We start from the raw sequence: 104309 nt of genomic DNA, 5'->3' as shown, positions 1-104309 counted from the left end.
GCGGTCGCGCAGGCGGTGGCGCAGCTCATCACCGGCAGCGTCCAGCGCCTGATCCTCTCGCGCCCCGCGGTCGAGGCGGGGGAGAAGCTCGGCTTCCTCCCCGGCGACATGAAGGAGAAGGTCGATCCCTACCTCCGCCCGCTCTACGACGCGCTGCACGACTGCTTGCCCGCCGAGCAGGTCGAGCGCCGCATCGCGAGCGGCGAGATCGAGATCGCGCCGCTTGCCTTCATGCGCGGGCGGACGCTCGCCGACGCCTTCATCATCCTCGACGAAGCGCAGAACACCACGATCCCGCAGATGAAGATGTTCCTGACCCGCTTCGGCATGAACAGCCGCATGGTGATCTGCGGCGACCCCAAGCAGGTCGACCTGCCGATGCCCGCGACCTCGGGCCTCGCCGATGCGGTTGCGCGGCTCGAGGGGCTGGAAGGCATCAACGTCAGCCGCTTCACCGCCGCCGACGTCGTTCGGCACCCGATCGTCGGGCGGATCGTCGAGGCCTATGAGGGGCCGGGGAGTTAGGGCGTCGAGCTCTAAATCGGCACCGCGCCAGTTCCGTTCGTGTCGAGCGAAGTCGAGACACCCATCGGAACAGCGCTAGGCAGATGGGTGTCTCGACTTCGCTCGACACGAACGGGGCAGATGGGCGTGAGCTAAAAGTTAACCGCTCTAGCTCCCCACCTTCCTGAACGTCACCGTCGATGATCCGCCGGGAGCGATTTCGCGCGTGCCCTTGCGCACCGTGCCGTCGGGCCATTTGACCTGATAGACGAAGCGGCCCGACATGGGCTTTGCGGCGCCGGTCTCGATCTCGTTCCAGCGGCAGGCGAAACGGTCCCACGGGTCGGGCTTTTTGAGCACGCACACTTTGAAGGCGAAGGCACTGATCATCAGCACCTCGCCCGTGGGCGGCTGGGTGACGAAGGTCACGCCCGGCGCGCGGCGCGGGACGGCGGTGGTCGGCCTCGGCGGCGGCGCTGCGGACGGTGGGGGAGGTGTCGCTGCGGGTGGCGGAGGAGGCGGGGGCGGTGGAGGCGGTGGCGGCGGCGCGCAAGTTTCGACCGCGACGACCGGCGGCAGATCAGGCGCCGAAGCTGCCCGCGCCGTGTCGAGCGCCGCCGCGAGGTCGGCATAGAGAGCGTCGCTCGGTCGAAGGTCGGCGAGCCGCTCGCGCTCGAACGCCGCGAGCGGCGCGGCGAACAGCCGTTCGGGGTAATGCCGGGCGACGAGTGCGGCGCGCAGCCGCGCGGTGTCGAGCGCGACGGCGCCATAATCGCGCAAGGCGGGGTCGGATGCATCCAGGCCGGGAGTATCGGTGTCGCAGATGATGAGATTATAGGGCTCGCCCGGCTCCGGCTCGGTGCCGCCGGGACTTTCCGCGACCTCGGCCTCGGCGGCGATGCGCACCTCGTAATAGCCGTCCGGATACCAGCTCTGCTTCGGCAGTTTCGCCTCGATCGCCTTCATGTCCGCGGCGTCAGCGGCAGCCGGATCCTGTGCCGCGGCGGCGGCAGGGCCGGCGAGCGCTAGCAGCGCGAGCGGCATCCGGCCGATCATGCTCAACTCCCCGTCTTCTTGAAGGTCACGACCGCCGCGACGCTCTCATCCTCGTAATTGGGGACGATCTCGCGCGTGCCCTTGCGCACCGTGCCGTCGGGCCATTTGACCTGATAGACATAGCGACCCGAAAGCCGCTTCTCGACCCCGGTCTCCACCTCGTTCCATTTGCACGCGAAGCGGTCCCACGGGTCGGGTTTCTTGCGCGTGCAAACCTTGAAGGCGAAGCCGTTGATCAGCAGCACCTCGCCTTGCGGCGGCGACGTCTTGACGATCACCGCGCTGCTTTCGCCCGCGCCGCAACCGCCGTCGGCAACGACCTTGGGGAGCTGGGGGGTCAGGCGTTGGCGGTTCGCCTCGACCGCCTTGGCGAGCTGCTGATAGGGATCATTTTCGAAATAGCCACCATCGGCGGGCTCCGCCGCCGCATCCGACGCGTCGGCTTCCATCGCTGCGTCGGCGGCCGCACTTGCCGCGGCGTCGGCTGCGCTTGCTGCCGCCTCGGCGGCGGCTTCGTCGGCGGCCTCGGCGGCGGCATTTTCCGCCTCGATCTCTTCGTCGGTCATCGGTTCGGGCGCCGCCTTCGCCTCCGCGATCTTCGCCTTCTCGAACGCGAGCAAGGGCTCGGCATAGACGGCGAGCGGATATTTCATCCGCTCGAACTCGGCGCGCAGCCGCGCCACCTCCAGCGCGACGCCGCCGTAGCGCGCAGTCAGCGGGTCGGTATCGTCGAGGCTGACATATTCGGCGTTGCAGTCGATCACGTCATAAGAGGGCGGCTCGCCGTCGCCCCAGTCCATCGTCAGATCGTCGCGCGGGAAATCGGCCATCTGGCCCTCGGCGGCGATGCGGATGTCGTAATAGCCGTCGGGATACCAGCTTTGCCGCGGCACCTTCGCCTCGATCGCCTTCAACCCGGCCGCGTCGATCGGCTCCTTTGCCGCTACCGTCACCGGCGACGCCAGCGCCGCCAGCAGCATCGTCATCCGCGCCTTTCGCATCTCAATCCTCCTGCTTCAGCCGCCGCGGCCCGCCGAGCCATCCCGAAACGAGCAAGGCCGCCGCCGCCGCGATTGCCGCCCACGCGCCGCCGAGCGTCAACTTCACCCGCCCGATCGAGGGCGCGGTCCAAAGCGCGGCGGGATCATAGGCGGCATCGGCGAGCGCATCGGAGGGGAGGTCGGGGCATTCACTCTCGAACACCAGCTTCGCGTCGGGGGTGCATGTGGTTCCGCGCACCAGAGGCGCTCCATTCTCGCCCGCAACGACATAGGAAGAGGAAGCCCAGCCATAGAGGCCGCCCGCAGCGAGCAGCAGCGCGAGCAGCGCGGCCTGCACGCCGCGTGCCGCCCATAGCCGGACCTGCCCGCTCCCGATGACGCCCGCCGGGATGGCGAGCGCGAGCAGCGGCGCGATCCAGCCGATCGCCGACCCCGGCGGCGCCAGCCCGCCGAGCCAGGCCGCGAGCAGCAGCAGCGCCAGCCCAGCGCCGCCGGCAAGCGCGCGCACCAGCCCGTTGTTCCAGCTCAGGCGCTTCACCCCGCGCGGCTTGCCGGGAAGATAGTCGGTTTTCGGCCCGTCGACGAGCATCGCGACGACGTCGCCCAGCCGCGCGATATGATCCTCGACCGGCGGCGACAGCGCGTCGAGCCAATGCGGAACGCTCATGAAATATTCGAGGCTGCGCTCGGGGACGACATCCTCGATGCGAAAGGGGATGATCGGCAGGCCGAGGTGCACCGCGCGTTCGACCTCGCGCAATATTTGCGGCGACGTATTGGCGTGGCTCGAAAAGACGAGGACGAAGACCGTCGACGATTTGAGCCCGTCGATGATCGCTTCGCCCCACGAGGTGCCGGGCACGATGTCGCGCGGTGCGATCCAGCAGCGATGGCCGCGCGCCTCCAGCAGCGCGCACACCATATTCGCGATGGTGCGGTCCTTCGACGAATAGCTGATGAAGACCTGTGACGGCATCATCCTTTTCCCCCTGCCGCCATCATGCCGTGCGGAAGCGGGCAGGGCAATATGTCCGTCACGAAGCTCGTCGAATCCCCGTTCGTCATTCCCGCGAAGGTTTTCCTCGCGACCGAACATCCATCCGTCACCCCGGACTTGATCCGGGGTCCCGCTATGCGACACCCGAAAGCGGGACCCCGGATCAAGTCCGGGGTGACGGAAAACCAATCGTGCCTCTTTTCAAACCGGGTCGACATCGCTTGGGCGTTCTGCCTCGACGTCTCATCAATTTTATGAAAACGATTCTCAATAGCATAATGCTTGACCCCCGCGCACGCCACACGTAATGCGCAGCTATTGCGAATCACTCGCAAATAAACAGGGGAAGAATTTTGTCTAGCCATCGCTCGCCGTCCGCCATCCGCCTTGCCGCCGGCAGCGCGCTGGGCCTTGCGCTCGCCGCGGTCGCGCAGCCGGCCTTCGCGCAGGACAATGACGGCGAATATTGGCTCGCGCGCAAGAATCAGATCGTCGTCACGGCGACGCGCATCGCGACTAACGCCGAGGACGTGCCGTCGACGGTCACCGTCAAAACCGACGAGCAGATCGCCGACGAACTGGTAACCGATATCCGCGACCTCGTTCGCTTCGAGCCCGGCGTCAGCGTTCAGCGCCAGCCCGCGCGCTTCAACGCGGCGCTCAGCGCGACCGGCCGCGCGGGCAACGACGGTTTCAACATCCGTGGCATCGGGGGCAATCGCGTGCTGATCCAGGTCGACGGCGTGCGCGTCCCCGACGGCTTCAGCTTCGGCGCGCAGAATGTCGGGCGCGGCGACTATGTCGACCTCGGCCTCATCAAATCGGTCGAGATCTTGCGCGGCCCCTCGTCGGCGCTCTACGGCAGCGACGGGCTTGCGGGCGCGGTCAGCTTCATCACCGCCGACCCGTCCGACTTCCTCGAAACCGGCAAGGCCATCGGCGGCCTCGTCCGCGCCGCCTACAGCAGCGCTGACAACGAGTTCAGCGAAACTGCGATCCTGGCGGGGCGCAGCGGCGACTGGTCGGTCATGGCCGCCTACACCCGCCGCGATTATAACGAACTCGACAACAAGGGGACGGTCGGCGGCACCGGCGCTGCGCGCACCAGGCCCAATCCGCAGGACGGCCGCTCGAACGCCGCGCTCGCGCGCATCGTCTACGATCCCGCGAACGGCCACAAGCTGCGCCTGACCGGCGAATATCTCGGCACCCACCTTTTCACCGACGGCCTCTCCAGCCTCAGCCCCACGGTCGAACTGCTGCAGGGCATCGACACCGGCGAGCGCAAGCGCGTGTCGCTCGACTGGAGCTGGCAGGGCGAGGGCGCGATCGATTTCGCGCGTGTCGCGCTCTATTGGCAGGACGGCGAGGACGTGCAGTTCACCGACGAGGACCGCACCCCCGCCGCCGACCGCGAACGCCTCAACACTTTCGAAAACCGCGTCTTCGGCGCCGCCGCCGATGCGCGCGCCGATTTCGCGACCGGTGCGATCGGCCATCGCCTCGTCTTCGGCGGCGACATCAGCAAGACGCGCCAGCGCGGCCTGCGCGACGGCGTGCTGCCGACGCCGCCCGACGTCTTCCCGAGCCGCGCCTTCCCGACGACCGACTTCACGCGTGCCGGCCTGTTCGTCGGCGACGAGATTTCGATCGCCGACGGGCGCCTGCTGCTCTATCCGGCGCTGCGCTTCGACTGGTACGATCTGTCGCCGCGCAATGACGCGCTGTTGCCGGGCTTCACCGGCGCCGGGCAGAAGGATTCGCGCCTGTCGCCGAAATTCGGCGCGGTGTGGAAGGTCACCGACCAAGTGCGCCTGTTCGCCAATTATGCCACGGGCTTCAAGGCGCCCGAGCCGGGGCAGGTCAACCAGTTCTTCGAGAATCTGACCTATGGCTACACGTCGAAGCCGAACCCCGACCTTGGTCCCGAACGTAGCCGCAGCTTCGAGGGCGGACTGCGCGTGGGCAGCGATCCTGTCAGCCTCGACCTCACCGCCTTTTCGGCGCGCTACAAGGATTTCATCAGCCAGGAGGTGGTGAGCGGCAGCTTCACGCCCACCGATCCGGCAGTCTATCAATTCATCAATCTCGATCGTGTCCGCGTCAAAGGCGCGGAAGCACGGTTCGAGGGGCGGGCGTCCTCCGGCCTCTTTGCGACGCTCGCCCTATCCTATGCCAAGGGCAACCAGATCGATCCCGACGGTGTGCGCACGCCATTGTCGACGATCGATCCGGTGAAGCTCGTCGCCGGGGTCGGCTATCGCGAGCCCGCGGGGCGCTTCGGCGGCCAGATCATCATGACCCACAGCGGCCGCAAGGAGGCGTCGCGCGCCGCCGGGGTCTGTTCGTCCGAATGCTTCCGCCCCGATGCCTTCACCATCCTCGACGCGACCGCCTTCGTGCGGATCGTCGGCGGGCTGACCTTGCGCGGCGGCATCTTCAACATTCTCGACAAGAAATATAGCTGGTGGAGCGACGTGCGCGGGCTCGCGCTCGTGCCGCTCAGCCCGCCCGATCCCGCGCTGCCGGGGCTGCTCGTCCCGCCCGCGAGCGCTGACGCCTATACCCAGCCCGGCCGCAACGCGAGCGTGTCGCTCAGCTACCGCTTCTGACCCCCGAAGGACTGCATGATGAAAAAGACCTATCGCTCGATCGCCGCCGCGCTGCTTCTGCTCGGTGCTGCGGTTCCCGCCGCCGCCCATCCGCCGATCGCGGCCGAAGAGGCCGCCGCCAACTTCGAGCAGGACCGCGCCGACATCCTCGCCATGGCGGGCAATTACCACGTTGGCTTCAACATGCAGGAATCGACGCGCTGGGACAAGGATTACACCCCGCTCGAACCCAAACGCTCGGGCGGCAACGAAGTCGTGCGCGTGATCGAGGACAGTGGCCGCAAGATCATCCTTCAGCACATGCTCGTCATCACCGACGACGAGGGCAAGAGCCACATCATCAAGCATTGGCGCCAGGACTGGGAATATGAGCCTGCAAAGGTGCTCGTCTATTCCGACCGCAACCAGTGGACGTGGGAAGCCGTCCCCGAAAAGATGCGCACCGGCCGCTGGTCGCAGACCGTGTATCAGGTCGACGACAGCCCGCGCTATGGCGGATGGGGCCAGTTCGAGACGCAGGCGGGCATCCGCCGCTGGCGCTCCAACTGGACGTGGCGCCCGCTCGCGCGCCGCGATGCGGTGCGGAAACCCGTCTACGACCGCTATTATTCGATCAACCGCCACCAGCCGACCCCCGACGGCTGGATTCACTGGCAGGACAATACGAAGATGGGGATCAAGGACGGCAAGCTGGTGCCGATCGTCCAGGAATATGTCCTCAACACCTATATCAAATACGACCAATATGACGTGAAGGCGGCCGACGATTATTGGGCTGCCACGAAGGATTATTGGGCCGCCGTCCGCGCCGAATGGGACCGCGTCGCCGCCGCCAAGGGCGGCATCGCGATCGACGAGGAGGCCGAGACCGGCACCGTGATCAGCGGCCGCCTGCTGAGCATGGCCGACGAGGTGCAGGAAAAGAAGCTCACCACCGAAAAGGCGATCGCCGAAGCGAAGAAGCTGATCGAGGCGAATACGCGTAAGCTCTGATCCTCCCCGGCACGGGGAGGGGGACCACCCGAAGGGTGGTGGAGGGGCAGGTGCGTCCCTGCGCTTCTTTGACGAGGAAAGGCAAACCGCCCGTGCCCCTCCACCATGCTTCGCATGGTCCCCCTCCCCCGATGGGGGAGGGTCGCCTTACTTCCCCCGCGCCCCATCGACGCTCCAGATCCCCGCGCCGCGCGTCGCGATGAACAGGAAGATGAAGCAATAGAGCGCGATCGCTTCGCCGCCGTTGACGATCGGGAAGAAGCTCTTGCTGCCGTGGACCATCCAGTAACCGACCGCCGACATGCCGCTGGCGATGAAGGCCGCGGGGCGGGTGAACAGGCCGATCACGATCAGGCCGCCCGCGACCAGCTCGATCACTCCCGCCGCCTGCAGCATCGGGTTCAGCGGCATTGGAAAATCGACCGGGAAATTGAAGAATTTCTGCACGCCGTGCGCGAGGAACAGCAGCCCCGCCACGATCCGCAGCAGCGCATAGGCCTGTTCGCCAAATCCATCGAGAAACTTCATCACCATTCCCCTCCTGTCGAAGACGGGGCGATGCTAGTGCAGCTTTGCGGGCCGTCAAAGCGCATTCTATGAAACGGAGCGTTTCCGGCGCTCGGCGTCGCGCGACCAAAAAATAGGGTGACGATTCCGATTTTTTCGTCTCGCATGTCACATAGGCCGTGGCTGGTTCGTCATGTCTGCATAACCCAAGCCAAGGAGATATGACATGACCAAGGTAACCGACCCTTTCGCCGCCTCGCCGCACCTCATGAAGCAGTGGATGGCGGTCAGCCTCGCGGCCGAAAAGAGCCTTGAGAAGAGCCTGATCGAACTGGTGAAAATCCGCTCGTCGATCCTCAACGGCTGCGCCAACTGCATCAACATGCACACCGCCGATGCGCGCGCCGCGGGTGAGACCGAACAGCGGATCTACCTGCTCGCCGCCTGGCACGAAGCGCCGGTTTATTCGCCTCGCGAACGGGCCGCGCTCGCCTGGACCGACGCCTTGACCCGCCTCTCGCAAGGGCACACACAGGCCGAAGCGCGCGCGGCGCTCGACGAACATTTCACTGCGGAGGAACAGATGAACCTGACCGTGATGATCAACGTCATCAACGGCTGGAACCGCATCGCGGTCGGTTTCGACCTCTGGTACGAAGGCGGCGCGCCGGCAAAGGTCGCCTGATGATCGGGGAAGGCATCAGCAGCGAAAATTTCGAGGGTCAGGACGCAGCGGCGAGTTTCGACCCGCTGCGCCCGCTCCTCGTCCGTGTCGCCTATCGTATGCTCGGCTCGGTCGCCGATGCCGAGGATGTGGTGCAGGATGCCTTCCTCCGCTGGCTCGGCACCGATCGCGAGGCGGTGCGCGAGCCTGCGGCCTTCCTGCGCCGCACCGTGACGCGGCTCTGCCTCGACCAACTGAAGTCGGCGCGCGCCACCCGCGAAACCTATATTGGCCCCTGGCTCCCCGATCCGCTGGTCGAGGAGGAGGAAGCGGACGACGTCACCCTGCCGCTGATGCTCGCGCTCGAACGACTCTCCCCGCTGGAGCGCGCGGCTTTCCTGCTCCACGACGTGTTCGGGGTCGAATATGACGAGGTCGCGAAGACGATCGACCGCGATCCCGCGGCGACGCGCCAACTCGCCGCGCGGGCGCGCACCCACGTCCGCGACGCGCGTCCGCGCTACAAGCTGGAAAAGGAAAGGGGGCTAGAAATCGCCAACGCCTTCTTCGCCGCGTCGCGGAGCGGCGACATGAGCGCGCTCGGCGCGATGCTCGCCGCAGACGTTGGCATGTGGTCTGACGGCGGCGGCAAGCGCCCCGCGGCAATGGTGCCGGTGCTCGGTTTCAACACGGTGATGACGCTGCACCGCAGCCTTGCAGTGCTGTTCGCCAAACATGGCTCGACCCTGGTCCACATCGGTACGATCAACGGCCTGCCGGGCTTCGTCACCCGCGAGGCCGACGGCGAGCTTCAGACGACGGCGCTGGAGATCGAGGATGGCAAGATCACGGGCATCTATGTGATGCGCAACCCCGACAAGCTGAAGCATATGCATTGAGGGGGAGGGGATGGGAGCGGGCTAACAACCGACGCCTAATAGCTTCGTCATTCCCGCTTTCGCGGGAATGACGAAGAGGGGGAATGTCGACTTTCACCCCAAGCAAACCCTCATCAACCCATTTGCCATGGCCGTATTGCCAGTGTAATACGGGCGTTCGCGCATGTTCGATTTCCTGAAATCCAAGGCACCGCCTCCGGCACCTTCTCCCGAAATAGCGGGCGGTCCGTATCCCGACGCCTTTGCGCCGGTCGCCCCGCCGCCGCCGCCCGAAAGCCGTTTCCGTAAATGGATGCGCCGCGTCTCGCGCGGCTTTGCGATCTTCGCGGTCGCTTTCATCCTGCTCGTCGGCTGGCTCGCGCTCACCGCGCCTTTGTCCAAATCGCTGCAACCGATCGCGCCGCCGGAGATCACGCTGCTCGCTTCCGACGGCACCCCGATCGCGCGCATGGGGGCGATCGTCGATGCGCCGGTCGATGTCGCGAAGCTGCCGAAGCATGTCCCCGGCGCCTTCATCGCGATCGAGGACCGCCGTTTCTACAGCCATTGGGGCGTCGATCCGCGCAGCGTCGCGCGCGCGGTCTGGGCGAATCTGACCGGCGGCCGCAAGCAGGGCGGCAGCACGATTACCCAGCAGCTCGCCAAATTCACCTTCCTGACCCCCAAGAAGACCCTCGGCCGCAAGGCGCGCGAGGCGCTGATCGCCTTCTGGCTCGAGGCCTGGCTGACCAAGGACGAGATTCTCGAACGCTATCTTTCGAACGCCTATTTCGGCGACAACACCTATGGGTTGCGCGCCGCCTCGCTCCATTATTTCTCGCGCCAGCCCGAGAAGCTGACCCCGGCGCAGGCGGCGATGCTCGCGGGGCTCGTGCAGGCGCCGTCGCGCCTCGCGCCGACCAAAAATCCCGATCTCGCGGAAAAACGGATGAAGCTCGTCGTCGCCGCGATGGTCGATACCGGTCAAATGACCGCCGCTGAGGCCAGGACGATCCGCCCCCCGCGCATCGACGTGCGCAGCCGCAACACGCTGCCCACCGGCACCTATTTCGCCGACTGGGCGCTGCCCGAGGCGCGCCAGCTCAGCGACGTCGGCTATTCGCGCCAGACGATCCGCACCACGCTCGACGCGCGGCTACAGGGGATCGCGCGTCGCGTCACTGCGCGCGCCGGGCTGGGGAAGGCGCAGGTCGCGATGGTCGCGATGCGCCCGAATGGAGAGGTCGTCGCGATGGTCGGCGGCCGCGACTATGCTGCCTCGCCCTTCAACCGCGTGACGCAGGCGCGGCGCCAGCCGGGATCGACCTTCAAATTGTTCGTCTATCTCGCCGCGCTGGAGGATGGGAAGACGCCGGAGGATCTGATCGACAATCGCCCGATCGACACCGGTGCCTATCAGCCCAAGAATGCCGGCGGTGCCTATTCGGACACGATCACCCTCGAAGATGCCTTCGCCGCCTCGAGCAATGTCGCCGCGGTGCGGTTGTTCCGCGAGGTCGGCGACGACAAGGTCATCCGCATGGCGCGCGACCTTGGCGTCACCGCGCCGCTCGCGAAGGGCGACCCCAGCCTTGCGCTCGGCACGTCGAGCATGACCCTGCTCGAACTCACCGCCGCCTATGCCGCAGTCGCCGCGAACAGCTATCCGGTCGTTCCGCACGCCTTTACGGAAGAGGAGCCGGGCTGGTTCGCACGCTGGGTATGGGGCCCCGATCATTTCTCGTCGCGCGTCCACGACGATATCGAGCAGATGCTGCGCGCCGCGGTCAATCGCGGCACCGGCCGTGCCGCGCGGCTGCCGCAAGCGAATTTCGGCAAGACCGGCACCACCCAGGACAGCCGCGACGCGCTGTTCGTCGGCTATGCCAATGGGCTCGTCGTCGGCGTCTGGATCGGCAACGACGACAATAGCCCGCTTCATGGCGCTGCGGGCGGCGGCATCCCGGCCCGCATCTGGCGCGATTTCATGCTGCAGGCGAGCGGCCGTGCCGCCGCCCCGGCGCGGAAGGAGCGGCCGGTGACCGATCCGGGCGGGCCGGTGCAGCCGCTCGACATTCCCGACATTCCGGACGTGCCGATCGCCGACAAGACCAGCGTCGGGGTCAGGGACGGCAATGCGGTGATCAGCACCGAGATCGGCGGCACGAAAATCGACCTCAAGCTGCCGATCGGCGACCGGGCGCCGGTTACGTCGCCGCAGCCGCAACCCCAACCGGCGCCCCAATGAAGTCGGCCTTCCTTCACGTCATCCCGGCGAAGGCCGGGATCTCGCCGGTGCGTATGTTTCCGAGAATGAGATCCCGGTCTTCGCCGGGATGACGATAAAATCCGCTGTCCTACATTGTTCGGCCGCGATACCGTCCGATTATGATCCGCCTTGCCGTCTCGTCATCGATGCAAATGCGATTTGCGAGTAAAGTTAGGCAGTTTTCCGCGCTTTTTCGGAGTGTCCCTTTTTCATGCTGAGCGTCGAAACCCACGAAGTGAGCCCTTGGCCCGATGCGCTCGACTGGGAAGCGCGCGCCGCCGAAGCGGCCGCCGCGGCGCTTGCGCTGACGCCGTGGGCGGGTCTCGCCGACGCCGCGCCGCTCGTCGAGATTGCGGTGCGCCTGACCGACGATGCCGAGGTTCATGCGCTCAACCGCGATTTCCGGGGCAAGGACAAGCCGACCAACGTGCTGTCCTTTCCGCAGGTGCAGGCCGACCTGCTCGACACGCTCAGCAACAGCGATGACGGCGAGATATTGCTCGGCGACATCGTCCTCGCCCGCGAAACCTGCGCGCGCGAGGCGGACGAGAAGGGGATTTCGACCCCCGACCACGCGACGCACCTGATCGTCCACGGCACGCTCCATCTCGTCGGCTACGACCATATGGACGATGCGAGCGCACAGGCGATGGAGGCGCTGGAGGTGAAAGCGCTTGCATCGCTGGGCATCGCCAATCCATATGACGGTCAGGATTAACAGGGGAACAGACGCCATCATGCCCGACGACCGGGACTCTTCGAGCCGATCGGAAGACGACAGTAGGTCCGGCCTGCTGGCCGGATTGAAGACATTGCTTTTTGGCGGCGACAAGGAGCCGTCGCTTCGCGAACAGATCGAGGAGGTCATCGACGAGGCCGAGGAGGAGGGCGAGGAGCGCCGCGGCGGCGCCAGCGCCGTCGGCGACCTGTCGCCGATCGAGCGCAAGATGGTCCGCAACCTCCTGCATTTCGGCGAGCAGACGGTCGATGACGTCGCGGTGCCGCGCGGCGAGATCGTCGCCATCCCCGAAAGCGCGAGCTTCGAGGAGGTGATCGCACTGTTTGCCGACGCCGGGCACAGCCGCCTGCCGGTCTATCGCGAGACGCTCGACGAGGTCGTCGGGATGATCCACGTCAAGGACGTATTCGCGGTGCTCGCGGCGGGGCAGGCGCCGCCGCCTTTGCTCGACCTGATCCGCCAGCCGCTCTACGTCCCGCAGTCGATGGACGTGCTCGACCTGCTCGCCGAGATGCGCGCGAAGCGCACCCATCTTGCGATCGTGATCGACGAATATTCGGGCACCGAGGGCCTCGTCACATTCGAGGATCTGGTCGAGGAAATCGTCGGCGAGGTCGAGGACGAGCATGACGACGAGCCGACCGCGCTGTTCGTGCCGGGCGAGAACGGCTGCTGGGAAGCCGACGCGCGCGCCGAACTCGACGACATCGGCGAAGCAATCGACCCGCGGCTCGCCGAGGTCGAGGAGGATGTCGACACGCTCGGCGGCCTGTCCGCGGTGCTCGCGGGTCACGTCCCCGAGGTCGGCGAAATCCTCCATCACCCCAGCGGCTGGCGCATCGAGGTGACCGAGGCCGACGAAAAGCGCGTCCATCACTTGCGGCTGCATCCGCCGGTCGAGATCGACCCGGAGGCGCCGCTGGACCGCCCCGACGACTTTTGACCAACCGCGTCATTGCGAGGAGCCGAAGGCGACGCGGCAATCTCCAGCTATCGGCCTTGCACAAGGCCGATAGCTGGAGATTGCTTCGCTCCGCTCGCAATGACGATTGAGGATGAACTCCGCCCCCCCCCAATTGCCTTTGCCCCGCCAAGCGACTAGCGGAGGGCGGATGGAAGTTTCAGACCTTCGCATCGCCCTGTTCAGCGGCAATTACAACATGACGACGGACGGCGCGAACAAGGCGCTCAACCGGCTCGTCGGCTATCTGCTGGCTCAGGGTGCGGCGGTGCGCGTCTATTCGCCGACCGTCGACGATCCCGATTTCGCGCCGACCGGCGACCTGGTCAGCGTGCCGTCGATGGCGATCCCCAATCGCCCCGAATATCGCATTCCGCTCCATTTCTCGTCGCGAGTGCGTCAGGACATCGCGCAGTTCGCGCCTAACATCCTCCACATCTCCAGCCCCGACCGCGTGTCGCGGCAGGCCGCGGCGTGGGCGCGGCGGCGCAACATCCCGGTTGCCTGTTCGGTCCACACCCGCTTCGAGACCTATTTCCGCTATTACAATCTCTCCTTCCTCGAACCGCTCGTCGTCGCGTGGCTGCGCCGGCTCTATCGCCGCTGCGACGCGCTGATCGCGCCGTCGGAGAGTTTTGCGCAGGTGCTGCGGCAGCAGCGGATGAACTACGACATCGGCATCTGGACCCGCGGCGTCGAGCGCGACGTCTTCAGCCCCGGCCGCCGCGACATGAGCTGGCGGCGAAGCTGGGGGATCGCCGACGATGCGCCGGTCATCGCCTTCCTCGGCCGCCTCGTGATGGAAAAGGGGCTCGACGTCTTCGCCGACACGATCGACCAGCTCCAGCGCCGCAAGGTGCCGCATCAGGTGGTGGTGATCGGCGAAGGGCCGGCGGGCGACTGGTTCGAATCGCGCCTGCCGCAGGCGAAGTTCGTCGGTTTTCAGGGCGGCGAGAATCTCGCCCGCGCGCTCGCGTCGTGCGACATCTTCTTCAACCCCTCGGTCACCGAGACCTTCGGCAATGTCACGCTGGAGGCGATGGCGTGCGGGCTGCCCGTGGTCGCCGCGCGCGCCACCGGCAGCGCGAGCATCGTCAAGCACGGTCAGACCGGCTATCTCGTCTCGCCGGGCGCGATCAGCCTCTTCGCCGACGATCTCGAGCGCTATTGCCGCGATTCCGACCTGCGTGCGGCGCACGGGGCGGCCGCCCGCGCCGAAAGCGGCGCCTATCAATGGGATGCGATCAACCAGTCGGTTGCCGACACCTATTTGCGGCTGATCCGGCAGAAGCAGCGGCGCGGCTAGATGGCGGATGATCTGTTCGCCGATCAGGAGCCGCCGGCTCCCGTCCCATCCGGCGATGGACCGCTCGCCGAACGGCTGCGGCCGAAGACGCTCTCCGACGTCGTCGGGCAGGAGCATCTGACTGGCCCCGAGGGCGCGATCGGCCGCATGGTCGCGGCGGGACAGCTTTCGTCGATCATCCTCTGGGGTCCGCCGGGCACCGGCAAGACGACGATCGCGCGCTTGCTCGCCGAAGCGGTCGGCCTGCGCTTCGCGCCGCTATCGGCAGTCTTTTCGGGGGTCGCCGATCTCAAGAAAGCGTTCGCTGATGCCGAGAAGATGGCCGCGGCGGGCCAGCGCACTTTGCTGTTCGTCGACGAGATTCACCGCTTCAACCGCGCCCAGCAGGACGGCTTCCTGCCGTTCGTCGAGCGCGGCACCGTCGTCCTCGTCGGCGCGACGACGGAAAACCCCAGCTTCGCGCTCAACGCCGCGTTGCTCAGCCGGGCGCAGGTGCTCGTGCTTCATCGCCTCGGCGAAGCGGCGCTCGGCACGTTGATCGAGCGCGCCGAGGCTGATATCGGCCAGCGCCTGCCGGTCACCGCCGAAGCGCGCGCCGCGCTGATCGCGAGCGCCGACGGCGACGGGCGCTTCCTGCTCAATCAGGTCGAGACGCTGTTTTCGGTGACGATCGAAAAGCCGCTCGACCCCGGCGAACTCGCGGGGTTCCTGCATCGCCGTATGCCGGTCTATGACAAGGACCGCGACGGCCATTACAATCTCATCTCGGCGCTCCACAAGGCAATGCGCGGATCGGACCCGCAGGCGTCGCTTTACTGGCTGGCGCGGATGCTCGTCGCAGGCGAGGAGCCGCTTTATGTCCTCCGCCGCATCACCCGTTTCGCCAGCGAGGACGTCGGTCTCGCCGACCCGCAGGCGCTGGTGCAATGCCTCGCGGCGAAGGACGCCTATCAATTCCTCGGCTCGCCCGAGGGCGAACTGGCGATCGTGCAGGCGTGCCTCTATTGCGCGACCGCGCCCAAATCGAATGCCGCCTATATGGCGCAGAAGGCCGCATGGCGCGCGGCGCGCGACACCGGCAGCCTCGCGCCGCCCGCGAACATCCTCAACGCCCCGACCAAGCTGATGAAAGATCTAGGCTATGGCGCGGGCTATGCCTACGACCATGACGCGCCCGAGGGTTTTTCGGGCGATAATTACTGGCCCGACGAGATGAAGCCCCTCGACCTTTACCGCCCCGTCGATCGCGGGTTCGAGAAACGGATCGCCGAGCGCATGGCGTGGTGGGACGAGCGGCGGCGCGAAGGCAGGGGCGGATAGATGGCGGCGCGCTTCGCCCATTGGGACGATGTCGTCGCCTTTGCCTGCGCGCTCCCCGATGTCGAGATGGCGCCCTTTTACGGCACGCCGTGCCCAAAGGTGAACGGCAAGGCCTTCGTGTCGCCGGGACGCGAGCCGGGCAGTTTCCATGTCATGTGTCCGCACGAGGAAAAGGAGGTGCTGCTTGAAACCGATCCCGACAGCTTCTGGCAGACGCCGCATTATGAAGGCTGGCCCGGCCTGCTCGTCCGCTATGGTTCGCGCGATCCCGAGCGGGTTGCCGACGTCATCCGCCGCGCCTGGTGGGACCGCGCGAAGAAAGTGCAGCGCGCGGCGTTCGGCGCGCGGCCCTGAGATGCTGGCGCGCGCCGCCTTCGGCCTGGCGCTCGCGGCCGCGTTGCCTGCGCAGGCGGCCACCGAGATCGACCGCGCCTGGGCAGCCGGCTATCGCGCCGCCTTCACCTGCTCGTCGCTCTGGAACGGGGCGGGCAAGCCGCTGGAGGCGATCGAGCGCGACGAACTGACCGGCATCTATCCCGAGATCGAGGCCGACGTTCGCGCGCTAAAGGCCGATGTCGACGACAAGGCGAAGGTCGTCCGCGTCGCGTACCGCGACGACATACCGCCGCGCCTTGCGCAGTGGATAGCCGGCGAAGGGTGCGTCACGCTGCCGATCGGCGCCGCGCCGGTGCCGATCACCGGCTTCACGGGCGCCGCCCGCCCGGTGCTCGACGATCAGCCGTGGCCGATGGGCGACAGGGATGCGCGCGCGCCGGTTCCGCGTGGCTTTGCGCCGTTCGCTAGCGCGACGGAGACTGTCGCGGCCTATGGCGGGCGGACGAGTTCGCTACTCGTCGTCAAGAACGGCCGAATTGTCGTCGAGCGCTATTGGGGCGGACACGGCCTCCACACCGCGCAGCGCACCTTCTCGGTCGCCAAATCGATGGCGGCGACGCTGATCGGTCACGCGGTGCTGCAAGGTTCGGTCGATGTGAAGGCGCCCGCGCTGATTGCCGAATGGCAGTCGCCGGGTGATCCGCGCGCGGCGATCACGACCGAAGAGCTCATGCGCATGGCGAGCGGGTTGACCAGTGATACGGCAGGCAACCGCAGCGACGCCATCTACATGGGCGGTGCATCGGTGCGTCAGTGGACGACGCAATGGCCGCTGCTCAATCGGCCGGGCACGCAATATCGCTATGCCAATAACGACACGCTGCTCGCGACGCTGTCGCTGAAGGCGGCCGAAGCGAAGGCGGGCCGCACGCTCGACCCCAACGCCTTCTTTGACCGCATCGGCATGACGCGCACCTTTGCCGAACATGACAAGGACGGCGACTATATCCTGTCGAGCCAGGTGTGGACGACCGCGCGCGATCTGGCGCGGCTCGGTCTTCTCTACCAGAATGACGGACAGTGGCGGGGCGAGCGCCTGTTGCCCGCCGACTGGCGCCGTTTCGTCACCGCGCCGACCGGACCGCAGCCCGAGGGAGCGTTCGGCTATGGCGCCTATTTCTGGCTATTGAACAAGTCCGAAGGCGTTCCTGCCGATGCGTTCGGCGCCTTCGGCAACCGCGGCCAATATCTGGTCGTCATCCCCTCGCGCCAACTCGTCATCGTCCGCCAGGGCTATGACGACGGTAAGCAGCGGCTCGACATCGCGAAGCTGGTCGCCGCCATCGTCGCGGCGGACGGGAAGGGGCTTTAGATAGTGATCATCTTTGCTTGAAAAGGCCGTGTGCTCCCGCGAAGGCGGGAGCCTATCTCCGGCCGGTGCGATTTTGAACCGACCGGAGATGGGTCCCCGCCTTCGCGGGGACACATTTGTGTTTCACTCACGCACGGCGCTTCAATCCATCCCCGGATAGCGATTGAACGTCGGCATTTCGTCCAGCTTCTCCATCCAGCCGATGCGCTCGGCAATCTGGATCTGCGCGCCGGCGGGGATCAGGTCGGGGTCATCGAGCGTTGCCGACTGAACGTCGATCTGGCCCGGAAAAACCGCCTCGTTGGTATAGAAGAGGCCGGTGCCGCAATCGGCGCAGAAATGGCGCCGGCCATGTTCGGACGAGGCATAGATTTTGGGCGTGCCCGTCACCTCCAGATCGGCCTGGCTGACCAGCGCCCATCCAACCATCGGCGCGCCGGAATGGCGGCGGCAATCCCGGCAATGACACAGTGCATGATGCTCGACCGCAGTCGGCATCGAATAGCGGATCGCACCGCAATGGCAGCCGCCGGCGGCGCGATCGGGGGTGTCGGTCATAGCGCTCTCCTCTTCGATGAGAACATATCATAAACATTAGCCGAGTCCAGCGCTTTGCACCGGACGGCATTAGCGGGCTGTTAACCACGTATCGCTAAGGTCGATCGTACCGAAAAACCGGGGAGCTTTCATGAAGAATCCAAGCCGCACCACGCCGCAACCGGTTCTGCGGCTTTTGCTCGTGCTGCAGTGGGCCGGCGAATGACCAAGCTCGTCATCCAGATTCCTTGCCTCAACGAAGCCGAGGATCTGCCGGCGACACTCGCAGCGTTGCCGCGGCGGATCGCGGGTATCGACACGATCGAAATCCTGGTCATCGACGACGGCAGCACCGACAACACGGCGCAGGTTGCGGCGATGTGGGGAGTGCAGCACATCGTGCGCCACCGCACCAATCGGGGCCTCGCGGCCGCTTTTCAATCAGGGCTCGATGCGGCGCTGCGTGCCGGGGCCGACATTCTCGTCAACACCGACGCCGATGGTCAATATGCCGGCGAGGATATCGAGACAATTATTCGCCCGATCCTGGATGGTCGCGCGGATATTGTCGTGGGCGACCGGGGGGTAGCTGACAACGCCCATTTCGGGCCGCTCAAGCGGCGCCTTCAGCGGCTGGGCAGCGCAGTCGTCCAACAGCTTGCCAACGTCCAGGTTTCCGACGCGGTGAGCGGCTTTCGCGCGATCAGCCGCGAAGCGGCCTATCGGCTCAATATCACGACCGAGTTCAGCTATACCACCGATATGCTGATCCAGGCTGGGCGCAAGCGCCTTGCAATCCTCAGCGTACCGATACGCACCAACGCGACGCCGCGGCCGTCGCGGTTGTTCAAATCAGTTCCGCGCTTCATCATGAACACCGGAATCACGATGGCGCGCGTCTATACGACCTATAACCCTCTGCGTGCTTTCGTCGGGCTCGGGCTGGCGCTGGTCGGATGCGGCTTGATCCCGATCCTGCGCTTCCTGTTCCTCTTCGCTATAGGCGAGGGCAGCGGTCACATCCAGTCGCTCGTCATCGGCGGCGCGCTGCTCGTTCTCGGCACCATCATCGCTGTGATGGGCGTGCTCGCGGACCTGATCGCCTCGAACCGTAAGCTCATAGAGGCGGGTCTCGTCCGGCTTCGCGCAATCGAGGATCGGCTCGGCGACCGTCACCAGGTATCGACGAACGACGCCGATGCCCGTGAGCATAGGCGGGTCGGGTGACTTCGGTCGCGCCGGCGCGGCGGGACGATCGACCGCATCAGGGCCGCTGGCTGATGGCAGTTTTCGCAGCAGTACTGCTGCTGCAACTCGAGCTCGTGTTCCATCGCCCGGTGAACTGGGATGAATTCTTTCATCTAAGCGAAGCACATGCCTTTCATCAGGGGCGTCTGACCGAAGCGTTGCAGGTCTTTTATGCGCGCGCCTTCTTCTGGCTCCCCGCGCTGCCGGTCGATTCGATCGACCAGATTCGCATCGCACGTCTCGTTATGTTTGGTTTCGAGCTTTTCACGCTCGCCGCAATCTACGCGATGGCGCGCCGCTTTACCGGAGCCCTGTCGGCCGCGCTTGCAGCGCTCGCCTATCTCACCGGCGGTTACGTCTTTCAGCATGGCTTCTCTTATCGCGCCGATCCGATGGCGGCCGCATTCCTGATGGGGACGTTGTGGATATTGCTTGCAAGCCGCCTCGACGCGAAGGCGATCGTCGGTGCGGGACTGCTCACGGGGCTCGCCGTACTCACGACGATCAAGGTCGTCCTCTATGTCCCGGCTTTTGGGGGTATCGCCTGGCTGCGCTGGTGCGAGGCGGACAATAAGCGAGCGATGGCGATGCGGCTTGCCACCTTCGCACTCGCCGCCGTCGCGTTTTCGGGACTGCTCATTGGCGCCACGGTATTCAGCTTGCCAGAGGCGGGACCAGACAGTGCTGAAAGGACTGTTTCCACCGCCGGATCGATGATGTTCGACGAAGGTTTTTTCCCGAACAGGGTCTATGCGCTAAAAGCTGCAGCGATGGCGCCACTCCTCGCCGGCCTGCTCCTTGCGGCGCCGTTCGAGATCACGGGCGCGCCGCTATCGCGTCCACGACGAGTCGCGCTCGCGGCGTTAATGCTGCCGGTGGCGAGCATTCTTTTCTTTCGTAACGCCTTCCCCTATTTTTACGTCTATATCCTGCCACCGGCTATGGTTGCAGCCGCGGTGGCGATTGAACCACTCACGCGGCGCATCCCGATCAAGGGACTTGCGTTCGTCTTTCTTGCCAACGCTGCGGTGGTCAGTTTGGCAACCCCGCGCGCGGTGTTACTCGCCCAGCGTCAGGTCATTGCAGCGGTCCATGACATCTTTCCGCGACCGGTCGCCTATTTCGATTTTCCCGGGATGATCGTCGACTATCCCAAGGCGAACTTCTTTATGACGACCTGGGGCATGCGCAAATATTTTGCCGGCATCGAGGAGCCGTTCGTTGAGACGATGGCGCGTGAAACCGTGCCGCTGTTGATCGTCAATCAAGAGCCGATCGAGCGTAATCAGACCGCCAGCAAGCCGGCGTGGGAGTTCTCGCCAGCCGACGCCAAGGCGCTACGCGAAGGATTCATTCCTCACTGGGGGCCGCTATGGGTCGCCGGCCGGCGCTTTGCGGCAGGAAGCCAACCAGCCATGTTCGAAATTTACGCGCCTGGGACCTATACGGTGGAAGGCGTCGCCGCGCGCATCGACGGGCGCTCCTATCAGGTCGGCGAGACCATCCTGCTGGCGCGCGGATCGCATCGCTTCGCCCCCGTGACTGGAGGGGAGACACGGCTACGCTGGGGCAATCACCTGAAATATCCGGCTCGACCTTTCGTTGGCGGAGCGCTGTTCAAGGACTTCTAGGGGGGGGCGGTTGCTGAGTTGGCCGCAGTAACAAAATTCCCAACCCATAGCCAAGGTCGCCGACGATCGAAGCAGCGCGGAGCGCGAGCGTGGCCGCCATGAGCGCGGCGTCCGGCAGAGTCCCCCCCGCCAGAGCGAGTAGCGCGGCTTCGCGGACACCGATACCACCCGGCGCGACGGGTGCGACAAAGCCCGCGAGCCATGCGAGCAGGAAGATCGCGGCGAAGTGCGTTAGTGACGCTCCCGCCGGCAAGGTGGCGGCGCCGATCAGAATCGCAGCGGCCGCGAAAAGACCGAAGGCAAGAATCTGAAAGGCGACCGCCACTGTGAGCGGGCGCCGGATCGTCATTGCGGCGATGACGACGATTGTTGCTGCTGCAAGCGCGATGACGCCTGCGCGTTCGAAAGCGAGGCAGACGGCTGCGATGAAAAGGCTACTGACGACGTGCAACGCAATTTCGGTCGCGCTCGCCTTGGCGAGACGTCGGTGGGCAAGTCCAGCGCGTGCGCCGTTGATCTGGCGGCTCGCATATTGGAAGACCGAACCTGGAAGATATTTCATCAGCACGCCGCGGGCATAGATGCGCGACAATTCGTTATGCGGGCAGGTGCGATCGGGATCGGCGGTCGCAGCCCAGCCTCTCCGCAGCAGCGCGTCGGCCGCCGCGAACAGGAGCGGAGCGCCCGCCAACGCGCCCGCGAAGGCCCATGAGGGTTGAATCTGGAGACTGGTCCAGTCGAGGCTCCATAAGCGCTCGCCGATAAAGGCAAGGCTTGCGGCAAGCGCTGCACCGCCGGCCCAACGTCCGATCCTTCTGATTACGGCCCGGTCCGGTGCGAAGCTGGTTTCAATCACGGAGTAGGCTGGTGAAATCAGGGTAGGGCACGCAATAGGAACGACCGAAATGGCGATGTTCGGACAAGCCGCATTGCTCGATCGCGCGCCGATAGCGTCGGCGCCCGCTGTCGTCGAACAGGATCATTCCATCGGGCTTTAGACGTGTGATGGCGCGCGTGAGGCATTCGGTTCGACGGCGACCGTCGATGACGATCAGGTCGAACAGACCGCCGGCCTCCATGATCGCGTCGATATAGGCGGTTCCTTCGAGCGCGCGGTGCCACAAGCTGGCATGAGCGAAAGGCTGGATGGCCGGCCTGAGCCGCCTATGCCATTCCTCGTGATGCTCGACCGAGATGACTTCGCCAGCGTGCTGCGAGAGCCACACTGTGCTCGCGCCCGCGCCATATTCAAAGACGCGCGCGCCGGTGCGGGCGTGAAGAAAGGTTTCGGCCTCACGCGTCGCGGCGACATTCCACCAAGGCAATCCGAGTGCGATCATGCGATCGATGTCGTGAATAGCCAGCAAAGAGGCCGACCAACGGCGCCAGCCATAGGGATCGTGATGCTTCGCATCGTGTGTCAGTTTCTCGAATGGGCCGAGATTGGCGAGCGCGTGCATGAATCCGGCGTAGGAGCGTTTGACCAACTGCATATCATTCTCCCGCCTCCCAACCAGGGCGACAAGAATGCATTAACCAAAAACTCCCTGCGGAAGCGTTAACACGGCGCCGGTGTTGGTCAGCTATTCCCCCAGATCGACTTTGTGCGCCTTCGCCCAATCCTGATACTGCCCCCGCGGGTTTGCCGCCGGATGTGCCAATATCGTCGGCATATCCGAGCGCAGCGCGGCAAGGTCGAGCGAGCGGATCATCGCCTTGACCGGGCCAACGCCTGCCGGGGTGATCGACAGCCGGTCGATGCCGAGGCCGAGGAGCGCCATCGCCTCCAGCGGACGCCCCGCCATTTCGCCGCACACGCCGAGCGTGACCTTGCTGCCCGAGACCAGCTTCACGACGCGCGCGAGATAGCGCATCACCGTCGGTGACAGCCAGTCGTAGCGTTCGGCAAGCCGCGGGTGCGCGCGGTCGGCGGCGAAGAGGAACTGGGTGAGGTCGTTGGTGCCGATCGACAGGAAGTCGAGGTGCGGCAGCATCAGGTCGAGCGTCTCGACCAGTCCCGGCACCTCCAGCATCGCGCCATAGCGAATCGCGACCGGCAGCTTCTTGTTGTGGCTCGCGAGCCAGGCGCGCTGCTTGACGAACAGCTCGCGCGCCGCCTCATATTCCCAGGGTTCCGACACCATCGGGAACATGACGTTGAGCGTCCGGCCGGCCGCCGCCTCCATCAGCGCGCGCGCCTGTACCTTCAGCAGTCCTTCGCGTTCGAGCGCCAAGCGCAGCGCGCGCCAGCCCATCGCGGGATTTTCCTCCTGCTCGGAATCCTCCATGTTCATATAGGGCAGCACCTTGTCGCCGCCGATATCGACCGTCCGGAAGATGACCGGCCGGTCGCCCGCCGCGTCGAGGACGTCGCGGTAGAGCCGCTGCTGCCGCTCGCGCTGCGGCAATGTCGCCGAGACGAGGAACTGGAATTCGGTGCGGAACAGCCCGATGCCGCGCGCGCCAGTGAGGTCGAGCGCGGCGACGTCCTCGCGCAGCCCGGCGTTGATCATCAGCTCGATCGGCACGCCGTCCCGGGTGACCGCGGGCAGATCGCGCAGCGCGGCGAGGTCGGCGCGGCGCTTTTGCGTGATTTCGAGCTTGGCGTCGAAGGCATCCTGCACCGCCTGGGTCGGACGGACGTGGACGGTGCCCGCGCCGGCATCGAGCAGCAGTAGGTCGCCGTCGCGGATCGAGGTGCGCACGTCGCGGACGCGGCCGATGACGGGAACCCCCATGGCGCGCGCGACGATGATGACGTGCGCGGTCAGCGACCCTTCCTCGAGCACCACGCCTTTCAGGCGGCGGCGATCATATTCGAGCAGTTCGGCGGGGCCGAGGTTGCGTGCGATCAGGATCGAATCCTGCCTGAGGCCCATCTGCGCCGCGGTGCCCATCTGCCCCGACACGATGCGGATCAGCCGGTTCGACAAATCCTCCAGATCGTGCATCCGGTCGCGCAGCAGCGGATCGTCGATCTGGCGCATCCGCATCCGGGTGCGCTGCTGGACGCGCTCGATCGCCGCCTCGGCGGTCAGGCCGCTGTCGATCGCCTCGTTGATCCGGCGCGACCAGCCCTCGTCATAGGCGAACATCTTGTAGGTTTCGAGAACCTCTTCCTGCTCGCCGCCGATGCCGAATTCGGCCTGGCTCGTCATGCGGTCGATCTGCTCGCGCATCTTGTCGAAGGCGCCATAGACGCGGTGGCGTTCGGCCTCGATGTCGTCGGCGACGGTATGTTCGATGGTGATGCGCGGCTGGTGAAAGACCGCGATGCCCGCGCCCATGCCGTCGACGAGCTTCTGCCCCGACAGACGCTGCGCCGACTGATCGGCGGCCGCGGCGTCGATGCGCGCGGTCGTGTCGACCAGATCGGCGTTCGCGATCAGTTCGGACAGCACCATCGCGACGGTCTGCAGCGTCTCTATCTCTATCTCTTCATAGCGGCGCGGGTCGCTATGCTGGACGCAGAGGACGCCGACCGCCTGCTCGCGGCGGATGATCGGGACGCCGGCGAAGCTGTGGAAGAGTTCTTCGCCGGTTTCGGGGCGATAGGAATAGTCGGGGTGCGCCGCCGCCTCGTCGAGGTTCAGCGTCTCGATCTGCGCGGCGATCGTGCCGACAAGACCTTCGCCGAGCGCGAGGCGGGTGACGTGCACCGCCTCCTGCTTGAGGCCGCGCGTCGCATAGAGTTCGAGGGTGCCGTCGCGCAGCAGATAGATCGAGCAGACCTCGCTGTGCAGGCATTCGCCGATGATTCCGACGACCTGGTTGAGCTTGCTCTGCGCGTTGCTGCGCGCCGCCATCACCTCGTGGAGTCGGGTCAGGATGGTGCGCGCCGACTGGGCGGCCGACGTCGGCGGAGGCGGGGCGTTGGTCATGTCCCGTCCGTGCTAACAGATGCCATGCCCCGCCGCCAAGGGCGCGCGCGAAATTTCCTGTCGCGATCAGGCGCCGGGAGTCGGGGCGGGCGGTGTCGCCGCCGTCGTTTCCGGAGCCGCCGGCCCATAGGCGGTGCCGGGCGTCGCGGTGACCGGAGCGGTCATGATCGCGGGCGGCGGCGCATATTTCGCGTCCCATGCCGCCGCATCGAGCTGATACTGGGCATAGGCTTCATAGAAATCGAGGAAGGGCTGGTCGAGCCGCGCGAGCTGCGCGGGCGATTGCTCGATCATTTGCGCGCTTGGCGTCGTGGAGACGATCTGGGCGATCTCGTTGGCGCGGGCGCAAAAGGCGCGCTGCGCGGGGGGCTGCGCGAAATAGTTGAAGAGCTGGGTCGACAGGCGGTCGCGCGGGGCGATGCCGTTGTTGCCATTCTCCTTGCCGAGCTGGCTGATCACCGTCTTCTCGCTCGATTTGATGATCTTCGCGTGCGCCTTGATGATATTGTTATAGGCCGAAACCAGCGTCGCTTCCTCGGTCCCGCGGCAGCCGATCGCCGCGACGTTGAGACCGATCTTGAGCTGCCAGAAAGCACGATCGCCCGAGATATTGCTGTTCGCGGTGACGAAATGGCCGTCGATCCCGCGGCCCGGCAGGATCTGCGTCAATGACGCATTGCCCGGCGGCAGGGGGCGCGGCGGGATGACGATCGCGACCGGCGGCGGCGGGGGCGGCGGGGGCGGGGGCGGTTTGGGGGCGCAGGCGGCGACGCTCGCGAGCAGTCCGACTACGATGATCTTGCGCGACATATTCATCAAACTCTCCCCAACCGCGAACATGCGGCCTCAACCCCGTGCGTGCAATGCGGCTTCGGCCTGTTGCACCAAAGCTGCGATGATATCGGCAACGCTCTCTTCCGATGTTACCATACCTACCGATTGCCCTGCCATTAACGAGCCGCCCTCGACGTCGCCGTCGATGACCGCGCGGCGCAGGGCGCCCGCCCAATAATGCTCGATCTGAAGCTGCGCTTCCAGCATGTCGACCGCGCCCGTGTCGAGCAGGTTCGCGACTTCGCGCTGCTTCGCGGTAAAGGCCTCGGTGCCGTTGTTCTTGAGCGCGCGCACCGGGATCACCGGCAGGCGCGGGTCGATTTGCACGCTCGCGACCGCGTCGCGCGCCGAGGCGCGGATGAACGCCTTCTTGAAAGCGGGATGGGCGATGCTTTCGGTCGCGCAGACGAAGCGCGTGCCGAGCTGGACACCCGAGGCGCCCATCTCCAGATAGCCGGCGATGGCTTCGCCGCGGCCGATGCCCCCGGCGACGAAGATCGGAACCTCGCCTGCAAGTGTCGGCAGGATTTCCTGTGCCAGCACGCTCGTCGATACGGGGCCGATGTGGCCGCCGGCCTCCATGCCCTCGATCACCAGCGCATCGACCCCCGAGCGGACGAGCTTCTTTGCCAGCGCCAGCGTCGGCGCGAAACAGATGACCTTCGCGCCCGACGCCTTGATCGCCTCGAGGCTCCCCTTGGGCGGCAGGCCGCCCGCGAGCACGACATGGCCGACGCCATGCTTCGCGCAGACATCGATCAGCTCGAATAATTGCGGGTGCATGGTGATTAGGTTGACGCCGAAATTGCGCGTCGCGAGCGTCTTGGTCGCCGCGATCTCGGCATCGAGAAGCTCGGGCGTCATCGCGCCGCAGGCGATGACGCCGAAGCCGCCCGCGTTGCTGATCGCGCTCACCAGATGGCGCTCCGAGACCCAGCTCATTGCTCCGCACAAAATGGCGTAATCGCTGCCGAGAAGCTCGGTTCCGCGCGCCATAAGATCGTTAATCTTGCTCATCGAAAGCGCCTTTGCCAGCAGTCGCGCGCGGGCGCAATGGATTGCGATAATCGTGCTTTCGGCCCGCCGTGCGCGGGAGTCGGTTCGGCGCGGCAACCGGGCCTTTCGGCGCAGAAAGCAAATCAATCATTGTCAACTAAATCGATTGGCATATGCTTGAGGGGCGAATCCACAGGGAAAGGAAATTGCATGAGCTCCTTCAAGGAGACCGCCAAAGGCGGGCCCGAGCAAGTGCCCCGCGCCGTCCAAACGGTGCTCGACGCGCTTGAAAAGCTGAAGTTCGGCGCCATCCAACTCACCGTCCACGAGGGGCGGCTGGTGCAGGTCGATATTACCGAACGCCACCGCTACCCGAACTGACTTCATTCCCCCGAAAGGGGCCGTTTTTCATATTCCATGCCGCAGACCGGACCGCCGGATGTGGCAATTTTCTTGCAACAGGAAATTGTCATGACCGCAAAATATCCGTCTGCCCGCCGGCGCCTGCCGGCCGCCTCCATCTCGCTCACCCTGCTTCTCGTGCTCGCCGCGACCCCGGCACTTGCCGCCGAAACCGCCGCCGATGCTGAGGACGTCGATAGTGCCGCCGCAGCCGCGCAGGTCGAGGGCGGCAGCTATGGCGGCGAGATTCTCGTCACCGCGCGCCGCCGCCAGGAAACCGCGCAGGACGTGCCGATCGCCATCTCGGTCGTCGCGGGCGAACAGATCGACAATACCGGCAGTTTCAACGTCGGCCGCCTGACCCAGCTCACCCCGACGCTGCAATTTTACTCGTCGAACCCGCGCAACACCGCGGTCAACATCCGCGGCATCGGCGCCCCCTTCGGACTTACCAACGACGGGATCGAGCAGGGGGTCGGCATCTATGTCGACGACGTCTATTATTCGCGCGTCGCCTCCTCGACCTTCGACTTCCTCGACGTCGCGCAGATCGAGGTGCTGCGCGGGCCGCAGGGAACGCTCTATGGCAAGAACACCACCGCGGGCGCGATCAACATCACGACCAACCAGCCGACCTTCGATTTCGAGGGCAAGGCCGAGGTCAGCATCGGCAATCTGAACTTCAAGCAGGCGAAGGCCGCGATCTCCGGCCCGCTCACCGACCATCTCGCGGCGCGTATCGCGCTTTCGTCGACCAGCCGCCGCGGCACCATCTATAACGTCACGACCGACCGCTGGGTCCAGAGCCAGGACAATATCGGCATTCGCGGCCAATTGCTGTGGCAGCCGAACGACGATCTTTCGATCACGCTTTCGGGCGACTGGAACAAGCAGGATGCGGTCTGCTGCGCCTCGGTGTTCGTGCGCACCGGCGAGACGCAGCGTCCGACGAACCGCCAATATGCCGCGCTCGCTGCGGCGCAGGGCTATGTCGTGCCGAGCACCAATCCCTATGACCGGCTGACCGACCTCGACGCCAATCTCAACGCGGGCAACGAAATCGGCGGCGTCGCGCTGCGCGTCAAATGGGATGTCGGCCCCGGCACGCTGACCTCGGTCACCGCGTGGCGCTATTGGGACTGGCAGCCCGAGAACGACCGCGACTTCACCGGCCTGCCGATCGTCACCAAGTCGCAGAACCCGTCGCAGCAGAACCAGTATACGCAGGAATTGCGCTATAATTACACCGGCGACCGCTTCGACTTCGTGCTCGGCGGCTTCTATTATTACCAGCGCATCGACACGCAGGGGACCGAGCAGCACGGCCCGGCGTCGAGCCGCTGGACGCTCAATCCGACGAGCCCGCTGGCGAACGATCCGTCGGTGCTCGACGGGCTGACCGCGATCAATACCCAGTTCCTCAAGAACACCAGCGCCGCGCTGTTCGGGCAGGCGAGCTGGAAGATCAGCGACCAGTTCACGATCCAGCCCGGCGTCCGGCTGAACTATGACAAGAAGAAAGGCTTTTATCAGCGGCGCGTCTTTGCGGGCGACGGAACGCCGGTCGTCTTCGGGCCGACCGACGCGGTCACGCTCGCGCGGCTCGGCGTCTTCGCGCCGCAGGAATATGCGCCCGAGTTCAGCGACTGGAACTTCAGCTACGACCTGACCGCGACCTGGAAGGCGACGCGCGACCTGCTCTTCTATGCGACCTATGCCAAGACCTTCAAATCGGGCGGGATCAACCAGAATGGCGTGCCGAACGACGCGGACAATAATCCGCTGCTCGGCGCCGCGACGGTGAAGCCGGAGTCGGTCAATCATTACGAAGCCGGCATCAAGACCGAGTTCTGGGATCGCCGCGCGACCTTCAACCTCACCGCCTTCCGTACCGACATCAAGAATTTCCAGGCCAATGTGAACAACGGCCAGTTCGGGGTGCTGCGCGGCTATCTCGCCAATGCGGGGAAGGTGCGGACGCAGGGCTTCGAGGGCGATTTCTCGATCCGCCCGAGCGAACGCTTCCGCGCCTATGTCAACGGCGCCTATACCGATGCCAAATATGTGAAATTCGTCGACGCGCCGTGCGCGCCCGAGCAGTCGGGCGGAGCGAACAGCCCACCGAACTGCGACATTTCGGGCCAGCGGCTGTCGGGGGTTTCCAAATGGGCCTTTTCCTTCGGGGCCGAGGTCAATGCGGAATCGAAGCTTTTCGACCAGGATGGGCAATTCTATTTCGGTTACGACGGCAGCTACCGGTCGGACTGGTCGTCGAACCCGACGCCGTCGGCCTATACCTGGGTCAAGGGCTATTCGCTGTCGAACTTCCGCGCCGGGTTCCGGACCGAGAACGGTCTCGATCTCTTCGCCTGGGTTCGCAACGCCTTCGACCGCAATTATATCGACCAGCTCAGCGTCGGGCCGGGCAATACCGGGCTGATCGTCGGCCTGCCGGGCGATCCCCGCACTTGGGGCGGGACGGTCAAGGTCAGTTTCTAAGCGGGCTCCCGCCGCAAAGGAAAAGGGCCGCTCCCGCGAGGGGGCGGCCCTTTTTCATGCAGGCTGGATCAGCGCTGCTGCGGATTCCTGTTCCGATCCTGATCGGAACGCTGGCCGCCCTGCTGGCGATCCTGACCACCCTGCTGTTGCTGCTGGCGACGCTGTTCCTCGTCGCGGTCCGCCTGCGGGTTCTTCTGGTTCTGCTGGTTGGGGTTGTTAGCCACTTTCCATACTCCTGCTGCCACGCCATGCCATCATGTCGCGACCCTTCAGCAACCCGCGGCGGCGGCCGATGTTGCGGGACTTCGCCGGGCCGTGGCCGGAGCGGGACGGACCCCTCCCATAGAGGCAACTGGCCCGCCTCTGATCGGTTCGTTCGATGACTATGTCCGGCTTATTCGGTTAGGTCGATGGAGGGGTGCGGCGTAACCTGACCCGGCAAGAACGAAAGGACGATGCCATCGACTCGACGCCCGCACGCGCCGACCGTCCTCCAGCGACCCCCGGTCGCCGCTGCGTCACGCGCCCGTCATCGCACCGGACCATCATCATAGAATAACCAGAAGAGGAGAGACTGCATGAACGCCCCCCAAACAGGCTGCCCCTTTGGCGGCAAGGATCGTTTCCGTTCGCTGCTCGGCCGCACGAACAAGGATTGGTGGCCCGACGCGCTGCCGCTCGACATCCTGACCCAGAATGGCGCCTCGCCCGATCCGATGGGCGAGGATTTCGACTATGCCAAGGCCTTCCGGTCGCTCGACTATCAGGCGCTGAAGGCCGACATCACCGCGCTGATGACCGACAGCAAGCCGTGGTGGCCCGCCGACTATGGGCATTACGGCCCCTTCTTCATCCGCATGGCGTGGCACGCCGCGGGCACCTATCGCACCGCCGACGGCCGCGGCGGCGCCAACAGCGGGCAGCAGCGCTTCGCCCCGCTCAATAGCTGGCCCGACAACGGCAATCTTGACAAGGCGCGGCGCCTGCTGTGGCCGATCAAGCAGAAATATGGCGCGAAGATTTCGTGGGCCGATCTGTTCATCCTGACCGGCAATGTCGCGATCGAATCGATGGGCGGTCCGGTGTTCGGTTTCGGTGGCGGCCGCAAGGACGTCTATGAGGCCGAGCGCGATATCTATTGGGGCGCCGAGGAACAATGGGTCAACGAAGGCGTCCAGACGCGCATCGACCCCGACAAGGAACTCGACCTCGAAAACCCGCTCGCCGCGATCCAGATGGGCCTGATCTACGTCAATCCCGAGGGGCCAGGCGGCAATCCCGACCCGCTGCAATCGGCGCGCGACATCAAGATCACCTTCGAGCGCATGGCGATGAGCCATGAGGAGACGGTGGCGCTCACCGCCGGCGGCCACACCTTCGGCAAGGCGCATGGCGCGGGCGATGCGAGCTTGGTCGGCGCGGCGCCCGAGGCCGCCGACATCTCGCTGATGGGGCTCGGCTGGACGAGCAGCTTCGAGACCGGGGTGGGTGCGCACGCGATCACCAGCGGCATCGAGGGCGCGTGGGTGAACACGCCTACCGAATGGTCGGAGAATTATTTCCGCCTGCTGCTCGACTATGATTACGAACTGGTAAAGAGCCCCGCCGGTGCGCAGCAGTGGCAGCCGATCAACCAGAAAGAGGAAGACATGGCTCCCGACGCCCATAATCCGGGCAAAAAGGTGCCGACGATGATGACCACCGCCGACATGGCGCTGAAGATGGACCCCGAACTGCGCCGGATTTCGGAGAAGTTCCGCAGCGACCATGAAGCGTTCAAGGACGCCTTCGCGCGCGCCTGGTTCAAGCTCTGCCACCGCGACATGGGGCCGAAGGTCCGCTACCTCGGCCCCGAAGTGCCGGCCGAGGATCTGATCTGGCAGGACCCGGTGCCGGCGGGGAGCAAGCCGTCGGACGGCGACGTCGCGGCGTTCAAGAGTGCGATCCTCGCCTCGGGGCTGACCGTCGGCGAACTCGTCAAGGCGGCCTGGGCGTCGGCCTCGACCTTCCGCAAGACCGACTTTCGCGGCGGCGCCAACGGCGCGCGCGTCGCGCTGGCGCCGCAGAAGGACTGGGCGGTCAACGACCCGGCCGAGCTTGCGAAAGTGCTCGGCAAGATCGATGAACTGCGCGGCAATCTGTCGCTCGCCGACGCGATCGTCCTCGCGGGCAGCGCGGCGGTCGAGAAGGCGGCGAAGGATGCGGGCTTCGACGTCACGGTGCCCTTCACCGGCGGCCGCGGCGACGCGACGCAGGAGTGGACCGACGTCGAGAGCTTCGAGGTGATGGAGCCCCGGGCCGATGCCTTCCGCAACTATCTCGCCGCCAAGCACAGCGTGAAGACCGAGGAACTGATGCTCGACCGTGCGTCGCTGCTCGGCCTGTCGGTGCCCGAACTGACGGTGCTGGTCGGGGGGCTCCGCGTTCTCGGCGCGAACCAGGGCGGCAGCAAGCACGGCGTGTTCACGAACCGCGTCGGGCAGCTCACCACCGACTTCTTCGTCAATCTGCTCGACATGGACACGATCTGGGAAGTCGTCGATGCGAGCGGCGACGAGGAGTTCATCGGCTACGATCGCGGCGGGCGCACCGAGCGCTGGCGCGCGACGCGCACCGACCTGATCTTCGGCTCCAACTCGCAGCTTCGCGCCACCGCCGAAGTCTATGCCGAGAAGGGGCATGAGGAGAAGTTCGTGCGCGACTTCGTCAAGGCCTGGGTGAAGGTGATGAACGCCGACCGGTTCGACCTCGGCTGATCTGCGGACGCCCCGGTCCCGCATCATGCCGCGGGACCGGGGCGGTCGCCAGGACGACGGGTCTGCGCGGGATCGCGTGGGGCTCGCTCGGGAATTCCAAAGTTCAGGAAAGTTCAGCCTTATGCGCGCCCTGATTTGGGCCTCTCGGTGCGCTGAGCGCACCCGGCACACCTCACCGTAGCGCGCCCCGCAAGCTGATCGCGACCGCTCTATCCACCAAGTGAAAGAGCGGGATAAACGCTGGCACAGCCGGATAATGTAGGAAAGGCTTATTTGAAGCCGATGCCTGCTTTGGGGTGGGAAGCTGACATTTCCAGCCACTTTCGTCATCCCGGCGAAAGCCGGGATCTCGCCGGTGCGTCATTACGATAGGGTGAGATCCCGGCCTTCGCCGGGATGACGGAGTTCGGTCGGATTGCTGATGATCCTCCCCGTCGCGCAGCGATGGGGAGGTGGCAGCGCGAAGCGCTGACGGAGGGGCTCTTGGCGCAACCGTCGCGGCCCCTCCACCACCGCTTCGCGGCGGTCCCCCTCCCCACGGCTGCGCCGCAGGGAGGATCAAGGGCCGCTACCGGTCGTTAGCGGGCATCCGCGCTTCGCGGAATGATCAAGAGGGAAACGCAGCCACCCGCTACCTCTCTCGGTCAGCCGCGATGTTGACACCGTAAATTTAGGCTTGACCCATGCCGTCCGCGCGGGCAATGTTTACGACGGTAACATTGAGTCGCGGAAGGTGAGATACCATGCGCAACCTGCTCTACGCCGTCGGGCCGATGATCTTCGATTCGCTGGGCGTCATCGTCTTTGCCGTCCTGCTCGGCGTCGGGGCGGGGATCGTTCCCGCGACGATCGCGGGGATGGTGGTCGCGGTGGCGGTGGTCGGCCACGAGCTCGTGCGCGGGCGACCGGTGGCGGCGCTTCAGTGGATCAGCCTGGCGATGGTGATCTTTTCGGCCGCCGCGACGATGCTGACCGGCGACCCGCGCTTCGTGATGGCGAAGCCCTCGGTCGTCTATCTGATCGTCGGCGCCGCGATGCTGCGTCGCGGCTGGCTCAACCGTTATATTCCGCCCGAGCAGGTCGAACTGGTCGGCGATGTCATGGACCGCTTCGGCTATGTGTGGGCGGCGATGATGTTTTTCACCGCCGCCGCCAATCTGGTGATCGCGATCGGCTTCACTGCCTGGTGGCCGCTGTTCGTCGGCGTGTTTCCGCTCGCGTCGAAAGCCGCGCTGTTCGCGGTGCATTTCAGCGTCGTGCAATGGATCGGGCAGGCCCGGCTGCGCCGCCGCGCGGGCGGGTTGCAGCCGGCCGCCGCCGAATAGGGTCAGTCGGCGGCGTCGAGCCCATAGGCGGTGTGCAGCACGCGCACCGCGAGTTCGGTTTCATCCTCGTCGATCAGCACGCTGACCTTGATCTCGCTGGTCGAGATCGCCTGGATATTGATGCCGCGGTCGGCCAGCGCGCGGAACATCGTGCTGGCGACGCCCGCGTGGCTCTTCATGCCGACGCCGACGACGCTGACCTTGGCGACCTTGTCGTCGGACAGGATGCGGTTGAAGCCGATCTTGTCCTTCGCGCTTTCAAGCAGGTCGATCGAGCGGATGAGGTCGGTCGCGGGAACGGTGAAGGTCACGTCGGTCTCGCCCTTGTCGCGGCCGACGTTCTGGATGATCATGTCGACGTTGATCCCGGCCGCGGCGAGCGGGCCGAAGATGTTGGCGACGCCGCCCGGCTTGTCGGGGACGCGGGTGACGATGATCTTCGCTTCATTCTTGTCGTGGGCGATGCCGGTGATCAGCTGCCGTTCCATTTGAAGTTCCTCTATTTCCTCGTCGCTGACGATCATCGTGCCCTGCTTCGGCGCCTCGTCGCCCTCGACGAAGCTGGAGAGCACCTGGACGCGCACGCCCTCCTTCATCGCGAGGCCGACCGAGCGGGTCTGGAGCACCTTGGCGCCGACGCTCGCCAGTTCGAGCATTTCCTCATAGGTGACATAGTCGAGCTTCTGCGCGCGGGCGACGATGCGCGGGTCGGTCGTGTAGACGCCGTCGACGTCGGTGTAGATGTCGCAGCGGTCGGCCTTTACCGCCGCGGCGACCGCGACGGCGCTGGTGTCCGATCCGCCGCGGCCGAGCGTCGCGACGCGACCGTCGTCCATCATGCCCTGGAAGCCGGGGATCACCGCGACCTCGCCCTTGCCCATCGCGGCGAGCAGCGCGCCGGTGTCGATCCCCGCGATGCGCGCGCGTGCGTGCGCTTCCTCGGTGCGGATCGGGAGCTGCCAGCCGAGCCAGCTTCGCGCCGGAACGCCCATCGCCTGGAGCGTCAGCGCGAGCAGGCCCGAGGTGATCTGCTCGCCCGCCGCGACGACGACGTCATATTCGGCGGGGTCGTAGCGCGGGTTCGCCTCGCGGCAGAAACCCACGAGCCGATCGGTCTCGCCCGCCATCGCCGAGACGACGACCGCGACTTCGTTGCCCTGTGCCACTTCGCGCGCGACGAGTTTCGCCACGGTGCGAATCCGCTCGGTGCCCGCCATCGACGTGCCCCCGAATTTCATCACGATCCGCGCCATCTCGCCCCGCCTTCTCGAAAACTGGTTTCCGCCGCAACCACTTGGATTTCTGCGGCGTCCGGCTGTTAGGGAAGGGGGAGGGCGATGGCAAGGCTGACCCATTATCCTGTCGGGATATTTTTTCTTGTCCGGCGACAATAGAACGGCAGTTTTTCGTCAACTTATATGCCTGAGGGGCAAATTTCTTGCGCCGGATAGGGTGAGGTGCCAATCCCACCGCATGAGTGCCGCGACGATCAATCCGAATGAAGCCGCCCATTTCGGCGCGCTCGCCGCCGACTGGTGGGACCCGCACGGCTCGTCGGCGATGCTGCACCGGTTGAACCCGGTGCGCCTCGCCTATATCCGCGAGCAGGTCGACCTCCATTGGCAGGTCGATGCGCGCGAACGCCATCCGCTCGCCGGGCGGAGCGCGCTCGACGTGGGCTGCGGCGCCGGGCTGCTCGCCGAGCCGCTGGCGCGGATGGGCGCGGTAGTGACCGGCGTCGATGCGGCGCCCGAGAATATCGCCGCGGCGGAGGGTCATGCGGCGGGGCAGGGGCTTGCGATCACCTATCATGCGGGCGAATTGGCGGCGCTGCCCGCGTCGACCTTCGACCTCGTCACCTCGATGGAGGTCGTCGAGCATGTGACCGATCCCGCCGCCTTCGTCGCCGAACTCGCGGCGCGGCTCGCGCCGGGCGGGCTGATGATCCTGTCGACCCCGAACCGCACCCTATGGTCGAAGCTGCTGCTCGTCGAGGCGGCCGAGCGCGTCGGTGCGGTGCCGCGCGGGACGCACGACTGGGATCAGTTCCTGAAGCCCGAGGAATTGGCGGGATTGCTGGAAGGCGCCGGGCTGGAGGTGATCGACCGCACCGGCCTGTCGCCGTCGCCCGCGCGCGGTTTCAAGCTGGGGGGCAGCGAGGCGCTCAACTATCTGATCGCGGCCCGTCACAAGGGCTGAGCCCATCAACCTCGTCATTGCGAGCACAGCGAAGCAATCTCCAGCTATCGGACTGGAGATTGCTTCGCTGCGCTCGCAATGACGATGGCTTAGAAGTCCACATCCTCATAATATTTCGGCGGGGTGATGATCTCCATCCGCTCGGCGAGAAGGGGGCGGAAGCTGGGGCGCGACTTGAGGCCCGAATACCAGCCCTTGGTCTGCTCGTGCCCGGTCCAGTCGATGCCGCCGAGATAGTCGGCGACCGAGATATGCGCGGCAGCCGCCAGATCGGCGAGGCTCATCGTCGCGCCGGCGAGCCAGGTGCGGTGGTCGATCAGATAGTCGATATAGTCGAGATGCTGGTTCGCGGCCTTCATCGCCTCGCGCAGCGCGCCGCCGTCGGGCGGCTGGCGGTGGACGATGCGTTTCTGCATCCGCTCGAACAGCAAAGGCCCGGTGACTTCATAATAGAAATCCTGATCGAACCAGGCGACGAGGCGGCGGATCTCGGCGCGGCTGGCGGCGGTGCCGTTGATCATCGCCTTGCCCTCGACCGTCTCCTCGAAATATTCCGCGATCGCATTGCTGTCGATCAGCACCTGCCCGCGGTCCTGGTCGACCATCACCGGGGTGCGCCCCGCCGGGTTCAGGTCGACGAATTCGTCGCGGCGCTCCCACGGCGATTCGCGCACCAATTCATAGCCGACGCCCTTCTCGCCCAGCAAAAGCCGGATCTTGCGCGAAAAGGGACAGAGCGGGAATTGATAGAGTTGCCACATGGGTCCGGCATAGCGGCAGGGGGGCGCCGGGCGCAACGGCTATACGAATGACGGAAGGGAGAAACTCAGCGCCGCGAAGCGGCGCGTTCGCGCTCCCATTGTGCCGCAAGATCGCGGGCCATGTCCTTGAGGACAGGCGCATAAGCCGCGAGCGCCGAAGCGGCATGGCCGGCCATGCGGGTGCCGGCGCGGACGTCGTCGCCCATGCGCTCGGCATAATGGGGATCGCGTCCGGCGATGTCGCCGACCGTGGCGTCGGGCGGGATATAGGCGGCGTCGGATTCGGGATCGACCCGCGCGACGGCTTCGGCGAGCGGGCCGACCTTCATCTGCATCAGAGCGCCGACCAGCGCGGTGACGGTATCGGCCATGTGGTCCTGCATCGCGGGATCGTTGAGGGTCGCGACGGCGCGTCCGGCCGCGGGGTCGGCAGCGGCGGCGGGCAGCGGCGCGAGAAGCGCCAGCAGGGGAAGGGCAGCGATGGTCAGGCGCACGGCTTCATCCTTTCGGGATGGGGAAAGCGAAGGGTGCCTATTAGAGGGAAGACGCTTTCGCTGCGCTGAACGCTTGGGGGCGCTGCGACGACAGGAGGCGGAGGTGCGACAAATGTCTGACTTGCCACGGAATCACCGCCCTTGACCGCCGCCCGCGTTACCGATTTATGAGCTATTCGCTGCTATGACGGGGCAGCTTTCGCATCTGCGACCGGAATGAGATGATATGAGCGTTGCCGCGCTGGTCACGATAGACACCGAATTGTCCGCCGGGCGGCAGGCGAACGGCCTGCCGGTCGAGGAGAATCTGCGGCAATCGGTGCTGGGCGAGACGGCGGCGGGCGCGTTCGGCGTCGGCTGGCAGATGGACATATTCGACCGCCACGGGGTGCGCGGGGTCTTCTTCGTCGATCCGATGCCCGGCCTCGTCCACGGCCCGGAGATCGTCGCGCGGATGATCGAGCCGATCCTGGCGCGCGGGCACGAGGTGCAGCTTCACATCCATACCGAATGGCTGGAATGGGCGAAGGATTCGCCGGTCGAGGGACGGCGCGGACGCAATATCGGCGATTTCCCGCTGCCCGATCAGATCGCGCTGCTCGGCTGGGCGCGCGACGCGCTGGTGCGGGCGGGGGCACCGGCGCCGATCGCCTTTCGCGCCGGGAATTTCGGCGCCGACGACCGCACGCTCGCTGCGCTCGAGGCGCTGGGGCTGCGTTGGGACAGCAGCTTCAACCCCGATTATGCCGGGCGCGGATGCGCGATCAGCCTGCCGGTGGCGGCGTCCGATCCGGTGGCGGTCGGATCGCTGATCGAAATACCCGTTTCGGGAATCGAGGATCGCCCGGGCCATTTCCGCCCCGCGCAGGTCTGCGCGTTGTCGTCGCGCGAGATGAGCGCCGCGCTCGACCATGCCTGCGAGTCCGGTGCGCCGCTGTTCATGATCGTCACGCACAGTTTCGAGATGCTTTCGCGCGACCGGCAGCGGCCCAACCGCATGGTGATGCGCCGTCTCGAATCGCTCTGCCGCCATATCGCGCTCGAACCGCGGATCGAATCGCGCGGCTTCGCGACGCTTGCGGCGCCGCAGGCCGGCCGCGCGTCTGCGCCGCGACTGGGGCCGAGCATGATGCGGACCGGACTCCGCATGGCCGAGCAGATGGTCGGCACATGGCGCTACGAGCGCCGGCTCCGCCCCGCATGACCCGCGATCGGGGACTGCCCCCGGCCATCGTCCTCGGCGTCGACGGCAGCATCGGGCTGACGGTGGTGCGCGAACTGGGCGCGCACGGCGTGCCGGTGATCGCGGCCGGGCGCTCGCGCTGGTCGATCGGGGGGCATTCGCGTTACGCGCGCCAGCATGTGCTGCGGCCCCAGGGCGCTGCGCTGGCCGACTGGCTGCCCGGGGTCGTTGCGGCGAGCGGGGCGGGGGCGGTGATCCCGATCAGCGAAGCCGACCTGCTCGAACTCGCCGATATGCCGCCCGCGATCGGCGATTGCCGGATCGCGAGCCCTCGGCACGAGCAACTCGACCTCGTGCTCGACAAGCTCAATACGCTGGCGCGGGCGCGCGAGACGGGAATCGAGGTTCCCGACACCTGGCAACCGCTGGCCGGTCAGGATTTCGCGGCGAAGGCGGCGGATATCGCCTATCCGGTGGTCCTGAAATGGAGCGATCCGCCCGCGATGTGGGCGCGGCTGGAGGCAGCCGGCGTCGCCTTCGAGAAGGCCGAGCGCGCCGATGGCGCCGAAGCGCTGGTCGCGATCCTGCGGCGCTACGATCCGCTCGGCGTCTACCCGCTCGTCCAGAGCTGGTGTCAGGGCTATGGCTTCGGCCAGATGCTGATGATGGAGGGCGGCCGGGCGACGCTGCGCTTTCAGCATGAGCGGCTGCGTGAATATCCCGCAAGCGGGGGCATATCGACGCTGTGCCGGTCGGTGCCGCTGTCCGATCATCGCGCGCAGATGGAAAAATCGGAGGCCTTGCTGCGCGCGATCGGGTGGGAAGGGCCCGCGATGGTCGAATATCGCCACGATGCGGCGAGCGGCCGCTATTGGCTGATGGAGGTCAACGGGCGATTGTGGGGCAGCCTGCCGCTTGCGAGCCAGAGCGGGGCGCATTTCGCCTTTGCGCTCTATCGCCGCCTCGTGGACGGTGTCGCGGGCCAATTGGCGCTGGGGTATCGCGACCATCGCGCCCGCTATGTGCTGCCCGACACCAAGCGACTGTTCGGTCAACTGCGGGCCAAGGAGCTGTCGGCGGGCGAAAAACTGCGCGAAATGACCACCTATGCGGCCGATTTCTTCCGGTTCGACACCGGCTATTATGTGGCGAAATTCTCCGATCCGATGCCGACGCTCGCCGATCTGGCCGGGATCATCGCGCGGCTTTTGGGAAGCGGGAGCTGAGTTCGGGGATCGCGCTGGCGATCCGCTGAAGGCAGGCGCGTGTATAAGGATCGTTCAGCCGATAGGGGTCATGCAGGTGCGGCAGGACCGGGCGCGTGTAGAGGCCGAGCAGCGTGCGCGGCAGGTGCGCGAGCCGCGCGTCGGCGGCGATCCGGCGAAGCTGGCGCGCCTCCATCGCGAGCAGCAGGTCGCCCGGCTGCGGCTGATAGGCCTCGCGCTCCGTGGCGCGGTGCCGGCCAAGGTCGATGCCCATCTCTCCTGCGATAGCGACGACCGGCGGGTGCGCCGGGGCGCCGTGTGCGGCGGAAAGACCGAAGGATGCGGTGGCGAGGCCGACTTCGGCCGCCGCGACGTCCGCGAAGGCGCTGCGGCAGATATTGCCGTGGCAGACGAAAACGAGCCGCCGCACCTCCGCCGCATCGGGCGCGCGGACCGAAGCCAGCCGCAGCGCCGTCTCGCCATAGGAGAGCATCAGCCGCACGAGGCCGCGCGCGGTGCCGAAGCGGGCGTCGATCCAGCCCGGGGTGTCGGGCGGGGACGGGGGGGGCGTTATCGCCATAGCCGTTCCAGCCCGGCGCGTAGCCGGTGGCGTTGTCCTTCGGTTACTTCGGCCACGGCCAGAATCACGATCGTCGCTCCCATCACGATAAAGGGCGTGCGCCATATCGGGGGCAGCAAGGCGCCGGACAAGGCGATCATCAGCAACATCGTCGGTTGATGCAACAGATAGAGGGTGAAGGACCGTCCCGCCAGCCAGCGGATCGGTTTCGCCGCCCCGTTCAGCACGGCCGCGAGTTCGGGGCCCAGATGCTTGGCCGCGATCAGGTTCACCGCGATGCTGAGGCCGAGCAGGCTGTCGCTGATGACGTAGCGCGACCAGGCAAGGCCATTGCGCCAGAGGTCGTGGCCAAGCCAGCCTTCCAGCCAGCCGCCCGTCAATCCCATGAGCCCGAACTGCGAATAGAGCAGCAGGCACAGGACCGGCTGGCAGAACGCCGCCCAGACCAGCCAGCGCGGCCAGCGCGCCGACCAGCGCTCGCTATAGGCCGCCCATCCCATCAACCAGATCGGGAACAGCAACATTATCTTCGGCCCAGCGATCAGCGCCGGCACGAGGATCAGCCAGCGCCAGCCCCCCTTCAGATAGAAGAGCGTGGCGAACAGCGCGTAATAGAAGACCTCATAGGCGATCGACCAATAGGGCGTGTTCGACAGCATCTGGACCGACACCCAGGATTCGTTGAGCATCGCCGCGCCGATCGCCACACGCAGCGCCGCGGGGCCGTCGGTGACGAGCCCCTCATAGGGGGCAAGATCGATCCGGTGACCGATCGAATCGAACAGCCAGGTCAGCAGCAGCGCCGGGATCGCCACCGACCAGACGCGCGAGATGCGGCTGATCGCGAACAGCCGCAGCGTCGGGTCGTTCTTGCCCGCGGCGTGGCGGATCACGAAACCCGACAGGACGAAGAAGATGACCACCGCCTCGTGCCCGAACGCGTTCCACCAGCCTTCGGGCACGCCGCTGCCCGGCAGGCGGCCCAGATGGAAGGCGGCGACCTCCAGCGCGGCGATCAGACGCAGAGCGTCCAGATAAAGCGATTGTCCCCGTTCCACCCCAACCCCTTCTTTCCGGTCCTTTTTTCGCGCATAGGAGCGATGCGTCGCCAACATGTTAATGACGGCGCCCGCTTCGCTGGCAAGGGGATTGATGCGTAGGGGTGCGGCCTATTCCGCGGCGACGACCTCCATCGCCTCATCGGTCAGCGGATGCGCGATCCGGCTCAGCATTTCCTTCGGGCAGACCTGCCAGAATTGATCGCGCCAGCGGTCCCAATCGGCGAGGATTTCGGCCGACCATTTGCTGCCGGTGGCGTGCGCATGATCGGCGACCATATCCTTGAGCAACGTTTCCCAGTGGCTGCTGGCGAGGCGCTGCCAGACGATCGATTCGCCGTTGGCGCGGCGTTCGAAGCTGGCGTCGGTGTCGAGGATGAAGGCCATGCCGCCTGTCATGCCGGCGCCGAAATTCGACCCCACGGGGCCGAGGATCACCGCGGTGCCGCCGGTCATATATTCGCAGCCGTTGGCGCCGCAGCCCTCGACCACGACCTTCGCGCCCGAGTTGCGGACCGCGAAGCGTTCGCCGGCCTGGCCCGCCGCGAGCAGGGTGCCCGCGGTCGCGCCATAGAGGACGGTGTTGCCGACGATGCTGTTGTGCTGGCTGACCAGCGGACTCGATACGGTCGGGCGCACGATGATGCGGCCGCCCGACAGGCCCTTGCCGACATAGTCGTTGGCGTCGCCGAACACTTCCAAGGTGATGCCGCTGCACAGGAAGGCGCCGAGCGACTGGCCCGCGGTGCCGCGCAGGCGGACCTGGACATGGTCGTCGGCGAGCCCGTTCATCCCGAAGCGCGCGGTGACCTCGGCCGACAGGCGGGTGCCGACGGCGCGGTGGGTGTTGCGGACGTTGTAGGTAAGCTGCATCCGCTCGCCGCGCTCGAACAGCGGCTTCGCATCGTTCAATATCTGCGCGTCGAGGCTGTCGGGCACCGAGTTGCGGAAATTCGGACCCTGCGAGCGACGCTCCTCGTCGGGGGCGTCGACCTTGGCGAGGATCGGGTTGAGGTCGAGATCGTCGAGATGCTCGGCGCCGCGGCTGACCTGGCGCAGCAGTTCGGTGCGGCCGATCACCTCGTCGAGGCTGCGGCAGCCGAGCTTGGCGAGGATTTCGCGCACCTCCTCAGCGATGAAGGTCATCAGGTTGATGACCTTCTCGGGGCTGCCGGCGAACTTTGCACGCAGCTTTTCGTCCTGGGTGCAGATGCCGACCGGGCAGGTGTTGCTGTGGCACTGGCGCACCATGATACAGCCCATGGCGACGAGGCTGAGCGTGCCGATGCCATATTCCTCGGCGCCCAAAATGGCGGCGATGACGATATCGCGCCCGGTCTTGAGCCCGCCGTCGGTGCGGAGGCGGATGCGGTGGCGGAGGCCATTGAGGGTGAGCACCTGATTGACCTCGGACAGGCCCATTTCCCACGGGGTGCCGGCATATTTGATGCTGGTCTGGGGCGAGGCGCCGGTGCCGCCGGTGTTGCCGGAGACGAGGATCACGTCGGCGTGCGCCTTGGCGACACCCGCAGCGACGGTGCCGATGCCCGCCGAGCTGACGAGCTTGACGCAAACGCGCGCCTTCGGGTTGATCTGCTTGAGGTCGTAGATAAGCTGCGCCAGATCCTCGATCGAATAGATGTCGTGATGCGGCGGGGGCGAGATCAGCATCACGCCCGGGGTCGAGTGACGCAGGCGCGCGATGAACTCGGTGACTTTAAAGCCGGGCAATTGGCCGCCCTCGCCGGGCTTGGCGCCCTGCGCGACCTTGATCTCGATCTCGTCGCAGGCGCCGAGATATTCGGCGGTGACGCCGAAGCGGCCGCTCGCGATCTGCTTGATATTGCTGTTGGCATTGTCGCCATTGGCATAGGGCTGGTAGCGCTCGCTCGCTTCGCCGCCTTCGCCCGACACCGCCTTGGCGCCGATGCGGTTCATCGCGATCGCCAGCGTCTCGTGCGCTTCGGGCGACAGCGCGCCCAGCGACATGCCGGGGGTGACGAAGCGCTTGCGGATTTCGGTGATCGCCTCGACGCTGTCGAGCGCAACGCCCTGCGCCGGATAGTTGAATTCCATCAGGTCGCGCAGATAGACCGGCGGCAGGTCGGCGATACCGCGCGCGAACTGGAGGTAGGTCGAGTAGCTGTCGGTCGCGACCGCGGTCTGGAGAAGGTGCATGAGCTGCGCCGAATAGGCGTGCGCCTCGCCGCCCGCGCGGTGGCGATAGAAGCCGCCGACGGGCAGGGTGGTGACGCGGGCGTCGAACGCGGCCTCATGCTTCTCGGTCGCGTTGATGAACAGCGACTGATAGCCCTCGCCCGAAATCTTCGCGGGCATGCCGGGAAAGAGGTCGTTGACGAGCGCGCGGCTGAGGCCGACCGCCTCGAAATTATAGCCGCCGCGATAGGAGGAGACCACCGCGATCCCCATCTTCGCCATGATCTTGAGCAGGCCGTCGTCGATCGCCTTGCGATAGCGCAGGTGGCAGTCGCCCAGCGACAGGTCGCCGCCGAACAGGCCGCGCGCGTGGCGGTCGGCGATCGCGGCTTCGGCGAGATAGGCGTGGACGGTCGTCGCGCCGACGCCGATGAGCACCGCGAAGGCGTGGGTGTCGAGCACTTCGGCCGAGCGGACGTTGATCGAGGCGTAGCTGCGCAGGCCCTTGCGGACGAGATGGGTGTGGACCGCGGCGGCGGCGAGCACCATCGCGACGCCGACGCGGTCTTCGCCGATCTTCTGATCGGACAGGAATAATTCGCTACGCCCGGCGCGCACCGCATCCTCGGCCTCGCGGCGGATGCGCGCGATCGCCTCGCGGAGCGCCGCGGCGTCGCTGCCCGCGGCGAAGGTGCAGTCGATGTCGGCGACGGCATCGCCGAAATAGGCGCGCAGCCGATCCCAGTCGTCGCCGACGAGCACAGGCGAGTCGATCACGAGGACGTGCGCGCTCTGCCCCTTTTCGTCGAGGATGTTGCCGAGGTTGGAGAAGCGCGTGTTGAGGCTCATCACATGCCGTTCGCGCAGACTGTCGATCGGCGGGTTGGTGACCTGGCTGAAATTCTGGCGAAAGAATTGCGCGACGTGGCGCGGCTTGTCGGAAATGACCGCGAGCGGCGTGTCGTCGCCCATCGATCCGATCGCTTCCTTTGCATCCTCGACCATCGGGGAGAGGATGAGTTCCATATCCTCCATGGTCAGGCCCGCCGCGACCTGGCGGCGCAGCAGTTCGGCGCGGTCCCAGGCCCCAAGCGTCGCCTTGCCGCCCTTCGGTAGGTCGGCCATCGTGCGGAAGCCCTTGACGCGCGCGGCATAGTCGGCGTCGCCGGCGATCTTGTCCTTGATCGCGCGGTCTTCGTAGAGTGTGCCCTCGTCGAGGTCGACCGCGATCATCTGGCCGGGGCCGAGGCGACCCTTCTTGCGGATGCTCGCCTCGGGCAGCAGCACCATGCCGCTTTCGGAGCCGACGACGAGCAGATTGTCGGCGGTCAGCGTGTAGCGCAGCGGGCGGAGCGCGTTGCGATCCATCCCCGCGACCGCCCAACGGCCGTCGGTCATCGCGAGCGCGGCGGGGCCGTCCCATGCCTCCATCACGCTGGCGAGATAGCTATACATCGCCTTATGCGCGTCGGGGATGTCGTCGTCGTGGCCCCACGCTTCGGGGACGAGGATCAGCTTGGCGGTCGGCGCGTCGCGGCCGGCGCGGCACAAGGTCTCGAACGCCGCGTCGAGCGCGGCCGTGTCCGACGCGCCCGCCGGGATCACCGGCTTGATGTCCTCCGAATGCTCGCCGAAGGCGAGGCTCGCCATCTTGATCTCGTGGCTCTTCATCCAGTTCTTGTTGCCGCGGATCGTATTGATCTCGCCATTGTGGGCGAGGCAGCGGAAGGGCTGGGCGAGCCACCATTGCGGGAAGGTGTTGGTCGAATAGCGCTGGTGGAAGATCGCGACCCGGCTCTCGAACAGCTTGTTCGTGAGGTCGGGATAGAAATCGGCGAGGCTCTCGGCGAGGAACAGCCCCTTGTAGATGATCGAGCGCGCCGACAGGCTGCAGACATAGAAATCGTGGATCTGCGCCGCGATCACCTTTTTCTCGATCCGGCGGCGGACGAGATAGAGCTGCTTTTCGAATTCGGCGACCGACTGCTCGTCGGGCAGCGGCCCGGCGATCATGATCTGCTCGATCTCGGGCCGCGTCTGCTGCGCCTTGTCGCCGATCACCGAAACGTCGACGGGCACCTGACGCCAGCCATAGATGGTGAAGCCCGCCTCGATGATCTCGGCCTCGACGATCGTGCGGCATTCCTCCTGCGCGCCGAGGTCGGTGCGCGGCAGGAAAACCATGCCGACGGCGAGGCGGTTCGGGCGCACCTTGTGTCCCGACGCCGCGATCGCATCGTCGAAGAAGCGGACCGGCAGGTCGACATGGATGCCCGCTCCGTCGCCGGTCTTGCCGTCGGCGTCGACCGCGCCGCGGTGCCAGACGGCACGCAGCGCCTCGATCGCCGCCTCGACGACGCGGCGCGACGGCTTGCCGTCGGTCGCCGCGACCAGCCCGACGCCGCAGGCATCGGATTCGAGGTCGGGGCGATACATGCCGCTTTCGGCGAGCCGCGCGTGATCGGGGGTGGGATAATGGGTCATGTCGGTTTCCTGCCGGCCGTGGCCGTGGTTTAGGTGGATGGCGTCTTCTTGCGGGCGTTGGCGACTGCTTCTTCCTGTGCGTCAAAGGCGGCCGACGAGGCGCTGTTCGCCACTTCCTCGAGCTGCTCGACGCGCTGGCGGTCAGCCTCCGACCAATTGTCGCGGTTGTAGGCGGGGTCGTCGACCGTCGCTTCGGCGGCATCGGCCGCGGCCTGCGCCGCATCCGCCGCCGCATCGGCATCGGCCGCGGCGGCGTCGGCCGCATCGGCCGCCGCATCGACCGCTTCGGTGGCCTCGGTCGTTTCCTCGACCGGGGTGTCCCATTGGTCGCGATGGTCCTTCAGCTCCTTGACGCTGACCTTTATCAGCTTGGCGAGCTTCGCGAGTTCGGCGTCGCTGAGGTCGGCGAGCTGCTTTTCCTTGGGCAGATCCTTGAACTGCCCCTCGATTTCGGGGCCCCGGTCGATGAACTTGTTCACCAGCGGGGGCACCGCCTTGATCATCGCCAGCATGACTTCGGGATCGGCCTGCAACGCCATCCACTCGGATGCAAAGGCGGTGCCCGCGGGGGTGGCGAAGAAGCTGTTCATCTGGGTGAGCTGGTCGCTGCTGAACTTTCGCGCATAGGCGTGCGCCATGCCGTCGCGCATCGGCGCTTCCAGGTCGTGCAGCGCCTCGCTGATCTGCGGCTTGATGATATTGGTGATCTGGTCCTCGCGCTGCTGGCGATAGGGATCGAACATATCGGCGACCACGGCCTTGGTCTTGTCGTCGAGCGCGGCGATCTTGTCGCTTTCGACCCCGGTCTTGATCGACAGCGAGATGTCGGACATGCCGCCAAACTCATCCATCAAGCCCTTGAAAAGCTTGCCATAGAGATTGTCGAGCATCTTTTCGAGGCTGCCCGCCGGGATCAGCGCGGTCGTCGTCTGCCGCGCCAGCGCGAGCTGCGCGGGCGCGACTGGCGGTAGCTTGTCGGTGCCGAAGATCTTTTCGATCATCGCGACCGCCGCATCGATCTCCTTCTGCATCTTCGCCTTGGCGTCGGCGGTCATGGCCTCGTCGTTCATGCCGTGACCTTCATCGCCTTCGACGGCGGGGGCGGCGACGATTTCGGCCTCGGGGGCTTCATCGGGCGCGGCGAAGGCCTGCGCGGGCGCAAACGCCATCGCGCCGGCGAGCAGCATGGTTTTCCAGGTCGACATGATCAATTTTCCTTCCCTGTTGGTCATGCTGCCTTCTTTTCGCTTTTCGCTTTCGCTTTCAACCACTTTGCCATCTGGTCGCTGACATCGCGGCCGTCGCGGATGCCCCAGACGACCAGGCTGGCGCCGCGCACGATGTCGCCTGCCGCAAAGACGCCGGGCAGGCTGGTCATCATCGTCTGGTGATCGACGCGCAGCGTGCCCCAGCGCGTGACGGACAGGTCGGGCGCGCCGAACAGGTGCGGCAGCTCCTCGGGATCGAAGCCGAGCGCCTTGATCACCATGTCGGCGGGCAGGTCGAAGCTGCGGCCCGGATCGGGCTCGGGGCTGCGGCGGCCGCTCGCGTCGGGGGCGCCGAGGCGCATTCCCTGCGCCGCGACCTGTTTCACATGCGTGTCGGCGGTGAAGCTTTCGGGGGCGGAGAGCCAGACGAACTCGACGCCTTCCTCTTCGGCGTTGGCGACCTCGCGCTGCGAGCCCGGCATATTCTCGCGGTCGCGGCGATAGAGGCATTTCACCGACTTCGCGCCCTGACGCACCGCGGTGCGGACGCAGTCCATCGCGGTGTCGCCGCCGCCGATCACCACGACATGCTTGTCCTTTGCGTTCAGGCGGCCGTCGTCGAAAGCCGGAACCTCGTCGCCGAAGCTTTTGCGGTTCGAGGCGATCAGATAGTCGAGCGCGGCGATCACGCCTCCGGCGCCGCTGCCCGGCACGTTGATCTCGCGCGCCTTGTAAACGCCGGTCGCGATCAGGATCGCGTCGTGCTTCGCGCGGAGCTGATCGAGCGTCGCATCCTCGCCGACCGCGAAGCCCAGGTGAAAGCGGATACCGCTTTCCTCCAGCCGCTCGATGCGGCGCATGACCACTTCCTTCTCCAGCTTGAAGCCCGGAATGCCATAGGTGAGCAGCCCGCCGGCGCGGTCGTGCCGGTCATAGACATGCACCTCATGCCCCTGGACGCGCAGATATTCGGCTGCGGTCAGCCCCGCGGGGCCCGCGCCGACGATGCCGACCGACTGGCCGGTCGGCTTGCCCGCCCGGACCGGCTCGACCCAGCCTTCGGCCCAGGCGGTGTCGGTGATATATTTCTCGACGCTGCCGATCGTCACCGCGCCATGCCCCGAAAATTCGATCACGCAATTGCCTTCGCACAGGCGATCCTGCGGGCAGATGCGGCCGCAAATCTCGGGCATGGTCGAGGTTGCGTTGCTGAGCTCATAGGCCTCGCGCAGCCGCCCTTCGGCGGTCAGGCGCAGCCAGTCGGGAATATGATTGTGCAGCGGGCAATGCACCGAGCAATAGGGCACGCCGCATTGCGAGCAGCGCGACGCCTGCGCATCGGCGTCGGGCGCCGCGTAGCGCTCGGCGATCTCGCGGAAATCGCGCGCGCGCTCCTCGGGCGAGCGCTTGTCCGGATAGGATTGGTCACGCCCCACAAATTGGAGCATGCGTTCGGAAGCCATGCAGTATCCCCTTCGTTGGAAGGGGCGATGGCATGGCGCGAAATCGCCTGTCACGAGCAAAATCGCAATTATGGTAGCTTCACTGTCCTAAATTCCGTATCGAATCATGCTAACAGTGGCGCTGCGTAATAATCTTTCGCTTATTGGTATCGTTTCGGACCTATCTGGCGGCGAGCCACGCCAGCGCCGCTACCCCGACGATGATTCGATACCAGGCGAAGGGGCCGAAGCCATAGCGGGTGACGACCGCCAGGAAGGCCTTGATCACCGCCCAGGCGACGACGAACGACACTAGCGCGCCGACCACGATCAGCCCGATGTCGTTCCGGGTGATTGCGTCGTGGTGCTTGGCGAGCTGGAGCACCGTCGCGCCGGTCAGCGTCGGCAGCGCGAGGAAGAAGCTGAATTCGGCGGCGGTCTTGCGGTCGACGCCGAGCGCCATCGCGCCCATGATCGTCGCGCCCGAGCGGCTGACGCCGGGAACCATCGCGAGGCACTGGACGATGCCGACGATGACCGACTGGCGGATCGACAGCGCTGCGACTCCGCCGCTTTCCCGCGGCTTCGCGAAGCGCTCGACGAGCAATATGCCGATGCCGCCGATGATCAGCGCCCAGGCGACGACGGTCGCATTCTCCAGCAGCGCCTCGATCTGATCGCCGAAGGCGAGCCCGAGCACGACCGCGGGGATGAAGGCGAGCAGCAGGTTGCGCACGAAGGCGATGGCCTGCGGGTCGCGCCGAAAGAAGCCGGTGAACATATCCCAGAAGAGATGGCGGTAGAGGACGACGATTGCCAGGATCGCGCCCGGCTGGATCGCGATGTTGAACACCGCCCATTTCGACGCGTCATAGCCGAGCAGTTCGGTCGCGAGGATCAGGTGTCCGGTCGATGAAACGGGAAGAAATTCGGTCAGCCCTTCGACGATGCCGAGGATGATCGCGGTCAGCCAGATGCTCATAAGGTTCCCATGTCAACGTTGCGATACTCGAAAGGGCGCCCGACCTTCGCCGGACGCCCCTGTCCGTCGCCAGACCTACGGGGGGCAGGGCGATTTTGCCAGCGGCGATTTGATGCGGGGGCCGCGCGGCGGTCAGGCGGTCTGGGCGAAGCGCCCGTGGCGGCGATACTGGACCAGCCAGCCGTCGGCGACCGCGTCGAGCGAGGTCGGGACGATGCCGAACGAACCGAGCCCGGCGGCGCCCTCCGCGACGACATTGTCCTGCTGGAGCATCAGCCACTGATCCTTGGTGATCGGCGCGCCCGGCGCCCAGCCGAAAGCGGTCGCAATCGCGCCCGACACCGCGTCGGGAAGCTCGACGAACAGCCGCTTGCGCCCCGTCGCTGCGGCGACCCAATGCTGAAGCGCCGCCATCGTCTGCACCTGCGGTCCGCCGAGCTCGAACGTCCGGCCCGCGGCAGCCTCGCCGAGCGCGGCGACGACCGCATCGGCGACGTCGCCGACATAGACGGGCTGGAGCTTCGTCTGCGGCGCGATCACCGGGACGACCGGCGACAGGCGCATCAGCGCCGCGAAGCGGTTGATGAAATGATCCTCGCGGCCGAAGAGGATCGACGGGCGCAGAATCGCCGCCGCGGGAAAGGCGGCGCGCACCGCGGCCTCGCCCGCGCCTTTGCTGCGCGCATAGGCCGATGCGCCTTCGGGGTCGGCGCCGATCGCCGAGACGTGAACGAGCGCGCGGACGCCCGCGGCTTTCGCCGCGGCGGCGACATGCCCGGCGCCATCGGCCTGCACCGCCTTCATGTCGTCGAAGCTGCCGGCGAGGTTGATCACCGCATCGCTGCCCTGAACGGCGCGGAGGACGCTGGCGGCATCGCGGACGTCGGCGGCGACGAACTGCGTCTGGCCGAGCCCGCCGAGCGGCTTGAGGAACAGCGCCTTGCGCGGCTCGCGCTCGCCGACGCGCACCCGCGCGCCGCGCGCGAGCAACCGCTGCACGACATAGCGGCCGAGGAAGCCGCTGCCGCCGAATACGGTGATCAACTGTCCGTCGAGCTTCTGCATGATGTCCGCCTGTATCCGATTCTCTAAAGCCGCCGGGGCGGCATCCAGGCGCTCCCCATGCCGCGAAGCAGCGCGGCGGGCAAGGGGCAGGGCGGCGATGCGCGCGTGAAACCGCCGATTGCCGATAAAATATGCGTCGAGATGCGCAGCGCGGTTGACAAGCCGAGCACGGCGCCGCTAAGCGCCCGCTCCTACCCCGTGCCCAGATGGCGGAATTGGTAGACGCACCAGCTTCAGGTGCTGGCGATCGCAAGGTCGTGGAGGTTCGAGTCCTCTTCTGGGCACCAGTGACCTTTCCGGCAACGTCCGGGAACGTCCAGCAAGCGGCTGGTTTTCCACCGTTTTTCGATGAGAATCGCTGAATGGAATCCAGGCTGATCCAGCCGGAACCATCAGCGTACCATCAGCTTTGATGGTGTTTTTGATGGTTCCGGTCAGCCTCTTGCAGGTGAAACCATCATGACGCTTACCCACATCCAGATTTCGAACGCCAAGCCCGCAGAAAAGGCCTATAAAATGGCCGATAGCGATGCCCTATATCTCGTGGTCAGACCGAGCGGAGCAAAGGTCTGGCGAATGAACTATCGTCACCTGGGCCGACAAAAGACTCTCTACTTCGGTTCGTGGCCTGATATTGGAATTGCTTCCGCTCGGGAACTGCGCGACGCAGCGCGAAAGCTGCTTCTTGCAGGGCTCGATCCGGCCGCGGAAAAGAAGGTCGAACGGATCACCCGAAAGATCGCCGAGGACAACACGTTCAAGACGATCGCAGAGGAATGGCTGGCGAAAAACGAACGGGAAGAGCGCGCGGCCGTCACGCTTCGCAAAATTCGCTGGCTCCTCGATATCGCCAATCCACTGATCGGCAGCCGTCCGATCTCGAAAATCACGCCCCAGGAGGTTCTGGCCGTACTCCGTAAGGTCGAGGCCAATGGACGGTATGAAAGTGCGCGTCGGATGCGCAGCGTGATCAGCAGGGTCTTCCGATACGCGATCGCCACCGCAAGGGCGGACCGTGATCTTGCGGCTGACTTGCGCGGCGCGCTCACGGCTCCGAAGGTAAAGCACCACGCCGCGATCACGACCCGCAAGGAAACAGGGGCGCTCCTGCGCGCTATCGAAGGATATGCTGGTCACGAAATCACGGCAATTGCGCTGCGACTGACGCCGCATGTCTTCGTGAGGCCGGGCGAACTGCGACAGGCGGAATGGACGGAGATCGATGTCGAGGACGCGGTGTGGACGATCCCGGCCGACAAGATGAAAATGCGCCGTCAGCATTGTGTCCCGCTGTCCAGGCAGGTTCTCGAAATGCTTGAAGCGCTGCACGGCCTCACGGGCCATGGGCAATTTCTGTTCCCCTCATTTCGAACTTCCCGGCGCTGCATGTCCGAGAATACGGTGAGCGCGGCCCTTCGGCGTCTCGGCTATAGCCGCGAGGAGATGACGGCGCATGGCTTCCGTTCGACAGCCGCGACTCTTCTCAACCAGATGGGCATGTGGCATCCCGATGCGATCGAGAGGCAGCTCGCGCATCTGGATGCAAACGCGACGCGGCGAATCTACACGCGCGGCGAATATTGGGATGAGCGTGTGCGCATGATGCAGCACTGGTCGGACTATCTCGACCAGCTCCGCGATGGCGCACAGATTGTGCGGCCATCTTTTCAGAGGGGCGGCCGAATGACTGCCTAGCGCGCTCAGGTTTTGCGGTAGTACGTTCATATATTTATGTATATTTTATGAGGTAACGATCATAAATTTACGATCAAAATATCTTGATATGTTCATATTTATATATACATCTTCGGCTCATCAGGACATATATATATGAACGAAGATCAGGCCGCCCTTGCCCGCAAGCAACTCGAAAGACGTTTCGCGCCCTTGCGCGAAACGTCTTTTGCCGTGCCCCCAAGAGGCTGGATAAAGGCAATACGCGAAGCTCTGGGCATGACGGTCCGCCAGCTTGCCGCTCGTATGGGAACATCGATTTCGCGCATTCCCGTGATTGAGAAGGCCGAAGTCAGCGGATCCACCACGATTAAGACGCTGCGTCAGGCGGCTGAGGCAATGAACTGCACTTTCGTTTATGCCTTCGTACCGACGAAGCCGCTTGATGATATCCTGCGCGACCGCGCGAAGCAGAAAGCGAGCAAGGATATTGCGCGGCTGGACCATACCATGCGGCTGGAAAATCAGGCCCTGCTCAAAGCCGATCTCGACGAAGAACAGCGGCGCATGATCGAACTCATTCTATCCGGCTCCTTGCGCGGCCTGTGGGATGATGAATGACAGATAAGCTGTTTAACGATGACGACGACGCCAACACGCCGCTGACCGCCGAGGAGCGCGAACAACTCATCCCGTCCTATATCACCATGCGGCATGAGCTGAATGAAGCCGAACAGATCAATATCAGGCAAGCTTTACGATGGGTGATGAGCCGGAAGCGGGATATTCTCGATCAGGATTTCATGAACCAGCTTCACAAACGCATGTTCGGAGACGTGTGGCGTTGGGCCGGGCAGTATCGCACCACGCCGCGCAACATTGGCGTCGATGCTTACAGAATCCCCATGGACCTTCGTCAACTGATCGACGACACGCGATATTGGGTCGAGCATGGAACCTACCCACCCGATGAAATTGCCGTCCGATTCAGCCACCGGCTCGTTGCCATCCATCCTTTCCCGAACGGCAATGGCCGTTTTTCGCGTATGGTCGGCGACATGCTGGCGGTCCAACTCGGATGTACACCGTTTACATGGGGAAGCGTTGGCCTGGTCAATGCCAGCGAAACGAGAGCAGCTTATGTTGCCGCACTTAAAGTAGCCGATAGCCATGATATCGGGCCATTGTTGCTCTTTGCACGATCATAGCTAGATAGCCAGCATGTGACTCCGCATGGACCAAGCGATCAATAGCTGCTCCGACGCGAGCTACACGGTGGGAACGAAAATTTGGGACCCTCTTTTCGAGCGGTGGCGCAACCGATTATGCGCTGGTTAGGGCTTTCAGACTTTTATATGGGATCAGCGTAGATCGGCCGACCTTGACGGTTTCAAGGTCGCCGGACTCGATGAGTTCGTAAATCCTGGATCGACTGATTCCGGTGAGCTTGACGGCAGTGGAAATCCGTACCGTAAGGGGCTCGATAAATACGATCTCAACCGGAGTGTCATCGGAATCCCGCATCTTTCATGTCCTCGCAACGAGACATTTTTGCGCGCGGTTCCAACGCAGCTTTCGCCCGCTCAAGCATGGTCGGCGGCACGATTTTCACAAGGAGGAGGGCACGTAGCTACCGGTCGGCGGCATTCCCGCGCCGCGGGGCCACAGACTAATGCCGCAGCCAAGCGGAGCGAGGAGGAAAAGAGGGGGTTATTGCGTATCCGTCCTGATGAAGAGGCTCGCCATGCCTGCAGGGTTTTCAACGTCTCGCAAGCCAGAACTCGAAGTCGCCGGGGCCGTTCTTGTGCGCCGCTTCGGCGGGACTTGGTCTGGCGATTCTGGCATGTGCCGCTGCCCTGCTCATGAGGATAAAACCCCGAGCCTGTCGGTCAGGATTGGCGAAACACGACTTTTGTTCAAATGCTTTGCCGGCTGCGATATTTCCGATGTGCTCCGGGCGCTTCGCCGCGACGGTCTGAACGCCCTCGACGCACGTGACGGCAGGGGGGCGCCATCCTCCCTCCCTAAAGAATGGCTACAGCAGCGTGCCCGTGACCTGTGGGGCATTGGTCGGCCAATAAACTGGACAATCGCGGAGACCTATTTGCGGAACAGGTCGATCGATATTGCACCTAACTGCCTGCGGTTCGCTCCCCGAACGCCTCTCGGCAAGGGCCGACTGGCCGTGTTTCGACCGGCGATGCTCGCCGCGGTAACCGATGACTCGGGATTGTTGGCCGTCCAACGGACCTTCCTTGATGGCAGGGGCCGACGCGCGCGCGACCTCCGGCACCCTCGCAGATTGCTCGGTCACCCCCGCACAGGTGCGGTTCGACTCGCGCCGGCCGCTTATACACTCGGAATTGCCGAGGGCGTCGAGACAGCGATCTCGGCGATGATCCTCCTCGGCATCCCGGTCTGGGCCGCACTCGGCAATGAGCGCATCCCACAAATTACTATTCCAGAATCGGTGTCGCGTCTCATCCTGTTGCCCGACAACGACCGTGCCGGCCGCCTCGCCGTGCCGCTCGCCGTGAAGGCGCACGCGGTGCCCGGACGACGCATCGATACGATCTGGCCATGGAACGGCCGAAACGACTGGAACGATGTCCTCAGGCAAGGAGGGAAGGGAGTGGGGGACTGGCGGCGCCGAGCGGCCTGAATGGTCGGGCTTCCGCCGCCAGGAGACTGATTATGTCATTTCCCATCGTATACGCGCCTGCGCGCAACTGCGTCCCTTCGCCGCTCAACGTCAGGACCGAAAGCGATCCCGATGCCGACGCAGAACTGGAGGCGATGATCGGCGAGGCCGGCTTCGTGCTCCAGAATTTGATTGGTACGGCAGTCAAGCGCAAGAAGGACCACTACAGCATCTTCGGCGGCGGTCGGCGCCTCGAGCGCGTGCACGTCCTGATCGAAAAGGGGCGGCTCCCGGACGACTTCAAGATTCCGGTCATGGTGATGCCGGACGCGAAGCGTGCCATCGAGTTCAGCTACGCCGAGAATAACAAGCTCCCGATGACCGCCGCGGACGAGTGCATGGCGTTCAAGAACATGATCGAGAAGGAGGACAAGACTGCGGCCCAGGTCGCGGCGCGCTTCGGCAAAACCGAGCGCTTCGTGCTCGGCCGCGTCCGTCTCGCCGATCTCCACGAGACGATCTTCGATGCGCTGCGCAAGGGCGAAATCACCCTCGAAATTGCAAAGGCCTATGGCAGCACCTCGGATACGGCTCGCCAATCCCGCGTCTTCGAGCAATATCGCGACAGCTATTACCGCAACGACCCGTACACCATCCGGCGTGAGCTCGCCGCCGGCAGCTACCGGGGCGGCGACCCGAAAGCGCTGCTCGTCGGCCGCGATGCCTATGTCGAGGCGGGCGGGCGGATCGACTCTGACCTCTTTTCCGACAGTGCATCCGAGAACTGGATCGATGGCGACGTCCTCGACCGCCTCGCTGATGAGAAGCTGGCTGCGGAAGCCGAAGCGATCCGGGCGCGCGAGGGCTTCGCGGAAATTCGCGCGGTCCCGATGACGCGCATCTCGTTCGCGGATTATGACGGCCTCCGCCCGGTCCGCGGCGAGATTCCTGAACCGACCGCAGAGGAGGTAGCGCGCTGCGCCGAAATCGAAGCTGAGATGAACATGATCGCCGAATCTGCCGACGAGAGTGATGACGGCATCACCGAGGACGAGGAACAGCGGTATCGCGAACTTGAATCCGAACTGAGCGGCATCCAGAATCGACCGGCGGTCTTGACCGACGACCAAAAGGCCGCGGCACTTGCCTTCCTCGTCATCGGCGAAGATGGCCAGCCGCGTGTGCACCATCAGGCCTACATGGTGCCGACCGAGGCCGACGAAGACATCGATGGCGACGATGATAGCGACGCCGAGACCGACGGCTCTGTCTCGGCGAAACCGGCAATGAGCCAACGACTCATCGACGAGCTCGCAACGATGAAGGCGGAACTGCTTCGTGTCCATGTCGCAAGCGATCCCCGCTTTGCGCTCGATCTCGGAACCTTCGTGATGGTCGATGCGGCTTTACGGCGCTACGCTTCCGATCTCGCCAGCGACCTTCGCGCCGATGCCGCGCCGTCGCGTGTCATTGGCTTCGAAAGCGGATCGCTCGCGGCTGACGAATGGGCCAAGCTCGAAGAGGGGCTCGATCGAAGCTGGGTCCAGCCGAACATCGGCGTCGCCGGGCGCTACGATGCCTTCTGCGCGCTCGGCGAAGAAGCGCGTGCGGCTTGGCTCGCTTGGGCGATCGCCCGGACGATCCATGCGGTGCCCATGAAAGATTCCGCCAGCGGTTTCGTCGATCATCTCGGTCGCAAGCTCAAGATCGATGTCGCCGCCTGGTGGCGCCCGACCGCGAAGAATTATTTCAAGCGGCTCACCAAGAGCTCCATCATCGACCTCTTTCAGGAGATCGGCGGCAGCGAGCTCAGCCAGCGCTACGGGGCGTCGAAGAAGAACCTGCTCGCCTCTTCGGCTGAACAGCTCTTCGCCGGGAACATCATCGTCGAGGCGGACGTCAAGGAAAAGGCGCTTGCCTGGCTGCCTGACGCCATGCGCTTCGAGCATCCGGTCGCCGAGCCGGTGAACGATGATGGCGAAGACGAAACGAGCGGCACCGTCGAACCCGAGGCGGCGGGCGATCCCGCCGATGATACCCACGAGGACGAGCCGCTCTCCGACGCGGCCTAATCTCGCTCTTCGATTTTATGGGGTCGCGGTCCTGCGCCGCGGCCCCTTTTCTTATGCCCCCATTCCAGTCGGGAGGAGAGGGGGAGGGGCGATGGCAGCGGGGGCGTGTTGCTCCCGAACCTCTTCAGGAGAATTGCCATGACCCTTCCGCTTCTGAAGCTCGCTGAAACCCCGGGCACCGAGGCCCGGGAAAAAGCCGAACGCCTTTATGGCGTCGCCCGCGCACTGCGCGACCGGCTCGCCGATCCGCAATCCGTGACCCGCTCGCTGCTCAAGCGCCTGATGGTGGAAGCGTTCCGCGGCTCCGATGCCGACGGGCGCTGGTCGATGCGCGATGCCTATGACGCGCTCGAAGCCGCGCAGGCATCGGACACGCTCGTGCCCGATGATGACCCGAACCCGGACTGGGGGCCCGAAGACGAATTCGCGGATATCCTCGCGTTCGAGAAGGCGCTGCCGACCCAGACCTATCGCAGCGAGCACCAGGTCGATATGCAGCAGTTCAGCACGCCGGCGGCGCTGTCCTGGCTCGCGGCCCGAGCGGCGGCGGTCACTGCTGGCGATCATGTGCTCGAACCGTCGGCAGGTACCGGCATGCTTGCGGCGCGCGCGATCGCCGCGGGCGCGAGCGCTTCGCTCAACGAGCGCGATCCCTGCCGGGCGGCGCTGCTTTCCCTCGTGACGGGCCGCCCAGTCACGACCCATGACGCCGAGTTCATCAACGACCGGCTGCCGACGGATGTTCGGCCGACAATTGTCCTGATCAACCCGCCCTTCAGCCGCAGCGAGGGGCGCGGCCAAGATCGCCATGCCGGAGCGCGCCATCTTCGCTCCGCGCTGCTGCGTCTTGCCGAGGGCGGACGCTGCGTCGCGATCATGTCGCCGACCTTCGCGCACGATGCGAGCGGCGCGAGCGGCTATGTCTCCGTCGCCGAAATTGCCCGCCCGCGCGTCGAGATCACGATTCTCGGCCGTCCCTATGCGAAGCATGGCACCAGCGTCGCCGTCCGCCTGATCGTCTTCGACAAGGGCTGGATCGGCCAAACCGAGCGCCACACGGTCGACACCATCGCGGCGGCGCTGCCCATCGTGCTCGCGGCTCCGGCGCGGCTTGACCCATCCGACGAACCGCCCCCGGCGTCCCCGGCGGTAATCCCGATGCGTCCCGCGCTGAGGCCTTCGTCGTCCTCACTCTTCTCCGGCCTCGCTGGCCCCAGGATCATCGCACCCTCGCGGATCGCCGCGACCGATGATCTAGCGCAGCCGCTCGCCTATTCGGTCCGCGACGCGCCGCTCCCTGTCGGCGATCCGGTCGGTATCTATGCGCCTTGGCGGCTCGCCCGCATCGATATTCCAGGCGCGAAGCCCCACCCCGACGATCTCGTGGAATCGCTCGCCATGGCGTCGGTTCTGCCCCCGATCCCCCAATATCGCCCGCTTTTCCAGAAGCGGGCAAGCGAGGCGCTGTCAGACGCCCAGCTCGAAGCGATCATTTACGCAGGCGATGCCTTCTCGCGCGACCTCTCGGGCCGGTTCGTCACCAACACGGCAGGCGACTTGCTGATCGAGGACCCCGAAGGCCGCCCCTATCGCATGGGCTTCTTCATCGGGGACGGGACGGGCGTCGGCAAGGGCCGTGAAGGCGCCGCAATTATCCGGGACCAATGGAACTGCGGCAATCAGCGCGCCATGTGGATCTCGAAGGGCGCGACGCTCCTCGAAGATGCCCGGCGCGACTGGAGCGCGCTCGGCGGGCTTCCAATCGACGTCCAGCCGCTCGACGCCTTTCCGCTTGGTCAGCCGATCGGCATGGCGAGTGGCATCCTCTTCCTCACCTATGCGACGCTCCGGTCCCAGCGCCACGACCAATGCTCGCGCCTGCAGCAGATTCTCGAGTGGACGGGCGCCGGGTTCGAAGGCGTGATCCTCTTCGATGAATCCCATTCGATGGGCAACGCCGCCGGGACCAAGGACGAGTACCGGCAAGCCAAGGGATCCGAGCAGGGCCTCGCCGGGGTCCGCCTGCAAAATGCGCTGCCGCGCGCCCGCGTTGTCTATGAATCGGCGACCGGCGCCACCAAGCCCGAAAATTTGAGTTACGCGTCGCGGCTCGGGCTCTGGGGTCCCGGTACGGCGTTTGCCAATCGCGACGGCTTTCTCGCCGCGATGACCGACGGCGGCATCGCCGCGATGGAAATCGTCGCCCGCGATCTCAAGTCCATGGGTCTCTACACCGCCCGGGCGCTCAGTTTCGCCGGCGTCGAATATGACCCGCTCGAGCATCAGCTCACGCCGGACCAGATCGACATCTACGACGCCTATGCCGATGCATGGGCGATCATTCACCAGAACCTCGACGAGGTTCTGAAGGCGTCGAACATCGTCGACCGCATTTCGGGGCAGACGATGAACGCCCAGGCCAAGGGATCGGCGCTGAGCCGGTTCGAAAGCGCGAAGCAGCGGTTCTTCTCGCAGGTCCTGATCGCGATGAAGATGCCGACGCTCGTTCGCGCGATCGAGGATGAACTCGCCGCGGGCCATGTCGCCGTCGTTCAGCTCACCAGTACCGCCGAGGCAATACTCGACCGCCGCCTGGCTGACCTGTCACCCGAAGAACGGGCGAACCTCTCGATCGATGTCTCCCCACTCGACACCATGGTCGATTATCTGAAGACCGCCTTCCCAACCCGGCAAATGCGCGCCTTTCGCGCGACCGATGGGTCAATGCGCTCCGAGCCAATGCTCGATGACGACGGCAACGGTGTCCTGTGCCAGGAAGCGGTCGCCGCGCGCGACGATTTGATCGAGCGGCTCTGCTCGATGCCGCCTGTTCCGGCTGCGCTCGACTTTCTCATCGTACATTTCGGCACCGACATGGTTTCCGAGGTCACGGGGCGCACGCGGCGGATTGTCGTTGATGGGCAGGGCCGGCAGAAGGTCGAGCGTCGCACGTCCAGTTCCAACATCGCCGAGACCGACAACTTCATGTCGGGGCGAAAGCCCATCCTCGTCTTTTCCGAGGCGGGTGGCACGGGGCGGTCCTACCACGCTGACCTGGACTGCCCGACCGCGCGCAAGCGGCGCATCCACTTCCTGCTCGAACCCGGATGGCGCGCCGACATCGCGATCCAGGGCCTCGGTCGCACCCACCGCACCTACCAATCCATGCCGCCGGTGTTCCGCCCGGTCACGACCAACTGCAAGGGTGAACGCCGCTTTATCAGCACGATCGCGCGCCGTCTCGACACGCTGGGCGCGCTCACGCGCGGCCAACGCCAGACAGGCGGCCAGAACCTGTTCGATCCCGCCGATAATCTCGAAAGCAGCTATGCCCGCGAGGCCCTGACCCAGTGGTATCACCTCCTCCACGCCGGCAAGCTCGCGAGCGTCAGCCTCGAGAAATTCCAGATCATCACAGGCCTGAAGCTTGTCGATGAGCATGGCACCTTGCTCGACAAGCTGCCGCCGATCCAGCGCTGGCTCAACCGCATCCTCGCGCTCAGGATCGCGACCCAGAACGCGGTTTTCGAGGAATATATGGGGCTCATACAGGCCCGCGTCGACGCAGCGCGCGAAGCCGGAACGCTCGACCTCGGCGTCGAAGCGATCCGGGCCGAGCGTATCGTTCAGATCTCGGAGCGCGTGCTCAGGAAAGACCCGGTATCCGGCGCCGAAACGCGTTTGCTCCGCCTCGAGCTTCATCTGAAGCCGCACGTCACCGGATGGACGCGCCTCGACAAGATCTGGGGAAGCTCCGACGACGTGCGATATCTGCGGAACAGCCGTTCGGGGCGCGTCGCCGTTTGCGTTCCATCCTGGTCGATCACCGACGACGAGGGGCGCCCCGTCAAGATGCTGGAGCTTGTCCGGCCGACGGGTTCCAATCGTATCCAACTCGCCGAACTTTGGCACACCTTCTGGAAAGAGGTCGATCACGATAGCTTCAAAAGCTTCTGGGAAGCAGAGGTGTCCGAAGCGCTCGATAAGGTCGATATTGACACGATCAGCGTCGCGACCGGCCTCCTTTTGCCCGTCTGGAACAAGCTGCCGCAAGACGATGTCCGCGTCTGGCGGATCGATGACGCGGCGGGAACGTCCATCCTCGGACGCATCGTGATGCCCACCGCGCTCGAGAAACTGGAGTCCGCCTTCGGTCTTGAGTCCTCGATCAAACTCACGCCCGATGAACTGATCGAGGCGGCGCGTGGCGGCGATGGCGCACTGATCCCGGGCCTCCATGGCGCGCGCCTCGTTTCCACGATGGTGAACAGTAGCCGGCGCTTCGAGGTCCGGGATTTCCAGCCACAGGACCGCGAATGGCTGAAGGCGCGCGGTCTGTTCAGCGAGGTGATCCAGTACAAGACGCGGCTCTTCCTGCCTGTCGAGAAGGCCGACGAGGTCCTCGCCGCGATCATCGCCGAGCGGCCGCAGTGAATCCCGAATCCACGAAGGGGGCCATGATGTCCGACTTCTATCCACTGGTCGATCAGGACTTTGTCGACCGCTTCAACACGGCTCTCACCGCGCTCGGGAGCTCGGCCAGCATTGCAGTCACGACCTTGCCGACCGACGGCACGGTCTTCGAGCTCCTGGACGACGAAAGCGATTTCCTGATCCTCGTCCCCTCGAACGCCACACCTGAAATCGTCAGCCTGACCTATCGCCTGTACGAAATAGGCGTCCGGCAAGGGCGGTGCGCCGGCGAAGCACTCGCATGGTCGAAGCTTCGCAGCCTCATCGGCGCTGCCGAATGCGGCCCCCAGTCACCGCCATAGTTTGCGTGCTGGGCCAATTTACAGGCGAAAAGGGGGGAGTGGGGGGGGGGCTCGGTGTGGCGGCGGAATTGTCCGCAGGGCCATCGAGACGATGGAGGTTCCCATGACAGACCGTGCATCCGCGATCATTCGGATCGGCGGGGCGATCAGGAGCGATCTGATCGAGCCGCTGATCGACGCCATAGCGTGCGACCATGGAATGCTCGACTGGGTTGGAGCGACCGTCGATGCGTCCCACATTGTCGATGGCCAAGCCCTCGAAATCTGCGCCCATGGCCTGGTTGGCGGGCAATTCGATCAGGTCGAGGATTTCTGCACCCACCACGGCATTCCTTTTGTTCGCAATTCGGATCCGTGTGTCGGCGCGTTCAGCGCTCAGCGTGCCGTCTATACCGGCGAGGGCGATCCGCTATATTTCGACACCAACGGGTCGGACCATGTTCTCATGAGCCGGACCGAGTTGAATGGGCTCGGATCCATAGCCGCGGCCGACGCCTGGTTCGAAATTGCCGCATTCGTTCCGCCTCCGATTTCGATCGCTTCCGCGCCGGAAGAGCAGGGACCGTGGAGCCGCCGCGCCGGTCATCCGTTAGCCGACTGGAAATACGAGATCTCAAACGATGACACGCGTCTCGGCTATCTGGACTGGATTGCCGCCCGCGAAGCGAATGAGACCGGTGATACGATGCCAAGAGCCGAAGCCGTCGCCCCGGATGTTCCGCAACTCTATCTCCACCTCTATCATGGTCGCAAAGATCCCGATGAGAACCTCGAAGACTGGGGCAGTGATGGACCCGTCATCGGGCCGCTCGCTTATGTCCACACCACCTATATGTGTGACGTCAAATTTGCTGCCACACCTGAAGTGATGGACCGCTACTTCCCGGCGGTGATGTCCGATTGGCGGGCGCGAGGATTGTCGAACGTCGTCGGCCCGCTGTGCGATTGGCGCCTCACCATCTTCAACGATTATGTCGAGCATGACGGGGTCTACTACGGCGACTGGACGGTGTTTACTGCTACTCCCAGCGAGTTGAAGCGGCAGCCGCCAAGGCCACGGAGCCAGCGTGATGGCACGACGTCCGTCGACGTCCATGTTTGAAGGTTCATCGTTTCGGCGTCTGTGGATGGTTGAAAGCGTTCCCAATATGCCCTATATGAAACTCACTAAACTAGGAGCGCCGACATGTCTCGCACAGCCAGTATGGCCGCTATCGATGTAGATCGCATCCTGCGTGACCGCATCCTGGCAAGCGCCGACCGGATCATCAAGATGATGCCAGCTGCCGCCAAGACGGCGGCGATTGGCAGCATCGACGTCCCCGCGCTTGTCCTGAATATCGCGCGCGGCATTCCGTCGGTCGAAGCCGGCGATCCGGAACAGGCGGAAGAGATTACCCGGGCCATCGCCTTCAAACGGCGACTGATCGAAGCCGCAGGTGGAGCTTTCGATGCCGAAGCAGTTCGCAATCTGCTCGGACACAAGACAGTGCAGGCCGTCTACAAGGCCGCCCGGGACCGTCGCCTCCTCATGATCGATGACAATGGTGCCAAGCTGTTTCCGGCATTCCAGTTCGATGGCAATGCCATCCTCCCGGCGATTCCCCGCGTTCTCGGTGCTGCACCCGGGGCGAGCGGCTGGGCGGTCCTCCAGTATCTGGTGAGCGGCGACGACGGTCTGGGCGACGCGCGGCCGATCGACCTCCTAAGGGGCAATCAAGACGATGTCGATCGTGTCGTGCGTGTCGCCCAAACACTCGACGACTGACAATGGCGGCAAAATCGATGATGCCGGTGGCGACGATCGCTGCCGGACGGACGCTGCACCGTGTTCATGGCAAATCCGTCGACGCGCGCTGGTATGGCCGCAAGGACGCGTCCTGGCGCTGGGACGATCCCGACGGACAATTCGGCGTTCTTTATCTTGGGAAAACACTGGTTGGCCCGTTCGCGGAAAGCCTGCTGCGGAAGCCCGCTGACCGGGACCTGTTATGGGACCGTGTCGAGCAGAAGCGCGCGGCTACGTTCAAGACCAGACGAACACTACGCCTTGCCAAGCTGCATGGCCCCGGTCTCGCCTGGTTTCAGACCACCGCTGCCGGCGTAGCGGCCGATTTCGATCCGGTCACCAATCCTGGTGGTTACGACATTACGCAACGGATTTCCGCGATCGTTTATACCGAGACGGCGTTCGATGGCATCCAGTATAGGTCGCGCTTCGACACGGACGAACTTTGCATCGCATTGTTCGAGCGAGCGGATCCCGCAATCGACCTGACCGGTGAGAATCTGCAGATCGACAAGGGCTGGGTCCGCAAGATCCTCAAACCGCGTGGATTCGAACTCATAGAATTCTAGATCCACCGTCGATCCCGGTTGCGCGTTGAGCTACATATTTTGCAGTGGATTTTTCACTTTTGCGAGAAACCGCGCAGGAAATGAACCGCCGAGCGCGGACGTTCGAGGCGGATACCCAGCATTTCAAATTCATTCCTGTTCCCGGAACCTCACCACGCCGGCGTATCGCGCTCGCCGGGCAATCGACTTCGATCCAGACAGCGCAAAAAAATGCGGCGACCATCGAAGCTGACCGCCCAGCGCGATAATTGTTCCGACAACAGTGTCACGGTCTTCGACGACTATCCTGGCCGAGGAGAAGATGTCGATCCGCCCGTCCGAATCGACCTCAGAGGCGACGAATGATTGTCGGCTTAGCGCCCTATTCTGTTGAAGAAGTCGCCCGGCGGACTGCGGAGGGTGGAAGCGGACGGGAGGCGAACGGCCTCCCCACCTTGATCAGGCGGTGGCGAGGTGCTGGATCGGGAAGATCTTTGCCATTTTCCGGAGGTTTTGGGCCGCGGCGGCGAGGTGGAACTCGTCACGGGCACCATTGGGGCCGCGCAGACGCAAGCGGTCCAGTTTCAGGATGCGCTTGAGGTGGGCGAACAGCATTTCGACCTTCTTCCGCTCTCTGCTCGACACAAGATAGGCGTCGGTTGTCGCGATATCGCGGGCCATGTCGCGCGCGCCTTCGTGGATTGAACGCGTGATCTTGCGGGCTGGCGCATTGGGCGTGCATTGCGGCTTCAGAGCACAGCCTTCGCAGTCGTGCTGACGCGCGCGGTAGCGGATGGAGCCGTCCTTATCGATCCCGGTGCGCGGTGTACTGAAGTTGCGATTAGACCGCCGCAAGTGGTTGCCACCCGGGCAGATATAGCTGTCGTCGTCATAATCATAGATGAAGTCGACGCGCTCGAAGCTGCTGTCATTGCGACCGGATTTTTCGAACACGGGGATATGCGGCTCGATGCCTTTCTCTTCCACCAGCCACGCCAGGTTCGCGGCGGAACCATAGGCTGCGTCCGCTACAAGCCGATGCGGCCAGATGCCGAAGCGCTCCTGCGTCCGGTCGATCATTCTTCGCCCGGTCCATCGTCATCAGCTGGGAAATAGCAATGCCGCCGCGCGGTAGCTCGAAATCGGCTATCTCCACGGTCCGCTGCATCGGCCTCGCTCCCTCCCTTCGGCGCATTGGTCAGGCAGGTACGCGTGACCTACATTTCGATCCAAAGGTGATCGATGAGGATTGGCGCTAGGCCAGGCTTCCGGACATGGTTGGACTGCAGAGCGGCAAGACGCGCTCCGGCGTCATGGTCGTGCAATGTGATCTTGTCGCTTTCGGACCATCCTTCCACCGGCTCCGCCACAATGCCGTCGATCCAACTGTCGAGCTGCGTTCGCCAGAAGACACAATCTTCGGCCTGCAAGTACCCGATCATCGCCGCGCGATTGTGTGCAGCCCCATGGTGGCCCGCCTTGAAACGCTGGATTCCGCCCGCGCTGCTGAAACGGCTGATCAGATATTCGCGCTCGTCGCGGTCAGAGCCAGGAGGCGTGGGGAGGCGCTTGCATTCCACGGGCAGTAGGGTCTGATACTCGGTGTACGCCCGCCCTTCGATCCATATGACATCGCCGCAGGGCGCGACGGCGAGATCGATTGCGCGATTGCCGTTGGTTTCGTCGGGCTCCTCGCGCCGGAACTGAAGAAAATCCCATCCCGGAGCGTGCCGTGTCAGGCTGGCGAGGCGCGCGCAGAGTTGCGCGGTCAACTTCGTCTCCCCTGTCGCCGTTTCGCGCGCAGGATCGTCGCGCCATCCCGGAAGGGCATCGCGTAGGAAGCGGATCAGGGATGAGAACCATTCGCCGGGAAGATGCACGCCGGCGTCAAGCGAACCCGCATGACCAACGCTTTCACCGTCGTCGGCCAGCATATCAGAAACCCTGGCCTCGCAGATCGGCGAGAACATCGTCGGCATCGCGGAGCGCGACCGATCGGGTCCAGAAACGGTGCCGGTCGGGTTTGAGCAGAAAAACGAATTCCTTGTCGTACAGTCGCGTAATCCGCGTGATCGTCAGGCTCGAGCCCCGCCGCTCGCGCAACAAGCTGTCGAGTTTGATGCGTAGTTCATCGGCACCCGTCCAATCGACTTGGCCATCACCGAAGGCAAAGGCCCGGCAAATAGCGCCGGACCATTTTTGTGCGGGAAGCGGGCGCAGCGGCGTGCGCGAATAGATCGCATTCAACTGCCGCGTGAACACCTTGTCGAAGGCTTCAAGGGCCGCTGGCGGGGCTGCCTGCATGACGGCGGAACCCGTACCAAGCCGAATGAAATCGCGCTGATGCTCGACGATGTCTTCAGCAATGATCCTTTCGTTATCGCTGAGATCCAGATTCCCGCTTTCGGGATAGGGTAGGGCAAGCACGTCTGCGTTTAGGATCGCCGTCGCACGCTGCGTAAACAGGCGGGGGCTGATGCCCGCGATATAGGCTCGCAGGGCTACCGACTCCCGTTCAAGCCATTCGCCAATCGCCGCGAGTTGAGGGAGCTGACCGCGTGGTGCCGCAAGGCCGACGATCTCGTGTTTATAGGTTAGATAGTGACCCGTCCACATCCCGTGGTGCAGATCTTCATGCTCTTTGATGAGCAGGAGCGGCGGCGTAAATCGGCGCTCCGTCTTCGTATCCTTGATTGGTTGCTTGGGCACGACGGCAAGATTGCTCGTGTCGAGACCGGCGCTGGATAGCGCGCTGGTGGGAAGGAGCGGTTTGCCGATGAGATGGTTGGCGGGGCGCGAGATACCCTTCTGTCCCGCAATATAGCCTTCGCCGAAATCCCATTGCCGCTGTTCGGCGAATTGTCGCAGCGTAGGATAGGTGCGCAGCCGCTTGATCAGATCGTGCGCCCGGCTGCCCCCCAGCAGATTGGCCCGCCAGATGTCCCGCGACTGTTGAGCATCGATGTTGCTGATCCAGTGAAGATCGTAATAATCAATGTCGAATCCCTGCTCTGCGGTCGCCCGGCCGTTGCGCCGGAAAGCTGCGTGCAGGAGGCGGCCGTCGACTTCGGGATCTTCCGCCTCTGCGATTACGACGACAATCTTCGGATCGGCGTTTCCCTTTTTGAACAGTCCCCGGACGGATACAAAGTCCAATAGCTCGCGGACACGCCAGGTTTTGAAGAACGCTTGGCGGACCGAATGGGCATTCTGGTTGTACAGGAACCCCGACGGCTCGATCATTGCGAGAATGCCGCCTTTAGTCGCCATCGCCATGGCTTCGTGGAGGAACAGGTAGGCGAGCTGCTTGTCGGCGAGGGGGCCGTACTCCTTCGTATACGACGCGGCGCAATCGCGAGCACCCTTGGTCGTCAGCGACGAGGCGAAGGGCGGGTTGCCGACAATGATCGCGACCTTCTGCGCGATAAGGCCATTTTTCTTTGCGTCGAAAAAGCAGCTCCAATGGAGCGTCTCGCCGGCAAGGCGTGGGAAGAGCTTCACGCTGGCGCGAATATCCTCGGGCTTCAAGGCGTCGCATAGGCTGAGGCAGAGGCTGAATGCTGCGAGCTCGACCGCACCTTCCTCGAGATCGACGCCATGAATGCGCTGGAGCAGCCCGCGAAGAGTTTCCACGCCGGGATGCACCCATCCGTTGCGCGAACGCCAATGGAGCACGAGCCGCTTGTACGCCTCGACGAGGAAAACGCCCGAACCGCATGCCGGATCGAGGATGACTCCGTCGCTTTCCATCAGCGCGTCGATCCGATCCCAATCGAGAACCTCCTCGAGCATCAGTCGAACAAGCGCCGGCGGCGTGTAGATGGAGCTGGCCTCGTCTTTCACGAAGAGCTGGTAGATGTTGCTGATCAGCTCGACCGGCAGGTCTCGGAACGAATAAAGGCGCCAGAAGCTGAGCTGGCCGGTTTCATCTTCATAGCCCTGCACCAATCGCGCATAGCGGGCGAGATCGGAAGTTTTGGCCAAGGCGGCGCGTTCGCTGTCGCGAAGTCGGAAGACATGGCCGTTGAATCTTGCCTCAAGCGCTTCGAGCAGCCTGATCAGCGCCGGACCGTCGGCAAGGACCTCGAAGAAGCGAGAGGCACCGGGCAGGGCGCTCGCGAAATCATGGGGGAGCAAGACCAGTCGCTCTTCGAGATATGCGATCAGCAGTGACAGGATGAGCAGCCGGCGGCGCAGCGCCGGGTCAAGCAATTCGCTGTCCGAAAGCTGTATGGCGAGCGCGCGGACCCCGGCGACCAGTTTGCGGTGAGCCGACTTGGTCGCGGACAGCATGAGCAGGCATGCGTCGGGGTCATCCCAGATCGCGCCATTGCGGATTCGCTGCGCGTCCCACCAGACATCTTGCTCCGCGATCGCCGCGCCCAATTCCAGCGTGCGGATCGGATTGCATATCGGACGATCGTCCGTACCGACGAAATCCGGCTGGTGTGCGCAGCGAAACAACTGGATGACGCCCGGTCCTGCGCGATAGACCAGCGGCACGCCGCCCCAGCTCCATAGTCGCTTGTGGAGTTCGGCAAATCTTGTGTCGTCGGGATGATCCTTGGTGTCGAAGACGAACGCCTGCGCGACCGGGGTCCGTCCTTGTCGCTGCGCCTCGAAGAAGACCGCGCGTGCCCCATAACTGGCCGCACGCTCGATCATGGCTACGACATCCGGATTCTGCCCTTCGCGATCGAACGAGGCAACCGGAACCAATCCTTCGACGGCCGGGACGTCCCCGCGGCCGATCGAAAACAGCCATTCGGCGCCAGCGAACGCCGCATCGGGCGCGTGCACTGTCATCGCCGGAGTCCGGTCAGCCGCGACGGCGCCGTCAGCATCACTTCTGCCGCTTTTTCTTCGTTAGCGCGAAGCCTTCCTTGAGAAGGTCTGTCATCGTCATGCCTTGCGCGACAGCGAACCCTTTGAAGTCCTTCTTGAAGTCGGCGCTCACCTTGAAATTGAGCGATTTGTTTTCGCCATCCGTGGCACCATCGTCTACGATCTGCTTGTCGACCATCAGGCGAACCTCCCCACTGCGGACCGCCGTGGGCCGTGCGCATCTGGTGGAGAAATACAGAAATCGGCCTTTCTTGCAATCCACAAATGTGGATTGCAAGAAATCTGGATATCCAGAAATCAGGAACCTGGGAATGGTGAGCACGCGTCGTCCTCGAATTCGGTCTCCGATTCAAATGTCGCAATAGAACAAATAAGGAACAAATGCACCAAGCAATCCGCGTGGGTGCAAATTGTGACTAAGGATGCGTTGGGTTTTCTTCCTTTCACCGGCTGTGCGGAATGGCGGGGAGGCGAATGCGCCTGCATCGGGGCCTACCTCGGGTCGCGCGCGCCAAACGGCTGCAAGTAAGGTGCATTGGGGTGGCCGCACTGCGCTCAGCATTTCTCCGCGTCCGCTTTCAAAGATTCGTGACCGAAAGCGGCCTGACCGCAAACGTTGAGAGTTTCGGACGCCGCCAGGCGTCAGAAAGTCTTCGGTGCACCGGCCAGTGGCGGCGGATTGCACTTCAATCCGCCGCCGATCGGTTTGATCAGTCGAATTTGACCAAATTCAGAGCAGGGAGCGGTCCGCCCGGGAACTGGACGAGGCGTCCGCCGGTCGCGAGCGAGCCGAGATCGATCCCGGCAAAGCCGAGCCGGTCGATCAGCGCGCCGACCTTGGCCTTGGCCGGGGCATCGTCGCCTGAGTAGAAGAGCACGCGATGGCCACCTTCACTGGCCGGATCGCGCGAGACGAGATGCGGCTGAAGGTGGTTGAATGCCTTCACCACCCGGGCGCCCGGCACCATGTCGGCGAACACTTCTGATGACGCACGCCCTCCAAGGTCGAAAGGCTTGAATAGCGGCGCTTCGATCGGGTTGTTGGTGTCGACGACGATGCGGCCGCCAAAGTCGGGCAGGTCGGCGAGCGCGGCCGGAAGCTTCGACCAGTTCACCGCGACGAAGACGATATCCTTCGCGGCGGCTTCCTCGCGCGTTCCGGCGGTGATCGCCGGACCGATGGCCGCGACGACCTCGGCGAGGCTCTCGGGGCCACGGCGGTTGGCGAGCGTCGCCGGGATATCCTTGTTCGCGAGCGCGGTGGCGATGGCGCGGCCGATGTTGCCGGCGCCGATGATGCCGATGCTGGGCATGACGATAGTCCTTTCTGGTCGGGTCAGGCGGTCAAGCCGCCGTCGGCGACGATGTCGGCGCCGGTGACGAAGGCGGCTTCGTCGCTGGCCAGGAAGGCGACGATGCTGGCGATTTCAGCCGGCTGGCCATAGCGGCCGATTGCCATGCCGGGACCGACGATCGCGGCGACGGGGCCGTCGGCGGGGTTCATGTCGGTGTCGGTCGGGCCGGGGTGGACGGTGTTGACCGTGATCCCCTTGGGCCCGAGATCGCGCGCGAGGCTGCGGTTGAAGCCGGTGATCGCGCCCTTGGTCAGCGTATAGACCGACGCGGTTGGAAAGGCGGCGTAGCGCGTCATCGACGAACCGATGTGGATGATGCGGCCGCCCACTTTCATGCGCCGCGCGGCTTCCTGTGTCGCGACGAAGACGCCGGTGACGTTGACCGCGAGCATGCGCTCATAATCCTCGAACCGGAACTCTTCGATCGGCGCGTTGACCGCGACGCCGGCATTGTTGACGAGGATATCGATGCCGCCGAAGGCTTCGACGGTCTGGATGACCGCGGCGCGAACGGCGTCGGGGTCGCCCGCATCGGCGGCAATGGCGATGGCCTTCCCGCCCGCGGCTTCGATCTCGGCGACAACGCTCGCCGCGCTGTCGGGCGACGCGCTGTAGGTGATGGCGACCGCCGCGCCGTCGGCGGCGAGGCGGCGCGCGATGGCGGCGCCGATCGAGCGCGAGCCGCCGGTGACAAGGGCGGTTTTGCCCGTGAGGTTCTGGCTAGCTTTGGTCATGGTCTGCACTCCTTGTTGTGGGGTGAGACCAAGATGGCGCAATGTTTATGGCTCGATTAGTCGGTAATGATTTGCTATATATTCAATCATTGATTGAAAATGGAAACGCTCGCCAATCTTATATCCTTTGTGCGCAGCGCCGAGCTGGGCAGCTTTTCCGAAGCGGCGCGCCGGCTGGCGCTGACCCCGGCGGCGGTGAGCCGCAACGTCACGATGCTCGAACGCAATCTGGGGGTGCGGCTCTTCCACCGGTCGACGCGCAGGTTGACGCTGACCGAGGCGGGGGAAGCCTTTCGCCTCGCGATTGCGGGAAGCCTCGACGACATCCAGGCGGCGATCGCGGGGATTGCTTCGGACAGCGGGGAACCGGCGGGGGTGCTGAAGGTCAGTATGGCGCCGACCTTTGGCGTTATGCACCTGCTGCCGATGCTGCCCGCCTTCCTCGCGCGTTATCCCCGCATCCGGCCCGAATGGCATTTCGAGAATCGGCCGGTCGACATTGTTGCCGAGGGTTATGATGCGGCGATCGGGGGCGGCTTCGACCTGTCGCCGGGAGTCGTGGCGCGGGCCCTGGCGCCCGCGCATATCGTCGCGGTCGCATCGCCCGCCTATATGGCGGGCCGCGTCGCGCCGGGCGATCCTGCCGGACTGGTCGAGTTTGAAGGCATCGTCATGCGCTCGCTCCAGTCGGGGCGCATCCGCCACTGGATGATGCGCGATGCGGTCGGGAACGAGAGCGCGGCGACATTGCGTGAGGATATCGTCGTCAACGATCCCGCCGCGATGCGCGAAGTCGCGCGGCTCGGGCTCGGTGTCGCGCTTCTCGCGATGCCCGATGTGCTGCCGGAACTCGAGAGTGGTAAGCTGGTGCGGCTGGTCCCACGCTGGTACGCCGACGCGGGTGCGATCTCGGTCTATTATGCGTCGCGCACGCTGCTTCCCGGCAAGACGCGCGCGTTCGTCGATTGGGTCGCCGATGTTTTCAAACGCGAGCGGCTGGCCGAACGGTTTGCGGGTAGCTTGGGTAGTTAACGCTCAGTCCCGGAAAGTCTGCTTCTCGATGCTGGCTAGATAAAAGCTGCACGACCGCAACCGGTCAGAATTGCTTCAAAAGCAGCCCCGTGAGCGATTGACCAGCTTGACCGTTTGGCGGTGGCAGCGGGAACGGCCACTTTACCGCCCCGGCATCGAATGACGCTCTATCCTGAATTCGGATCGATCTCGACCGTCTGGACTGATCGTCGGCTTCCCTGCTTCAGAGGTGGAAAGGGGGTGAGGGCGGAGTGCGTCCGAAGGCTGATCGGCCTTCTGCGTAACCCAGCCAATCAAGGAGAGCCACCATGGCCACGCTTGCACCCACGACCGATCATCCCGTTTCCGGCGCCTATCGTGTCGATATTTCCCGCGGCCGAAATATCGGGCGCGTATCTTCTGAATGGTTCTCGCGGCCCGACGATGAGCGCTATCTTTCGCTGACCGAGCTTTACGCGGCCGTTCGTACCCGCGCCGACCGCTCCACGGCGCGCGTCGTGGATAGCAAGGAGATTCGCGTCGAGGCGCGCAGCGACAGCCCCGAACGCCTCTCGCTCATCGTTCCCGGTGAAGAACGGCCCGTTGCCCCGACCAACTGGTCGTTCGGACAGCTTTGCAGCCTTGTCAGTGCGCCCGCATCCTATCTGCGCGAACTGCCTGCGGCGCTCGCGGGGATCAACCTCCAGCACGGGCTCGTCGCGCACCGGGCCGAGCAGGTCAAACTCTACCAGACCCACGATGGTCGGAACGAATTACGCGCTGCCACCGGTCCTGACTATGGCCGGATATTCGATCACGAACTCGTCGCCGCGGTGATGAAGATCGCCGGCGACGGCGTCGGGCAGACGCGGTGGAAGGTTCCGGGCGTGCTCGACTGGTCGAACATGTACTATAATCCCTATGTCGATGTCAGCCGCGACACGACCACGCTTTATGCCTCGGACCGCGATGTCTTTCTTTTTCTGGTCGATGACACGCACCCGATCGAGGCGGGCAAGCTTCCGAACGGCGAGCCCGATCTCTACTTCCGCGGCTTCTACACCTGGAACTCTGAGGTCGGCGCGAAGACGCTCGGCATGGCGACCTTCTATCTCCGCGCCGTCTGCATGAACCGGAACCTCTGGGGCGTGGAGAATTTCGAGGAGGTCAAGATCCGGCACTCGAAATTCGCTGCCAACCGCTTCGCGCACGAAGCCGCGCCGGCGCTCGAGCGTTTCGCGGACTCCTCGCCGATGCGCTTCGTCAGTGGCGTCAAAACCGCGCGTGAACGCATCGTCGCCCGGAAGGACGAAGATCGCGAGGACTTTCTGCGCAAGCGGGGCTTCTCGAAGGCCGAGTCCGCCAAGATTGTCGCGACGGTGCTGGGCGAGGAAGGCCGCCCGCCCGAGAGCATCTACGACTTCGTGCAGGGCATCACCGCCTTCGCCCGTACCAAGACCCACCAGGACAGCAGGCTCGATATCGAGAGCAAGGCCCGCAAGCTCCTCGAAGCCGTCCACTGACATTCTGCGCCGCCGGACGCGATCGTCCGGCGGCCAATTTTCCGAAGGAGGAAAACCATGGCCGACGCACGCCACACGCTGCTTGAGACGATGCAGGATCTCATGTCCAACTATCTCGTCGATGAATGCCCCGACCATGTGACGTGGGAAGATTTCGATCCTGATATCGACGGTCTGCGATCCACCGTCATCGACCTGCTCGACAAGTCACTGTCGCCGACCGCTCCGGCAGATATCGTCACCTATGTCGTCGACGTCGATTTCTATAGCGGCGATGACCGCTTCGCGACCGAGGTCTTCACGATCGACGCTTCGACGCCCGAAGGCGCCCAGCACCGCGCGCTCTCGCTGTCGCTCGACAGCATCTACAACGACCCGCGCATTCCCGACCTTTCTCGGACGGCCGCAGTCAAATCCACCGACGACGGCGCGGGCGATCCCGAATGATCACCGACCGGACCCAGCGGTGGCGCGAGCGCCGGTGCCGCTGGGTGCCGGGCACTGGGAGATCGACCCCGGAACCCTGTCCGTCGATATAATCGATACCCGGCGTGAGGCCGCGCCGTTCGTCAGGGAACATCATTATGCGGGGGCGATGCCGGTCGCACGGCTCTCGGTCGGCCTCTTCGCCAATGGCCGCGGCGGACGATCGGAACTCGTGGGCGTTTGCGTCTTCTCGCACCCGGTCAATAATGCAAGCGCTCCGAAAACGGCGGGCCTCGGCGATCCGCGCGCGGCGTGCGACCTTGGACGTCTCGTCATACTCGACAGTCAGGGCGCCAATTCGGAATCGTTCCTGGCGGCACGGGCGTTCCGGCTGCTCCGCCGCCAGAAACCCGAGATTCTGTCGGTCATATCCTATGCCGACCCGGTCAGGCGCGTCGATGCAGACGGACACGTGTTCCTTCCTGGCCATGTCGGCGGCCTCTACGCGGTGATGGGAAGTCGCTACACCGGCCGATCAAGCCCGCGCGTTGACCTCATCCTTCCCGATGGGCGCCCCATATCGTCGCGGGCAATATCCAAGATCCGCAATGCCGAATGCGGTCAGAGATATGCGATGGAGGATTTGATCCGAGCCGGTGCCCGCGCGCCGCGCCTCGGTGAGGACCGTGGCGAATGGCTCGCCAGCCTAGAACACACCGGCTTTTTGACACGGCGCCGCCATCCTGGCTGCCACGCCTATCTCTTTCCCTTGACGAGGGCGGTCCGGATCGCCGCGCGCAAGGTGCCGAGCCTGCCTTATCCCATCCTAGACCGGGCGGCGACCGGAGGCGACGTCACAGCGCTCCCGCTCCTCGACCTCGCTGCCTAGGCGGTCCTTTCAGTGATCGGCGGCGACGACTGCCCAAATCTACTCGTTCACGGAGAAAGCTCATGCACATCATTTTCCAGATTCAAGGTCGGATGGACGTGCCTGACGGCACCACTCCCTCACCCGGCATCGAGAACCAGTTTCGGCTTCCCTCAGGGCAAATTATCTCGGTTCACCCTGTCATCGAGCTGGCAAGCGGCCTCGATGCGGATGGCCATCGCGATCTCACCTATACGGAAGCCGCGGGGTTGGGAATTCTCCTCGACCTGTACGATCGAACAGCGACTCTCCGCACATAGAATTGAGCCCAGGCTCGATACTCCAGCACGGCCTGAAATTCCCGACAAACAGCGACCGACAGCGCAGCCATCGTGGTCGCTGCATGGAGAAGAGGGAGAGGGGCTCGGGTGATCGTCCAACTCAGGAGGTATACTACCCATGAAAATCGAACTTCGCCGCATCACCTATAATGCTGCGCTGTCGCAGGAAACCAGCGCCTACACGGCCGACGTCTATATCGATGGCGAACTGGCCTTCCATGCCCGCAACCAAGGGACGGGCGGCGCTGACTTCTTCCATAAGGTCGGCCGCTGGACCGAGATGGAAGTCAACCAATGGCTGGTCGCGAACCGGCCGCAGCAGTCCTTCGGCAAGTTCACCTACGATCATGACCTCGAGGTCGAAGTCGGCGATCTCCTTGCCCGCGAACTCGAACGCCGCCGATTGAAGCGGCTGATGCGCACCTTTGTCGTTACGATCGAGCGTGGTCAGATCTTCCAGTACCCGCTGCGTAAGCGCCCGGCCGACACGATCATCAGTGCGGTCCTGGCGACCAATCCCGATGCGATCATCGTCAATGGCGCGCGCGACGACCTGCTCCGCCAGGCCCTGGACATCCACCTATCGCAGAAATGAGCGACCAGCACGAACGCCAAGGAATCCGAACATGGCCAACAACTATGTCGAGACGGCCTTCAATGTGCCCGTCACGCCCGAAGAAGCATCGCTGCTCGAGGAATGCTTTCTTGTCGCCGAGAAACTGTCCGGCGATTTCGAGGGAACACCGAGCGGGGAGATGGCGGCGCTCGCGTCGCTCTACGCCGCCTGCAGCGATGCCTTCAGCAAATTCTTCCCCAAGCAAGATCACGAAGAAGATCCGTTCGCATCCTTCCTCGAACTCTGGCCCTATCCTGATATTCCCTCATTCGATGCGGACATCACGATCGACGACAATCGCGACGATACGGGCCGCGTCGCGTTCATTCGCGGACATGAAGCCGATGTTGAGGCGCTCGCATCGCTGATCCAAAAGGTCTGCAAAAGCGCGCTTCCCTTCGGTTTCGAGTGGGCGTCTACCTGCGACAAGTTCAGGCCGGGCCAGCATGGCGGCGGATATTTCGTCATCACCGGCACGGAGATTCTCGGCACCTCGACCCGCGAGATGATGGACGAAACGCTGCGATCGGTCCGCCCGGGATTGAGGACGTGACCGGCATCACCAGCGCGAGCGTGACGCTCTATGTCGATGTGTGGGACGAGCAAATCATGCGGCAATCGGCCTTTGCCGCCTATGCGCAGACGAGCGGAACCGCCGATCAGTCCGATTTTGAACTGATGTGCGGGACACAGGGCCAGCCCGATATCTGCGCATGCCTCAAGATGATCTTCGATCCCGGCCCGAGCCCGCTGGGCGTCCAGATCGAGGATTGCTGTGCCGAGCTAATCGATAATTGCGAACCGCAACTGGCCGACTGAAGCCGGAGGAGAGGGGGATGGGCAGGGGCGGGCGCGATGGGGCGCCCGAAGGCAGGAGCCTATCCCATGGCTTACGATATCGCGTTCCGATTTCAGCAAGCGCTCGATCCCTCGGGGCTGTCGACGCTTCCCGCCTGTCTCCACGCGCTGACCGCCGCGATCACGGATTGCCGGAACGCGGGCAAGTCCGACGATCTCGATCCCGCCGTGATTTTGCTGGCACGCCATCTCGGCGCCATCGCGAGAGACTTGGGCGAGGGTGACAGTCTGCTTCGCCGCGCCTGCATGGACCGGATTGCCGACATGCGAGGCAAATCCGCCCTCGCGGTGCTCGCGCAAAAGGGCGTCAGCTATGACGAGCAGGCCAAGAAGCTCTTCCATAGCGATGGCCGGAAGGCGCTGAAGCGCCTCGCCGACGCGCTTTGCCTCGCCGACGGAAGCTACGACCTGCGCTCGAACAAGGGCGGCATCGCGGTCAGCGGCGAGATCGTCCTTCATGGCGAAGGCATCTATGTCCAGCTCGGCCTCGGCATCGGGTCCGGCCGCGAGGTGATGTTTCGCCGTGTCGCAGGTCGACGAGACTATTGCGGCGACCGCAATCATTGGGCCGCCATTGGCGAACTGCTCGAGCCCGATCGCCTGGCGGCGCGCATCCGCCGCGACCTCCATCTCCCCAACCCCGGATCGCCGCCCCTGCGGCTCGTTGCCTGAGGAGCAAATCGATGGAAATCATTGTCTCCCGTTCCCGCCTCGCGGGGACGCCGCCCCATTATATCTACCGCGTCCTGGTCCCCGCCGACGGCGTCGCGGCAGAACGACGCATGATCGGCGGTGCGTCCGCTGCGCCCAAGATTGCGGGGCGGATCGCATGTGTTCGCATGGCGCCCATCGTAGCGCCCGAGCGCTATTTGATGATGAGCCCCGTCGAACGTGCGGCCCTCGCGCCGCGCATCGGGGCGCTCAGCCGCAGGATCGAATTGCTGATCATCCGCTCGATCTTCCCCGAGATGACAGCGGACTCGGTGCCGATCGTATTCGAGCTCGACCATGACCCAGGCGATGCGTGCGTCTGGATCCAAATCGCGGACCTCACGGCCGCGTTCGATCGCCTTGAGGCCAACCTCGACATTCTCACGGCCTTCGACCTCGGTCTGCGTCAGGGCGACAATTTACGCGCCGCCTGATGTCGGTCGGCCGAGTCCACGAAACCTGCAACCTCGTCCTGAAGCCACCCAAAAAGAAAGGGTCTGAAATGAGCGTTATCGGACATAATCACATACGAAAGGTCGAAACGTTCGACGGCTACGATATCATCGCCCACCCACTGCCGGCGCGCGATGATCGCGTCTACTATCCGACGGAACCCGACGGCTGCAGCGCCGGCGTCACCTATGCCTCGCACAATGTGATGATCGCAAGGCCGACCGGCATCGGCAAGAAGGGCCGCCTCGCCATATTGATGCACCATGGCGGCGGCCGCCATGTTCTCGAATTCTACGAGGGGCTTCTGCCGGTCGCTTCGGCCCTGCTCGCTCTTCCCGAGCGCGAGCAATATGCGCTTGCCTACACGATCTTCGAGCAAGCCGACGAATGCGCGATGGGCATGCGCGCCGCCGAGGCGCGGCGCTGGGCCGAGGCCCATGTCGATGGCCGCATCCGCAAGCGCCGCCGCGGTCGCTCACAACAGGTCTATGTCGAAACCGAGGCTGAGCGAGCCATTCGCCGAAGCCGATAAGCGGGGCCCCTGATGACGGGCCCATGCGCCCGCTTCCCCTGGGCTAGGAGGAAAGGGGGAGCGGGGCGGTGCGGCAGCAATGATGTTGCCCGGCAACCGGAGATCCTGTCATGACGCTTCCCCGCGAGATTCGGCCATCGGTCGGCGATGAACTCATCACGAAGGTATCGCGCCTGTTCAATGGGACGATCACCGACGTTCTCAACGAGCTGTTCCAGAATGCCCGCCGCGCGGGCGCCGGACGGATCGACGTTCATCTGGGCGACCACGAGGGCAGCTCGAGCCTTCACATCGCCGACGATGGCCGCGGTATCGACGACCCTGCTTCCTTCGTCACGCTTGGGCGCTCTGGCTGGAGCGACGAGATCGCGCAGCGCGAGGACCCGGCCGGCATGGGTGTGTTCAGCCTGGCCGGCAGGACCGTGACCGTGCGGTCCTTCTCGCGGGTCGCAGACGAGGGCTGGACAATGACCATCCCCGCGGACGGCTGGGAAGGAGCGCAGCCCCTGGCTGTCGAAAACTGTCGCATCCGGGCGGGCACAGAGATCATCATCGCCATGCCCAAGGAATGGCTCTGCAATCTTCGGGGCCAGATCGAGGCCGCTGCCAAGCATTTCCCCCTGCCTGTTCACTTCCACGGCGCACTGCTGCCGCGTGAGGATTTCCTCGAAGGGGCCCATCGGGTCGAGGAATGGAACGGTTGCCGGATCGGCATCTTCCGCGCGAATTATGATCTCGCGACTGAACCGCGGATCAACTTTCACGGGGTCAAGGTCGCCTGCCGCTTGCCGTCGGTCAAAGAGGTCGATGGTTCGTATCCCTGGACGGCCCGGATCGACATCGTCGACGCGCCATCGTTGCAGCTCGTGCTCCCTGCGCGCAAGGAAATGGTCGATAATGCCGCGCTCGCTTCGCTGCGGGTAGCCGTTCAGGCCACCATTTATCGAACCATTGCAACCGAGAGCAGCCACCGACTTTCATTCCAGAACTGGCAGCGCGCAGCCGATCTCGGCATCGAACTTCCCGAAGCCAGTGCCTGGCTCTCCGAATGGTGCCCACGCACGGCGGACGATCGTGGCGGCGCCGAGGGCGCCCGCATCGAGGCCGTCCCGATGATCCTGATTCCCGATCATGACGCCGATATCGAGCAATGCGCGGCATCGCTGCTGACCGAAGAGAGGCTCGGCTTTCGTGCCGTCCGCGCCGAGGACGCGTTCGCGGGCTACAAATGGTATGATGACCTTCCCCGCGTCACGGGCCTGTCCTTTGCGACCGAGATTGACGGGCGTCAGATTCACTACGCCGACGGCGATGTGATTTGCTCGGACACATTGTCTGGCCGCGTTCCTATGATCACGCTCGAAGTTCCAGTCGTCCGCTGCGCCGCGTCCGACGAGCCGATCGCGACGTTGAACTTTCCCGTCGACATGCTGGTCTGTGCGAATGGCGGAAGCGGTCTTGATGAAACCCATGTCTTCGTTCGCGAAGGAGCCACTATCGCGCCGGCGGCGCTTGCGCAGATGATCGAGGATTGCTGCTTTGCCTACGACGAGGATTGTAGCAGCGATAGTTGGCACACCCAGCACCGCGATTTTGAACGCGATGCCCGCAAATTTGCAAATGAACTGCTTCTTGGAGCCGATGAAGCGCTCGCCGAGAACATCCGCGCCGTTTTCGCCGAAGAAGTTCAATGGATGATCCCGATCGGGCGGCGGCTCACGCTCGAGGCCTATCACGGCAATGTGCGGGTCGCGTTGGCGGCCAATGACGCCGACCCTGAAACCACTGTGGCATGACGATGCCGGAATCTTGAACCGAGCGGGCGATCCGTGGTCACCTGACCGGCCCAATTCCCGAGGAGTCACTCCCATGGCGGAAGACGAATTCGACGATCTCGTCGACAACGCGACCCATGCGGTCAACAATTTGATCCCATCCTCGCTACTCGCCGGAATGGATGCCGAGGGGAGATCGCATCTCCTGAACCTGATCAACGATGCTCTTGCGCCCATCTTGCGCGACCTCGGCCCTCCCGAGAGTGGCGACGCGGGCTCCGCGAGGACGCGCCTTTCGACGATGGCCGCGTTCCTTTCCGAACTGATCGAGACGCATATCGACAAATGCGAGAACGCCGGGGGCGGTCCGGACGAGCGCCCGCCGCACATCGTCTCCGAGGCATTTGGCACGCAGGCTTATATCGCAAGCATCGCGACCAGCTCCAGGATCGATGCCGCGCATATTCATGTCGTGTTCGAAGACGGTGATGCCTTCCGGCTCACGATCAAACGCGTCGGCACCTGAAGGCGGGCCTCTCCTCATCCACTTCGACTGGACTTTGTCATGGCGAACGCTGAACCATCGATCCGATTGTCGCCGCGGCGCGCGGAACTCGCCTCCTTCGAGCGTTGCTATGCCGTTGCCGTCAGGCGGTGCGCCGCCAGCGGTCGCGCCCAGTTCATCGTGAACACTGGAGAGACGCTGCGGCCTTTCAGGGTCTCATCGCGACCGCCCGGCAATGGCGAAAGGTTGACGACCCTCGTCGCCTGACCGGCCAATACGGAGGAGGGAAGGGAGAAGCATCGGCGAGGATCGTTGGAAGGGTATTCGCCGATGACATCTTCACGCCCGCAACATTCGCACCGCTTCTTTCGGCGATCGCTCGGCTGCCGGTGCCGTTGATATGGCTACCGCGCTCGCCCGCCTCTCGTCTGATGTCCGGCCACACCCGGGTCTTCCGGACGATCCTGCGCTGCCACGTCCGCCGGTCATCGCCGCATGGGGCATGGGACTCGATAGCACGGCGATGATCATCGAATGGATCGCGCGCGGCCGACCCCTGGACCTCGTGCTGACGGCCGACACCGGCAGCGAGCGTCCGGAAACCTATGACTATCTCCCGATATTTCAGCGCTGGATGGATGCCCGCGGCATAGCGCACGAGATCGTCCGCTATGCCCCGAAGCGCTTCAAGCATTGGCCGCCCTATTTCTCCCTGCTCGAAAACTGCCTCACCAACGCGACCCTGCCCTCGATCAGCTTCGGGCGTCACAGTTGCAGTCAGAAATGGAAGATCCAGCCACAGGATAAATGGGTCGAGAGCTGGGATCCCGCGAAGCAGGCGTGGGCACGCGGCGGCAAGGTGATCAAGCTCATTGGCTACGATGCATCGCCGGCGGACAGCCGCCGGTATGCGCACCGCGAGGGGCATGTCGACCCGCGCTATGACTATTGTTACCCCTTACGCGACTGGGGTTGGGACCGGCATCGATGCGCGGCTCGCATCAAGGCCGAAGGCCTTCCCGTTCCCGTCAAGTCGAGCTGCTTCTTCTGCGCCGCGATGAAGCCGCACGAGGTTCAGACCTTGCCCGCTTGGTGTCTGCGCCTGATCGTCCTGATGGAAGCGCGCGCGGCCCCCCGCCTGATCAATGTCGAAGGCCTGTGGCGGCGGTCCACCCGTGCGCGGCCCGGTACGATGACCGAGTTCATCCGGGACCGCGGCCTGTTGCCGCCCCGCGAGATTGCCGCGATCGTGAACGGCGCACCCGTCGCCCTCGTCGAATTCCAGGCAGTCGCGGCGCAGATCCCGATCGAAGAGCGACCGCCGCTCCGCGAATGGATCGACCGGTTCAACGCCGGTGTCACGCGGCTCGCGGCGTGACCATCGAGCACCGCGGATCCGAATTCGCGGATCGAACAGCAGGAATCGGTTCGTTGAATTGCCCTCGACCAGAGCCTCCCTTCAAGGAATACGCCATGGAAACCGGACAATATCTTGTGCTCAGCACCGCCCATATTCGCTGCGCGACCGGGCAGCTGCTCACCGCTTGGGCAGACTATCCGCCGCACAGGCGGCCGCTGTGCGTCGCGCCAACGCAATATGGCTGGTTCCTCCATACGATGACGCTACCGCCCGAAGCGCAGCGCTGTCTCCCCAAGGAACTGCCCGCGATCCTGGCGCTCGGCCGCGACAACGGCTGTGATTATGTGCTGCTCGACAGCGACGGACCGACCGAGGACTTGCTACCGACGTTCCCTTGGTAGGTCCCTGTAAGTGTCTGGATGAGATAGTTCGGTGTCGGACTGCCGATTACTTGCCCTTTGTTCCCGGTGGAATGCCTGCTATTGGTAAAGTTAGATAGCTTGGCATTCGAAGGGTGAACGCATGGACGATTCCGAAACGCTCGTAACGCTGACCGCCGATATCGTGGCTGCTCATGTCAGCAACAACAGCGTCGCGATATCCGACATTCCCCTCGTCATTCGGTCCGTCCATGAAGCCCTCGCCGGTCTTGGCGTGACCGAGCCCCCCGAAGTCAAACAGGAGCCCGCCGTCTCGATCCGCGCCTCCGTGAAGCCCGATTACATCGTGTGCCTTGAAGACGGCAAGAAGCTCAAGATGCTCCGCCGCCACCTGATGACGGCCTATAACATGACCCCCGACGAGTATCGCGCGAAGTGGGACCTTCCCAAGGACTATCCGATGGTCGCGCCCAATTATGCCGAGACCCGCCGCACTCTCGCCAAGGCCATTGGCCTCGGAACCAAGGGTCGGGGCGGCGGCGGCAAGGCCCCGCGTGGCCGCGCCAAGGCAAAATAGCCCGGTCTTATCCTCCGGAAGGTCCCGCCCTTAGATCGTCCGCGCTTTGGGCACGCCTCAATGAAATTGGTCTTGACGTTGGCCGCCGCTCTGTGGGCGGTCCGGCGACCTTCACGCGCAACACCGCGACCGCGCCGTCACCGGACCGCGAGCTACCGCTCGCTCTGACCCCTCGCATCGCGGAATGACACTACCGGCGGCGTTAGCGGCCGCCGCCTCTCTTATCTTGAGACTGCCGTCCGACCGATCGCAGGCGCGCCGCATTGGCAGCGCGCCTGCGGCGCGTTCGAGACTCTGTCCCCTGGAATAGCCTGGCACCGGACTGTTGTGCTTGATCCGCAGATGGTTGGATGTCGCTGCGGGGCGGCTGTCCGCTGCCGCGGGCACCGCCGCTCTATCTCCGCGGCGCTGCGCGCCGCTCCGACCGAGCTCCGGCTGCGCCGGATCTCGGCCCTGAAGGGTAACGATTGGCTGCCGAAAGGGAAATGCGCGGGGGCCGGGTGGAGCTAGGCCGGTCGGCCGCGCCGACGGGATGGCGGGGGACTGACCTCGCACGCATCGGCCGAGACTTCGAGATCGATCGCGAGCTGGCGCAGCGCCCGCGCGGCCCCGAGCCGCTGGAGCCCGTCACCATGCGCCGCGGAACTGCCGCGATCCGCGCGCGACCGCGCGAGCCGCGCAACCGTCCTCATCGTCTCGGCATCCATGCGACCTGCATAGCGCATCCGCGCGCCTGAAGCGAGCGGGTGCGTGAGGGCGCGAGGGCGGGTGCGACCGCAGGCCGCGGCGCCGGACGGCGGCGGCGGGACAGAGAGGAGAGGGGGACCTTGGCGGGTGTCGCTTCGGGATTGGCCGGAGCGATGAACGTCAAAGGAAAGTCCCATGAATATTGGTGAATTCAGCAATCGGAACGGCCGTCTGATGGGGTCGATCGCGACCCGCACCATCGATCTGCCGCGTCTCGGCCTTCGTCCGGTCGAGAGCGATCACGAGCGGGCCCCGGCCTATGAGATCGTCGCGCTCAACGTCGGCAATCGCTGGGTCCAACTCGGCGCTCTCTGGGAAGCCGTCGCCAAAAATACCACCGGCGAAGTCTTCCTTCAGGGCTCGATCGACGACCCGAGCCTCCCGGAACCGCTCCCGATCGCGCTCTTCGGGTCCGAGCAGGATGGCTACCGCGTCGCGTGGCGGCGCCCGCAGCGCCGCGACGACTTCGGTCCCGCGATCCGCTCGTCGCGCCGCGACTATGGCGACGGTGAGCAGGGCGGCGGGTTCGGCGAGAGCACCGCAGGCACCGACGGCGCGCTGATGGATAATGGCGCGGGCGCCGGCGCCGACGTCGATGATGAGGTCCCGTTCTGACGGTCAGGCTTGACGGGCCGGGGGCTTCGGTTCCCGGCCCATTTTTCTCATCCAGCTTGGGAGGCCGTCATGGCCCAGATTCGTCTCATCGAATGCGGCGCCGTCATCGCCGCTGTCTTCGACATCGTCGCCGGAACCGCGCTCGAACCGCTCGCGCCCGTCCTCGCATGGGAGGTCGTCAACGGGCTGCGCCCGCTGGACGGCATCGCTGCCAGCCCGGCGCCGCGGAAGCCTGCGGGCGCAACGCTCCACTGATCCTCGTGCGGCCGGGCGGCGCAGCCGCTCCGGCCGATTTTCATTTTTGCTGACTGGAGGCCCATCATGACCAACGCCAACCCCGCGTCCGTCGACCGCTTCGCCGACCTGAAACAGCTATACGCCGAGGCCATCGCCACGCCTGAATTTCAGGCCGCCTTCGGCGACCCAATCCCGCTCTCGATCGTCTCCGCCGGGGACGAGCCGAGCGATCTCGACATGCCCGAGCCTTTCGCCGCGCAGGCCGAATGCGGCGGCGTGATCGCCGCGATCTTCGACCTCTTCACCGACACGCGCCTCGAAGCGTTCGCTCCGGACATCGCATGGGGCTTCGTCAATTCATTCCATTTCACGGCCGGAAAGCTTGCGCGCCGCGAAGATTCAATTGCGCAGGAACTCGGTGATCTCGCGCGCACGCCGGACCTCAGCGAAGTCTATGCGACGAGCCTGGAGGAGAAGCAGCTCCTCTGCCGCTCGCTCGCGGAACAGCGCGACGCCATCGAATGCATGCGCGATTATGCCGCCGAAATGTATCGCGCGCTCACCGGCTGGCCATGGTCGCCGGCGAAGGGAACCCGGGCGTCGTCCGTCTCGATGGCGAGCCAGATCGCGGCGCAAGATTTTCTGCGCGAGCGGGCGCTCGCCGCGCGCGAACGGACCCTCCCGCAAGGCCCGATCGTCGTCTTCTCGGGTCCCGCCGTCTGGGCCGACTGGGAACCGCTGTGGGCGCGGCTCGACCAGATCAAGGCCCGCGTGCCGCATATGACGCTAGTGACGACCGGCCAGCGCAAGGGCGCCGACGCGATCGCCGCCGCATGGGCGGCGCGTCCCGAGAACAGCGTGCCACTCGTTGCCTATGGCCTTTATGGCTCGGGGCGGAAAACCGCCTTCAACCGCAACCGCAAGCTCGCCGAGCTGAAGCCAGTCGAGGCTTTGCTCTGCGAGGGGTCGGGGCTTCAGGCCAATCTTTACCAGCTCCTCCGCAAGGCCGGGGTGCCGATTCATGCCTTCAAGAAGCCGGATGACGTTTCGCGCCCGGCGGCACAGCGGGGCCCCGGCCTCCGCCTGACGGCGTGACGGCGATGGCGATTCCTGAGGCTTATCGGCGGAACTTCGCGACGCTCCGCCGTGCGGCGGAAAAAGGCGACCTCGCCCTGATGGAATGTACCGATGCGGCGTCGGGCGAGCCCCGTTATGTCATCTGCGCGGTGGGGCGCGAGGGTTCGAGCTATGTCATGACGCCGTTCGGACATTTGCATGACGGCAATCCGTTCGAGGCCTATATGCCGCCGACCGGAGAAGCCTTCGAACGACGTTAAGAAAATGAGCGGTCGCCTTTCTTGCGAGGCGGCCGCCTTCCTCGTTCATTCGGTCAGCAGCGCCAGCCGCCGTAGCGCTGCGGCAAGTGTCGCGCGATGGGCGGTGACCTCCAGCGCCGGGGGCATGCCGGTCGCGTGGAGCGAGACTTTGGAGCCGACTTTCGCTGGCTCGATCGTGAGGGTCAACGTCATCATGCCGGAATAAGCCGCGTCGGCGTTCGTGTAGCGAATCGCTTCGACCACACGCTCGTCGGGTAGGAACTCGGTGAATGTGCCGGTGATGATTTCGATTGCGGCTTCAGGCCCGTCGATCTCCGCCCGATCGGAATAGAGGAGATTTAGGCAGAAACGCCCACCGGGCTGCGGTTCAAGCACCGAATAGGTGCCCGTCGCGCCATCGGGCACCCGCCAACTCTTCATCTTCTCGGCGTCAAAATAGGTACGGAACAACTGCCGCGGCGTGGCGAGGATCATCCGCGATGCGCTGTCCACCCGTTCGGTCTGCTCACACGCGTCCAACTATCTTCATCCTCTCTCGCTTCCCCTTCGAAGGGCTGACCAGCACCGTTGCGGCGCACCTCCCGGTCTGGCGGAGACCTTCCGCAAATAATCGCGTTTGATGCAACCATTTGCGAATCGGGGGCATCGAGCCCCCGCTTCGCAAGCCTCTTCTTCTCTCTCAACTCTTTTTAGTGTGGCACGGGGGCAGCGCCGGCCTCAAGGACGACGGGGCCCCACCATTTTCTTCGGCGCGGCGGGCGCGGCGTAGCCCATCGGGTGCCGGTGGCCGCCAAAGAAAATCGTGACCCCCATCGCCGCTGCGCGGTCGGGCTGCGCCCGATCCTTGACCCCGTCGCTCAGAGCCCGTGCAGGGAAGGAGACCTCTTTTTCAAGGAGGTTCTCATGACGAAGCATACACAAACCACTCGCACCGACCAAGAAATCGCTGACCTCATCGCCGCGGAAACCGTGTCGCCCGCCTTCGAAAACGCCTTCACCGAAACCACGGGCGGCTTCCGGATGGGCTATGCCGACGAGCCGACCGACGCCGACATGCCGCTCCCCCACGCGGCGGAGCTCGCTACGGAAATGGCGGTCCGCACCTTCTTCGATCTGTTCCGCGACACCCGCCTCGAAGGGATCGCCGACCGCATTGCTTGGGGCATCGTCCACAGCTTCCACAAGGTCGCGGACCAGCTCGATGCCGAAGCCGACAAGGCCGCGCTGAAGGTCAAGGATCTCGTCCGCGACGCCGACGGCAGCGAGATCCTGACCGCCGAGCTGGAGGAGGCGCAGACCTTCTGCCATTCTCTCGACGAGGCGCGCGACGCGGTGGCCTGCATGCGCGACTATGCCGCCCAGACCTTCGCCGCCGAAACCGGACGCCCATGGGCGGCACCCCGGGGGTCGCTGGTGTCGAGCAAGCGCACCGCCGCGGTGGTGGCGGCGACCGATTTCCTCGCCGCGCGGCGTCAGCGCCGGATCGACGCCCACGCCCCGCAGGGGCCCGTGGTGATCTTCTCGGGCGGGCAGCAATGGGAAGATCACGCCCTGCTGACCGAGCGGCTCGACCAGATCAAGGTGCGCATCCCGGCGATGGTGCTGGCGACGACCGCGCAGTCCAAGGGGTGCGATGCCATTGCCGCTGCATGGGCGGCCCGGACCGCAACACCGCTCGTCGCTTTCACCCTCAGCAGCAAGTTCGGGCAACGCGCGGGGTTTATGCGCAATGAGCAACTGCTCGGACTGAACCCGGTGGAAGCCCTGGTCTGCGAAGGCTCGGGGCTTCAGTCACATCTCGCCCGGCTGGTCCGCGCGAAGGGCGTGCCCGCGCATTTCTTCCGCCTTATCGACCAGCGTCTCGCCGCCTGATCGGGCGGCGCAAAGGGACGGTCCGGAGTGCCGGGCCGTCCCTTTTCTTTTTGGTGTAAGGGAAGGTCGCCCGCGCTCGTGGACCCCTGGCGGGGTCCGTCGCGCGGGCGATGCGATGGCGATGCCATCGGCCTCCTGCGCGCGGCTTCGCCGTGCTCGTCGCAGGGGCATCCCTTCGGGATAGCGTTACTTGGCGGGACGTATCGGCAGGGATTTGAGTGCCCCCACCGCCGCTTCGCCGCCGGACCGGATAGCAAGGCCTACAAGCTCTCGAAATTCGCGTTCGGTCAGTTCCTCGACGGCAAGCTCGCCGATGATCGACGCATAGCGGCCGCGCAGGGCGCGGCGGGCATTCTCCACGTCCTCGGCGACCTTGCGCTGACGCGCTTCGAGATCGGCGAGGCGTTCACGTTCACTCTTCTTGGGCATAACCATCATCCTTCAAATGGTCTGCCCGCCAGCTTCCAATTCTATCCGAAGGAATGCGCCATGATCAAACGTCAATTATCCTGGCCGGCGTGCCGCCGGCAGATGAAGAAATCCCCCCCGGCGGGGGGAACCCCCGCGCCTTCCGGCACGAGGTGTCGCAGCGACACGTCGCTGCGGTGGGCGGACGCACGCCGTTGGCGTTTGTAATGCACCCTACGCACGGGTGCTGCGGATCTGTTCCTCATTCTAATTCAGCTAGTTATGTGGATATCCTGGCTCGACCAAGATGGCGTCATCTGGCAGCCGCGGCTGCCGGTTGCGGCCGCGTTTGGCAGCCATTGGGTGCAAGCTTCTGATTTCATTTGGCATCTTTTGGCTGCCGCAGCTGCCACATGGAAAAACGCCGGTACCGACTCTATTTGGCCGGTACCGGCCTGCAAAGCCGCTCCAGCGCCCCGACGGCTTCCGGAAATGTGGGAATTTCTGTTCAGTGGCAAAGGCCATTCCGCCTACGAAGCGGGCATATTCATCCGCATAGAGCGTGTCTGATTGCAGGTGCTCCACCAGGGCCGCCATGCGTTGCGCAGGGAGCATGCCTTCCAGTGCGCCGCCACCGCGATGCGAATCGGCCATAATCGTCTCTTCAGCCAGGGCAGGGAACTGCGCGTTTGCGGAAGCGGTCGCTTCGAGCGCCGCGAGATCGTGAAGATGACGCACGATCGTCGGGTCATCACCGACCCTCTCGCGGTCGCGGGTGAGCACCCGCCAGCAGAAGGCGCTCAGCTTGTCGGCGGCTGTCTCGACCGGATCGACGCACGCAATCGCGGTGATCTCGGGTTCCAATCCACGATACTGATGGACGAAAGATGCCAGCGGCCGTTCGCCGGTCGCAAGCGGCGTGGGCTTGGCGGATATCTCGGCCTGGATATGGGGGCGGAGCGCGTCATGCCCATCGAGGATCGTTGGATAGTCCATGTCGATCTGGATGAACCCGTTGCCACTTCCGGCTTCGACCCCGGTTATGACGAATCCCGCTGCCGCCCAGGCATCGGCGAGTCCGTTCTTGAAGGCGCTCAACGCACTACGTTTTTGCCCCGGAGACTTTTCCAAGAATGCGTCCGAGAGGATGAGCTTGAAATCTAACTCCTCTGAAAATCTCTGAATCAGCCCGTGCGCTTTTAGGAGCGACGTTCCCCCTGAAAACACTGGCGTAAGGTCGGGCGTGGCCAGTTGAGAAGGACCTGAATGGCCTAGACGACATACCAGTCTTTCTCGACGAACGCTTCGTCGACGCGCAGCGCACCTGCGACGCGCCCGAGCGTTCTTGCGTCAGGCGCGTTCGAGAATGACATAGGCGCCATCATAGCCGATCCGGCGGCGGACACGGTTCTTGACGGCAATCGTTCGCCCGGTGGGGACTTGGTTCGTTCGGCCGCTGTTATAATCTCTTGTCTGGCCGGAATCGGAGACCGTTTTCCCCAGCCGCTTGAGGGCCTCGGTCGCGAGCCGCTTGATCCCGACGACGGGGGCGGGCTTGCCGGTCACCGGCGAGCGTTCGGCGCGCGCATAGAGCCCGTAGCCGATCTGGACGAGGCGGCCCTCCTCGGTGACCCTCCGCAGGGCGCGCCCAACGGCATCATAGCTGCCAAACGTCTCGAAATCCCGGCGCAGGAAGACATTGCGCTTTGAACGAGCCACGCGTCGCGCAACACGATCGGCGATCGAGTTCGAGGACATAGTCGAGCCGCGTGCCCGCCTGCGGTAACGGCCGCGACCGACACGCACGAGTTTACCATCGTCGACCAGCTTGCGCAGCACGCGGCCAATGGAATCATAATCGGCGTCGAGCGCAATCTGCGCGCGATCGACGACTTTCCCCTCGGGGACATAATCCAGAATCTGTTTCGACAGGCTCGGCATGGCTTCACCAAAATACGACGCTTACGGCATTCAGATAGTTTTGTTTGAACCGTTTTTCAAGCCGACCGTAGCTGGATCGAGATGATTGCGACAGGCCAGAACCTCGAAATATCCTTCATCGATTTGCCTGTCAGAGCCGGTTTTGCTATATAAGAGGGGCTACGCGTCCTCACTTGCCGAAGCTCCAGACCAGGAGCTTGCCATGGCAAGACTGACTATTCGTCTTCCCGACGATCTATACGACCGGCTCGCGGCCGATGCGGATGCGGCAGGCGCCTCTACCGCGGCCTTCGTTCGTGACGCCCTCGAACAGCTGAACGGCGCCGACCCCTTTGGCTTCCATGCCCGCTTCGACGAACTTCATTCGACCGTCATCCAAGTGCTCGCGATCCTCGCGTCCGACGTCGGCGCGCGCGCGCCCAAATCGCTCGCAAAGGGGATGGAAGATACAAAGCGGCTACTCCTCGACCGGGGACTGATCACCGCTGGCGACCTTCCCGCTCTGGGGGGAGGCGCGTCGTCATGAGCATCTTCCGCAACGACACGCTCGGCAGCTGGACGCGCGGCGGCCAGGCCATCGTCCACAATGTCCGGATGACCACCCAGGTCTTCTTCCAGACCACCCTCGCCGGGCTCAGCATCTGGGTCATCGGCGCCATCTGGTACGCCTTCGAAAAATCGGATGCCTATCAGCGCTTCGTCCTTACCAAGCTCATTGAGGCAAACTTCAAGGCCGACGCCGCGCCGGGGACGAACGACCCGGTCCTGTTCCGCACCCCGGATGGCCGCGAATATTGGACGTCGGCCGACTGGCTGGTCGATTCTGTGATCGCGAAGCAGGCGCTCGAAAAGCTCGAGAGCGATCTCATCGGCGGGGCGATCCTGTCCGGGGTGTTCGCGCTCGCAGCACTTGTCTTCGCCTGGTTCTATTTTACCCGGACAGGGAAGGGGCTCGGTTCCAATGAATATCTGCGCGGGGCCCACTTCGGGACAGTCCGTCAGGTACGACGCGCGCTTCGCGGCGAAGCGAAGGGCAGCTTCGCGATCGGGGGCATCAACGTCCCGAACGCTTTTGAAACCGAGCATGTTCTGATCTGCGGCGCTCCCGGCACGGGCAAGACCAACATGATCGTCAAGATGCTCGAGGGCATCCGCGCCAAGGGCAAGCGGGCGATCGTTTACGACACCGCCGGCACCTTCGTCGAGAAATTCTACCGCGAGGGGAAGGACATCCTGCTCAACCCCCTCGACGAACGGTCGGCCATCTGGTCGCCCTGGGTCGATGTTCCGCACGATTATCATTATGACCAGATCGCGGAATCGACGATCCCCGACAAGCATGGCGATCCTTTCTGGCCTAAGGCCGCGCGCGGTACTCTGGTCGCCGTGCTGCGCAAGCTCGCAGCGCAGGGACGCACCTATATATCGATCCTCCTTCACACCATCGTCCGCTCCTCGCTGAAGGATTTGTCCGCCTTCGCCGCAGGGACCGATGCGGCGGCGTTTATCTCGATGGAGGGCGAACGCACGTCGGCGGGCGTCCAGGCTGAGCTCGCGTCGGTGATGCGCAGCTTCGCCTATCTCGATGATACCGACGACGGGCTTTCGATCCGCGACTGGGTGGCGACCGAGGGGGACGACAGCTGGCTGTTCGTCACCGTGAAGGCCGACCAGCTTCCCTCGCTCCGCCCCCTCATCACGGTCTGGCTCGATATCGCGATCAGCGCGATCATGAGCCTGAAACCCGATCAGCAGCGCCGCCTCTATTGCGTGATCGACGAGCTACCCTCGCTCCAGAAACTGCCATCGCTTTCGGACTTTCTCGCACGCGCCCGCAAATATGGCGGCTGCGGCATCCTCGGGTTCCAGTCTTATCCGCAGCTCGAGGCGACATACGGCATCCAGGATGCCGCGGCGATCACCGGCTATTGCTCGACCTGGGTCGCGCTCCGGGCGAACGATACCCCCACCGCCAAGCACGTCAGCGAGAATTTGGGACAGGTCGAGCAGGTCGAGGCGAACGAGGGGATGAGCTACGGCGTCAACGACATGCGCGACGGGGTCAATCTCTCGCGCATCCAGGTGACGCGACCTCTTGTGATGCACACCGAGGTCACGAACCTCCCGAACCTGTCGGGCTATCTGCGGTTCGGTCGCGACCTGCCCGTCGTTCGCTTTGCGGATCGATACAACGACCTGCCATCCATTGGAGAGGCATTTACCGAACGCCGTCGACTTCCGCATCGCATCGCGCCTCTGCCCGCGCCGCCGTCACCATCAGGTTCGGTAGAGGCTGCCCCGTCATCGGCGAAACCGGCGAAGAACGGTGCGCCAGCGCGCAAACGGTCCGGGAAGCGCGAAGCGAATGCGAATGCGCCCGAGCTGAAGCTCGATCTCCCGATGGGCGCGTCCGATCCCGCGCCTGAAGACACGAATGGGGAGGCGCCAACCGACCGGGACGCGCCCGCCGATGGTTCGCCCGATAATCCGGCCACGCCCCTCGAAATCATCGCCCCGCACTGGGATCGCACCCTACGGCAGCACGGTCGTCCGGGCGGTCGCCGCCGGCCCGCGAAGCCTGCATGATCCATCCGCGCCGCCTTGGAGGCAAACCCGGCAATATCGCCCGCTATTATACGATCGGCGATTATTACACCAAGGGTGGGGATGAGCCCTCGGAGTGGGGCGGGAAGCTTGCGGCCGACCTCGGTCTTTCGGGGCCGGTCGACCGCAAGGCGTTCGAGGCGCTGCTCGCCGGCAAGGTCGATGGGCAGCAACTCGGGCGTATCCGGAATGGCGAAGTTCAGCATCATCCGGGGTGGGACTTTGCCGTCAAAGCCCCGAAGTCGGTGTCGATCATGGCACTGGTGACGGGCGATGAAAGGATCATCGCCGCGCATGAGCGCGCGGTCGGGACGGCCATCGCCTGGATCGAGGAGCATGCCGAACTCCGTCGGCGCATGGACGGCAAGATTACCCACGAGACGACGGGCCAGCTTCTCTATGCGCGTTTTACCGAACATGCCTCGCGCGAGCTCGATCCGCACCTCCATACCCATGTCGTCATCCTCAACATGACCCGCCATGCCGGTGACGAGCAGATGGTGAGCCTCGAATCCCGCGCCATGTTCGCCGAGCAGATGGTCGCCGGCCAGATCTATCGCAACGACCTCGCCCATGACCTCAGGGGGATTGGTTACGAGATCGAGTTCGACCCGCGCCGGGGGTTGTTCGAGATTCGGGGTGTCCCCAAGGAGCTGATCGATGCGACGTCGCGCCGGGCCGAGCAGATCAATGCGCACGCGAAGGAACATGGTTTCCAGGGCCAGGCCGAGCGATCGATTTCTTTCTTCGCGACCCGGCCCCCCAAGCAGAAAGTCGATCTCGACACGCTCCATGCCCAATGGGCAGAGCGATCGAAGGCTCACATTCCCGCGCTCGAAGCTGTCCGCGACGCCGCCGATGCGCGAGAGGAGAAGCATCTGGACGCCGATACTGCAACCGTGCGCCGCGCTGCGCTGTTCGGGCTTCGCCAGTCGGAGACACGCGAAGCGGTCAATAACCTTGGTCGGCTCATCCGCACCGGGCTCGCGTCGCATGTGGGCGATGTTCGGTTCCGAGACATTCGCCCCCTCTTCGAGGAGCATGAAGCACGGCTCAAGCTGCTAAAGACGAGAGAGCCCACCGGTGACCAAGTCCTTACGCGCGGCAGAACCTCGCGCCGCGCCGCGCGGCTCGAGATCGCGCTATCGACGCATATCTCGCTAAGCCTTGGCGATGGGGTTCCGCTTGCGTCGCGGGAACGGATCGACACGTCGCTGCGCGGGAGCATTCTCAATGATGACCAGCGACAGGTGCTCGCCGAAATCGCGATATCCAGTGACCGCGTCATGGGTGTTCACGGCGTCGCCGGCTCGGGCAAATCGACTCTCATCAAGCAGTTGAAGGCCGCGGCCGATCCGGGCTGGACCTTCATCGGATTGGCGCCGACCTCATCGGCGACCGCGAAACTCGGCCAGGACGCGGGTATCGACTCTCGTACCGTCGCCGCGCTCCTAGGCGGCGGCGGGCATGATATTACCGACCGTCATGTCCTGGTCGTCGACGAGGCTGGCCAACTCGGTAGCCGACAAGCGCAGCGGATATTGCAGATCAGCCACGACACCGGTGCGCGCGTTCTTCTTCTCGGCGACAACAAGCAGACCGGGGCGATCGAGCAGGGCAAACCATTCTGGCTGATGCAGAAGCTGGGCCTGCCGACGGCTGAACTGACGGAGGCGGTCCGACAGCAAACCCAGTCGATGAAGGCCGCGGTGGCGAGCGCGCGCAGCGGGGATTATGCCGCGTCACTCCAATCGCTCGACAAGATCGTCAGCGGCGAGGGCGCGGACAAACTTGCGGCTAACCTCGTCGCGGAATGGACGCGGCTCAAACCCGAGAACCGCGACAAGACCAATATCTTGGTTCTCGACAACGCGACCAGGCTGATCGTCAACACGCAGATCCGCGAAGTTCTGAAGCGGGAAGGGGCCGTTGCCGCCGAAGACGCGCGCATCGATATTCTTTCGCCCTCCGGTATGACCGACCAGGAGAAGCATTTTGCCCGGTTTTATTCGGGTGGCCAGGTCGTGACCTTCGCCCGCGACAATGCCGGGCTCGGTATCGCCGCCGGCGCCGAATATCGTGTCGACGGTATCGCACGCGATGCTCGCGGACGCCAGCTCGTGCGGCTTGTCGACGAGAAGGGTGGGACGATCCTCTGGAATCCCCGTCTCGGCCGCGCGTCGCAAGTCAATGTGTTCGTCGAGGACAAACGCGACATCGCCGCGGGCGATCGCATTCAGTGGCGGCTTGCGACCAGGGAGCTCGGCCTCAAAAATGCGGAGCGCGGGACGATCGAGCGTCTAGACGGGACGATCGCGACTATTCGCTGGGACCGGAGCGTCGAGCCGCAGAAGATCGACCTCTCCGTTCATCGCACCTGGGATTATGGCTACGCCGAAACTGTCTATTCGGCGCAGTCGAAGACCTATGACCGCGTCTATGTCCTTGCCCCGGTCGGATCGGGCCTCGTCAATGGCCAGAATTACTACACCGCCATCACTCGTGCTCGTTACGGCGTGAAACTCTGGACCGAGGACCGTGATCGCCTCGTGCAGAAGCTCGAGAAGCATTCTGGCGAAAAGACGTCCTCGCTCGAAGGCTTGGGACGTCTCTGGCGCGACAGCCACCACATCCGCGGCGCCCGGCTCGCTGAAAGTCTCGACCGGGCGCGCGAGCTGATGCTAAGCACGCGTGCGGATCGCGCCGAGCGAAGGGCCGAGCGCGAGCGCGAATGGAACGAGGTTCTGCGTCCGCCATCGCTTGCGGAAATGCTCGCGGGCCGCGCGAGAGACGGCATGTCGAAGCTCGATTCCTATCTGAACGGCATTCTCGCTGGCTCGACGAAGAGCCAGCGCGCGCAAGCACCGACTGATCCCGAGCCCGCAGAGCAACCGCATTCCCGACAGCAAGGACATGATCGATGAACATATTCCCGTTTCCACGGACAGCCGAACTCGCCAGCGCGCCTATCGGGGTCCGCGCTTCGCAAGGTTTGCGGTTTGGGGTGACGGCGGCCATCTTCACCTTGGCATTCGGCATCTCACTGCCGGCAATGGCTCGCGCGCCAGTCGCGACGGGCGATGCTGAGATCGCTCGCTGCATCCGCAGCGCCGCCCATGGCAAGCCGTGGCTCGAACGCACGCTTTGGGGTCTGCGCGATCAGGAAGGCGGCTGGATCGGCGCCGCTGTCGTCAACAGCAATGGCACTCATGATCTGGGGCCGTTGCAAATCAACAGCTGGTGGGTGCCCAAAATTGCGACGCTCGTGGGGCGGCCCGAAACCCATGTTCGGCATTGGCTCCAGAACGATGCCTGTTTCAATGCGGAGGCGGCGCGCTGGATATTCCTGTCGGGGCTCGCGGCGGCCGGCGATTATTGGAAGGCGATCGGCGTCTATCATAGCCCGACGGGTTGGAGGCAACTGCGCTACGCGGCGAGCGTCTCGCAGCATCTACGCAGAAGATTCGGCAGCCAAATATGGTGAGCGCGCAAGATAGCGATGACATGTGTGCAGCCCGCAAATTGCCCCCAGGCACCGGCTATTTGCGACAAATTATTCGAACCATGGCCCTCCCAGCGGATCGGAAAGACGACTTCGGGCTGTCCGAACCAGCCGTTGCACCCTCAGGCGATGAGACGAATTTTCTCGGCGCCAGCGCTTGGGCGCGATTGCATCTGGGAACAATTCCCTCGCGATCTCTTGTTCGCTGGCGCCGGCAAGTATTGCATCGCCGATACGAAGTTCCATTATCCACCTTGCAGCCCGCTGTTCGCGGGGAATCATTGACCTTGGTAAGCGGCCATTTTCAAACAGGGCGAGCAACTGTCGTAGTGCTTCCAGTTTTGGTTTTGCCGATCGTACGCCACTCAATTGATATTCAAGCCTTGCCGGGCCGCCGAGTAGCGAACCGCCATGCACGTCCAGCCTGACGATCCAGTGCCCGTCACTGAATAGCCAATGTTCCGTCTGGCTCGCATCAATTTCAACCGAGACGAATGACGCGAAGTCCCGAATATCGAACAGGTCACTCGAAGCCGCTCGCCGGCCGGTCAAGTGACTCCTCACAACCTTCGGGTCCAGTTTTGTGCTCCAGATCGGTCGCGCCACGGGAGATGCGAGAGCCGGATCGACCCATGCGACGAGGCCAACACATTTGGGCGCGTCTGACGGCAGTGTATCACGCGCGCTCCAAAGGCTGCGATAGAATCCGTTCCGCCGTAGCCATTCCCACGCGAACGCGCGGCGATCGCACCGCAACAACGCATCATATTCGCGAGGATCGCACCAGTCAGATGCTGGGGGATCGTGACGGCGCGGGCATAAGGTGCTGGGTCGGCTGGCGAAAATGGCATCGCGGCGCTGGGTTTTTCCTCCCGACGCCATCTCAGCTCATTCACCGCGGACAAACTGATCGCGAGAGAAGTGCGACGGCAAATGCGCGGCAGCTAGCTGCCGCGCATAGATCGATGGCTGGCGCACGCATGCAGCGTCGAACCGAAGATTTGGATTGTGTGAATTCAAGATCGACCCCGATAGGCGGCGCGCTCGGCGCGTCTGCGCAGTTCATCGGTCATCGTGATTGCTGATCACTACCCCCGGACTTTCCAGTGAGAATTTCCGGGGGGCGAACTTACTTTGCCCGACACTATCGCAAGGTTCGATGGTGCGCGGCATCCTGCCCGCTCGTCGGCACTCAATGGCTGATCGATGCATCCCACGACTGCGCGATCGGTGTCGGACAGGAAGGGGAGTGGGAAGGATGGAAGCGAGGACAGCGGGTTGCGTACCCGCTGGAGTCCTCGGCTGCCATCAAGGATATATTCCATGGACACCGTTCATCTTTGCGCGCTCCTCCGGGAACTGCGCGACCAACTCGCCGACGAAAGCAGGTTCTTGGGCGTCGTCAGCCGTCGCAGACGTCGACGTGAACTTCTCGCACGCGTGCAGGCCGTGCTTGCGGTCGATGCCGACGACACCGCTCCGTCAGGTCTCATTGAGGCGACCAGGCAGGCCTGGGCGGCCGAAGACCGCGTGCTCATCGCCGATCGGGCACCTTGTCGCGTCGATCGCGCGGGCGTGTGGATCGGCGCCTGGATCCGCGCCGCAACCGGCCCCGGCAGCCGTGAAAGCATCGATCCCGAGCGCTTGGCGGCCGCCATCGCCGCGCTGCCGCCTCTTGCCCGAGACGTGTTCACATTGTCCTCCCGCGGCAGCCTCGACTATCCGGCGATCGCCGCGGCCCTTGGCATTTCGGAGGATTTGGTTCGTCGCGAACTTGCCGCGGCGCTTGTCGCGATCGATCAGACTCTGACGATCCAGCAGCGCGATAACCCGTCGCCCATTGCCTGATGGCCCCCAGTCATGCAGGAAGAATTGTCATGCGCACGGACATTACGCACCTTCCCGCCCGCGGCCAGCGCGAACTCGAGGCCATCGTGCAGGCGATTTTCGAAGAATTCGAAGATGCCCACAAGCTCGCGAACGGCGAACGCAAGGCTGGCCGGATCCTGAAAGTCATTCTCTATGGCTCGATGGCGCGCGGCGAGGGGATATACGAGCCGCACACCGAGAAGGGCTATGTCTCGAACTATGACATCCTCGTCATCGTCAATCAGGTCGAACTTACCGATCACGAATATTGGTATCATCTCGAGAACCGGCTGGCGCGCGATTATATGGTTCTTCACCGGCTGCGTCATCCGGTGAGCCTGATCGTCCACACGCTCCAAGAGGTGAATAATAATCTCGCCGATGGACGCTTCTTTTTCTTGGACGTCGTCAAGGATGCGGTTGCGCTGTATCAATCGGACGACAGCGAGCTCGCGACGCCACGACCCAAGCGCCCTGCGGATGCGCTCGCGCTGGCACGCGAATATTTTGACGAATGGTACCCGAGCGCCGGCGAGTTCTTTGCCATGTTCGAAGCTGCTCAAAATCAAGGGTTTCGAAAGAATGCCGCGTTTCAGCTGCATCAGGCTACTGAGCGTCTCTATCACACGTTGCTGCTGACCTGCACGCTGTACACGCCGCACAGCCATAATCTGGAAAATCTCCGCAACCAGGCGAGGAAGGTCGACCGGCGCCTCGTCCATGTCTGGCCCGACGACGACAGGCAGTCGCGCCGCCGCTTCAGCCTCTTGAAGGACGCCTATGTCAAAGCCCGCTATTCGAAACATTATCGGATCAGCGCGGAAGATCTCGCATGGCTGGGCGAGCGCGTGCAGGAGCTGAGCGCGATCGTCCGGGAAATCTGCACCGAGAAACTGGCTGAGCTCGAACGCGCTGCCGCGTCAGAGTCGGGCAATATCTGATCCTGTGCCGGACGGTTGCCACGCTCAGGACCGGTGCTGAGCGGGCGCGGCGTAAATTCTGCTGTTGCAACGACAAGCTACCCTCGTCATGATGCGCGAAGGGGATGGGTGAACCCGTCTCCTGATCTACAAACGCCCGACTATGCGGGTCGGCCGTCACATCGTTACGCAATTGGCCTGCACACGGGCAATGCTGCGTCATGCTTTGCTGATCGGCTTTCAATTCCATGCCACCAAATCTTCAGACCTCGTCTCGGCGCACGCGGCGTTCTGCAGCGGGTATTGCGGCATGAACCGATCCGATAATGATCGCGCCCCTGTGCCGGAAACCGGCGAAAATGATCGGTTGATCGACCGGTTGTTCCGGTCGGAGGCGCCGCGCCTCGCACGCCTCTTCCGCCGATCGATCCGGAACCAAGATGAGGTGCACGACCTTGTTCAGGACACATTTGTCAATTTCGTCGAGGCGCGCCCTAGGTCTAAGGTGCGCACCCCCGCTGCCTATCTCCGCACGATTGCCCGAAGTCTGTTGTGGGAGCGCACGCGGCGTCCCCGCGCCCATGATCGAGCAAACCATGTCCCGGTGGACGAGGCCCACGAGTTGTGGGTCGATCCGGAACAGGAATGGATGATGGAGGCGTCGGATTTCATGCGCCGCTACGAGGAGGCGCTTTCAGAACTTCCATCGCGAACGCGGGAAGTATTCCGGCTCCATCGGCAGGAAGAACTGACCTATCAGGAGATCGCCGAGAAGCTCGGTATCACCGTTGACGGTGTCAAATACCATATGAAGAAGGCACTGCTCTATCTCGATCACAGGGTGAACGCCAATGGCTGAAACACATCGCTATGAGCAAGATCAGCTCCGCCGCGAGGCCGGCGAATGGTTCGTTATCATGAACGATGAGAATGTGAGTGAGGAAGACGAGCGGGAATTTAAGCGATGGCTCGCGCGTGGTGCGCTGCATCGCGCGACCTATAATCGCATCGCTGGCCTTCATTCCGCCGGCAAGCGCGTCGATTGGGAAAACCTGCCGCCGCCCAAGCCGGTGCGCGGGACGGCCAAACGCGTCTGGATCACCGTAATCGGATGCATGGCGCTCATAGGCTTCGTCGCATGGCGCGCGAGCGGAGCACCAGCCTTCTGGCCGGAAGCGGATACGACACAAATGGCGCAGGGCCACGCGGACGCATCGCTCCAATATTCGACCGAAGCTGGCGAGGTGCGCGAGTTTTCACTTCCGGATGGGTCTCGCCTGACCTTGGACGGTGACACCACGATCCGAGCATGGTTTCGATCTGGCGAGCGCCGTCTACGACTAGGCCGCGGCCGAGCGCGCTTCGATGTCGCGCACGAAGAACGTCCGTTTGTCGTTGACGCGGGCGACAGCGAGATCGTTGCCGTGGGAACTGTCTTTGACGTAGCTTTTCGCGACAAGCGCACGGTGGAGATTCATCTCCTGCGGGGCGCCATTGACGTTCGCCGAGCGCAGTCGGCAGGGAAGGCTGAACCGATCCGGCTCGAGCCAGGTGACGAGCTCCGCTATGCGATCGAAGGTTCGGGCAACTCGGCAAGTGTTCAAAAACGAGGAACGGAAGCCGACTGGACGGAGGGCGTGTCCGAAGCGCAGGAAGCGCGCGTTGCAGATCTCATAGCCAGAGTGAACAATCGATCAGCGACTAAAATCTACCTTGAAGACCCCGCCATCGCGCCGCGCATCGTGTCTGGGCTAAACGGGATCGATGACCCGGAATTGCTCGCTGAGAATCTGTCGAATCTTTACGATCTGCAGATAACGCGGAGCGGGAACCGCATTATTTTAGGCGATCCGCAGAAATAACGCTTCCTTCGACTACCCTGCGCAGCGTGCGCAACGCTCATACCCTGTAGGCACGGGCAAGAACTCGCCTGGCTGTACTGAGGGGAGAGTCCATGCAATTTCGTTACAGCGTGGCGGGCTTCGTGCTCGCCGCGACCACCAGCTTTGTGCCGGTTGCTTCAGCGATCGCTGCTGAGTCCGCCATCACCGCCAGCTATGATCTTCCTGCCCAGGATCTGTCTTCCGCGCTGAATACAGTGCGCCGAATTTCCGGCACAAACATCGTCTTCGACAATGAAGACGTCCGACAGCGAAAGGCGCCGCGGTTGGCGGGAAACTTCACTCCTGAGGAAGCCGTCAGGCGTCTGATCGAGGGATCCGGTCTGGTCGTCCGAAATACGAAAAGTGCGATTATAATCGGCCGGGCCGGTACACCGCGTTCTCCGGACCAAGTCGAGACAGCCGAGCAGGAGATCACCGTTACGGGATCGCGCATCAAAGGCGCGCGACTTGCATCGCCCGAGATCAGAATTGATCGCGGCGATATTCAGCGAGCCGGGTTTGGTGATCTTGGCGAAGCCGTGAGATCGATCCCGCAAAATTTCGGCGGGGGCCAAAACCCGGGGGTCGGGAAGGGCGCTCGCTCTGGTGCAAATACTAACGATAATGTGACCGGAGGTTCCGCCGTCAACTTGCGCGGCCTCGGAGCCGATGCAACGCTCACCCTTCTGAACGGTCACAGATTGTCTTTTGGGGGTTCGGCGCAGGGCATCGATATTTCCGGTATCCCGACTGAAGCCATCGAGCGCGTCGAAATCATTCCTGACGGCTCATCGGCGCTTTATGGTTCCGATGCGGTGGCTGGCGTCGTGAACGTCATTTTGCGGCGTTCCTTTGACGGCGTTACCGCTAACGCGCGCGTCGGCACGGCAACCGATGGAGGCGGCACTTCGCAGCTTTATCAGATCGTGGCTGGCAAGCAGTGGCAGAGCGGTAACCTGCTCGTCGCATATGGTTTTCGCCGAAATGAGGAGGTGGATGCAGAGGATCGGGACTATACCAACTATCTCCCGGAACCTTATCCGCTGATCAAAGGGCAGCGCGTGCACTCCGCGCTCGTAAGCGGGTCACAAAGCCTGTTCGATGATGTGCGCTTCAGTCTCGACGCTACCTTCGTGGATCGGGCCATGGACGGGAGCTACAACACGAATAACATCCTTAGCGTCTCCCATACGACCGATCGCTCGCTTTCGATCAGCCCGTCTCTGACCATCCCCGTCGATGACAACTGGTCGCTTTCGGTCGCGAGCACCTATGCGAGAAGTCGGAATCGGCGCCAAACCGCGTCGTCATCGAACGGCACCGTATTCCTCCGCGAAGACTTTTGTTACTGCCATTCGCTCCACGCCGTTGAAGCCTATCTGGAAGGCTCAGCGCTGTCGTTGCCCGCAGGGGATGTGCGGGCGGTGCTGGGCGCCGGCTACCGGAAAAATCGCTATCGCGTTCACGGGAGATCGTCGGCGAACGGAGATCAATTCGTCACAACTGGAGGGGATCAGAGCGATACCTACGCATTCGGCGAAATCCAGATCCCGGTCATTTCAGGGCTGAACGAAACGGCATTCGCAAAGGCACTGACGATCTCGGTAGCCGGCCGCTACGACCGGTACAATTATAGCGGTAGCGTCACAACGCCGAAGATCGGCCTGATTTACAGCCCAAATAATGCCGTCGACCTGAAATTCTCCTGGGGGCGTTCGTTCAAAGCTCCCACCCTCGCGTCCATTTATCAGACGCAATATGCGTACCTCCTTCCGCTGACATATTTTGGGAGGAGCGACGCTGCACCAGATGAATCAGCCCTCTATCTTGATGGCGGTTCCACATCATTGCGGCCGGAGCGAGCCACAACCTGGACTGCGACGGTCGCCTTTCACCCCAAGTCGTTGCCGGGGCTTAACGCGGACCTGTCCTACTTCCGGGTGAAATATATCGACCGTGTTCGCACTCCAATCGGGTTTTACCCCGAAGCACTCAGTCCGAATTATGCGAACTATGTCACACTGAATCCCAGCGAAGTGGCGCTCCAGGCAGCCATCAATGGCGCGTCCGGCGGCTTCCTCAATTATACCGCCGGGGCCTACGACCCGGCGTCGGTCCTGTACCTCATCGACAACAGAAATATGAATGTCGCGGCGCAAAAAATCGAGGGCGTGGATGTCAATTTGTCCTATCGCCTGGATCTGCACGACGGCGCGCTGGTCACAGCGTTGAATGGCAGTTGGCTTCGCAGCCGCCAGAAGAACGGATCAGCTTTCCCCTATTTTGACCTTGCCGGAACGATCTGGAACCCACCCCATTTTCGATCGCGCGCCAGTGTCGGTTGGGAAGGGAATTCCGCCGAAGCATTCGTCTATTTCAACTATATTGGAGGCGTCGAAGATCGTCGTGCGGCGCTCCCGATTGACGGGCGATCAATGTTTACCGTCGATCTTTCGCTCAGCTATCGAACGTCCACTTCCGGCGGCTTTCCGAACGGTTTCCGTATCGGTCTCAGCGTCGAGAATCTGTTCGACAAGCGGCCCCCCTATTTGGCGCCGGCACCCTTCACGGAACCCTATGACTCGACCAATTATTCCCCAATGGGGCGCTTTGTCGCGTTGTCGCTATCGCAGTCTTTCTAATGGCCCTCGTCATGGAATGCATCGCGCGGCGATCGGCGAACCGCGCGTTCACGTTAATTTTCCTTACTACCGCAGCGCTGCCGGGTGCGGCTTTCTCACAAGCTGCGCCGCTGCCACCGACGGCGCCCGCTCTGCAAGTTGTGGCTACGAATGCGACCGGCGTCGACTTGCAATCAGCGAGGGACACAAGCCCGTCATGTCCGACGATAGTTCCTCCGGTCGCATCGCAATCGATAGCACGAAGTGTGGAGGCGGATGATATCATTCGCCTCCGCGATTTCGGAAAGATGGATGCGTCTGAGGCAGACCCGGGCGGCTTTGCTGTGTCGCCCGACGGAAGATATCTGGCAATCCAGCTTCGACAGGCGGACCCCGTCTCCAACAGCTACTGCCAAGCCCTGCTGATTTATGATCTCGGCAATGTTCGAACTGCGCCGCGCATTGTCGACATGGGCGGCGACTACGTGCGCCGGACGATTACGCTCTACGGTCTCGAGGGCTTCCCCACCGGCACTCCGGAACCTTTGACGCCGAAATGGTCAAAAGATGGCAAGTGGCTGGCCTTCCTGAAACGAGAAGAAGGAATCACGCGACTTTTCGTGACCGCGCTGTCCGAAGGTGGCACGAGAAGTATCTCTGACGGGCGTTTCGACGTCGCCGACTTCGCCTGGTCAGATGACGCATCGCAGTTGCGCTATCGACAACGGGAAAATCACGCCGCTGCCATAGAACGACTGCAAACCGAGGGGCGAAGCGGTTTCCAATTCGACGAGCGATTTTGGGTCGCGTCCGTCAAGGTGGTGTAATTTCGGCTGTGGCCGTGGGCCATCGTCAGGCGGCTTTGGCGGTGATGTGTAGGGGCTGATTTTCCTCCTCGATCATGGGTTGGTTGAGTTCGGCCATGCCTTCGATCTGCATGTA

95 protein-coding genes, 1 tRNA gene and 2 pseudogenes are annotated in these 104309 nt (G+C 64.2%); 63 read left to right on the top strand and 35 right to left on the bottom strand.

The window, feature by feature from the left end; all coding sequences use genetic code 11:
• Positions 1-525 (top strand): PhoH family protein (locus tag VHO04_RS11245; protein ID WP_329628372.1); only part of this gene is annotated, 525 nt, incomplete at its 5' end.
• 147 nt (positions 526-672) lie between these two features.
• Here the strand turns inward: VHO04_RS11245 and VHO04_RS11240 are convergent.
• Genes VHO04_RS11240 through VHO04_RS11230 form a run of 3 tightly spaced genes read right to left on the bottom strand, consistent with a single transcriptional unit; the run spans position 673 to position 3540 of the window.
• Positions 673-1560 carry a hypothetical protein gene (locus VHO04_RS11240; protein WP_329628371.1) on the bottom strand — a complete coding sequence of 296 codons (888 nt, stop codon included), beginning with the start codon at positions 1558-1560 and terminating at the stop codon, positions 673-675.
• Between the two features lie 2 nt (positions 1561-1562).
• Positions 1563-2561: a hypothetical protein gene (locus VHO04_RS11235; protein ID WP_329628370.1), complete on the bottom strand. Its 999-nt coding sequence runs from the start codon at positions 2559-2561 to the stop codon at positions 1563-1565.
• Between the two features lies 1 nt (position 2562).
• Positions 2563-3540 carry a toll/interleukin-1 receptor domain-containing protein gene (locus VHO04_RS11230; RefSeq protein ID WP_329628369.1) on the bottom strand — a complete coding sequence of 326 codons (978 nt, stop codon included), beginning with the start codon at positions 3538-3540 and terminating at the stop codon, positions 2563-2565.
• Between the two features lie 371 nt (positions 3541-3911).
• Between VHO04_RS11230 and VHO04_RS11225 the strand changes: the two genes are divergently transcribed.
• Both VHO04_RS11225 and VHO04_RS11220 read left to right on the top strand, forming a co-directional pair.
• Complete coding sequence (locus tag VHO04_RS11225; protein WP_329628368.1) at positions 3912-6170, top strand: TonB-dependent hemoglobin/transferrin/lactoferrin family receptor; 2259 nt, start codon at positions 3912-3914, stop codon at positions 6168-6170.
• Between the two features lie 15 nt (positions 6171-6185).
• Positions 6186-7163 (top strand): DUF6607 family protein, encoded by a 978-nt coding sequence (locus VHO04_RS11220; protein WP_414713107.1) that lies wholly within the window; start codon positions 6186-6188, stop codon positions 7161-7163.
• A gap of 147 nt (positions 7164-7310) precedes the next feature.
• Here the strand turns inward: VHO04_RS11220 and VHO04_RS11215 are convergent, their stop codons facing one another.
• Positions 7311-7691 (bottom strand): DoxX family protein, encoded by a 381-nt coding sequence (locus tag VHO04_RS11215; RefSeq protein ID WP_329628367.1) that lies wholly within the window; start codon positions 7689-7691, stop codon positions 7311-7313.
• Positions 7692-7896: 205 nt separating this feature from the next.
• On the opposite strand from VHO04_RS11215, the gene VHO04_RS11210 reads away from it, so the two are divergent.
• The 9 genes from VHO04_RS11210 to VHO04_RS11170 all read left to right on the top strand — a co-directional run bounded on the left by VHO04_RS11210 (position 7897) and on the right by VHO04_RS11170 (position 17515).
• Positions 7897-8355 (top strand): carboxymuconolactone decarboxylase family protein, encoded by a 459-nt coding sequence (locus VHO04_RS11210; protein WP_329628366.1) that lies wholly within the window; start codon positions 7897-7899, stop codon positions 8353-8355.
• Complete coding sequence (locus tag VHO04_RS11205; protein WP_329628365.1) at positions 8355-9233, top strand: sigma-70 family RNA polymerase sigma factor; 879 nt, start codon at positions 8355-8357, stop codon at positions 9231-9233. Before VHO04_RS11210 ends, VHO04_RS11205 begins: the two co-directional genes overlap by 1 nt.
• 163 nt (positions 9234-9396) lie before the next feature.
• Positions 9397-11460, top strand: coding sequence for a transglycosylase domain-containing protein (locus VHO04_RS11200; protein WP_329628364.1), 2064 nt, complete (start codon positions 9397-9399; stop codon positions 11458-11460).
• Positions 11461-11692: 232 nt separating this feature from the next.
• Positions 11693-12199: an rRNA maturation RNase YbeY gene (gene ybeY, locus VHO04_RS11195; RefSeq protein ID WP_329628363.1), complete on the top strand. Its 507-nt coding sequence runs from the start codon at positions 11693-11695 to the stop codon at positions 12197-12199.
• A 19-nt stretch (positions 12200-12218) separates the two neighbouring features.
• Positions 12219-13163 carry a hemolysin family protein gene (locus VHO04_RS11190; RefSeq protein ID WP_329628362.1) on the top strand — a complete coding sequence of 315 codons (945 nt, stop codon included), beginning with the start codon at positions 12219-12221 and terminating at the stop codon, positions 13161-13163.
• 169 nt (positions 13164-13332) lie between these two features.
• The gene (locus tag VHO04_RS11185) at positions 13333-14487 is read left to right on the top strand and encodes a glycosyltransferase family 1 protein (protein ID WP_329628361.1); all 1155 of its coding nucleotides are present in this window, start codon (positions 13333-13335) and stop codon (positions 14485-14487) included.
• Positions 14488-15807: a replication-associated recombination protein A gene (locus VHO04_RS11180; protein WP_329628360.1), complete on the top strand. Its 1320-nt coding sequence runs from the start codon at positions 14488-14490 to the stop codon at positions 15805-15807.
• A complete protein-coding gene (locus VHO04_RS11175; RefSeq protein WP_329628359.1) occupies positions 15808-16161 on the top strand; it encodes an MmcQ/YjbR family DNA-binding protein in 354 nt (117 codons plus the stop codon).
• A gap of 1 nt (position 16162) precedes the next feature.
• Positions 16163-17515, top strand: coding sequence for a serine hydrolase domain-containing protein (locus tag VHO04_RS11170; RefSeq protein WP_329628358.1), 1353 nt, complete (start codon positions 16163-16165; stop codon positions 17513-17515).
• Positions 17516-17656: 141 nt separating this feature from the next.
• Here VHO04_RS11170 and VHO04_RS11165 read toward each other — a convergent pair whose 3' ends face one another.
• The gene (locus VHO04_RS11165) at positions 17657-18073 is read right to left on the bottom strand and encodes a GFA family protein (RefSeq protein WP_329628357.1); all 417 of its coding nucleotides are present in this window, start codon (positions 18071-18073) and stop codon (positions 17657-17659) included.
• Positions 18074-18274: 201 nt separating this feature from the next.
• Here VHO04_RS11165 and VHO04_RS11160 point away from each other — a divergent pair, with 201 nt between their 5' ends.
• Both VHO04_RS11160 and VHO04_RS11155 read left to right on the top strand, forming a co-directional pair.
• Entirely contained in the window at positions 18275-19279 is a 1005-nt protein-coding gene (locus tag VHO04_RS11160; RefSeq protein ID WP_329628356.1) for a glycosyltransferase family 2 protein, read from the top strand.
• 53 nt (positions 19280-19332) lie between these two features.
• Complete coding sequence (locus VHO04_RS11155) at positions 19333-20931, top strand: hypothetical protein (RefSeq protein WP_329628355.1); 1599 nt, start codon at positions 19333-19335, stop codon at positions 20929-20931.
• On the opposite strand, the gene VHO04_RS11150 is transcribed toward VHO04_RS11155, so the two are convergent.
• The 5 genes from VHO04_RS11150 to VHO04_RS11130 form a co-directional block, all read right to left on the bottom strand.
• On the bottom strand, positions 20918-21787 hold the full coding sequence (locus VHO04_RS11150; RefSeq protein WP_329628354.1) for a hypothetical protein: 870 nt from the start codon (positions 21785-21787) through the stop codon (positions 20918-20920). The genes VHO04_RS11155 and VHO04_RS11150 overlap by 14 nt on opposite strands.
• A complete protein-coding gene (locus VHO04_RS11145) occupies positions 21780-22424 on the bottom strand; it encodes a class I SAM-dependent methyltransferase (protein WP_329628353.1) in 645 nt (214 codons plus the stop codon). Before VHO04_RS11145 ends, VHO04_RS11150 begins: the two co-directional genes overlap by 8 nt.
• A 90-nt stretch (positions 22425-22514) precedes the next feature.
• The gene (ptsP, locus tag VHO04_RS11140; RefSeq protein ID WP_329628352.1) at positions 22515-24812 is read right to left on the bottom strand and encodes a phosphoenolpyruvate--protein phosphotransferase; all 2298 of its coding nucleotides are present in this window, start codon (positions 24810-24812) and stop codon (positions 22515-22517) included.
• Positions 24813-24878: 66 nt separating this feature from the next.
• On the bottom strand, positions 24879-25628 hold the full coding sequence (locus tag VHO04_RS11135) for a hypothetical protein (protein WP_329628351.1): 750 nt from the start codon (positions 25626-25628) through the stop codon (positions 24879-24881).
• A gap of 30 nt (positions 25629-25658) precedes the next feature.
• Complete coding sequence (locus VHO04_RS11130) at positions 25659-26663, bottom strand: nitronate monooxygenase (protein WP_329628350.1); 1005 nt, start codon at positions 26661-26663, stop codon at positions 25659-25661.
• A 189-nt stretch (positions 26664-26852) separates the two neighbouring features.
• Here VHO04_RS11130 and VHO04_RS11125 point away from each other — a divergent pair, with 189 nt between their 5' ends.
• Complete coding sequence (locus VHO04_RS11125) at positions 26853-27023, top strand: YezD family protein (protein WP_329628349.1); 171 nt, start codon at positions 26853-26855, stop codon at positions 27021-27023.
• A 90-nt stretch (positions 27024-27113) separates the two neighbouring features.
• Positions 27114-29543 (top strand): TonB-dependent receptor, encoded by a 2430-nt coding sequence (locus VHO04_RS11120; RefSeq protein WP_329628348.1) that lies wholly within the window; start codon positions 27114-27116, stop codon positions 29541-29543.
• A gap of 68 nt (positions 29544-29611) precedes the next feature.
• Here VHO04_RS11120 and VHO04_RS11115 read toward each other — a convergent pair whose 3' ends face one another.
• On the bottom strand, positions 29612-29767 hold the full coding sequence (locus VHO04_RS11115; protein WP_329628347.1) for a hypothetical protein: 156 nt from the start codon (positions 29765-29767) through the stop codon (positions 29612-29614).
• A 354-nt stretch (positions 29768-30121) separates the two neighbouring features.
• Here VHO04_RS11115 and katG point away from each other — a divergent pair, with 354 nt between their 5' ends.
• Both katG and VHO04_RS11105 read left to right on the top strand, forming a co-directional pair.
• Complete coding sequence (katG, locus tag VHO04_RS11110; protein ID WP_329628346.1) at positions 30122-32299, top strand: catalase/peroxidase HPI; 2178 nt, start codon at positions 30122-30124, stop codon at positions 32297-32299.
• Between the two features lie 743 nt (positions 32300-33042).
• Positions 33043-33624 (top strand): septation protein IspZ, encoded by a 582-nt coding sequence (locus VHO04_RS11105; RefSeq protein WP_329628345.1) that lies wholly within the window; start codon positions 33043-33045, stop codon positions 33622-33624.
• Between the two features lie 2 nt (positions 33625-33626).
• On the opposite strand, the gene VHO04_RS11100 is transcribed toward VHO04_RS11105, so the two are convergent.
• Positions 33627-34877: an aspartate kinase gene (locus VHO04_RS11100; protein WP_329628344.1), complete on the bottom strand. Its 1251-nt coding sequence runs from the start codon at positions 34875-34877 to the stop codon at positions 33627-33629.
• A gap of 220 nt (positions 34878-35097) precedes the next feature.
• Here VHO04_RS11100 and ubiG point away from each other — a divergent pair, with 220 nt between their 5' ends.
• Complete coding sequence (ubiG, locus tag VHO04_RS11095) at positions 35098-35823, top strand: bifunctional 2-polyprenyl-6-hydroxyphenol methylase/3-demethylubiquinol 3-O-methyltransferase UbiG (RefSeq protein WP_329628343.1); 726 nt, start codon at positions 35098-35100, stop codon at positions 35821-35823.
• 89 nt (positions 35824-35912) lie between these two features.
• Here the strand turns inward: ubiG and VHO04_RS11090 are convergent, their stop codons facing one another.
• Positions 35913-36584, bottom strand: coding sequence for a glutathione S-transferase family protein (locus tag VHO04_RS11090; protein WP_257549149.1), 672 nt, complete (start codon positions 36582-36584; stop codon positions 35913-35915).
• Positions 36585-36649: 65 nt separating this feature from the next.
• Positions 36650-37078 (bottom strand): hypothetical protein, encoded by a 429-nt coding sequence (locus VHO04_RS11085; protein WP_329628342.1) that lies wholly within the window; start codon positions 37076-37078, stop codon positions 36650-36652.
• A gap of 226 nt (positions 37079-37304) precedes the next feature.
• On the opposite strand from VHO04_RS11085, the gene VHO04_RS11080 reads away from it, so the two are divergent.
• Together VHO04_RS11080 and VHO04_RS11075 are read left to right on the top strand one after the other, a co-directional pair.
• On the top strand, positions 37305-38282 hold the full coding sequence (locus VHO04_RS11080; RefSeq protein ID WP_329628341.1) for a hypothetical protein: 978 nt from the start codon (positions 37305-37307) through the stop codon (positions 38280-38282).
• Complete coding sequence (locus VHO04_RS11075; RefSeq protein ID WP_329628340.1) at positions 38279-39487, top strand: carboxylate--amine ligase; 1209 nt, start codon at positions 38279-38281, stop codon at positions 39485-39487. Before VHO04_RS11080 ends, VHO04_RS11075 begins: the two co-directional genes overlap by 4 nt.
• Here the strand turns inward: VHO04_RS11075 and VHO04_RS11070 are convergent.
• From VHO04_RS11070 to VHO04_RS11040, 7 genes are all read right to left on the bottom strand, one after another.
• A complete protein-coding gene (locus VHO04_RS11070) occupies positions 39456-40046 on the bottom strand; it encodes a phosphotyrosine protein phosphatase (protein WP_329628339.1) in 591 nt (196 codons plus the stop codon). The two genes, VHO04_RS11075 and VHO04_RS11070, sit on opposite strands and share 32 nt — an antisense overlap.
• Positions 40037-41104, bottom strand: a complete 1068-nt coding sequence (locus VHO04_RS11065; protein WP_329628338.1) for an acyltransferase — start codon at positions 41102-41104, stop codon at positions 40037-40039. The genes VHO04_RS11070 and VHO04_RS11065 overlap by 10 nt, the downstream gene beginning before the upstream one ends.
• A gap of 111 nt (positions 41105-41215) precedes the next feature.
• The gene (gene gltB / locus VHO04_RS11060) at positions 41216-45745 is read right to left on the bottom strand and encodes a glutamate synthase large subunit (protein ID WP_329628337.1); all 4530 of its coding nucleotides are present in this window, start codon (positions 45743-45745) and stop codon (positions 41216-41218) included.
• A 29-nt stretch (positions 45746-45774) separates the two neighbouring features.
• Positions 45775-46950 (bottom strand): DUF2059 domain-containing protein, encoded by a 1176-nt coding sequence (locus tag VHO04_RS11055; protein WP_329628336.1) that lies wholly within the window; start codon positions 46948-46950, stop codon positions 45775-45777.
• 23 nt (positions 46951-46973) lie between these two features.
• Positions 46974-48416, bottom strand: coding sequence for an NAD(P)-dependent oxidoreductase (locus VHO04_RS11050; protein WP_329628335.1), 1443 nt, complete (start codon positions 48414-48416; stop codon positions 46974-46976).
• Between the two features lie 160 nt (positions 48417-48576).
• Positions 48577-49377 (bottom strand): undecaprenyl-diphosphate phosphatase, encoded by an 801-nt coding sequence (locus VHO04_RS11045; protein ID WP_329628334.1) that lies wholly within the window; start codon positions 49375-49377, stop codon positions 48577-48579.
• Between the two features lie 132 nt (positions 49378-49509).
• Positions 49510-50442 carry a complex I NDUFA9 subunit family protein gene (locus tag VHO04_RS11040; RefSeq protein ID WP_329628333.1) on the bottom strand — a complete coding sequence of 311 codons (933 nt, stop codon included), beginning with the start codon at positions 50440-50442 and terminating at the stop codon, positions 49510-49512.
• Between the two features lie 200 nt (positions 50443-50642).
• Between VHO04_RS11040 and VHO04_RS11035 the strand changes: the two genes are divergently transcribed.
• From VHO04_RS11035 to VHO04_RS11020, 4 genes are all read left to right on the top strand, one after another.
• Positions 50643-50729, top strand: a tRNA-Leu gene (locus tag VHO04_RS11035).
• 172 nt (positions 50730-50901) lie between these two features.
• On the top strand, positions 50902-52137 hold the full coding sequence (locus tag VHO04_RS11030) for a tyrosine-type recombinase/integrase (protein ID WP_062900461.1): 1236 nt from the start codon (positions 50902-50904) through the stop codon (positions 52135-52137).
• 135 nt (positions 52138-52272) lie between these two features.
• On the top strand, positions 52273-52737 hold the full coding sequence (locus VHO04_RS11025) for a mobile mystery protein A (RefSeq protein WP_062900460.1): 465 nt from the start codon (positions 52273-52275) through the stop codon (positions 52735-52737).
• Positions 52734-53324 carry a mobile mystery protein B gene (locus VHO04_RS11020; RefSeq protein ID WP_062900459.1) on the top strand — a complete coding sequence of 197 codons (591 nt, stop codon included), beginning with the start codon at positions 52734-52736 and terminating at the stop codon, positions 53322-53324. Before VHO04_RS11025 ends, VHO04_RS11020 begins: the two co-directional genes overlap by 4 nt.
• 115 nt (positions 53325-53439) lie before the next feature.
• Here VHO04_RS11020 and VHO04_RS11015 read toward each other — a convergent pair whose 3' ends face one another.
• Complete coding sequence (locus VHO04_RS11015) at positions 53440-53640, bottom strand: helix-turn-helix domain-containing protein (RefSeq protein ID WP_062900458.1); 201 nt, start codon at positions 53638-53640, stop codon at positions 53440-53442.
• A gap of 205 nt (positions 53641-53845) precedes the next feature.
• On the opposite strand from VHO04_RS11015, the gene VHO04_RS11010 reads away from it, so the two are divergent.
• The 7 genes from VHO04_RS11010 to VHO04_RS10980 all read left to right on the top strand — a co-directional run bounded on the left by VHO04_RS11010 (position 53846) and on the right by VHO04_RS10980 (position 63962).
• Positions 53846-54778, top strand: a complete 933-nt coding sequence (locus tag VHO04_RS11010) for a DUF7146 domain-containing protein (RefSeq protein WP_223181169.1) — start codon at positions 53846-53848, stop codon at positions 54776-54778.
• A 32-nt stretch (positions 54779-54810) separates the two neighbouring features.
• Positions 54811-56829, top strand: a complete 2019-nt coding sequence (locus VHO04_RS11005; RefSeq protein ID WP_062900457.1) for a ParB/RepB/Spo0J family partition protein — start codon at positions 54811-54813, stop codon at positions 56827-56829.
• A 138-nt stretch (positions 56830-56967) separates the two neighbouring features.
• A complete protein-coding gene (locus tag VHO04_RS11000; protein WP_062900456.1) occupies positions 56968-61263 on the top strand; it encodes a strawberry notch family protein in 4296 nt (1431 codons plus the stop codon).
• Between the two features lie 23 nt (positions 61264-61286).
• Entirely contained in the window at positions 61287-61604 is a 318-nt protein-coding gene (locus VHO04_RS10995) for a hypothetical protein (RefSeq protein ID WP_322309456.1), read from the top strand.
• 103 nt (positions 61605-61707) lie between these two features.
• Positions 61708-62706 carry a hypothetical protein gene (locus VHO04_RS10990; protein ID WP_120216964.1) on the top strand — a complete coding sequence of 333 codons (999 nt, stop codon included), beginning with the start codon at positions 61708-61710 and terminating at the stop codon, positions 62704-62706.
• A gap of 84 nt (positions 62707-62790) precedes the next feature.
• Positions 62791-63372 (top strand): hypothetical protein, encoded by a 582-nt coding sequence (locus VHO04_RS10985; RefSeq protein WP_062900454.1) that lies wholly within the window; start codon positions 62791-62793, stop codon positions 63370-63372.
• A 2-nt stretch (positions 63373-63374) separates the two neighbouring features.
• The gene (locus VHO04_RS10980) at positions 63375-63962 is read left to right on the top strand and encodes an RES family NAD+ phosphorylase (protein ID WP_062900453.1); all 588 of its coding nucleotides are present in this window, start codon (positions 63375-63377) and stop codon (positions 63960-63962) included.
• Positions 63963-64400: 438 nt separating this feature from the next.
• On the opposite strand, the pseudogene VHO04_RS10975 reads toward VHO04_RS10980, so the two are convergent.
• The 6 genes and pseudogenes from VHO04_RS10975 to VHO04_RS10950 all read right to left on the bottom strand — a co-directional run.
• Positions 64401-65027 (bottom strand): annotated as a pseudogene (locus VHO04_RS10975) (transposase); the annotation flags it as partial.
• A 131-nt stretch (positions 65028-65158) separates the two neighbouring features.
• Complete coding sequence (locus tag VHO04_RS10970) at positions 65159-65875, bottom strand: hypothetical protein (protein WP_062900452.1); 717 nt, start codon at positions 65873-65875, stop codon at positions 65159-65161.
• A gap of 1 nt (position 65876) precedes the next feature.
• A complete protein-coding gene (locus VHO04_RS10965) occupies positions 65877-68747 on the bottom strand; it encodes an HsdM family class I SAM-dependent methyltransferase (RefSeq protein ID WP_062900451.1) in 2871 nt (956 codons plus the stop codon).
• Positions 68748-68784: 37 nt separating this feature from the next.
• Complete coding sequence (locus VHO04_RS10960) at positions 68785-68964, bottom strand: hypothetical protein (protein ID WP_062900450.1); 180 nt, start codon at positions 68962-68964, stop codon at positions 68785-68787.
• Positions 68965-69496: 532 nt separating this feature from the next.
• On the bottom strand, positions 69497-70099 hold the full coding sequence (locus VHO04_RS10955) for an NADPH-dependent F420 reductase (protein ID WP_062900449.1): 603 nt from the start codon (positions 70097-70099) through the stop codon (positions 69497-69499).
• A 23-nt stretch (positions 70100-70122) separates the two neighbouring features.
• On the bottom strand, positions 70123-70875 hold the full coding sequence (locus VHO04_RS10950) for a 3-oxoacyl-ACP reductase family protein (RefSeq protein ID WP_062902942.1): 753 nt from the start codon (positions 70873-70875) through the stop codon (positions 70123-70125).
• A gap of 99 nt (positions 70876-70974) precedes the next feature.
• On the opposite strand from VHO04_RS10950, the gene VHO04_RS10945 reads away from it, so the two are divergent.
• From VHO04_RS10945 to VHO04_RS10870, 16 genes are all read left to right on the top strand, one after another.
• Positions 70975-71907 (top strand): LysR family transcriptional regulator, encoded by a 933-nt coding sequence (locus VHO04_RS10945; RefSeq protein WP_062900448.1) that lies wholly within the window; start codon positions 70975-70977, stop codon positions 71905-71907.
• 308 nt (positions 71908-72215) lie between these two features.
• Positions 72216-73409, top strand: coding sequence for a hypothetical protein (locus tag VHO04_RS10940; RefSeq protein ID WP_062900447.1), 1194 nt, complete (start codon positions 72216-72218; stop codon positions 73407-73409).
• A gap of 57 nt (positions 73410-73466) precedes the next feature.
• The gene (locus tag VHO04_RS10935) at positions 73467-73856 is read left to right on the top strand and encodes a hypothetical protein (RefSeq protein ID WP_232014692.1); all 390 of its coding nucleotides are present in this window, start codon (positions 73467-73469) and stop codon (positions 73854-73856) included.
• A gap of 19 nt (positions 73857-73875) precedes the next feature.
• The gene (locus VHO04_RS10930; RefSeq protein ID WP_232014691.1) at positions 73876-74724 is read left to right on the top strand and encodes a hypothetical protein; all 849 of its coding nucleotides are present in this window, start codon (positions 73876-73878) and stop codon (positions 74722-74724) included.
• Between the two features lie 62 nt (positions 74725-74786).
• Positions 74787-75023, top strand: a complete 237-nt coding sequence (locus tag VHO04_RS10925) for a hypothetical protein (protein ID WP_062900446.1) — start codon at positions 74787-74789, stop codon at positions 75021-75023.
• A 139-nt stretch (positions 75024-75162) separates the two neighbouring features.
• Positions 75163-75639, top strand: coding sequence for a hypothetical protein (locus tag VHO04_RS10920; RefSeq protein ID WP_062900445.1), 477 nt, complete (start codon positions 75163-75165; stop codon positions 75637-75639).
• Positions 75581-76213 carry a hypothetical protein gene (locus tag VHO04_RS10915; RefSeq protein WP_137868952.1) on the top strand — a complete coding sequence of 211 codons (633 nt, stop codon included), beginning with the start codon at positions 75581-75583 and terminating at the stop codon, positions 76211-76213. Before VHO04_RS10920 ends, VHO04_RS10915 begins: the two co-directional genes overlap by 59 nt.
• On the top strand, positions 76210-76479 hold the full coding sequence (locus VHO04_RS10910) for a hypothetical protein (protein WP_062900443.1): 270 nt from the start codon (positions 76210-76212) through the stop codon (positions 76477-76479). The genes VHO04_RS10915 and VHO04_RS10910 overlap by 4 nt, the downstream gene beginning before the upstream one ends.
• A gap of 66 nt (positions 76480-76545) precedes the next feature.
• Positions 76546-77190: a hypothetical protein gene (locus tag VHO04_RS10905; protein WP_062900442.1), complete on the top strand. Its 645-nt coding sequence runs from the start codon at positions 76546-76548 to the stop codon at positions 77188-77190.
• An 11-nt stretch (positions 77191-77201) separates the two neighbouring features.
• Positions 77202-77663, top strand: a complete 462-nt coding sequence (locus VHO04_RS10900) for a hypothetical protein (RefSeq protein WP_062900441.1) — start codon at positions 77202-77204, stop codon at positions 77661-77663.
• Positions 77664-77731: 68 nt separating this feature from the next.
• On the top strand, positions 77732-78214 hold the full coding sequence (locus VHO04_RS10895) for a hypothetical protein (protein ID WP_062902940.1): 483 nt from the start codon (positions 77732-77734) through the stop codon (positions 78212-78214).
• 110 nt (positions 78215-78324) lie between these two features.
• Entirely contained in the window at positions 78325-80010 is a 1686-nt protein-coding gene (locus VHO04_RS10890; protein WP_062900440.1) for an ATP-binding protein, read from the top strand.
• A gap of 73 nt (positions 80011-80083) precedes the next feature.
• Positions 80084-80515, top strand: a complete 432-nt coding sequence (locus tag VHO04_RS10885; protein ID WP_062900439.1) for a hypothetical protein — start codon at positions 80084-80086, stop codon at positions 80513-80515.
• Positions 80516-80996: 481 nt separating this feature from the next.
• Positions 80997-81872 carry a hypothetical protein gene (locus VHO04_RS10880; protein WP_232014689.1) on the top strand — a complete coding sequence of 292 codons (876 nt, stop codon included), beginning with the start codon at positions 80997-80999 and terminating at the stop codon, positions 81870-81872.
• A gap of 95 nt (positions 81873-81967) precedes the next feature.
• Positions 81968-82255: a hypothetical protein gene (locus VHO04_RS10875; RefSeq protein WP_062900438.1), complete on the top strand. Its 288-nt coding sequence runs from the start codon at positions 81968-81970 to the stop codon at positions 82253-82255.
• A 121-nt stretch (positions 82256-82376) separates the two neighbouring features.
• Positions 82377-82811, top strand: a complete 435-nt coding sequence (locus VHO04_RS10870) for a MucR family transcriptional regulator (RefSeq protein WP_062900437.1) — start codon at positions 82377-82379, stop codon at positions 82809-82811.
• 506 nt (positions 82812-83317) lie between these two features.
• Here the strand turns inward: VHO04_RS10870 and VHO04_RS10865 are convergent.
• Positions 83318-83536, bottom strand: a complete 219-nt coding sequence (locus tag VHO04_RS10865) for a hypothetical protein (RefSeq protein WP_232014688.1) — start codon at positions 83534-83536, stop codon at positions 83318-83320.
• A 157-nt stretch (positions 83537-83693) separates the two neighbouring features.
• Between VHO04_RS10865 and VHO04_RS10860 the strand changes: the two genes are divergently transcribed.
• The 4 genes from VHO04_RS10860 to VHO04_RS10845 all read left to right on the top strand — a co-directional run bounded on the left by VHO04_RS10860 (position 83694) and on the right by VHO04_RS10845 (position 85747).
• Positions 83694-84173 carry a DUF736 domain-containing protein gene (locus VHO04_RS10860; RefSeq protein ID WP_062900435.1) on the top strand — a complete coding sequence of 160 codons (480 nt, stop codon included), beginning with the start codon at positions 83694-83696 and terminating at the stop codon, positions 84171-84173.
• A 69-nt stretch (positions 84174-84242) separates the two neighbouring features.
• On the top strand, positions 84243-84428 hold the full coding sequence (locus VHO04_RS10855; RefSeq protein WP_062900434.1) for a hypothetical protein: 186 nt from the start codon (positions 84243-84245) through the stop codon (positions 84426-84428).
• Between the two features lie 66 nt (positions 84429-84494).
• Positions 84495-85505: an SLOG family protein gene (locus VHO04_RS10850; protein ID WP_062900433.1), complete on the top strand. Its 1011-nt coding sequence runs from the start codon at positions 84495-84497 to the stop codon at positions 85503-85505.
• 5 nt (positions 85506-85510) lie between these two features.
• Entirely contained in the window at positions 85511-85747 is a 237-nt protein-coding gene (locus tag VHO04_RS10845) for a DUF6117 family protein (RefSeq protein WP_062900432.1), read from the top strand.
• 45 nt (positions 85748-85792) lie between these two features.
• Here the strand turns inward: VHO04_RS10845 and VHO04_RS10840 are convergent, their stop codons facing one another.
• A complete protein-coding gene (locus VHO04_RS10840; RefSeq protein WP_062900431.1) occupies positions 85793-86239 on the bottom strand; it encodes an SRPBCC domain-containing protein in 447 nt (148 codons plus the stop codon).
• A 411-nt stretch (positions 86240-86650) separates the two neighbouring features.
• Here VHO04_RS10840 and VHO04_RS10835 point away from each other — a divergent pair, with 411 nt between their 5' ends.
• Entirely contained in the window at positions 86651-87619 is a 969-nt protein-coding gene (locus VHO04_RS10835; protein ID WP_062900430.1) for an SLOG family protein, read from the top strand.
• A gap of 186 nt (positions 87620-87805) precedes the next feature.
• Here the strand turns inward: VHO04_RS10835 and VHO04_RS10830 are convergent, their stop codons facing one another.
• The 3 genes from VHO04_RS10830 to VHO04_RS10820 all read right to left on the bottom strand — a co-directional run bounded on the left by VHO04_RS10830 (position 87806) and on the right by VHO04_RS10820 (position 89968).
• On the bottom strand, positions 87806-88048 hold the full coding sequence (locus VHO04_RS10830) for a hypothetical protein (RefSeq protein ID WP_062902938.1): 243 nt from the start codon (positions 88046-88048) through the stop codon (positions 87806-87808).
• Between the two features lie 255 nt (positions 88049-88303).
• Positions 88304-89254 (bottom strand): nucleotidyl transferase AbiEii/AbiGii toxin family protein, encoded by a 951-nt coding sequence (locus VHO04_RS10825; RefSeq protein ID WP_232014687.1) that lies wholly within the window; start codon positions 89252-89254, stop codon positions 88304-88306.
• Between the two features lie 123 nt (positions 89255-89377).
• A complete protein-coding gene (locus VHO04_RS10820) occupies positions 89378-89968 on the bottom strand; it encodes a hypothetical protein (protein ID WP_058804221.1) in 591 nt (196 codons plus the stop codon).
• Positions 89969-90170: 202 nt separating this feature from the next.
• Between VHO04_RS10820 and VHO04_RS10815 the strand changes: the two genes are divergently transcribed.
• From VHO04_RS10815 to VHO04_RS10800, 4 genes are all read left to right on the top strand, one after another.
• Positions 90171-90494 carry a ribbon-helix-helix protein, CopG family gene (locus tag VHO04_RS10815; protein WP_058804222.1) on the top strand — a complete coding sequence of 108 codons (324 nt, stop codon included), beginning with the start codon at positions 90171-90173 and terminating at the stop codon, positions 90492-90494.
• Positions 90491-92554 (top strand): type IV secretion system DNA-binding domain-containing protein, encoded by a 2064-nt coding sequence (locus VHO04_RS10810; RefSeq protein WP_058804223.1) that lies wholly within the window; start codon positions 90491-90493, stop codon positions 92552-92554. Before VHO04_RS10815 ends, VHO04_RS10810 begins: the two co-directional genes overlap by 4 nt.
• The gene (mobF, locus tag VHO04_RS10805) at positions 92551-95496 is read left to right on the top strand and encodes a MobF family relaxase (RefSeq protein ID WP_062900429.1); all 2946 of its coding nucleotides are present in this window, start codon (positions 92551-92553) and stop codon (positions 95494-95496) included. The genes VHO04_RS10810 and mobF overlap by 4 nt, the downstream gene beginning before the upstream one ends.
• 128 nt (positions 95497-95624) lie before the next feature.
• Positions 95625-96056 carry a lytic transglycosylase domain-containing protein gene (locus VHO04_RS10800; protein WP_058804247.1) on the top strand — a complete coding sequence of 144 codons (432 nt, stop codon included), beginning with the start codon at positions 95625-95627 and terminating at the stop codon, positions 96054-96056.
• 69 nt (positions 96057-96125) lie between these two features.
• Here VHO04_RS10800 and VHO04_RS10795 read toward each other — a convergent pair whose 3' ends face one another.
• Both VHO04_RS10795 and VHO04_RS18860 read right to left on the bottom strand, forming a co-directional pair.
• Positions 96126-96626, bottom strand: a complete 501-nt coding sequence (locus VHO04_RS10795; protein WP_168707799.1) for a DNA -binding domain-containing protein — start codon at positions 96624-96626, stop codon at positions 96126-96128.
• Positions 96627-96770: 144 nt separating this feature from the next.
• Positions 96771-96956: pseudogene (locus tag VHO04_RS18860) on the bottom strand (transcriptional regulator domain-containing protein); the annotation flags it as partial.
• A gap of 441 nt (positions 96957-97397) precedes the next feature.
• Here VHO04_RS18860 and VHO04_RS10790 point away from each other — a divergent pair.
• The 6 genes from VHO04_RS10790 (at position 97398) to VHO04_RS10765 (ending at position 104194) form a co-directional block, all read left to right on the top strand.
• Positions 97398-97922: a sigma factor-like helix-turn-helix DNA-binding protein gene (locus VHO04_RS10790; RefSeq protein ID WP_058804225.1), complete on the top strand. Its 525-nt coding sequence runs from the start codon at positions 97398-97400 to the stop codon at positions 97920-97922.
• Between the two features lie 29 nt (positions 97923-97951).
• The gene (locus tag VHO04_RS10785) at positions 97952-98884 is read left to right on the top strand and encodes a HEPN domain-containing protein (protein WP_329628332.1); all 933 of its coding nucleotides are present in this window, start codon (positions 97952-97954) and stop codon (positions 98882-98884) included.
• Positions 98885-99026: 142 nt separating this feature from the next.
• Positions 99027-99722, top strand: coding sequence for an RNA polymerase sigma factor (locus tag VHO04_RS10780; RefSeq protein ID WP_082665243.1), 696 nt, complete (start codon positions 99027-99029; stop codon positions 99720-99722).
• Positions 99715-100725 carry a FecR family protein gene (locus tag VHO04_RS10775; RefSeq protein ID WP_058804228.1) on the top strand — a complete coding sequence of 337 codons (1011 nt, stop codon included), beginning with the start codon at positions 99715-99717 and terminating at the stop codon, positions 100723-100725. The genes VHO04_RS10780 and VHO04_RS10775 overlap by 8 nt, the downstream gene beginning before the upstream one ends.
• 92 nt (positions 100726-100817) lie before the next feature.
• Positions 100818-103388 carry a TonB-dependent receptor gene (locus VHO04_RS10770; protein WP_082665244.1) on the top strand — a complete coding sequence of 857 codons (2571 nt, stop codon included), beginning with the start codon at positions 100818-100820 and terminating at the stop codon, positions 103386-103388.
• Between the two features lie 11 nt (positions 103389-103399).
• Positions 103400-104194, top strand: coding sequence for a hypothetical protein (locus VHO04_RS10765; RefSeq protein ID WP_329628331.1), 795 nt, complete (start codon positions 103400-103402; stop codon positions 104192-104194).
• Positions 104195-104309: the final 115 nt, after the last annotated feature.

The sequence above is a fragment of the Sphingopyxis sp. genome (assembly GCF_036261875.1).
Taxonomy (GTDB): Bacteria; Pseudomonadota; Alphaproteobacteria; order Sphingomonadales; family Sphingomonadaceae; genus Sphingopyxis.
Note: the sequence above shows the minus strand (reverse complement) of the source record. Positions and strands in the feature narration are given on the sequence as shown.

Bases quoted from the DNA above. Each gene is read 5' to 3' on its own strand.
- VHO04_RS11240 (WP_329628371.1), bottom strand. From the start codon at position 1,560: ATGATCGGCCGGATGCCGCTCGCGCTGCTAGCGCTCGCCGGCCCTGCC.
- VHO04_RS11235 (WP_329628370.1), bottom strand. From the start codon at position 2,561: ATGCGAAAGGCGCGGATGACGATGCTGCTGGCGGCGCTGGCGTCGCCG.
- VHO04_RS11230 (WP_329628369.1), bottom strand. From the start codon at position 3,540: ATGATGCCGTCACAGGTCTTCATCAGCTATTCGTCGAAGGACCGCACC.
- VHO04_RS11220 (WP_414713107.1), top strand. From the start codon at position 6,186: ATGATGAAAAAGACCTATCGCTCGATCGCCGCCGCGCTGCTTCTGCTC.
- VHO04_RS11215 (WP_329628367.1), bottom strand. From the start codon at position 7,691: ATGAAGTTTCTCGATGGATTTGGCGAACAGGCCTATGCGCTGCTGCGG.
- VHO04_RS11210 (WP_329628366.1), top strand. From the start codon at position 7,897: ATGACCAAGGTAACCGACCCTTTCGCCGCCTCGCCGCACCTCATGAAG.
- VHO04_RS11205 (WP_329628365.1), top strand. From the start codon at position 8,355: ATGATCGGGGAAGGCATCAGCAGCGAAAATTTCGAGGGTCAGGACGCA.
- VHO04_RS11200 (WP_329628364.1), top strand. From the start codon at position 9,397: ATGTTCGATTTCCTGAAATCCAAGGCACCGCCTCCGGCACCTTCTCCC.
- ybeY (WP_329628363.1), top strand. From the start codon at position 11,693: ATGCTGAGCGTCGAAACCCACGAAGTGAGCCCTTGGCCCGATGCGCTC.
- VHO04_RS11190 (WP_329628362.1), top strand. From the start codon at position 12,219: ATGCCCGACGACCGGGACTCTTCGAGCCGATCGGAAGACGACAGTAGG.
- VHO04_RS11185 (WP_329628361.1), top strand. From the start codon at position 13,333: ATGGAAGTTTCAGACCTTCGCATCGCCCTGTTCAGCGGCAATTACAAC.
- VHO04_RS11180 (WP_329628360.1), top strand. From the start codon at position 14,488: ATGGCGGATGATCTGTTCGCCGATCAGGAGCCGCCGGCTCCCGTCCCA.
- VHO04_RS11175 (WP_329628359.1), top strand. From the start codon at position 15,808: ATGGCGGCGCGCTTCGCCCATTGGGACGATGTCGTCGCCTTTGCCTGC.
- VHO04_RS11170 (WP_329628358.1), top strand. From the start codon at position 16,163: ATGCTGGCGCGCGCCGCCTTCGGCCTGGCGCTCGCGGCCGCGTTGCCT.
- VHO04_RS11165 (WP_329628357.1), bottom strand. From the start codon at position 18,073: ATGACCGACACCCCCGATCGCGCCGCCGGCGGCTGCCATTGCGGTGCG.
- VHO04_RS11160 (WP_329628356.1), top strand. From the start codon at position 18,275: ATGACCAAGCTCGTCATCCAGATTCCTTGCCTCAACGAAGCCGAGGAT.
- VHO04_RS11155 (WP_329628355.1), top strand. From the start codon at position 19,333: ATGGCAGTTTTCGCAGCAGTACTGCTGCTGCAACTCGAGCTCGTGTTC.
- VHO04_RS11145 (WP_329628353.1), bottom strand. From the start codon at position 22,424: ATGCAGTTGGTCAAACGCTCCTACGCCGGATTCATGCACGCGCTCGCC.
- ptsP (WP_329628352.1), bottom strand. From the start codon at position 24,812: ATGACCAACGCCCCGCCTCCGCCGACGTCGGCCGCCCAGTCGGCGCGC.
- VHO04_RS11135 (WP_329628351.1), bottom strand. From the start codon at position 25,628: ATGAATATGTCGCGCAAGATCATCGTAGTCGGACTGCTCGCGAGCGTC.
- VHO04_RS11130 (WP_329628350.1), bottom strand. From the start codon at position 26,663: ATGAGCAAGATTAACGATCTTATGGCGCGCGGAACCGAGCTTCTCGGC.
- VHO04_RS11125 (WP_329628349.1), top strand. From the start codon at position 26,853: ATGAGCTCCTTCAAGGAGACCGCCAAAGGCGGGCCCGAGCAAGTGCCC.
- VHO04_RS11120 (WP_329628348.1), top strand. From the start codon at position 27,114: ATGACCGCAAAATATCCGTCTGCCCGCCGGCGCCTGCCGGCCGCCTCC.
- katG (WP_329628346.1), top strand. From the start codon at position 30,122: ATGAACGCCCCCCAAACAGGCTGCCCCTTTGGCGGCAAGGATCGTTTC.
- VHO04_RS11105 (WP_329628345.1), top strand. From the start codon at position 33,043: ATGCGCAACCTGCTCTACGCCGTCGGGCCGATGATCTTCGATTCGCTG.
- VHO04_RS11100 (WP_329628344.1), bottom strand. From the start codon at position 34,877: ATGGCGCGGATCGTGATGAAATTCGGGGGCACGTCGATGGCGGGCACC.
- ubiG (WP_329628343.1), top strand. From the start codon at position 35,098: ATGAGTGCCGCGACGATCAATCCGAATGAAGCCGCCCATTTCGGCGCG.
- VHO04_RS11090 (WP_257549149.1), bottom strand. From the start codon at position 36,584: ATGTGGCAACTCTATCAATTCCCGCTCTGTCCCTTTTCGCGCAAGATC.
- VHO04_RS11080 (WP_329628341.1), top strand. From the start codon at position 37,305: ATGAGCGTTGCCGCGCTGGTCACGATAGACACCGAATTGTCCGCCGGG.
- VHO04_RS11075 (WP_329628340.1), top strand. From the start codon at position 38,279: ATGACCCGCGATCGGGGACTGCCCCCGGCCATCGTCCTCGGCGTCGAC.
- VHO04_RS11070 (WP_329628339.1), bottom strand. From the start codon at position 40,046: ATGGCGATAACGCCCCCCCCGTCCCCGCCCGACACCCCGGGCTGGATC.
- gltB (WP_329628337.1), bottom strand. From the start codon at position 45,745: ATGACCCATTATCCCACCCCCGATCACGCGCGGCTCGCCGAAAGCGGC.
- VHO04_RS11055 (WP_329628336.1), bottom strand. From the start codon at position 46,950: ATGTCGACCTGGAAAACCATGCTGCTCGCCGGCGCGATGGCGTTTGCG.
- VHO04_RS11050 (WP_329628335.1), bottom strand. From the start codon at position 48,416: ATGGCTTCCGAACGCATGCTCCAATTTGTGGGGCGTGACCAATCCTAT.
- VHO04_RS11045 (WP_329628334.1), bottom strand. From the start codon at position 49,377: ATGAGCATCTGGCTGACCGCGATCATCCTCGGCATCGTCGAAGGGCTG.
- VHO04_RS11040 (WP_329628333.1), bottom strand. From the start codon at position 50,442: ATGCAGAAGCTCGACGGACAGTTGATCACCGTATTCGGCGGCAGCGGC.
- VHO04_RS11030 (WP_062900461.1), top strand. From the start codon at position 50,902: ATGACGCTTACCCACATCCAGATTTCGAACGCCAAGCCCGCAGAAAAG.
- VHO04_RS11025 (WP_062900460.1), top strand. From the start codon at position 52,273: ATGAACGAAGATCAGGCCGCCCTTGCCCGCAAGCAACTCGAAAGACGT.
- VHO04_RS11020 (WP_062900459.1), top strand. From the start codon at position 52,734: ATGACAGATAAGCTGTTTAACGATGACGACGACGCCAACACGCCGCTG.
- VHO04_RS11015 (WP_062900458.1), bottom strand. From the start codon at position 53,640: ATGCGGGATTCCGATGACACTCCGGTTGAGATCGTATTTATCGAGCCC.
- VHO04_RS11010 (WP_223181169.1), top strand. From the start codon at position 53,846: ATGAAGAGGCTCGCCATGCCTGCAGGGTTTTCAACGTCTCGCAAGCCA.
- VHO04_RS11005 (WP_062900457.1), top strand. From the start codon at position 54,811: ATGTCATTTCCCATCGTATACGCGCCTGCGCGCAACTGCGTCCCTTCG.
- VHO04_RS11000 (WP_062900456.1), top strand. From the start codon at position 56,968: ATGACCCTTCCGCTTCTGAAGCTCGCTGAAACCCCGGGCACCGAGGCC.
- VHO04_RS10995 (WP_322309456.1), top strand. From the start codon at position 61,287: ATGATGTCCGACTTCTATCCACTGGTCGATCAGGACTTTGTCGACCGC.
- VHO04_RS10990 (WP_120216964.1), top strand. From the start codon at position 61,708: ATGACAGACCGTGCATCCGCGATCATTCGGATCGGCGGGGCGATCAGG.
- VHO04_RS10985 (WP_062900454.1), top strand. From the start codon at position 62,791: ATGTCTCGCACAGCCAGTATGGCCGCTATCGATGTAGATCGCATCCTG.
- VHO04_RS10980 (WP_062900453.1), top strand. From the start codon at position 63,375: ATGGCGGCAAAATCGATGATGCCGGTGGCGACGATCGCTGCCGGACGG.
- VHO04_RS10970 (WP_062900452.1), bottom strand. From the start codon at position 65,875: ATGCTGGCCGACGACGGTGAAAGCGTTGGTCATGCGGGTTCGCTTGAC.
- VHO04_RS10965 (WP_062900451.1), bottom strand. From the start codon at position 68,747: ATGACAGTGCACGCGCCCGATGCGGCGTTCGCTGGCGCCGAATGGCTG.
- VHO04_RS10960 (WP_062900450.1), bottom strand. From the start codon at position 68,964: ATGGTCGACAAGCAGATCGTAGACGATGGTGCCACGGATGGCGAAAAC.
- VHO04_RS10955 (WP_062900449.1), bottom strand. From the start codon at position 70,099: ATGCCCAGCATCGGCATCATCGGCGCCGGCAACATCGGCCGCGCCATC.
- VHO04_RS10950 (WP_062902942.1), bottom strand. From the start codon at position 70,875: ATGACCAAAGCTAGCCAGAACCTCACGGGCAAAACCGCCCTTGTCACC.
- VHO04_RS10945 (WP_062900448.1), top strand. From the start codon at position 70,975: ATGGAAACGCTCGCCAATCTTATATCCTTTGTGCGCAGCGCCGAGCTG.
- VHO04_RS10940 (WP_062900447.1), top strand. From the start codon at position 72,216: ATGGCCACGCTTGCACCCACGACCGATCATCCCGTTTCCGGCGCCTAT.
- VHO04_RS10935 (WP_232014692.1), top strand. From the start codon at position 73,467: ATGGCCGACGCACGCCACACGCTGCTTGAGACGATGCAGGATCTCATG.
- VHO04_RS10925 (WP_062900446.1), top strand. From the start codon at position 74,787: ATGCACATCATTTTCCAGATTCAAGGTCGGATGGACGTGCCTGACGGC.
- VHO04_RS10920 (WP_062900445.1), top strand. From the start codon at position 75,163: ATGAAAATCGAACTTCGCCGCATCACCTATAATGCTGCGCTGTCGCAG.
- VHO04_RS10915 (WP_137868952.1), top strand. From the start codon at position 75,581: ATGGCGCGCGCGACGACCTGCTCCGCCAGGCCCTGGACATCCACCTAT.
- VHO04_RS10905 (WP_062900442.1), top strand. From the start codon at position 76,546: ATGGCTTACGATATCGCGTTCCGATTTCAGCAAGCGCTCGATCCCTCG.
- VHO04_RS10900 (WP_062900441.1), top strand. From the start codon at position 77,202: ATGGAAATCATTGTCTCCCGTTCCCGCCTCGCGGGGACGCCGCCCCAT.
- VHO04_RS10895 (WP_062902940.1), top strand. From the start codon at position 77,732: ATGAGCGTTATCGGACATAATCACATACGAAAGGTCGAAACGTTCGAC.
- VHO04_RS10890 (WP_062900440.1), top strand. From the start codon at position 78,325: ATGACGCTTCCCCGCGAGATTCGGCCATCGGTCGGCGATGAACTCATC.
- VHO04_RS10885 (WP_062900439.1), top strand. From the start codon at position 80,084: ATGGCGGAAGACGAATTCGACGATCTCGTCGACAACGCGACCCATGCG.
- VHO04_RS10880 (WP_232014689.1), top strand. From the start codon at position 80,997: ATGGGACTCGATAGCACGGCGATGATCATCGAATGGATCGCGCGCGGC.
- VHO04_RS10875 (WP_062900438.1), top strand. From the start codon at position 81,968: ATGGAAACCGGACAATATCTTGTGCTCAGCACCGCCCATATTCGCTGC.
- VHO04_RS10870 (WP_062900437.1), top strand. From the start codon at position 82,377: ATGGACGATTCCGAAACGCTCGTAACGCTGACCGCCGATATCGTGGCT.
- VHO04_RS10865 (WP_232014688.1), bottom strand. From the start codon at position 83,536: ATGCGCTATGCAGGTCGCATGGATGCCGAGACGATGAGGACGGTTGCG.
- VHO04_RS10860 (WP_062900435.1), top strand. From the start codon at position 83,694: ATGAATATTGGTGAATTCAGCAATCGGAACGGCCGTCTGATGGGGTCG.
- VHO04_RS10855 (WP_062900434.1), top strand. From the start codon at position 84,243: ATGGCCCAGATTCGTCTCATCGAATGCGGCGCCGTCATCGCCGCTGTC.
- VHO04_RS10850 (WP_062900433.1), top strand. From the start codon at position 84,495: ATGACCAACGCCAACCCCGCGTCCGTCGACCGCTTCGCCGACCTGAAA.
- VHO04_RS10845 (WP_062900432.1), top strand. From the start codon at position 85,511: ATGGCGATTCCTGAGGCTTATCGGCGGAACTTCGCGACGCTCCGCCGT.
- VHO04_RS10835 (WP_062900430.1), top strand. From the start codon at position 86,651: ATGACGAAGCATACACAAACCACTCGCACCGACCAAGAAATCGCTGAC.
- VHO04_RS10830 (WP_062902938.1), bottom strand. From the start codon at position 88,048: ATGCCCAAGAAGAGTGAACGTGAACGCCTCGCCGATCTCGAAGCGCGT.
- VHO04_RS10820 (WP_058804221.1), bottom strand. From the start codon at position 89,968: ATGCCGAGCCTGTCGAAACAGATTCTGGATTATGTCCCCGAGGGGAAA.
- VHO04_RS10815 (WP_058804222.1), top strand. From the start codon at position 90,171: ATGGCAAGACTGACTATTCGTCTTCCCGACGATCTATACGACCGGCTC.
- VHO04_RS10810 (WP_058804223.1), top strand. From the start codon at position 90,491: ATGAGCATCTTCCGCAACGACACGCTCGGCAGCTGGACGCGCGGCGGC.
- mobF (WP_062900429.1), top strand. From the start codon at position 92,551: ATGATCCATCCGCGCCGCCTTGGAGGCAAACCCGGCAATATCGCCCGC.
- VHO04_RS10800 (WP_058804247.1), top strand. From the start codon at position 95,625: ATGGCTCGCGCGCCAGTCGCGACGGGCGATGCTGAGATCGCTCGCTGC.
- VHO04_RS10790 (WP_058804225.1), top strand. From the start codon at position 97,398: ATGGACACCGTTCATCTTTGCGCGCTCCTCCGGGAACTGCGCGACCAA.
- VHO04_RS10785 (WP_329628332.1), top strand. From the start codon at position 97,952: ATGCGCACGGACATTACGCACCTTCCCGCCCGCGGCCAGCGCGAACTC.
- VHO04_RS10780 (WP_082665243.1), top strand. From the start codon at position 99,027: ATGCGGGTCGGCCGTCACATCGTTACGCAATTGGCCTGCACACGGGCA.
- VHO04_RS10775 (WP_058804228.1), top strand. From the start codon at position 99,715: ATGGCTGAAACACATCGCTATGAGCAAGATCAGCTCCGCCGCGAGGCC.
- VHO04_RS10770 (WP_082665244.1), top strand. From the start codon at position 100,818: ATGCAATTTCGTTACAGCGTGGCGGGCTTCGTGCTCGCCGCGACCACC.
- VHO04_RS10765 (WP_329628331.1), top strand. From the start codon at position 103,400: ATGGAATGCATCGCGCGGCGATCGGCGAACCGCGCGTTCACGTTAATT.